General features: G+C 45.2%; 106 protein-coding genes and 5 pseudogenes (2 of these 111 only partly in view). 68 read left to right on the top strand and 43 right to left on the bottom strand.

Annotated elements, in window-relative coordinates:
* From J4N39_RS08875 to J4N39_RS08775, 21 genes are all read left to right on the top strand, one after another.
* Nucleotides 1-49: the 3' end of a hypothetical protein gene (locus J4N39_RS08875; RefSeq protein WP_252018235.1), read on the top strand. It extends 443 nt beyond the left edge of the window; only the last 49 of its 492 coding nucleotides appear in the window; the start codon falls outside the window, past its left edge; the stop codon is at nt 47-49.
* A gap of 40 nt (nt 50-89) precedes the next feature.
* Nucleotides 90-368, top strand: a complete 279-nt coding sequence (locus J4N39_RS08870; protein WP_252018233.1) for a hypothetical protein — start codon at nt 90-92, stop codon at nt 366-368.
* A complete protein-coding gene (locus J4N39_RS08865; protein WP_252018231.1) occupies nt 365-595 on the top strand; it encodes a hypothetical protein in 231 nt (76 codons plus the stop codon). The genes J4N39_RS08870 and J4N39_RS08865 overlap by 4 nt, the downstream gene beginning before the upstream one ends.
* On the top strand, nt 558-740 hold the full coding sequence (locus J4N39_RS08860; protein WP_252018229.1) for a hypothetical protein: 183 nt from the start codon (nt 558-560) through the stop codon (nt 738-740). Before J4N39_RS08865 ends, J4N39_RS08860 begins: the two co-directional genes overlap by 38 nt.
* A 97-nt stretch (nt 741-837) precedes the next feature.
* Nucleotides 838-1,248 carry a hypothetical protein gene (locus J4N39_RS08855; protein WP_252018227.1) on the top strand — a complete coding sequence of 137 codons (411 nt, stop codon included), beginning with the start codon at nt 838-840 and terminating at the stop codon, nt 1,246-1,248.
* Between the two features lie 10 nt (nt 1,249-1,258).
* On the top strand, nt 1,259-1,486 hold the full coding sequence (locus J4N39_RS08850; RefSeq protein WP_252018225.1) for a hypothetical protein: 228 nt from the start codon (nt 1,259-1,261) through the stop codon (nt 1,484-1,486).
* A gap of 60 nt (nt 1,487-1,546) precedes the next feature.
* Nucleotides 1,547-2,020 (top strand): terminase small subunit-like protein, encoded by a 474-nt coding sequence (locus J4N39_RS08845; protein ID WP_252018223.1) that lies wholly within the window; start codon nt 1,547-1,549, stop codon nt 2,018-2,020.
* 63 nt (nt 2,021-2,083) lie between these two features.
* Nucleotides 2,084-3,535 carry a terminase large subunit domain-containing protein gene (locus tag J4N39_RS08840; protein ID WP_252018221.1) on the top strand — a complete coding sequence of 484 codons (1,452 nt, stop codon included), beginning with the start codon at nt 2,084-2,086 and terminating at the stop codon, nt 3,533-3,535.
* Complete coding sequence (locus J4N39_RS08835; RefSeq protein WP_252018219.1) at nt 3,529-5,613, top strand: portal protein; 2,085 nt, start codon at nt 3,529-3,531, stop codon at nt 5,611-5,613. Before J4N39_RS08840 ends, J4N39_RS08835 begins: the two co-directional genes overlap by 7 nt.
* A gap of 69 nt (nt 5,614-5,682) precedes the next feature.
* The gene (locus tag J4N39_RS08830; RefSeq protein WP_252018217.1) at nt 5,683-6,486 is read left to right on the top strand and encodes a hypothetical protein; all 804 of its coding nucleotides are present in this window, start codon (nt 5,683-5,685) and stop codon (nt 6,484-6,486) included.
* Between the two features lie 15 nt (nt 6,487-6,501).
* A complete protein-coding gene (locus J4N39_RS08825; RefSeq protein WP_252018215.1) occupies nt 6,502-7,773 on the top strand; it encodes a P22 phage major capsid protein family protein in 1,272 nt (423 codons plus the stop codon).
* Between the two features lie 55 nt (nt 7,774-7,828).
* The gene (locus J4N39_RS08820; protein ID WP_252018213.1) at nt 7,829-7,969 is read left to right on the top strand and encodes a hypothetical protein; all 141 of its coding nucleotides are present in this window, start codon (nt 7,829-7,831) and stop codon (nt 7,967-7,969) included.
* A gap of 8 nt (nt 7,970-7,977) precedes the next feature.
* The gene (locus J4N39_RS08815; RefSeq protein ID WP_252018211.1) at nt 7,978-8,424 is read left to right on the top strand and encodes a packaged DNA stabilization gp4 family protein; all 447 of its coding nucleotides are present in this window, start codon (nt 7,978-7,980) and stop codon (nt 8,422-8,424) included.
* A 2-nt stretch (nt 8,425-8,426) separates the two neighbouring features.
* Complete coding sequence (locus J4N39_RS08810; RefSeq protein WP_252018209.1) at nt 8,427-8,732, top strand: hypothetical protein; 306 nt, start codon at nt 8,427-8,429, stop codon at nt 8,730-8,732.
* On the top strand, nt 8,725-9,135 hold the full coding sequence (locus J4N39_RS08805; RefSeq protein ID WP_252018206.1) for a hypothetical protein: 411 nt from the start codon (nt 8,725-8,727) through the stop codon (nt 9,133-9,135). Before J4N39_RS08810 ends, J4N39_RS08805 begins: the two co-directional genes overlap by 8 nt.
* Before the next feature lie 39 nt (nt 9,136-9,174).
* Complete coding sequence (locus tag J4N39_RS08800; RefSeq protein WP_252018204.1) at nt 9,175-11,190, top strand: packaged DNA stabilization protein; 2,016 nt, start codon at nt 9,175-9,177, stop codon at nt 11,188-11,190.
* Nucleotides 11,187-11,825, top strand: coding sequence for a hypothetical protein (locus tag J4N39_RS08795; RefSeq protein ID WP_252018202.1), 639 nt, complete (start codon nt 11,187-11,189; stop codon nt 11,823-11,825). The genes J4N39_RS08800 and J4N39_RS08795 overlap by 4 nt, the downstream gene beginning before the upstream one ends.
* Entirely contained in the window at nt 11,822-12,292 is a 471-nt protein-coding gene (locus J4N39_RS08790) for a hypothetical protein (RefSeq protein WP_252018199.1), read from the top strand. The genes J4N39_RS08795 and J4N39_RS08790 overlap by 4 nt, the downstream gene beginning before the upstream one ends.
* A complete protein-coding gene (locus tag J4N39_RS08785; protein ID WP_252018197.1) occupies nt 12,277-12,909 on the top strand; it encodes a P22-gp17 family phage DNA ejection protein in 633 nt (210 codons plus the stop codon). Before J4N39_RS08790 ends, J4N39_RS08785 begins: the two co-directional genes overlap by 16 nt.
* Nucleotides 12,909-14,183, top strand: a complete 1,275-nt coding sequence (locus J4N39_RS08780) for a hypothetical protein (protein WP_252018194.1) — start codon at nt 12,909-12,911, stop codon at nt 14,181-14,183. The genes J4N39_RS08785 and J4N39_RS08780 overlap by 1 nt, the downstream gene beginning before the upstream one ends.
* Nucleotides 14,180-16,459 (top strand): hypothetical protein, encoded by a 2,280-nt coding sequence (locus J4N39_RS08775; protein WP_252018192.1) that lies wholly within the window; start codon nt 14,180-14,182, stop codon nt 16,457-16,459. The genes J4N39_RS08780 and J4N39_RS08775 overlap by 4 nt, the downstream gene beginning before the upstream one ends.
* Nucleotides 16,460-16,502: 43 nt before the next feature.
* Here J4N39_RS08775 and J4N39_RS08770 read toward each other — a convergent pair whose 3' ends face one another.
* The gene (locus J4N39_RS08770) at nt 16,503-16,850 is read right to left on the bottom strand and encodes a hypothetical protein (RefSeq protein ID WP_252018190.1); all 348 of its coding nucleotides are present in this window, start codon (nt 16,848-16,850) and stop codon (nt 16,503-16,505) included.
* Nucleotides 16,850-17,254 carry a hypothetical protein gene (locus J4N39_RS08765; RefSeq protein ID WP_252018188.1) on the bottom strand — a complete coding sequence of 135 codons (405 nt, stop codon included), beginning with the start codon at nt 17,252-17,254 and terminating at the stop codon, nt 16,850-16,852. The genes J4N39_RS08770 and J4N39_RS08765 overlap by 1 nt, the downstream gene beginning before the upstream one ends.
* A gap of 503 nt (nt 17,255-17,757) precedes the next feature.
* On the opposite strand from J4N39_RS08765, the gene J4N39_RS08760 reads away from it, so the two are divergent.
* The 3 genes from J4N39_RS08760 to J4N39_RS08750 all read left to right on the top strand — a co-directional run bounded on the left by J4N39_RS08760 (nt 17,758) and on the right by J4N39_RS08750 (nt 22,033).
* On the top strand, nt 17,758-18,339 hold the full coding sequence (locus J4N39_RS08760) for a Rha family transcriptional regulator (RefSeq protein ID WP_252018186.1): 582 nt from the start codon (nt 17,758-17,760) through the stop codon (nt 18,337-18,339).
* 129 nt (nt 18,340-18,468) lie between these two features.
* The gene (locus tag J4N39_RS08755) at nt 18,469-21,231 is read left to right on the top strand and encodes a phage tailspike protein (RefSeq protein ID WP_252018184.1); all 2,763 of its coding nucleotides are present in this window, start codon (nt 18,469-18,471) and stop codon (nt 21,229-21,231) included.
* 142 nt (nt 21,232-21,373) lie between these two features.
* A complete protein-coding gene (locus tag J4N39_RS08750; protein WP_252018172.1) occupies nt 21,374-22,033 on the top strand; it encodes a tyrosine-type recombinase/integrase in 660 nt (219 codons plus the stop codon).
* Here J4N39_RS08750 and J4N39_RS08745 read toward each other — a convergent pair whose 3' ends face one another.
* Nucleotides 22,034-22,258 carry a hypothetical protein gene (locus J4N39_RS08745; RefSeq protein ID WP_252018170.1) on the bottom strand — a complete coding sequence of 75 codons (225 nt, stop codon included), beginning with the start codon at nt 22,256-22,258 and terminating at the stop codon, nt 22,034-22,036. It lies immediately after the preceding gene.
* Between the two features lie 139 nt (nt 22,259-22,397).
* Between J4N39_RS08745 and J4N39_RS08740 the strand changes: the two genes are divergently transcribed.
* From J4N39_RS08740 to J4N39_RS08695, 10 genes are all read left to right on the top strand, one after another.
* Nucleotides 22,398-23,390: an SPFH domain-containing protein gene (locus tag J4N39_RS08740; protein ID WP_252018168.1), complete on the top strand. Its 993-nt coding sequence runs from the start codon at nt 22,398-22,400 to the stop codon at nt 23,388-23,390.
* A gap of 51 nt (nt 23,391-23,441) precedes the next feature.
* Complete coding sequence (locus J4N39_RS08735) at nt 23,442-23,672, top strand: hypothetical protein (protein ID WP_252018166.1); 231 nt, start codon at nt 23,442-23,444, stop codon at nt 23,670-23,672.
* An 11-nt stretch (nt 23,673-23,683) separates the two neighbouring features.
* The gene (locus J4N39_RS08730) at nt 23,684-23,881 is read left to right on the top strand and encodes a hypothetical protein (protein ID WP_252018164.1); all 198 of its coding nucleotides are present in this window, start codon (nt 23,684-23,686) and stop codon (nt 23,879-23,881) included.
* Between the two features lie 141 nt (nt 23,882-24,022).
* Complete coding sequence (locus J4N39_RS08725) at nt 24,023-24,532, top strand: hypothetical protein (protein WP_252018162.1); 510 nt, start codon at nt 24,023-24,025, stop codon at nt 24,530-24,532.
* Nucleotides 24,533-24,551: 19 nt separating this feature from the next.
* Nucleotides 24,552-24,737, top strand: a complete 186-nt coding sequence (locus J4N39_RS08720; protein WP_252018160.1) for a hypothetical protein — start codon at nt 24,552-24,554, stop codon at nt 24,735-24,737.
* A gap of 16 nt (nt 24,738-24,753) precedes the next feature.
* Entirely contained in the window at nt 24,754-24,975 is a 222-nt protein-coding gene (locus J4N39_RS08715) for a hypothetical protein (RefSeq protein ID WP_252018158.1), read from the top strand.
* Nucleotides 24,976-24,991: 16 nt separating this feature from the next.
* A complete protein-coding gene (locus J4N39_RS08710) occupies nt 24,992-25,303 on the top strand; it encodes a hypothetical protein (protein WP_252018156.1) in 312 nt (103 codons plus the stop codon).
* A gap of 20 nt (nt 25,304-25,323) precedes the next feature.
* Entirely contained in the window at nt 25,324-25,587 is a 264-nt protein-coding gene (locus tag J4N39_RS08705) for a hypothetical protein (RefSeq protein ID WP_252018154.1), read from the top strand.
* 10 nt (nt 25,588-25,597) lie between these two features.
* Nucleotides 25,598-25,810 carry a DUF551 domain-containing protein gene (locus J4N39_RS08700; protein WP_252018152.1) on the top strand — a complete coding sequence of 71 codons (213 nt, stop codon included), beginning with the start codon at nt 25,598-25,600 and terminating at the stop codon, nt 25,808-25,810.
* 34 nt (nt 25,811-25,844) lie between these two features.
* Nucleotides 25,845-26,036: a hypothetical protein gene (locus tag J4N39_RS08695; protein ID WP_252018150.1), complete on the top strand. Its 192-nt coding sequence runs from the start codon at nt 25,845-25,847 to the stop codon at nt 26,034-26,036.
* Here the strand turns inward: J4N39_RS08695 and J4N39_RS08690 are convergent.
* Nucleotides 26,033-26,356, bottom strand: a complete 324-nt coding sequence (locus J4N39_RS08690; RefSeq protein ID WP_252018148.1) for a helix-turn-helix transcriptional regulator — start codon at nt 26,354-26,356, stop codon at nt 26,033-26,035. The genes J4N39_RS08695 and J4N39_RS08690 overlap by 4 nt on opposite strands.
* Nucleotides 26,357-26,931: 575 nt before the next feature.
* Here J4N39_RS08690 and J4N39_RS08685 point away from each other — a divergent pair.
* Nucleotides 26,932-27,105, top strand: a complete 174-nt coding sequence (locus J4N39_RS08685; protein ID WP_252018136.1) for a hypothetical protein — start codon at nt 26,932-26,934, stop codon at nt 27,103-27,105.
* An 882-nt stretch (nt 27,106-27,987) separates the two neighbouring features.
* On the opposite strand, the pseudogene J4N39_RS08680 reads toward J4N39_RS08685, so the two are convergent.
* Nucleotides 27,988-28,691 (bottom strand): annotated as a pseudogene (locus tag J4N39_RS08680) (transposase).
* A 223-nt stretch (nt 28,692-28,914) separates the two neighbouring features.
* Between J4N39_RS08680 and J4N39_RS08675 the strand changes: the two are divergent.
* Both J4N39_RS08675 and J4N39_RS08670 read left to right on the top strand, forming a co-directional pair.
* Nucleotides 28,915-30,092, top strand: a protein-coding gene (locus tag J4N39_RS08675) for an IS3 family transposase (protein WP_252018134.1) whose coding sequence is annotated in 2 segments (ribosomal slippage) — nt 28,915-29,182 and nt 29,182-30,092 — 1,179 coding nt in all. Because the reading frame shifts where the segments join, the coding sequence is not laid out codon by codon here.
* Between the two features lie 687 nt (nt 30,093-30,779).
* Nucleotides 30,780-32,391: pseudogene (locus tag J4N39_RS08670) on the top strand (IS1634 family transposase).
* A 72-nt stretch (nt 32,392-32,463) separates the two neighbouring features.
* Here J4N39_RS08670 and J4N39_RS08665 read toward each other — a convergent pair.
* Both J4N39_RS08665 and J4N39_RS08660 read right to left on the bottom strand, forming a co-directional pair.
* Nucleotides 32,464-33,597, bottom strand: a complete 1,134-nt coding sequence (locus tag J4N39_RS08665) for an ISAs1 family transposase (RefSeq protein WP_252018132.1) — start codon at nt 33,595-33,597, stop codon at nt 32,464-32,466.
* Nucleotides 33,598-34,041: 444 nt separating this feature from the next.
* A complete protein-coding gene (locus J4N39_RS08660) occupies nt 34,042-35,862 on the bottom strand; it encodes an acyltransferase family protein (RefSeq protein WP_286036787.1) in 1,821 nt (606 codons plus the stop codon).
* Between the two features lie 150 nt (nt 35,863-36,012).
* On the opposite strand from J4N39_RS08660, the pseudogene J4N39_RS08655 reads away from it, so the two are divergent.
* Together J4N39_RS08655 and J4N39_RS08650 are read left to right on the top strand one after the other, a co-directional pair.
* Nucleotides 36,013-37,533 (top strand): annotated as a pseudogene (locus tag J4N39_RS08655) (IS3 family transposase).
* Between the two features lie 687 nt (nt 37,534-38,220).
* Nucleotides 38,221-38,727, top strand: a pseudogene (locus tag J4N39_RS08650) (ISAs1 family transposase); the annotation flags it as partial.
* Nucleotides 38,728-38,797: 70 nt separating this feature from the next.
* Here the strand turns inward: J4N39_RS08650 and J4N39_RS08645 are convergent.
* A complete protein-coding gene (locus J4N39_RS08645; protein ID WP_252018117.1) occupies nt 38,798-40,360 on the bottom strand; it encodes an IS1634 family transposase in 1,563 nt (520 codons plus the stop codon).
* A gap of 131 nt (nt 40,361-40,491) precedes the next feature.
* Here J4N39_RS08645 and J4N39_RS08640 point away from each other — a divergent pair.
* Nucleotides 40,492-41,112 (top strand): annotated as a pseudogene (locus J4N39_RS08640) (ISAs1 family transposase); the annotation flags it as partial.
* Nucleotides 41,113-42,094: 982 nt separating this feature from the next.
* Nucleotides 42,095-44,566 (top strand): EAL domain-containing protein, encoded by a 2,472-nt coding sequence (locus J4N39_RS08635; RefSeq protein ID WP_252018114.1) that lies wholly within the window; start codon nt 42,095-42,097, stop codon nt 44,564-44,566.
* 65 nt (nt 44,567-44,631) lie between these two features.
* On the opposite strand, the gene dcuC is transcribed toward J4N39_RS08635, so the two are convergent.
* Nucleotides 44,632-45,999, bottom strand: a complete 1,368-nt coding sequence (dcuC, locus tag J4N39_RS08630; RefSeq protein WP_252018112.1) for an anaerobic C4-dicarboxylate transporter DcuC — start codon at nt 45,997-45,999, stop codon at nt 44,632-44,634.
* Between the two features lie 371 nt (nt 46,000-46,370).
* Between dcuC and J4N39_RS08625 the strand changes: the two genes are divergently transcribed.
* On the top strand, nt 46,371-47,054 hold the full coding sequence (locus tag J4N39_RS08625; RefSeq protein ID WP_252018110.1) for an HI_1241 family integral membrane domain: 684 nt from the start codon (nt 46,371-46,373) through the stop codon (nt 47,052-47,054).
* Between the two features lie 102 nt (nt 47,055-47,156).
* The gene (locus J4N39_RS08620) at nt 47,157-47,354 is read left to right on the top strand and encodes a DUF4250 domain-containing protein (RefSeq protein WP_252018108.1); all 198 of its coding nucleotides are present in this window, start codon (nt 47,157-47,159) and stop codon (nt 47,352-47,354) included.
* A 32-nt stretch (nt 47,355-47,386) separates the two neighbouring features.
* Here the strand turns inward: J4N39_RS08620 and J4N39_RS08615 are convergent, their stop codons facing one another.
* On the bottom strand, nt 47,387-48,298 hold the full coding sequence (locus tag J4N39_RS08615; RefSeq protein ID WP_252018106.1) for a LysR substrate-binding domain-containing protein: 912 nt from the start codon (nt 48,296-48,298) through the stop codon (nt 47,387-47,389).
* 311 nt (nt 48,299-48,609) lie between these two features.
* On the opposite strand from J4N39_RS08615, the gene J4N39_RS08610 reads away from it, so the two are divergent.
* Together J4N39_RS08610 and J4N39_RS08605 are read left to right on the top strand one after the other, a co-directional pair.
* Entirely contained in the window at nt 48,610-48,921 is a 312-nt protein-coding gene (locus tag J4N39_RS08610; protein ID WP_252018104.1) for a hypothetical protein, read from the top strand.
* A gap of 66 nt (nt 48,922-48,987) precedes the next feature.
* The gene (locus J4N39_RS08605) at nt 48,988-49,296 is read left to right on the top strand and encodes a hypothetical protein (RefSeq protein WP_252018102.1); all 309 of its coding nucleotides are present in this window, start codon (nt 48,988-48,990) and stop codon (nt 49,294-49,296) included.
* Between the two features lie 75 nt (nt 49,297-49,371).
* Here the strand turns inward: J4N39_RS08605 and J4N39_RS08600 are convergent, their stop codons facing one another.
* The 3 genes from J4N39_RS08600 to J4N39_RS08590 all read right to left on the bottom strand — a co-directional run bounded on the left by J4N39_RS08600 (nt 49,372) and on the right by J4N39_RS08590 (nt 51,660).
* Entirely contained in the window at nt 49,372-50,100 is a 729-nt protein-coding gene (locus J4N39_RS08600) for an esterase family protein (protein ID WP_252018100.1), read from the bottom strand.
* The gene (locus J4N39_RS08595; protein WP_252018098.1) at nt 50,090-51,064 is read right to left on the bottom strand and encodes an acetylxylan esterase; all 975 of its coding nucleotides are present in this window, start codon (nt 51,062-51,064) and stop codon (nt 50,090-50,092) included. The genes J4N39_RS08600 and J4N39_RS08595 overlap by 11 nt, the downstream gene beginning before the upstream one ends.
* Nucleotides 51,065-51,234: 170 nt before the next feature.
* Nucleotides 51,235-51,660, bottom strand: a complete 426-nt coding sequence (locus tag J4N39_RS08590) for an META domain-containing protein (protein ID WP_252018096.1) — start codon at nt 51,658-51,660, stop codon at nt 51,235-51,237.
* A 135-nt stretch (nt 51,661-51,795) separates the two neighbouring features.
* Here J4N39_RS08590 and J4N39_RS08585 point away from each other — a divergent pair, with 135 nt between their 5' ends.
* A complete protein-coding gene (locus tag J4N39_RS08585; protein WP_252018094.1) occupies nt 51,796-52,053 on the top strand; it encodes a DUF1289 domain-containing protein in 258 nt (85 codons plus the stop codon).
* Between the two features lie 363 nt (nt 52,054-52,416).
* Here J4N39_RS08585 and rplY read toward each other — a convergent pair whose 3' ends face one another.
* From rplY to radD, 5 genes are all read right to left on the bottom strand, one after another.
* Nucleotides 52,417-52,695, bottom strand: coding sequence for a 50S ribosomal protein L25 (gene rplY, locus J4N39_RS08580; protein WP_252018092.1), 279 nt, complete (start codon nt 52,693-52,695; stop codon nt 52,417-52,419).
* A gap of 239 nt (nt 52,696-52,934) precedes the next feature.
* Nucleotides 52,935-54,272 carry an ATP-binding protein gene (locus J4N39_RS08575; RefSeq protein WP_252018090.1) on the bottom strand — a complete coding sequence of 446 codons (1,338 nt, stop codon included), beginning with the start codon at nt 54,270-54,272 and terminating at the stop codon, nt 52,935-52,937.
* Nucleotides 54,262-54,921: a response regulator transcription factor gene (locus J4N39_RS08570; protein ID WP_252018087.1), complete on the bottom strand. Its 660-nt coding sequence runs from the start codon at nt 54,919-54,921 to the stop codon at nt 54,262-54,264. Before J4N39_RS08570 ends, J4N39_RS08575 begins: the two co-directional genes overlap by 11 nt.
* A 9-nt stretch (nt 54,922-54,930) precedes the next feature.
* Nucleotides 54,931-55,311 (bottom strand): PepSY domain-containing protein, encoded by a 381-nt coding sequence (locus J4N39_RS08565; RefSeq protein WP_252018085.1) that lies wholly within the window; start codon nt 55,309-55,311, stop codon nt 54,931-54,933.
* A gap of 103 nt (nt 55,312-55,414) precedes the next feature.
* Nucleotides 55,415-57,151 (bottom strand): DNA repair helicase RadD, encoded by a 1,737-nt coding sequence (radD, locus tag J4N39_RS08560; protein ID WP_252018083.1) that lies wholly within the window; start codon nt 57,149-57,151, stop codon nt 55,415-55,417.
* A 98-nt stretch (nt 57,152-57,249) separates the two neighbouring features.
* On the opposite strand from radD, the gene rsuA reads away from it, so the two are divergent.
* The 3 genes from rsuA to J4N39_RS08545 are packed head-to-tail and all read left to right on the top strand — an operon-like array spanning nt 57,250 to nt 59,845.
* Nucleotides 57,250-57,948 (top strand): 16S rRNA pseudouridine(516) synthase RsuA, encoded by a 699-nt coding sequence (gene rsuA / locus J4N39_RS08555; RefSeq protein WP_252018072.1) that lies wholly within the window; start codon nt 57,250-57,252, stop codon nt 57,946-57,948.
* 35 nt (nt 57,949-57,983) lie between these two features.
* Nucleotides 57,984-59,174, top strand: coding sequence for a Bcr/CflA family multidrug efflux MFS transporter (locus J4N39_RS08550; RefSeq protein WP_252018070.1), 1,191 nt, complete (start codon nt 57,984-57,986; stop codon nt 59,172-59,174).
* Nucleotides 59,174-59,845, top strand: a complete 672-nt coding sequence (locus tag J4N39_RS08545; RefSeq protein WP_252018068.1) for a DUF2913 family protein — start codon at nt 59,174-59,176, stop codon at nt 59,843-59,845. Before J4N39_RS08550 ends, J4N39_RS08545 begins: the two co-directional genes overlap by 1 nt.
* Before the next feature lie 11 nt (nt 59,846-59,856).
* Here J4N39_RS08545 and J4N39_RS08540 read toward each other — a convergent pair whose 3' ends face one another.
* The gene (locus J4N39_RS08540; protein WP_503062196.1) at nt 59,857-61,296 is read right to left on the bottom strand and encodes a DUF2867 domain-containing protein; all 1,440 of its coding nucleotides are present in this window, start codon (nt 61,294-61,296) and stop codon (nt 59,857-59,859) included.
* A 195-nt stretch (nt 61,297-61,491) separates the two neighbouring features.
* On the opposite strand from J4N39_RS08540, the gene J4N39_RS08535 reads away from it, so the two are divergent.
* The 8 genes from J4N39_RS08535 (at nt 61,492) to fabV (ending at nt 73,571) form a co-directional block, all read left to right on the top strand.
* Nucleotides 61,492-62,874, top strand: a complete 1,383-nt coding sequence (locus J4N39_RS08535) for an MATE family efflux transporter (RefSeq protein ID WP_252018066.1) — start codon at nt 61,492-61,494, stop codon at nt 62,872-62,874.
* 124 nt (nt 62,875-62,998) lie between these two features.
* Nucleotides 62,999-63,670: an ABC transporter ATP-binding protein gene (locus J4N39_RS08530; RefSeq protein ID WP_252018063.1), complete on the top strand. Its 672-nt coding sequence runs from the start codon at nt 62,999-63,001 to the stop codon at nt 63,668-63,670.
* Nucleotides 63,651-66,104 (top strand): ABC transporter permease, encoded by a 2,454-nt coding sequence (locus J4N39_RS08525; RefSeq protein WP_252018061.1) that lies wholly within the window; start codon nt 63,651-63,653, stop codon nt 66,102-66,104. Before J4N39_RS08530 ends, J4N39_RS08525 begins: the two co-directional genes overlap by 20 nt.
* Complete coding sequence (locus J4N39_RS08520; RefSeq protein ID WP_252018059.1) at nt 66,105-67,217, top strand: lipocalin-like domain-containing protein; 1,113 nt, start codon at nt 66,105-66,107, stop codon at nt 67,215-67,217.
* 431 nt (nt 67,218-67,648) lie between these two features.
* A complete protein-coding gene (nhaA, locus tag J4N39_RS08515; protein WP_252018057.1) occupies nt 67,649-68,815 on the top strand; it encodes a Na+/H+ antiporter NhaA in 1,167 nt (388 codons plus the stop codon).
* Nucleotides 68,816-69,205: 390 nt separating this feature from the next.
* Nucleotides 69,206-69,832 (top strand): TetR family transcriptional repressor PsrA, encoded by a 627-nt coding sequence (gene psrA / locus J4N39_RS08510; RefSeq protein WP_503062174.1) that lies wholly within the window; start codon nt 69,206-69,208, stop codon nt 69,830-69,832.
* A 42-nt stretch (nt 69,833-69,874) separates the two neighbouring features.
* On the top strand, nt 69,875-72,166 hold the full coding sequence (locus J4N39_RS08505; protein WP_252018053.1) for an acyl-CoA dehydrogenase: 2,292 nt from the start codon (nt 69,875-69,877) through the stop codon (nt 72,164-72,166).
* A 202-nt stretch (nt 72,167-72,368) separates the two neighbouring features.
* The gene (gene fabV / locus J4N39_RS08500) at nt 72,369-73,571 is read left to right on the top strand and encodes an enoyl-ACP reductase FabV (protein ID WP_252018051.1); all 1,203 of its coding nucleotides are present in this window, start codon (nt 72,369-72,371) and stop codon (nt 73,569-73,571) included.
* A gap of 66 nt (nt 73,572-73,637) precedes the next feature.
* Here the strand turns inward: fabV and J4N39_RS08495 are convergent, their stop codons facing one another.
* Both J4N39_RS08495 and J4N39_RS08490 read right to left on the bottom strand, forming a co-directional pair.
* Nucleotides 73,638-75,320, bottom strand: a complete 1,683-nt coding sequence (locus J4N39_RS08495) for an aspartate:alanine antiporter (RefSeq protein WP_252018049.1) — start codon at nt 75,318-75,320, stop codon at nt 73,638-73,640.
* A 234-nt stretch (nt 75,321-75,554) separates the two neighbouring features.
* Complete coding sequence (locus J4N39_RS08490) at nt 75,555-75,821, bottom strand: GrxA family glutaredoxin (protein ID WP_252018047.1); 267 nt, start codon at nt 75,819-75,821, stop codon at nt 75,555-75,557.
* A gap of 293 nt (nt 75,822-76,114) precedes the next feature.
* Between J4N39_RS08490 and J4N39_RS08485 the strand changes: the two genes are divergently transcribed.
* Nucleotides 76,115-77,356 carry an iron-containing alcohol dehydrogenase gene (locus tag J4N39_RS08485; protein WP_252018044.1) on the top strand — a complete coding sequence of 414 codons (1,242 nt, stop codon included), beginning with the start codon at nt 76,115-76,117 and terminating at the stop codon, nt 77,354-77,356.
* Between the two features lie 70 nt (nt 77,357-77,426).
* On the opposite strand, the gene J4N39_RS08480 is transcribed toward J4N39_RS08485, so the two are convergent.
* The 5 genes from J4N39_RS08480 to J4N39_RS08460 form a co-directional block, all read right to left on the bottom strand.
* Nucleotides 77,427-78,281 (bottom strand): MurR/RpiR family transcriptional regulator, encoded by an 855-nt coding sequence (locus J4N39_RS08480; RefSeq protein WP_252018042.1) that lies wholly within the window; start codon nt 78,279-78,281, stop codon nt 77,427-77,429.
* A 294-nt stretch (nt 78,282-78,575) separates the two neighbouring features.
* The gene (gene panP / locus J4N39_RS08475; protein ID WP_252018040.1) at nt 78,576-80,216 is read right to left on the bottom strand and encodes a pyridoxal-dependent aspartate 1-decarboxylase PanP; all 1,641 of its coding nucleotides are present in this window, start codon (nt 80,214-80,216) and stop codon (nt 78,576-78,578) included.
* 109 nt (nt 80,217-80,325) lie between these two features.
* A complete protein-coding gene (locus tag J4N39_RS08470; RefSeq protein ID WP_252018038.1) occupies nt 80,326-80,838 on the bottom strand; it encodes a hypothetical protein in 513 nt (170 codons plus the stop codon).
* 74 nt (nt 80,839-80,912) lie between these two features.
* Entirely contained in the window at nt 80,913-81,815 is a 903-nt protein-coding gene (locus tag J4N39_RS08465; RefSeq protein WP_252018027.1) for a LysO family transporter, read from the bottom strand.
* 246 nt (nt 81,816-82,061) lie between these two features.
* A complete protein-coding gene (locus J4N39_RS08460) occupies nt 82,062-82,985 on the bottom strand; it encodes an HDOD domain-containing protein (RefSeq protein WP_252018025.1) in 924 nt (307 codons plus the stop codon).
* Between the two features lie 449 nt (nt 82,986-83,434).
* On the opposite strand from J4N39_RS08460, the gene J4N39_RS08455 reads away from it, so the two are divergent.
* Nucleotides 83,435-84,013: a TfoX/Sxy family DNA transformation protein gene (locus J4N39_RS08455; RefSeq protein ID WP_252018023.1), complete on the top strand. Its 579-nt coding sequence runs from the start codon at nt 83,435-83,437 to the stop codon at nt 84,011-84,013.
* A 57-nt stretch (nt 84,014-84,070) separates the two neighbouring features.
* Here J4N39_RS08455 and J4N39_RS08450 read toward each other — a convergent pair whose 3' ends face one another.
* The 3 genes from J4N39_RS08450 to J4N39_RS08440 form a co-directional block, all read right to left on the bottom strand.
* On the bottom strand, nt 84,071-84,619 hold the full coding sequence (locus J4N39_RS08450) for a hypothetical protein (RefSeq protein WP_252018021.1): 549 nt from the start codon (nt 84,617-84,619) through the stop codon (nt 84,071-84,073).
* Nucleotides 84,620-84,801: 182 nt separating this feature from the next.
* Nucleotides 84,802-85,299 carry a response regulator gene (locus J4N39_RS08445; RefSeq protein ID WP_252018019.1) on the bottom strand — a complete coding sequence of 166 codons (498 nt, stop codon included), beginning with the start codon at nt 85,297-85,299 and terminating at the stop codon, nt 84,802-84,804.
* A 10-nt stretch (nt 85,300-85,309) separates the two neighbouring features.
* Nucleotides 85,310-87,259, bottom strand: a complete 1,950-nt coding sequence (locus tag J4N39_RS08440; protein WP_252018017.1) for an ATP-binding protein — start codon at nt 87,257-87,259, stop codon at nt 85,310-85,312.
* 180 nt (nt 87,260-87,439) lie between these two features.
* Between J4N39_RS08440 and J4N39_RS08435 the strand changes: the two genes are divergently transcribed.
* Together J4N39_RS08435 and serC are read left to right on the top strand one after the other, a co-directional pair.
* Nucleotides 87,440-88,693 (top strand): DUF945 family protein, encoded by a 1,254-nt coding sequence (locus J4N39_RS08435; protein ID WP_252018015.1) that lies wholly within the window; start codon nt 87,440-87,442, stop codon nt 88,691-88,693.
* A gap of 131 nt (nt 88,694-88,824) precedes the next feature.
* Nucleotides 88,825-89,907 carry a 3-phosphoserine/phosphohydroxythreonine transaminase gene (serC, locus tag J4N39_RS08430; RefSeq protein WP_252018013.1) on the top strand — a complete coding sequence of 361 codons (1,083 nt, stop codon included), beginning with the start codon at nt 88,825-88,827 and terminating at the stop codon, nt 89,905-89,907.
* Between the two features lie 59 nt (nt 89,908-89,966).
* On the opposite strand, the gene cydC is transcribed toward serC, so the two are convergent.
* From cydC to J4N39_RS08410, 4 genes are all read right to left on the bottom strand, one after another.
* On the bottom strand, nt 89,967-91,688 hold the full coding sequence (gene cydC / locus J4N39_RS08425; protein WP_252018010.1) for a heme ABC transporter ATP-binding protein/permease CydC: 1,722 nt from the start codon (nt 91,686-91,688) through the stop codon (nt 89,967-89,969).
* Nucleotides 91,681-93,462, bottom strand: a complete 1,782-nt coding sequence (cydD, locus tag J4N39_RS08420) for a heme ABC transporter permease/ATP-binding protein CydD (RefSeq protein WP_252018008.1) — start codon at nt 93,460-93,462, stop codon at nt 91,681-91,683. Before cydD ends, cydC begins: the two co-directional genes overlap by 8 nt.
* 163 nt (nt 93,463-93,625) lie before the next feature.
* Complete coding sequence (trxB, locus tag J4N39_RS08415; protein ID WP_252018006.1) at nt 93,626-94,576, bottom strand: thioredoxin-disulfide reductase; 951 nt, start codon at nt 94,574-94,576, stop codon at nt 93,626-93,628.
* A gap of 291 nt (nt 94,577-94,867) precedes the next feature.
* Nucleotides 94,868-96,595: a hypothetical protein gene (locus J4N39_RS08410; protein WP_252018003.1), complete on the bottom strand. Its 1,728-nt coding sequence runs from the start codon at nt 96,593-96,595 to the stop codon at nt 94,868-94,870.
* 379 nt (nt 96,596-96,974) lie between these two features.
* Between J4N39_RS08410 and J4N39_RS08405 the strand changes: the two genes are divergently transcribed.
* Both J4N39_RS08405 and J4N39_RS08400 read left to right on the top strand, forming a co-directional pair.
* Entirely contained in the window at nt 96,975-97,622 is a 648-nt protein-coding gene (locus J4N39_RS08405; protein WP_252018001.1) for a 2OG-Fe dioxygenase family protein, read from the top strand.
* The gene (locus J4N39_RS08400) at nt 97,622-98,848 is read left to right on the top strand and encodes a cysteine desulfurase-like protein (protein ID WP_252017998.1); all 1,227 of its coding nucleotides are present in this window, start codon (nt 97,622-97,624) and stop codon (nt 98,846-98,848) included. Before J4N39_RS08405 ends, J4N39_RS08400 begins: the two co-directional genes overlap by 1 nt.
* Before the next feature lie 36 nt (nt 98,849-98,884).
* On the opposite strand, the gene J4N39_RS08395 is transcribed toward J4N39_RS08400, so the two are convergent.
* Nucleotides 98,885-99,709 (bottom strand): DUF2797 domain-containing protein, encoded by an 825-nt coding sequence (locus tag J4N39_RS08395; protein WP_252017996.1) that lies wholly within the window; start codon nt 99,707-99,709, stop codon nt 98,885-98,887.
* Nucleotides 99,710-100,026: 317 nt separating this feature from the next.
* Between J4N39_RS08395 and J4N39_RS08390 the strand changes: the two genes are divergently transcribed.
* Complete coding sequence (locus J4N39_RS08390; protein ID WP_252017994.1) at nt 100,027-101,346, top strand: GGDEF domain-containing protein; 1,320 nt, start codon at nt 100,027-100,029, stop codon at nt 101,344-101,346.
* On the opposite strand, the gene J4N39_RS08385 is transcribed toward J4N39_RS08390, so the two are convergent.
* The 3 genes from J4N39_RS08385 to J4N39_RS08375 form a co-directional block, all read right to left on the bottom strand.
* A complete protein-coding gene (locus J4N39_RS08385; protein WP_503062098.1) occupies nt 101,341-102,030 on the bottom strand; it encodes a SanA/YdcF family protein in 690 nt (229 codons plus the stop codon). The genes J4N39_RS08390 and J4N39_RS08385 overlap by 6 nt on opposite strands.
* A gap of 7 nt (nt 102,031-102,037) precedes the next feature.
* The gene (locus tag J4N39_RS08380; protein ID WP_252017992.1) at nt 102,038-102,361 is read right to left on the bottom strand and encodes a DUF3392 domain-containing protein; all 324 of its coding nucleotides are present in this window, start codon (nt 102,359-102,361) and stop codon (nt 102,038-102,040) included.
* Nucleotides 102,362-102,480: 119 nt separating this feature from the next.
* Nucleotides 102,481-104,175: an NAD-dependent malic enzyme gene (locus J4N39_RS08375; protein ID WP_252017990.1), complete on the bottom strand. Its 1,695-nt coding sequence runs from the start codon at nt 104,173-104,175 to the stop codon at nt 102,481-102,483.
* A gap of 175 nt (nt 104,176-104,350) precedes the next feature.
* Between J4N39_RS08375 and J4N39_RS08370 the strand changes: the two genes are divergently transcribed.
* The 3 genes from J4N39_RS08370 to J4N39_RS08360 all read left to right on the top strand — a co-directional run bounded on the left by J4N39_RS08370 (nt 104,351) and on the right by J4N39_RS08360 (nt 108,410).
* A complete protein-coding gene (locus J4N39_RS08370; protein ID WP_252017988.1) occupies nt 104,351-106,684 on the top strand; it encodes a helicase-related protein in 2,334 nt (777 codons plus the stop codon).
* A gap of 83 nt (nt 106,685-106,767) precedes the next feature.
* A complete protein-coding gene (locus J4N39_RS08365; protein ID WP_252017986.1) occupies nt 106,768-107,553 on the top strand; it encodes a phospholipase A in 786 nt (261 codons plus the stop codon).
* A 476-nt stretch (nt 107,554-108,029) separates the two neighbouring features.
* Nucleotides 108,030-108,410: a transporter gene (locus tag J4N39_RS08360; RefSeq protein WP_252017984.1), complete on the top strand. Its 381-nt coding sequence runs from the start codon at nt 108,030-108,032 to the stop codon at nt 108,408-108,410.
* Between the two features lie 69 nt (nt 108,411-108,479).
* On the opposite strand, the gene J4N39_RS08355 is transcribed toward J4N39_RS08360, so the two are convergent.
* From J4N39_RS08355 to J4N39_RS08330, 6 genes are all read right to left on the bottom strand, one after another.
* Nucleotides 108,480-109,583 carry a phosphoribosylaminoimidazolesuccinocarboxamide synthase gene (locus tag J4N39_RS08355; RefSeq protein WP_252017982.1) on the bottom strand — a complete coding sequence of 368 codons (1,104 nt, stop codon included), beginning with the start codon at nt 109,581-109,583 and terminating at the stop codon, nt 108,480-108,482.
* Nucleotides 109,584-109,789: 206 nt separating this feature from the next.
* On the bottom strand, nt 109,790-110,227 hold the full coding sequence (locus J4N39_RS08350; protein ID WP_252017980.1) for a SulA-like leucine-rich domain-containing protein: 438 nt from the start codon (nt 110,225-110,227) through the stop codon (nt 109,790-109,792).
* Between the two features lie 261 nt (nt 110,228-110,488).
* On the bottom strand, nt 110,489-110,677 hold the full coding sequence (locus tag J4N39_RS08345) for a hypothetical protein (RefSeq protein WP_252017978.1): 189 nt from the start codon (nt 110,675-110,677) through the stop codon (nt 110,489-110,491).
* A gap of 119 nt (nt 110,678-110,796) precedes the next feature.
* Nucleotides 110,797-111,861 (bottom strand): DnaJ domain-containing protein, encoded by a 1,065-nt coding sequence (locus tag J4N39_RS08340; protein ID WP_252017976.1) that lies wholly within the window; start codon nt 111,859-111,861, stop codon nt 110,797-110,799.
* Nucleotides 111,862-111,956: 95 nt separating this feature from the next.
* Entirely contained in the window at nt 111,957-112,640 is a 684-nt protein-coding gene (locus J4N39_RS08335) for a DUF2786 domain-containing protein (protein WP_252017974.1), read from the bottom strand.
* 132 nt (nt 112,641-112,772) lie between these two features.
* Nucleotides 112,773-113,450, bottom strand: a complete 678-nt coding sequence (locus J4N39_RS08330; RefSeq protein WP_252017972.1) for a DUF3334 family protein — start codon at nt 113,448-113,450, stop codon at nt 112,773-112,775.
* 225 nt (nt 113,451-113,675) lie between these two features.
* On the opposite strand from J4N39_RS08330, the gene ydiJ reads away from it, so the two are divergent.
* On the top strand, nt 113,676-115,343 hold the 5' portion of the coding sequence (ydiJ, locus tag J4N39_RS08325) for a D-2-hydroxyglutarate dehydrogenase YdiJ (RefSeq protein ID WP_252017970.1). It continues 1,362 nt past the right edge of the window; the window shows 1,668 of its 3,030 coding nt (coding positions 1-1,668); it begins with the start codon at nt 113,676-113,678; the stop codon falls past the right edge of the window.

The raw sequence follows: 115,343 nt of genomic DNA, 5'->3' as shown, positions 1-115,343 counted from the left end.
AACAGTATCCGAGTTCGTCGAACACTTCCCCAAGGAACTATTTACTTAACAGGCGGCCAATCGGTCGCCTTTTTTATTGGAGGGACACAATGAAATTACTAACGCAGTTCTTTGCAGCTATGACGGCACTATCAGCAGTCTTGTTTGCTTCTGTGGCTATTGCTTCCACTGGTGCAGCCCCGCCGCCTGACACTCCCTCATGGGTGTTAACGGTATTAGGCGCACTTGGTGCAGTAGTAACGGCGGTTGCTCACATCGATGCGCAGTTACCAGAGGGGTTTAAGCGACGGTGGCCTTGGTGGGCTGTAGTGGCTTGGGACTTTCTCGCTGGTAACTACAAGCACTCTAAGAACGTAGGTAGCCCATGAAGTGGCTAAAAGCTGTCCCTGTTATCGGTCAATTGGTGTTGAAGCTAATTAACTATTTGGAACAGCGCAAACTCAAACAGCAGTTAGAACAGCAGGAGCAAGAGCGGGATGAGATTAAGCGTGACCCTTATATTTCCCACAAGCGTCGCTTTGGCCGCAGCTCTGGCAGGGTGTCAATCGGCAGCGACGATGACAGCTACGGCTTTCAAAGCGATTCATCCGATTGAGTGTAAGCCAACTGCTCCAGTTCTTGAGTGGTACGAGGTAGAAGGTGGTGGTGTTTACTACACAGATAAGTCATTCACTAACCTTCAGCTCTACATCGAGGACTTAAACGACTGCATTGACTACCACCAGACAAGACCTGGCTAGGTGGTTAATACAGGATTCGAGATGCAACGCTTTACAGAGAGCCTTCCAACGAGGGCTCTCGATAAAGCTAATCAACTAATCATCAATAGGAGCACCAATGGAAAAGTTCATCGGGATTAAAGAGATTCAGGCCATTCCAATGAATCGCCTGGCATACAGCCAATACCGTGGCTGGAAACTACCAGAAGACGAGAACGGCGAAGACCAGGGTTATTTGGTCGAGTACCTAGACGGCGGCGAATCTAACCACCCAGACCATAAAGGCTATATCTCATGGTCACCTAAGGATGTGTTTGAGCGAGCTTATGCTGATGTTGATGACAACGAAAGCGGCATCATGGCGCTCTTCAAGTATGAGCATCTACCACCACATCTTCAAGAAGTCAGCAAGCCACTTGGCCAACTAGCCAGGATCATGGACGCACTGCCTGATGGTGCGGAGAAAAGCGCTGGTCTTCGCAAGTTGCTTGAAGCCAAAGACTGCTTTGTTCGAGCAAAACTAACTTAGGAGGCAAACCATGGATTTCGCTCTACGATTCACACTATTGCAGCTGCTCAATAACGACATTGAGGCTTATCGAATAGCTCATGCATTCGTTGCTGACACTCAGAACAAATATGACGTTTTCAAACTCGCTTACGAGGAAGCGTTGCCAGAAGTAAACCACGACATCTCCTCTGCAGCTTCAGTAGCTGCTGATAAGGCGCTGGTTCGTTGGAACTTGCTTAATGAGGGCGCAGCCTAGCGGTAACCCAAACACACCAACCCGTCCTAGTGGCGGGTTTCTTATTTAAGGCAGGTTGATATGAAGAAGAGAGGAAGGCCAAGTAGCTACACAGTGTGGAAGGGGCGAGCTATCTGTATTCGTCTAATGATGGGCGAATCACTTCGATCAATCTGCGACCGCAAATATTACCCAAGCAAGATGTCTGTTCTTCGCTGGCTCCAAAGCAACGAGGAATTTCGTGCCCAGTACACACAGGCACGAGAAGTTCAGCAAGAACTTTTACTTGATGAGATGTTCGAGATTGCTGATGACGCTTCAAACGACTACATGGAGCGCACTGGCAAAGATGGCGAGTGTGTTGGCTACCAGATTAACGGCGAGTACGTTCAACGCTCCAGACTTCGCATCGATACACGCAAATGGGTAATGGAGCGCATGGCCCCGAAGAAGTACGGAGCCAAGCAGCAAGTCGAGCACAGCGGTTCGATCTCATCGATGCCGGATGAAGTGCTAGACGACAAAATTGCAAAACTAATCGCAAAAACTGCATAGGTTGGCGTTTGAGTGGAAAATATTGAGGGTTTTTACCCTAACAACTGAATAAACGGTGCATAAATGACGTTGCCGCATGGCCTTTCACCACAAGAAAAGCAAGAGCTGCTAGTTCTGCTTGAGGAGCGTGAGAGGCGAGCAAAGAAGTTTCGATACAAGAAAGTATTCGAAATGCTCTATGGCTGGCAGCGTGAGTTTATTGCAAATACCGCCGAGTTCTCTGAGGTATGTCTCTGTGCGGCTAACCGTATTGGTAAGACCTTCACTGGTACTTACATCGATGCGATTCACGCCTTGGGTGATTACCCAGATGACTGGGATGGTCACAAGTTCGAACATGCCCCGTTAATCTGGTGCTTGGGTTACTCAGGCGAAAAGACCCGTGACCTTCTCCAGATGGAGATATTCGGCATCAAGGGAGAGGATGGTTTTGAAGGTGGTTTAGTTCCACCGGAGAGGATCCTTTCTTGGGAGTCGATGACCGGCACACCTGGTGCAATGCGAACTGTCCGAGTTCAACATGCTTCAGGTGGTGTTAGCACGGTTCAGTTCTGGTCTTACTCGCAAGGCCAACATGCACTGATGGGTGACTCCGTTGATTGGTTCCATATCGATGAGGAGCCAAGAGACCAAGCCATTCACCCTCAGGTGCTTACTCGTACCGCAACAGGTGATAAAGGGTTAGGTGGTCGAGGTATCTTGACCTTTACCCCAGAGAATGGCCGCACCGACTTGGTTATCAAGTTCATGGATAACCCGGGCAAAGGTCAGAAGTTCATGCAGAAGGGCTGGGACGATGCTCCACACCTTTCTGAGTCGGTTAAGGAAAAGCTCCTAGAGTCATTCCCACCGCATCAACGTGATATGCGTACCAAAGGCATCCCAATGCTTGGTCATGGCCGTATCTACGATATGAGCGAAGACTTCATCACGGTAGAGCCTTTCGACATACCAAAGCACTGGCATGTAATCGGGGGGATGGACTTTGGTTGGGATCACCCACAAGCCCAGATTCGCCTCGCTATCGACCTAGACACAGACACCATCTACCTAACTCACGCTTGGAAGTGCGAACGAGTATCTGCAAACGATGCTTGGGGCGCTGTTAAGCCGTGGCAGGAAGGTGTTCCTATCGCATGGCCACATGATGGCTTGATGCATGAAAAGGGTCGAGACAACTCCAAGCAGCAAAAAGACCACTACGAAGATGCAGGGTTCAACATGCTGTTTGACCGTGCAACTTGGGACGGTACCAGTAACTCGGTAGAGCAGGGTATCTATGAGATACGTGAACGACTCCAGCGGGGCAAGTTCAAAGTATTCCGTGGTGTTCGAGCTTTCTTTGATGAGTTCAATCAATACCACCGAGACGACAAAGGCAAGATTGTGAAGGTTCGTGATGATGTGCTCGATGCAGTTCGTTACGGCTACATGATGCGCCGCTTCGCTATTCCTCTTGGTGAGGTTGGCGAACAGTTTGAAGCAGAAGATATAGAGTTTGATTCACTATGGTAAGCAGATTTGAAGATCATAAATCAGTAAAGGAGCGATTGCTTAGGTCGCAAGAAGCCGAAACTGATAAACGACAAGAGGCAAGAGACGCTGATCACTTCTGCTTTGACAAAGATGGTCAGTGGGAACAGAACGTAGTCCAGAAGATGGGAGGTCGCCCTCGATACACATTCGATAAGGTATCACCCATCATCGAGGACATTATGGGTGAGGTGGAAGATATGGAGTTTGCCTCCCGTATCGACCCAGCTGGTGATGGCGCTGACAAAGAAACAGCGAAAACCATTGCTGGTATTGTTCGCTACATTGAGAACCTATCTAAAGCTCCACGCATTTACCAAAACGCTACTCGTCGGATCATTCGCCGTGGTATCGACTTTGTGCGAGTCAAAACCGACTGGGCAGAGGGTGACAGGTTTGAACAAGACATCTTCATCACTCAGGTTAATAACTCAGTTGATAGAGTTTGGCTTGGCCCTCACGAAGAACCGGACGGCTCTGATGCTGATGAGGGCTGGCAGCTCCATGTGATCCCAACGGATGAGTATGAACGCCTATGGCCTGAAGGTTCCAAGCAATCGGTAGAGGATAACGTCCTATCCACAACGTACTGGTATAAACGCAAGTATGTAACGGTAGGAGAATACCTCTACAAAAAGCCTTTCGATAAAGAAATCGCATTGATGAGCAATGGGGCAACCTATGAAGTTGATGAGAACTTTGAAAAGGTTACCGATGAGCTAAGAGCTGAAGGCATCACCGAAGAACGTCGCAAACCTGTTAAGTCTTACAAGGTTTACTCACGATTCTTTGATGGTGGTGATTGGCTAGAGGGTGAGAAAGAGCTCCCATTCGTAGGTATCCCACTGGTGCCTGACTACGGCAACTTTGATGTGGTAGAGAACAAGCTCATCTACTCGGGCATCGTCTTCAAGCTGATGGATGCACAGCGTGTTTATAACTACGCTCGCAGCCGTGAGATTGAAGAGGGAGCACTAGCACCTCGCAAGAAGTTGATGATGACCAAGAAGCAAGCCAAAGGTCATGAGAAACAACTCAAGAACATGAATACCAGTGCTGACCCTGTGCAGTTCTTCAACCCAGACCAAGAGGCTGGAACGGTTCCTTTCGAAACGGCAGGGCCACAAGTTAACCCAAACCTAGCCAATACAGCGGCAGCAAGTAACCAAGACATGCTAGAGCAGTCGGGTACCACACCAGCAATGCAGGGTGCTAACCCCATGTATCAATCTGGTGAGGCTATCAAGCAGCAAATAAGCAAAGGCGACACCAAAACAGTTCGCTGGCTTAACTGCACCTCAGTCATGATTAAGCGAGTTACTGAGCTGGTTATCAGTGCAATCCCTAAGGTCTACGACACTAAGCGCCAACTGCAGATCATTAACAGCGATGGCACCGATGAGGTGATTACCATTAATGAAGAGATATTTGATTACCAATCTGGTCAGATGGTCACGCTTAACGACACCTCTAGAGGTAAGTACAGCGTAGAAATCAACGTAGACCAGGCATTCAAGTCTCGTCGTGCAGAAGCAGCACAACGCCTAACCGCAATGGCCGAAGTAGACCCAGCAATTATCCAAGAGGCTGGGGATATTATTTACAGCTCCCTAGATATTCCTGATTCAGACAAGATCTCCGAGCGTAAACGTGAGCAGATGCTTCAGGCTGGCTTTATTCCTGAATCCCAAATGACGGACGAAGAGAAAGAGAAGACTAAAGCAATGGCAGAGCAGGCTGCACAACAGCAGCAAATGGATCCTGCCATGATGCTTGAGATGAAAAAAGCTGAGGGTGAAATCCTCCGAGAGCGAAACCGAGAAAAGCAGCTGGAGATTGATGTAATTAAACTTCAACAGCGTGATTCTGAGCTAGCACTCAAAGCAGAAAGCCAGCAGATGGATAACATGACCAAAGCCGCTGGTATTGATGAGAAAGTCGCTAAGACCGCCGAAACATGGGCGAAAACCGAAGTGCTTACAGGTGAAGCACAAGGCAAGCAACTCGACAACCTCCAAAAAGTCACACCACAAGTCACCGTGGTTGCAGGCGCTCAATAGCCTGCACCACAAAGCCCACCAGAGCTATATCTGGGCTTTTAATCCGCATTAAGCGCAAAGGAAAAAACTATGAGTACATTAGAGCTGAATGGTTCAGAGCTTGACGGTCAAACTACGCCTGAACAGGGCGAAATTTTAAATCAAGAAACTGAGCAGCCGGAGATCAGCCCCGGTCAGGAAGCCCAACCTGAGCAAAGCGGGAATGGCGTACAGCAGCGCATCAATAAACTTACCGCCGACAAGTACGCTGAGCAACGTCGAGCTGACGATCTTCAAGCGAAGCTAGATGCAATGGAAAGTGGTCAGCCGCAGGCTAAAGCACCAGTTGCAGCCGCAGAGCTTCAAGCCCCAACGTTGCCAGACGATCTCTATGATGAAACTGCAATGCAGAAATACCATCAAGACATGATCGCCTTCAACAAGCAGGCCGCTGAGAGTTCGGTTAAATCGGTGCTTGAGCAGCAAAACCAAACTCAGCTTCAACAGCAACAAGAACAGCAGCAACAACAAGCCATCCAGCAATATGGTCAGCGTGGCCTAGATGCTGGTTTAACGATTGAAGAACTGCAGCATGCTGACAAGGTTGTTGGTCAGTCAGGTATCTCCTCAGAAGTCGCAACGTTCCTCATTCAAGATGAGCACGGCGCACAGATGGTGGATTACCTCGCCAAGAACCCAGCAGAACTGCACGAGCTTGCACAGATGAACCCAATGCAAGCCGCAGCGAAGATCTCAACCACCCTCAAAACCAAAGCCCTTTCGGTTAAACCAAAAGTCACTCAAGCCCCAGACCCAGCAACGCAAGTTAACGGCGGTGGCCAACGAGAGATTGACCCATTTGATGCAGCGTTCCCTGACGCACAAATTAGCTAATGTAGGATAAAAGCAATGCCAAACAATTTAGAAAGCAATGTAATGCCTAAGCTGCTTAAGCAGTTTACGAAGAACTTCATCTCAAGCACGATCCTGTGTAACACCGTATCTCGCCAGATGGTGAATGATATTGATGCCTCAACGGGTGGCATCGTAAAAATGAAACGTTCAGCTCAATATGTTCCACAGCGTACGCCAGATGGTGACATGACGAACAAAGAAAAGAACCCAATCAAAGTTGGCTCTGTTGTTGCAGAAGTTGGCGAGTACATCACTGTATTCTGTGAGTGGCAGCAAGTAGAGCAAGCCCTTAAGTTAGACCAACTAGATGAGCTATTAAATCCTATTGCTACGGATATGGCTGTAGAGTTGGAGTCAGAACTTGCACACCGAATGAACCTTGCGGCGGCAAACCAATCTGGCGTGGCAGACAAAGCCATCTCCAAATGGAAAGATGTTGCGACCATTGGTGCTCTAATGAAAGAGCTTGGTTTCCCTTCTGGCAATAGCTACTGTGCAATTTCTAACTTTGATGAAACCAATCTTGCCGACCTACAAACCCAGCTTGGCGTAAATGATGAAGTTCGCAAGGCATGGGCTAAGGCTACAATCAAAGAGAACTTTGCAGGCATTGATCGAGTTCTTTCGACAAACAACTTGCCGGAGTATCAAGCAGGTACCCAAGTCGGCAGCATGACGGTGAAAACCACTGTTCCAGGTACATACAACACCTATAAAGATACTTACCAAATGACGGTGGTTCTTACAGGTGCTACGGCTACCACTGGCACGCTTAAGGCTGGTCAAACACTGACGTTCGCTGGCTCTAACCTGCTGAACTTCCGTAACCGCAAGGTTGTGCGCAAAGATGGCTTGCCAGTTAAATTCACAGCAACGGTAATGGAGGATGCTGTAGCAACGAGTGGTGGTGACATCACAGTTAAACTTTCTGGTGCTGCAATCCATGAGAGTGGCGTTAATGGTGCATTCAACACAGTAGACAAAGTTCTAACGGCTGGTGACGCTGTAACTGTTAATGCTACTGCTAACCAGTTCTACCGTCCTGCACTGGCTTACCATAAAGACTTCTTCGGTCTTGGTACTATTGTGCTTCCAAAGCTGCACGCTACAGATTCAAGTGTTATCCAGATGCCTGACACGGGCTTCTCAATTCGTGTTCACCGCTTCTCGGATGGTACCGCAAACAAACAGATGGTTCGTTTCGACCTGCTTCCAGCATTTGCTTGCTTCAACCCGCACTTGGGCTTGAAAGGTCAAGGTAACTAATCACCAATCACTACTCTGAGGGCTTCGGCCCTCTTTTTGTTTTAGGAGAAACACAATGGATCGCATGAGCGTATTTATCTATGCCGATAACCAAGAAGGCCATGTGCAGGCAGTTATCAAGGTCGTTGACTTTGAACACTACGAAAAGCTTGGCTTCGTTGATGACGTAACCAAGGTAACTAAACCGAAGAAATAGGATCTCTTATGACCATCGAAAAGGGAATGGTCGTTAGTGGGGCAATCAAGGAACTGGCGCTTGCGGGTACCTTGCTTAGCCAATCCCCAGACGACACCCAAGATGGCTTAGATATGCTGGATGACTTGGTAGCTAAGATCGTTGCTGACGGCTTGGCTCTCCAGTACTACCAACCAGAAGAGTATGGTTGCTCATCTGCAGATGATGATTCTGGTTTGGAAGTCTACGCAGCGGCATGCCTAAAGCCATTGCTTGCACTTGAGTTCTGCTCTAGCCGTGGCCTTGAACCGCCTATGATGGTTGCCACACGAGCAGGTGATGCCATGAAAACGCTAGAGCACAAACTGGTAACAGTCGAACCCTCTGAATACCCGGGCACCTTACCAATAGGATCTGGAAATGAAGGAACCGGCTTCTTGTATCAAAACAAGTTTTACCCAGAGCCTGAGGAGTAGCCATGAACATAGACCTAACTGAAAACATCGATAAGTGGGTTGATATCACCGGAGCGATAAAGGCGGTTGATACTGCAGTCATCAGCGCTATGTATGCCAAAGGTACGGGATACATTCAGTTAGCGCTTCGCTCATCCGCTCCTGATGAGTTCGATCTTGGTGATGCTCGCTTGGTGGCTGAGGAGAAATCTCCGCTCTGCTTCTTGAGAGTTACAGGGGAGACAGGCAAAAAGCTTTATGCTCGATTGCCATTTTGTAACCCTCAACACAAAGCTGTCATCCATTTTAACGCCAGCGCTTATGTTTAGAGTTGTCACTTACCCAGATGTACCAGGTCTATTTAATACTGCTCAAGACGTATCAAATGACACGGTGCATCACTACAAATGGACCATTGGCAATGGTTCTGGGTACCACGGCTTTGCTCAAGGGGCTTTTGGCAAGATAACCCCAGCAACTTGGCTTGGTCATGTGGGAGCAACAATAGGGCAGTTAACCGCTCACTCAACGAATGGAACCATTGAACTACGCTCTTCGGCTTCGACTCGTTGGAGAGCATGTGAAACCGTGATTATCGATATTCAAGGCTATGGAGCTATCAACCTTAACTGGAATGGCACCACGCACTATGCAGCCTTAGACCTTGCAGCTGCAGCCTACATTGTCGGCCAAGATGGCAAAGAGCTCGACATCACCATCACTGGCGTATAACAACCACTTTCGGGTGGTTTTCTTTTATCTGGAGCAACCATGCCACCTATCTCACTGCCACTTATGAAAGGCAGCAAAACCACAGTAAACGCTCGTTACGACGATGCGCTACCTGTGAATATGCTCCCCGTGCCGGCACAAACAGAAAACGCTAACGGTTACCTGCGATCATTCAAAGGTATCGAGCTTGATTATGTTTCTGCAGGTATTAGCTACGGAGCGCAGTACAACAGCCTAACAGGTAAAGAGTACCGAGTTCTTGGCAATAAGCTGGTAGAAGATGGTGCGCAGGTTGCCACAGTCTCTGGCGGTAAACTCACAAGCATTTGCCACTCTGCTAAATCCGTCTGCTTTGTTGATGGTGGAAAAGTGAAATACTGGCGTGATGGAAAGCTCACAGAGCTCACCAACTGGACAGAGGGCGAGAACTACGTCAGTTACCCAGATTTCATCTTTACCGTTAAATCTGGCTCTTACATCACTATCCCAGCATGGAAACCAAGCAACGGGTTTAACGTCAACGCCACGGTTTACTACAAAACGCTCCCAACTGCAGATGAGTTCATTATCTCATCCAAACGTACGGACAATAAGTTTTGCGGTATCTACTACAAGGCATCAGATAAGAAGTTCTACCACCGCATCACCGACAAAGAAACGCAGGACATTGAAATCCAGACAGCTGTTGCGGGCGAAAACTCGATCCGAGTCAGTTCTCTGGAGAAGTACGCTTACCCAATCGAACTTATCCGAGCAACGCAGAAATCGGCAGAGGTCACCGGTATCTCTACCGCTCAAATCACTGACCTGCAACTGTTCGACCACGTAGATGCATCGATATTTCGCATCTACCCAATGACCAAATCAATCAAACAGGAAGAAGGCAATAAACCAGCAACCCCAACCACCAAAGTTATCGACAACAGCCAAGATGAATCTGGCGTAACCGCTGGCCGCTTGGTTGGCAGCTGGGACGACTACCACAAACAATCGGAGCCATTTAAGTCACCGGCAACCGCTTTTGATTTGAGTGACGTCATCGATGTAGACCGACACAAAGGCCGCTATGTTTGGATTAACAAACGCCGCTTTGGTTGTACTGCATTAACCATCGGCTCTATGGGAAGTAAAACCACTTCACCAGAGCAAAGACCAGACTATGGCGCACCGTTCTACAGCCCAGAACACGACTCCGACGACAACAAAGCTATCCGTTCTTGGAATAACTACGTGGTTGTCTTTGGCCGTAACTCGATCGAGTTCTTCCGCTTAACTGGTAACTCAAGCAATCTTTATGTGCCTGAACAGTCGATGGTGACGGAAGTGGGTGTTGTGGCCACACATGCAGTTTGTGAAGTTGAGAAGTCATTCGCAGCGCTTGGAAGCACCAAAGGCGGCACGCTAATGGTGATGATGGTCTCTCCGGGCAACTACCAGAAGATATCCACTTCAACGGTCGATAGGGTGATTGCTCAATACAAAGAGTCAGAGCTACAAGATGTACTGCTAGAAACCGTCATGATGGATAACCACAACCTCCTGTTTGTCCACCTACCCAACGAAACCCTAGTGCTAGACCTTTCCCAGAACGTCTGGATAACCCTGAAATCTAGCGTGGTTGGAGATGGCCCGTATCGAGGACGGCACATTCTCTACAACCAAAAGAAAGGCCTAACCATAGGAGACAAACAAGGCGGCAACGTTGGTCTACTCACTGACGCAGTAGCCAGCCAATACGGCGAGAACGCCGAGCACATCCTCTATACGCCATATATCCAGGTTAACGATGGATACGGCAAGGTACCGCTTCACCGCCTCAAGTTTGATTCTATCTACGGGCACACCAACGTCGCCCAATCCATGATGATTAGTGCCACGCTCGATGGCAGAACCTACGGCAAAGAGCACTACGTCACGTATAACACGCCATTGGACTTCACCAACAAAGTAATCCTTGGCTCCCTAGGTGCGGTAGAGAAAAGCATTGGCTTTAAGCTCCGTGTTGTTTCAAAACAGCCTGTGCACTTGTCAGGCTTTAGTGTGGATACCCCATGAAAATTCAAATTGAAGATACCCAACTACATTTCAGCGTTTACCCAGAAAACTGGCCGATGGAGCTTAAGCTGGACTACCAGAATAAGACCAATGGCCTGCAAGATACCGTTGCTGAGGTAAATGACCATAGTGACCTGATTGAGGCCCTGAAAAAGTCAGATGAAGAGCAGGATAAGCGAATCGAAGCACTAGGCGAGGCAATTAAGAATGCCAACGCTTTGGCAAACAGAGCGTTGGCGCTTTCTGAAAGCAATGAGCAAAAGCTTGCTCAACACACCGAGGCTATCACCACCAATGCTCAAAGCATTGCAGCGAACGGGCAGGCAATCACCAACCATATTGGTACCGAAAGTACCCACGGAGCCACAGGCAATATCGTAGGCACCCAAGACTACTGCCAACCAACATCTGGCGGAGTGGTAAACCTAGCGGCACACATAGCCGACATTAACCAGGTATCAATCACGCTCCAGAACGCCCCTGCAGACTACGACCAAACCCACGCTCAATCAGTAGTGGATGCAGTGAAAACCCTAGGCGCTGCCCACAACGAACTAGTAACCAAAGTAAACGCCATCCTTGCAGGCCAGCAGAACGCCAAGCAAATGGCTGCTTCAACACAGGTGACAGAATGACGGAATTAACAGAAGCAAAAGATGGGCGAGAAGATCGCTCGCAGAAGATAACCGCATTAGCCAGATCAATGGCAAACAACCTAGTTAGCGGTGATTTTGTTGAGCAAGAGTGCCCAGTAACACATAGGTTTGCGGACGGTTGTTATCTGCGTGAAATCCTTATGCCAAAAGGGACATTGATTGTAGGTAAGGTACACGGAACCCAGCACTTTAACGTAATTCTCAAAGGTAAGTGCACGGTATTCACAGTAGATGAAACCAAGGAAATAGAAGCACCTCATACATTTATTAGTGAAGCTGGTGTTCAAAAGGTGGTTCTTTGTCATGAAGATACTATATGGCAAACCTTGCATGTAACTAAAAGTACTGACCTTGAAGAAATTGAGAAAGAAGTGATTGTTGAAACCGAGGAGCAAAACGAAATCCTTGAATTAGTAGAGAGGGCTAGATTATGTCTTGGGGATTAGTTGCAATATCAGCCGCTACAGTCGCATCTGGGGCAATCGGAAGCAATGCGGCAAAGCGAGCCGCAAAGACTGAGGCTGACGCTACATTGCAGGCGCAGCGAGAGGCTACAGCTGCTCAACAAAAAGCGTTGGCAGAACAACGCCAGCAATGGGCACCGTTTGCTATGGCTGGGCAGGAGGGGTTGTCTGAAATGATGAAGCTCATTCGCAATCCGTCTGAGTCATTATCATCATATTATCGAGGTCCAGAATACGCCATGATGCAAGAGCAAGCTGGACGAGATGCATTAGCTTCCAGTGAGGCAACTGGTGGAATGGGGTCAACGGCAACAAGCAACGATGTTGGATCTATTTCACCAGTGCTTGGGCAAAGCTTTTTAGCTAATCGGATGAATAGCTTAAATAACCTAGTCAACGTAGGTCTAAATGCTACAGGTGCGAACGCATCCGCAACTAACCAAGCAGGGAATACGTTAACAGAACTCGCTTTTAAAGGGGGCATAAATAGGGGTAGTGCTCTCGCTGGAGGTCAATTAACTTCTGGTAAATCGTGGGGGGACGCTATCAACACAGGAATGGGTACCTACTTAGGTGGAAAAATGGCGGGGTTATTCTAATGGCACATGATTACTCAGGGGCGTTAAGTAGCGTAAGCCCATTACAAACAGCTTTGCAGTCATCGCAGCTTTTTCAATTAAGTCAGCAGCGAGAGAAAGAGCAGCAGCAATTAGCCAAGCAAGAGCAATTGCAGGACAAGATGGTTGAATTGTTGAGAAGTGGTACCACCCAACAAATTGCTGAATTTTCGGTTAAGAATAAAGAGCTTGGAGAGATACTGAATAAGCAGATTGGCTATCGTTCTGATATGACGAAAGACATTATGGCAGGAACGCTTGCCAGTGCGCTAATCGACCCAACAAATCGGACGCAGATTATTGAGCAGGGAGCAGAGCAGATCAGGAAAGCGGGTGGTGATCCACAAACGCTTCTTAAGTCACTTGAACAAACTGATGATAACTTTGAGAAAGGTGCGTTAATGATGTTGGGCGGCCTCGGTGACAAAGGAGAGGGTTACTTAAAGCAATATGCGGCACAACAGCCGAAAGCAGCAAAATTTTCAGGCCTTCGAACTGATGAAGAAGGCAGAACTACAGCATTAAATGAAACCGAAGGTCAGATCGTTGAAGTGCCGACCGCAGAAGGTGTAACTCGTAGTGCAGATAAACCCCAAGTTCAGGTAAATCTTGCCGAAAAAGGCAGGGTTGTAGAGCAAGAAGCTTTGGCAAAGAATCGAGTTAGCCATTTAGAAAAACTCCAAGAAGCCGCATATGCTGCTGAAGATGAGCTTGAATCAATCAAGCAACTTCGAGCAATTGACATTGAGACAGGGTTTGGCACTGAGATGAAAGCCAAATTTGCTAGAGCTATTAATTTTCTTGGTGGAGATGGTGAAAAGATTACTGGTGTAAATGTTAGTGATACTGAAAAGCTCAATGCTGTTGCTAAAAGGCAGATGCTTAACATTATGGCAACTCAAAAAGGGCCTCAGACTGATACTGATGCTGAACGAATTGAGGAAACGGTCAATAGCTTAGATAAAACAAGCGAAGCTAACGAATTTATTCGTGATTCAGCCGAAGCACTTGCGTATCGAAAAATAGAGCATGCTAATTTTTTCGAGGATTACTTAGAGGATAACGGAACACTGAAAGGAGCTGAAAGAGCATGGAATGAATTCAAAAAAAATACGCCTATGCTATCTGAGGTAGTGAGAGACCCAGATACAAATCGACCTATGTTCTTTTATCAGTTCAGAGAGGTTTACCGTTCTCAAGGCTATAAAGATGGTGAAATAGTCGATGCATGGCGTACTTTGACGGGGGGTGAATGATGGCAGTAAATGACATTCTTGCTGACTGGGAGCAAAAAAAACAAAATGCAGGTAATCCTCCGGCTGTCCCGGTAGAAAGTGAGCCTCAAGTTGCACCAAGTAACCCTATTGTAGCGGACTTTAAGCGAGCTCAAGCAGAGGGAGAAGAAAAAAGGCGATTAGAGAACCGCCCATGGTGGGAGCGTGCTAGAGACACCGTGACAGGCTCAGACCGAATGACGCCAGAAATGGAATCACTTGAACCAATGGAAAACTCTCCAGAGTTCAACAGCTTGTCAGGTGCTTCATTTAGAACATCATTTGGTTCTTTATATACAGGCGATGATGAGCGAAAAATGAGGATCATCAAGGAAAATTACCCCGAGGCAACTTTTAGCCAAGATTCAAAAGGTAACTGGATCGCTAATATGCCCAGCAACGAAGATTACTCTGTTAATGCTCCTGGTATTGGTCCCAATGATTTGGCGACGGCTGGCGCCCAAGTGGGTACTTTTATTTTATTGAGTCGTCTATCTCCACTATTGTTCCCAGCTCTTAACCGTCACATAGCAAAGTTAGGAGCAAAAGCTAAGTTAACTAAAGGTAGCACTGTAACTGAAGGTGCAGTTGCTGGGGCTTCAAGTGGGTTAATTGAGGGTGGCATTGCAGGAACTGGCGGCGGATTTGATCTAGGAAATGTAGCTTTAGATACGGCTTTAGGTAGCGCAGGCGCAAAAGTTTCACAGTGGATTAGCGGGCTGAATTCAGGAAATTCTCAGACAGTTGGTGCAACTGAAAATGAGATCCGGAGGCAATTGGCACAGAACAACCCCAACTTAAATGCGAAAGAAGCTGATGACCTTTCAGACCAGATTATTGACGCAATCAAGAAAGGTGATCAGGAGCGACTTGCTGCATTATCGAAGCCAGATGCAAGCTATGTTGAAGCGGGTAAAACTCTTGGATTAAACGAACCAGGACTAGCGTCACATGCATCTACTTCACCGAAGTTTATTGCCGAGGAGCAAATTCTTAAATCAGTACCTGGCTCTCCTCTCAGAGAGGTTGAAGATAGAGCTATTTCTGAGTTAAGCCATAAGGCGGATGAATTAATAGAGCGCTTTGGCGGTACAACTCAGCAAGCGACATTAAATCAAGAACTAATAACTAATGCAAAAAGCACTATCCAAGATCTAGGTAAGAAAGCTGATGATGCCTACGATAAACTTGGAGAAGCGATACCGCCAACATCACCTGTCGATGTAAGTCCATTAAGAGAGGTTATTTCTGAGGAAATTACGAAACTTGGCGGTGAGCGTGGGCAACTCTCCCCACTGGAGAGAAGAATTAATGCTGTTATAAACCCCTCTAGTGGCAATGATGTTACCTATTACTCTATAGACAAAATTAGAAAAGAGGTTGGTGCTGCGATAGGCAGCAAGCAAGGCAGATATAAGGATGCAACTAGCTACGAGTTGAGCAAGTACTATGATCTGCTAACTCAGGCTCAGGAGAGCGCTGCGCCAGCACTTTCGGGGGAGTGGAAAGCAGCCAAAGAGCTAGTCTCAAAGCGTAAAAAACTAGAGGAAAACGCAGTAATAGCTTTTGGTCAGGAGCTCACCAACGACTTTATTCCGGCGCTTGGAAAGTCTATGCGTGCAATGAGTCAGAATAAAGTGAAAGACTTCGACAAGCTACTAGGTGCCTTAGATCCGAAAGATAGAAAGCAAGCGGTAACATCTGCGTTGAATGATGTGTTCACGATGAGGAGTGGCAAAGAGAAGCAACTGTCAATTGCTGGTTTTGATGATTGGTTTAAGGGTATTAGTAGAGACCCAGCATTGAAAAATAGGATATACAAAAATATCGATCCTGAAATGCGAACCATGCTAAATGCTCTTGGGAAGCGAGCTGATGGTATGCGCAAAGCTATGGCTAATGAGATTAAAACTGGCCGTTTGTCAGAAGCGCAATCAATGCAGAAACAAAGAATGGAGAATGCATTTAAGCTCATAGCAAAAGTTGGATTTGCAACTCTTGGCGATATCGTTGTTATGGGAGTTAATAAAGTCAGAAAGGATCCTAAAGCTAAAGCACTTAAGATTCTAACTGACCCTCAATTTGCAAATGATATCGTCAAGCTTGCTCGCTCTGGCAATGAGAAGCTTGAGAAGAAAATTATGCGTAATCAGAAGTTTAAAGACTTTGTGGAAGCATTCCCTGAAGAGTCTGGCCCAATGATACGTGTTGGCTTGCGAAATTGGCTGGAAGGAAAGTACCAAGAGTACTCTGAATAGAGTCACACTCTTGGTGTTCTTGTAATGTGTGTGAGAGCTGCTCTTAATCTGTGATGTGGGTTACCGAACCAGTATAGTAGGGAGCCTCTTTCCAACGGATTTCACGAGCAGAACTCTCGCATCCAGATGCGGTGGTGCTGTATGTCGAGATTCCAGAAACCACGCCATTGTGGAACCATACGATTTTGTGGTCGTTGTAGCCGAACCCTGCACCAGATACACAGTACTGCCAAGCTTCTAAGTCACCTTGAAACTGCCTATCAAAAGGTACTCCGAGGTGATCAATAACGGTTTGCTTCGCATCCCCTGCATTGATGAGAATGGTTCGGTCATCTAGCGTACCGCAAGCACCAATAAATACAGTTGCCAATAATACAAGCAGTTTATTCATTAGATCGCCTCTTTGATTTCAATCACTTCTTTAAGTGCTTTAGAAAACCCTTCGGTTGTCACTGAGTCACCTAGTACTTTAACGCTTTTTTCGTTGATGAACGTTTTAAGGAGAAATTTTCCACCCTCGGGTGTTGCTGGATATATTTGGCATGAATCAAAACCAGCAATGAACTTTTGTTTTATTTTTATTGCCTGCTTATTTACAACGATTTTAGAGCGGCCAGGGGAGCATTGTTGCAATAAGTGAATAAATGATATGTGCTTATTGGTAAGAGTTACGGCGTAAATGTTATTGTCAGACATAGCAACAGACATGCCGTCCTCTCCAGATGACCATCTTTTTTCTTCAGAGCAAATGGAGAAAGAGGTACATGCAAGCATGATGAGTAACAGTTTTTTCATAATCAGATGGTTAAGGTATTATATCGAATATTTATAGAATACCCGCAATCACCCAGAACGAAAACTGGTTATTTGATCAGCATACAACCAACACACGCCAAAACTCTATTGACAACAAGCAATTCAAGCCAGTATGTTAATGGGGCATTGGCAAAATCCAATGTCGGGATTCGCACCCCGTTTTTGTTCAAAAGGCGCATTCCGCCAGCTTTTTGCTGGTTTTTTTATGCGTATGATTCAGCACATCTAAAGAATTGTGGTGAACTGATTTAGGCAGCTTCGGCTGGCCGTGTTCTGATAGAGCGGTAGTTCCAACCTTATTCAGTTTACCCATGCAAATTGGCAGCCCTCAAAATTGAGGGGTGTTCGCATGATAATGGTGGACTGGATGAGGCGACTTCGGTCGGCCGTTTCCTTTTGAGCGGTAGTGCGAACCTTGTCCAGTTCACCACCATAAGTTTCGCACCTTAGTGGTGAGCTCCACATATTCAAAAGGAACTCACATGACTACACTAGCTAGCACCATTGCATCTGCAAAAACATCTGATCTTGTATTTCTTTCTAAATCTAACGACCTCGTAACTGACTCTAAATGGGTCTCCCACTTTTTCGGGAAACCCCATGATCGAGTTCTAGAGAAGATCAGGACGCTTCATTGCTCTCAAGAGTTCAAACAAACGAACTTCTTGGCTTATCACTACGAGCACGAACAAAACAACCAAATGTATCAGGCTTACCAAATGACCAAAGACGGCTTCATGTTCTTGGTCATGGGCTTCACAGGCAAACGAGCTGCAGAAATCAAAGAACGCTACATCAACGCCTTTAATGAGATGGAAAAGCAGCTAACCAAAAAGGCTACCGAAGTCAGCCCCTCACTTGGCGCAGCACTTAACCGAGCGAAGATCCTAATCACCATAGATGGTGGTGAGGTAGTCGCAAGCCAAGTGATAAAAGAAAACGAGGGCGTAGTCCCATTTGACGATCCTCAAAAGCTAAACAACATGATTAAGCTCTGCATGCCAGAATACGCCCTAGTGCGTAGAGACGCCTTTATGAATGCCTTTGCGTTAGCAATGGCATAGCAGCACCCAGACACAACAACTAGCCCTCCATCGTGAGGGCTTTTTTGTGCCCCTAACACAGACAACCACCAAGCCCTCCACTGCGAGGGCTTTTTTGTACCAATTTTTCACCATACCGAGAGAAGTGATATGGCAAGTAATCTATTAAACCCACTATCCGGCCAGCAAATAGACCCATCAAAAGTAACAGGCCGAGCCCAACCAGTATCAAACGGCTACTTCTGGTTCGGAGAACTAGACGGCGACCCAGTAATAAACCCAATCAAAGTACAAGCCAAAGACGAATCCGGCACCGTCATCGATGTAGCCCAACCAGTACGGACAAATGCGAGCGGGTTCTTTGTAGATCAGAACGGGAGGTTGCTAGAGCTATTCTCGGAGAAGATCGGGTACTCGGTGTTGGTTAGGGATAAGAATCAGAAGGTGATTTATGGGCCGGTGAAGAAGGGGGATGTGGGAAACATAGCATCTGCAATATCTATATATACAGATATTGTGTACAAAGCATCTCAAGGTAAAACGGCTGTAGAAAACATGGTTGCTGGTAACCCGATAGAGGCTAGAGTAGGTGATGTAGTTTCATCTGGCATTACATGGTGGAAGAGAACCAGTAATTCAAGCAATAGCATTCAAGACTTCACTCCTACCTCAGCGATTGCACTAGAAGATTTTGGTGGAAACTTAACAGACCCAGCGCATGATGACACTCTTGCATTTGTTGAAGCAGCAAAGTTGGGAGGCTCAATAGTTATTGGTCCAGGCACAGCGACAGTTAAGCCAAAGACTACGGCAGAGGTTAACTTAGTCTCAGACACAAAAATTTGGGGCCTTGGTGTCGGAATCTCTAATTTGCTTGTTAGTGAAAATCAAAACCCAGCAGATTCTTGTTATGGCTTGAAAATAAAAAACCTTAAGAATATAACATTTGAACACTTATCTGTGGTTTCCGATTCAAAAGAAAAGGACATTTTTAACCTTGGAAGACTAAAGGCAGATGGGACCTATGACCGCACAGATTTTGGCAGAATATTTGCCATGCGCATTACTGGCACCGAGAACATTGTATTTAACCACGTTAGCATTGAAGGTTTTAACTCACAAAGTGGTGCAGTTTTATTTACTAATGAAGATGGTGAGGTCAAGTACAACAAAAACCTAAAACTGATACAGTGCGAGTCTCGATTTAACCGGGCAACTGGGTTTAGTTTGCAAGCGGTAGATGGCTATCGTATTGAGGGAGGGGTACATGAACAGAATGGACTTCAAGTATTTGACTCAATCGATAGCGAAGGAAACCCAACGAGCAAAGTGAGGACACCGACGAACTATATTGATGGTGGCACGGGCTACGGCCTTGTTATCGGCAGATTAACATCCGCTAGCAAGCTAAAAACGAAAAACGGCGTCATTCTGGGTGTTAAAACGAGTAGAAATGTCAGGCATGGTATAGATCTCCATAGTGGTAATGGGGTTGAAATTATCGGTCATGAAAGTACCGATGATTTGTTATCCGCAGAAGCGCTTCAAGATATTGGTCCTACTCTTCATGATATATATGGAGACGTAATTACCAGTTCAGCAAGGATAGCCCACACATCTTATTCAGAAAACAGAGGTTACCTTTTTGACGACCAAACACCAGGAAATCAAAGGAAAGATTCTAATCCTATACTGATTGCAAACATTGATAAGAAAATCATTAATTCAATAGTAAGGGGCCCGACGGTGACTGGGTGGCGGTTTAGGCAATTGGATACCAATTCAGCTACAGACACTATTATGTTTGTATCAGCATCAGCAAATGAAACATGCGAACTATCTGGTGCTAACTTTACGGCAAACAACCCTGATTTTTACCCGTCAAAATGTGTCGATCTTTCAGGGAAGCAGGCCTCAATGCATGATTGCGATGTTAGGTACGGGATACGTAGTAACTTCAATCGAGCTGCGTTTAGATTTAGCAGTCTTGATGGCAATACATCTATGATTGGCAACTGCATTTCAGAAATAAATGTTTTCTCTCATGGAACGACGCAAACTGCCATTCCTATGTTTGAAAAGACCCAAAATGCAGATAAGCCAAACTTAACAGGAAACACCATCAAGAGAACCACACAGGGACTAAGAGGGTCATTGTGGTTTACAACATCTCAGAATTGCCAATGGGGATACAATGGTTTTCTAGGGGGGTGCTCAGGCAACACTATAGATGGAGACGAGTACGCATCAAGGATCGTCGGAAAAAAGACATTTTATGTATCTTCGGTTGGTGCAGGAAACTATGACGGCTCCTCCGCACAAAACGCATTCAATATGAGCAACTTAAACAATTTGCTGGCTGTACTGAACCAATTGCCAATTTGTCAGAGCGGATTAACCGTAAAATTTCTGGATACAAAAGATTTTGGTTCAGACACAAACCTAGTCATCCCAGAGTTTTATCAAGAAATGGTGGTAAATATGGAGGGTATAGCTTCAGAAAATGGACTTAGTCCAAATAAAACGGCTGGCCTACTTACTACCGGGAACTTTTTTATCAAGTGTCCCCTTCGATCGGATATTAGATGGAAGTACCTGAAGCTAAAGTCTGGTGGAATAGTACTAGATAAACCCTCTGATGTAGAGGGTTGTGCTATCGAATGCAATAACAACAATAGTGGTCAAGTTGGTGTAAATTTTGAGTCGGTAATTGGGTACTGCAGAAACACAGATTTTAACAAAGGCCAATCGGCAATACTCACAGGAAGAGGGGCAACAGTGGTATCTCAAAACAATGGCTCTTCGCTTACAAATCCTACCAACGGGCTGCATGCAAATGGGGGCATTATCATGAAAAATGGTAATCAGCCATCTGGTGTCCAACTAGAAGAGAACGGAGGTGTAATTAGGTAGCTCCTATATGCCATCATAAAATTGGTTTTGTGCTGGCTTTCCCCGATTTCCCTAGAAGTCAGTAATAACGGGGTGTTATGATAAACAACACCCTCAAAATGGTTGTGTGTGTTTTTTCGGTCTAATCAAGGAAAAAACGCACATGGCACAAGCCAAATCACTCACACCACGACAACTCAATAAAGTTCTTAATCGCTGTTTGTTGATGCCTCATCACCAATTGAAGCGAGCCGCTTTATCACTCTCGTTCTCTACGCTGCGAGTAACCGAAGTAGCTCAAATTACTATCCGTGATGTGATGCACCGGAGCGGAGAACTGCGCACCGAGATATCGATGCGAGCTGATATCTGCAAAGGGAAGCGAGCAAGAATCATTTGGTTCTCCGATCAAACAAAGCAAATGCTCCAAGAGTGGCTAGATCACCGCAAAACTAAGAGGTGGGGATTGAGTTCGTCTGATGAATACCAAGGCTTTAATCCTGATAGCAAAGTCTTGTACTGCAACCGTGGCAGACCATACGGACTCAAAGCCAAAAATAGAAAGTTGTTAGATGGCACACCGATCATTTACTACAGTTGCGATTCGTTAGAGCTAGTGATTAGAACCATCTTCAATAAGTGTGGCTTAAAAGGAGCGAGTTCTCACACTGGCCGCCGTAGCTGGGCGACAACGATGAGTAGAAGACGAGTACCTTTGAAAGTAATCTCAAAGGCTTTAGGTCATGCGGATGAGCAGGTTACGTTGATGTATATCGATGTGAGCGATAAAGACATTATCGAAGCAAGCGAGTTGGCTTACTAACTATCTATCTTTGCGAAGTGACTCAAGGGCGAGCTGTACGGCTTTATCGATAGCTTGCCCTTCATTCTTGACATCACCAAACATAGATTTTAGCTGCTTGAGACCGTCCTTTGTTGATTGATCAACATAGGCATCGACACGCTTTTTATCGGCGATCATGCTTGCATGGTGGGCTTTACGAGCCTTAGCTATCGCCTTTTTACGTTCTTCTTTGTCCTGCGCCATTGGTACTGATGATAATGATTTTAGGTCATGGTAATACAGTTTACCGTGTAATCAAAATTTTGCTTAAATCTGTTTACACGGTAAACATGAATCTAGTAATATTGTTTACACGGTAAACATTGATAAGGACCGAAATATAATGGATATGACAAACCCTAAGAAGCTCATTGCTACTGGCATTAGTGCGGCGCTTGCCGTCTACCTTGGCTTTAATACTTGGACCACGGTTCCGGCTGGTCACGTTAAAACTCAGTCGCTATTTGGTAAGGTTCAGGATGAGGTTCTTACTGAAGGTTTTCACTTAGTTAACCCGTTAAAGACGCTAGATCTAATGTCTATTCGTACCGATAAATACGAGATCAATGGGCTTAACATTCCAACTCAAGATCGCTTTAATTCAACTGGTAACGTGACGGTTATCTACAACATTGATGAGAACAAGGCATCTTACATCCGTAAGGAGTACGGTACTGCGGAACAGTTCATTGATAAGACGTTGCGACAGTACATGCGATCTATCGTTCGTAGTGAAGGTCGTAAGCTTCCAGATAGCCGCTCTTTGGCTATCGATGCCAATGTAGAGACAATGCAAGACAGTGCTCGCTCTCGATTGATTGAGTCGCTTGATGGTACTGGCGTAGAGATCCAAGAGGTGCTTGTACAAGATATTGAGTTTGACCCTCGTATTGCCAAGCAAATCCTTGCTACACAAGAGCGCATCCAGCAAGAGGAAGCTAAGAAGTCAGAAGAACGACGAGCTGCCACCGAGGCTGAGATTAAGCGTCAACATGCGATTGGTGAGGCAAACAAGAAGAAAGAGGCGGCTGATGCTGAGGCATACCGCATTAAGCAAGATGCTGATGCTCGCAAGCAAGCTGCTATCGATGTGGCGACTGGTAAAGCGGAAGCTATCCGACTTCAAGCGCAAGCAGAAGCGGAGGCGCTTAAACTTCTGGCCGATGCTAACCTTGAGCTAACAGAGTCGCTTACACCTGCGATCTTGGAACGTCAGCGACTAGAGAACGAAGGTGTTCTTTACAAGAACTCCCGTGGTAACGTTCCTCATACCGTAATTGGTGAAACAGACCTACGTGCCTACGGCATTCCAATGGCTGTTCAACCAACTAAGTAATTAACTACTAGGCGGCCAGAGTGCCGCCTAACTTATTGGGGATTTTTCATAGTGATAGAGACTGCTATTTACTGGTCAGGAGTATTCACAATCTTTGCCGTTCTGCTAGCGATTAGCGTGTTTGCTTTGTTCTCGGCAGTGGTGATAGGCAAAGATCTAATCATCAGAGAATTAAGTTCTCTATATAACCATGCACGTTTGTGCCATTTGATGAAAAGAATGAAGAAGCTCGGCATCGATGGCGCATTAAAAGAGCAACAGAAGTTGCACCAACAAGATTAGGGGATTTTTTCATGAGCCAGGGAAAGTGTCTGCGCTGTAAAAAAGAGGTTCAGGTGTACGGTTCTCGATGGTGCCAGGACTGCTATTACCCGGGCATCGATGAAACTTATGATGAGTACAAGGCAATGCTTGCCGAAGGCCATCGACCAATTCAAGCGGCGGTTCAGTCAGGGTGGCAAGACCCAGACGAAGCTGGCGCAGCTTACTAAGAGTGGATTTTTTATCATGGAAACAGGCTTTGCAAATACGATGATCTTAGTAATCGCTGTTATGGGGTGGGCTGCAATAGAGTCAATCCTTTGGTTGTTATCGTTCATAAGCATTAGCTTCAATTTTTAAGGGGATTTTTCATGGCCCTTTCGACCCTGTCAGAAATGGAAACATGCTTCTTATTGAAACTGTCGCCGGTTGACGTAGCAGCTATTCGTTGCGAACCGTATGAACTGGCTTGTAGTGAGGTGCTTTACCCTGGTGATGCATTTACAGAAATAGGGTCATCAGGTTCAGCAGGCAATCAGCCGGTTGCCATCACCCCGCCTTGGGTTCAGCGCTATCAAGGTCTGCTTTGTGCTCGTTCAGAATGCTTTGAATGGCTTCCATCAATATGGCATGGCCGTGACTTGGTGTTGTTTGATGCATTCAACCCAGAAGATTTAGGTGAAGGATTTGTTTCGCAGGGATATAGGGCAGGGTGGGAAGGAACACGCAGCATGGACGATGGGTACTTTATTGCTTACTTGCGTCATAGTGATGATAACACCTTATTTCATACTCGTGGCAGTACATCATCAAGTGTATGTAAATGCACTAGTTTGACTCGCTGGCACGCCGAACAATATCAAGCCACAGCAGCGGCTTAACTTAAAGGGGATTTTTTCAATGAAATTTGCTAACGGTGAACGTTTCAAAAACGCAGCTACAGTTGGAGAGCTAAAGGCTGTACTGGCCGAGCTATCAGATGACACTCCAATTGAGCAAGGATTTTCAGAGAGTGTTGATGTAGTGATTAAGCACAACATTGATGGTGATCATTTCATCGAATTTGAAGATGGCGATTCAGACTAACTAATAGGGGATTTTCATGCTCAAAAAGATTCTTCATGTGCTGCTAGGGTATCGTGTAGTCATCTATGTTGAAGGTGGGCCAGCCAAGCATGATGAGCCTTTGGTGACTCGTTGCTGGCTTTCGAAGCACTGCTCAGTTCGTGCTATGTGGCATGGAACACAAGTTAGACTAAATACAGACAAGACCGTTACTGGGTTGCCGCCAATATGGAATGCAACTTGGAAAGTGGCCGAATAACTTTAAGGGGATTTTTTTGATGACCTACGATGAGATATCAAAGGCCATTAGCGTCAGTGACTTAACCACTGAGCAGCTTAACGATCTAAAGCGCAATATAACTCGTAAGCTCGACAGCATTGAGAAAGAAGAGAAAGTGAAGATCTATCGCCTGGATATCTTTGGAATGGCTACTTACTACCGAACGGAAGAAGAGGTAAAAAGTAAGCTGAAAGAAGAGCTAGAAGAGATGGATGCTGGTGATCTGGCTCATGCCGATATCGATGTTGATGAGCGTTACGTTCCTGAGTGTGACTTGGGCGAATACATCGGAAAACTACACGTTTAAACAATAATGGGATTTTTTTCATGCCAACTTACAAGTTGAAAGACACTGCACCAGAACAGTTTATATTTCTGCACGCAGCAAACGGTGATCATGATTTTGGTGATTGTGAAAATGTTGAAGAAGCAAAAGAAGCGCTTCACAAGCTGTATTCTCATCTAATTAATGAAGATGATACCAATTGGTATTTCGCTACTTATACGCGAGAACAGGCCCAGAAACTATGTGATGAAGAGCACGGGTGGTTTGTGTGTCTTTCTGAGTATGTTGAAGAACTAGAAGATTAGGGGATTTTTCATGGATTGGAAAAGCGTAGAGGACGAGTTACCAGAGTGCGGTCATTATGGTGTTGAGGTGATTGCTTACCTAGAGACGCCTATTAAGTACGGTGAAAGGATAGTGTTTTACACGTTCTTCCGTGGTGAGTGGACTTCGATAAACGGTTCTACTTGGCCTGGTAAGCCTCTTCCTACCCACTGGATGTATAAACCAGAGCCTCCTAAAGCTTGAAAACTGTAACAACTTTCAAAAATCAGATAGGGATATGAGTAAGAAACAACAGCAGTTATCAATACTCGATATAGACTCAGGTAACTTTGGTCAGGGTGGCAGACGCCAAGGCTCTGGCAGAAAGAAGCGGGAGAAGACAGAAGTAATTCGAGTTCCTGCATCGCTGGTGGATGAGTTTAAACAGCGGATTGCTCAGTACAAAAAAGAGCAGCAGGTTTCTAGTTAGTCATCTCTCGCTCTATACTCTTCAATGATAAACTCCACCAATTTTAAGCGGCTAGTAGGTGAAAGCAGTCTGGCCGCTGCTGCAACATCAAGATCTGAAGCCCCGGTTATACCAATTCTATCTAAAGTTATATCAAGATCGCTTACCCCAAGTGCGTTGATAATCCCTCTATATTGACTAAACCTCAAATCAACCTTTCCAGACTCTATTCTTTGATATGTTTTTCGATCCATGCCAGACAGATTCGCAAGCTCTTTCTGAGTTAAATTTGCTCTATTTCGTCGGTCTTTAATCACATTGATTACATCATCTTGCTTCATTTAACCACCTCAATGGGACTGATTTTAGGTATTTGTGGCAAGAAAGAGACCATATTCTGGCATGGTGTTTACAATAGAATCAGTAGTCGCTATTTTCGCCATACATTCAGTTGCTTATAGAAAACTGTAGTACTTAGTATGATGTATACAAAGTGGCTAATATATAGCTTCGTGTCATTTATCATCAATTTGAGAATCAATTTGATAAAATTGTAAGTCTTCAGAAGTGTGACGAGTGTCAAAATAATAATATTAAAAGTTACAACTTACGTTGGGGTGGTGCGTGAATCTTACTTTTCCCTAAAACTCCTATAATCACTGGTTTTTGCGCAACAGTACTATTGCGTTTTAACTAAATGCAAACAGCAATGAAATGATTATTTCACGAAGTGATATACAGGAGTGTAATAAATGGCATCGAGATAAGCAGAAATTAGACTAAATTCCATTTAAATGGGTGGCTTTGCCCGTTATGGAATTCAAATTCGATGTGGTATAAATCTCAGCGGGCTGCGATAGCGTTCCCGTTCAAAACAACGCTATCGCAGGTAGTTTCACTAAGTAAAGGAAACGCTATGAATAGTAGCAATGGTATGGATAAAAACAATACTGTTTGTATGAACAGTATCTCTCAAGTTGGACAGGATCTTCTTGAGTTAATCACTCTAATTGATCCATCTAAAGAGCATAGTGAAGGCTTACTCCAGAGAGTCTCTGGTTACATTATCGATGAGGTCCAAACCGCCTAGAAGTTAAAAAACTAAAGCCGCCTTCGGGCGGTTTTTTAGTGCCTGTCACTTGGGGCAAATTCGGGGCATTTGCGGGGCAAAAAATGCGGATTGGGGCAAAATTGGGACAAAGATAAATACGAATAGAGAAGAATAGAGAATAATTCAAGTTGCTTGTTTATCAGTGCCTTACGACTAACGCCAGTAATGACGGGGGGTTGTTGAAAAATGCCTTAGCACTCTGCCCAGTATTTAGGATATTGGTTGATAGGAGTAATATCGCTGTGCATTTTTTAACCTCGAAAGAACAAGGCGGGAATTATAGCGGCATGTGTAGTGGCTTGCCAGTAAATCGACCATTCCTGAACTCTCCTTCGGGGATTTTTCGTGTCACTAGTGAAATCAGTTGCATTAAATGTTTGATTTGCGCGGCTAATCACTCGTATTTTCAGCAATATCTGCTTGAATAATAGAGTGTGAGAATGTTCTTTACAAAGTGGCTGACAAAGAGCATGGCGGAATAGAGCTTCTTACCCAGCTGCCCACTGAAGGTCAGTTTAACCCTAACTAGAGGGTGAATGTTTCCGGAGCTTTTACAAAGGCTAGATTTAAGCTAACAGGCACCGTATCAAAATGGGTAACTGTTAGAGCATGTTTGAATCGTTACACCATAGCCTATTTTGTTGATTAGGTTGATCTTGTTATTTATCCTCTCCAAGAAACATGTATTTAAGTCATACGGAGATGTAGCCATTATCGCATGAAAGAAAGGTTAGGTTTTCCTGCCAATACTTATGAGTGATTTATAATGCTTCCTCAAACTTGTTGCCACCATATCTTCCCGTGGTCTTTGGTTTACTCTACCGAGTCGAGGTACCAAAGCTCCCTTATAAGATCTACCTGCTAGCAACTATTAGGCGCACTTAGCCCTAGGACTTTGTTCATTATTTTGACATTCGCTAGCACTTCATCAACTTGAACGTTGTATTATTAAAACTCAACTTTTCATTGAACCAAAGTATCACTTATGATGGCATCAACCGCTTGAACTCTTGGATGACTATCCTCCCGATACGCAGTACTTTTTCAATGTATGATCAGTGGTGTGGCTGCGTTGTTACAATGTATCTAATGACACTATTTGGTATCGTAAGCGCCTTGGGTCGACATCGCATGAAATTTTCTGCGTAGTGGATTGAGCAATGTCGGTAAAACCTCGCTATCGCCTAGGTTTACAAGGCTAATCTAGGCAATAGCTATGAAGCGAACTGCCCCTATGGCTTGTTCCGATATTTAACCTGAACCGTCTTTAAACGCTTACTTATGCTGGTGTAATTGAGAGAACTTAAAAGGACACCCATTAACTTAAAAATAGAGTCAATAAATTCCAGAAGAACACGTAGTGATAGTGAGTATATTTCCTTAATCATTAAGGCTGCTTCAATCGCAATATCAGTATACTGAAAACCTCGACCACGGTTGCCATATGTTTTGCAACACCATGCATCAATTGCTGAATCATCTATCCAGAATGTTATGGATCCTCGTTAATAGGTAGCCATATTGTACTCAGGATAGTTAGTTATCTTTATTTTGTCATTGCTCATATCACCACTAATCTACCAACTACAGGAGTTCGCAAAGGTTCAACTGATTTAGTCAACAACGCCCACTTATAGCATGTAATTCATCCAGATAGCTTTGTTGCTGTCTAGTGTCTAAATTCTATTTCATTTTCAGAAGTATCAATTGTGAGAGTGTAGTGGCATAGTGAATTTGGCCACCTGATTAGAGGTGTTAAGATGCACCTCGTACACAAGAGGTGGAACTATGACAAAACGTACGAGAAGAACCTTCAGTCCAGAATTCAAACTTGAAGCAGCTCAACTGGTTGTTGAACAAGGCTACTCCGTTGATGAAGCTGCCAAAGCTATGAATGTGAGCAAGTCAGCTATGGATAAGTGGGTAAGGCAACTCAAACAAGAACGGAAAGGCATTACCCCAAAGGCCTCACCGTTAACGCCAGAACAGATTGAAATTCGAGAGTTAAAGAAACGGATCGCTGAGCTTGAAGAGCACAATGAAATCATAAAAAAGGCTACAGCTCTGTTGATGTCGGACTCACTGAAAAATTCTCGATAATTGACCGACTCAAACAGAGCTACAGCATCACAACGCTTTGCAATGTCTTCGGCATCCATCGAAGTAGTTATAAGTATTGGAAGCGACGACCAAGAGCGATTCCTGCATTAGAAGTTCAAACTCGAGCGCTTGTACAAGAGGCTCATAGTGCTAGCAACGGCTCTGCTGGGGCTCGAACGATTGCTGGCATCGTAACTAATGCTGGCGTTAATTTGAGTCGCTATCGAGCAACTAAAATCATGAAAAAGCTTGGGATAGTGAGTCGACAGCTACCGAAGCACCGATATAAGAAACCGTCTCCCGAGCATGTGGAGATCCCGAATCACCTTGAGCGCCAGTTCGCTGTTACGGCTCCAAATCAGGTGTGGGTTGGTGATGTGACTTATGTCTGGACGGGAAACCGCTGGGCTTATCTAGCCGTTGTACTGGACTTGTTTGCTCGTAAACCAATTGGTTGGGCGATGTCTTTTTCGCCCGATAGCCAGTTGACGGTCAAAGCCTTAAAAATGGCTTATGAAAGCCGTGGCAAGCCGAAAGGAGTTATGTTCCATAGCGATCAGGGAACACATTACACGAGCCGTAAGTTCCGTCAGATTTTATGGCGTTATCAGATTAAACAAAGCTTATCGCGTAGAGGAAACTGTTGGGATAACAGCCCGATGGAACGCTTCTTCAGAAGCCTAAAAACAGAATGGGTGCCAGCTTGTGGCTATCGAAGCTTAACGGAAGCCTGGAACAGCATTGTTGGCTACATCATCAGATATTACAGCCAAGTCAGGCCGCATCAGTACAATGGCGGTCTCACACCAAATGAGTCGGAAAGACTTTACTGGGAAACTTACAAAACTGTGGCCAATTTTAGTTGACCACTAAAGAGCTTGATCCAGCGCCGTATATTTATGTCACCTTCAACGGTTGGTTTGAGCGACTTGAACTCTGTCCATTACCTCTCGACCAAACTTGGCGGCGACATAAAAAAGGTCATAGACAATTCGTGCTTAAAGGGCAACGGCTTCTACCTCTATGTCAAAAGTGGAGTTCATATATAATGTTATAACTTTGAGAATTTGAGCTTGCTCCCCAAGAGCTTCAAATATGGGGATATCTCTTTACAGCCACTATCTAGCCAGGCCTGGAAAAATAGGTACGTTTGAGTACTTGTGAAGATAGTTGTATAGCGATGGCTTTCAAATATCACAAGTTCGTCCATAGCCAATTGAGGTAAACGGGCTAAAGTAAGCACGGCTACGACACTCTAGAGAGGATGCATTGTACCAATGTACTACAGTAAGCTCTGACATGTATTTGATTAACTATTGGCTATAGATTTTCGATGCAACCAATCAGCCGATTAGTGAAGTGTGAATATAGCAACACCCAAGAAATTGATTCAGTTTTGATACTAAGATTTTTGCATTATATCCGTCATTCCGCACCACATTCCAGATTTTAAATAGTGTGATCTGGTGAACATTTGTAGATACTGGTGACGAAGACCCCTTGACCAAGATCCCCAGTTTTGAACTATTACTGTTATTTAACGGTCGATTATTATGTCTGCTCCTCAACCTGTCATTAAACGTTTAGATCACCTAGGGCTAATTGCGGCTTTCTGCCATGAAGTCGGTTTACCAGCCATTATCGACCGCATCATTCCTAAGCACTCCGAACACAACGTCTCACATGGTGATGCCGTCTTAGCAATGATCCTAAATGGACTTGGCTTTCACAGTAGAACGCTGCATATGTTCTCTGACTTTTTCGAAACGAAGCCAATTGCCAAGCTACTTGCTAAAGACATTGAAGCGCACCACTTAACTGAGGATGTACTTGGACGAACGCTAGATGCGTTGTATGACGCAGATGTATCCGCACTTTACCAAGCGATTGCAGAGCATGTTGTTGATAAACTTGAACTTAAAACGGACTCTGTCCACCTTGATATCACTAGCTTCCACGTCGATGGTGAATATGCTCCAGACGAAGATATCAATGCTATTAAACTGGTCAAAGGTTACAGCCGAGATCACCGCCCAGAGCTATACCAAGTAGTTCTAGAGCTGATTTGCGAAAACCAAGCTGGCTTACCTATTTACATGCAGGCACTCAGTGGCAACACTAATGATGCTCAGGCATTTTCTGAAGTCACTAAGAAGCACATTCATTGTTTAAAGGCGGCTCAAAATAGCCGCTACTTTATCGCTGATGCTGCTTTATATACTGAAGACAGTATTCGCTTACTGGATGAACAACAGCAGAAATTTATTACTCGTGTCCCAATGACTATCAAGTCAGCTAAAGAAGCACTACTCGCCCTCCAACCAAAGCAGTTGCAACCTATTGGCAGTGCTATTTAGGTTGCTGGGTTGATGCTAACTATGGCTCTGTAGCTCAAAAATGGTTGTTGGTTCATAGTGAACAAGCAACTAAACGAGAAGAAGCAACTCTCTACAAAAACTTAGATAAAAATATCACTAAAGAGCTGAAAGCACTGGGCCAACTAATGAAAAAACAGTTTGCTTGCGCAGTGGATGCTGAGCAGGCCATGAACGACTTTGCTCATCAGTGTCATTTACTTGGCTTTGCGCAAACCACCATCATCAAAGAGCCAATCTATGCTAACCGTGGTCGCCCCAAGAAAGGTGCAAAGCCAACGGGTATCACTATTTAATTGACGCTACGCCTTATACCGATTTAGAAAAGGTTAAACTGGCTAGGCTTAAAGTGGGCATGTTTATTCTCGCAACCAACGACACCGACAGTGCCGATCTAACAATGGCTGCATTACTCGATCATTACAAATCTCAACAAAAAGTAGAGCGTGGGTTTCGCTTCTTGAAAAGCCCTGAGTTCCTCACGTCATCAATCTTCCTAAAGAAGCCTCAACGAATTGAGGCATTACTGATGATCATGACGTTAAGTCTTCTAGTTTACGCTTGTTTAGAGCATAAGATCCGAGAGCAACTAACCAAGACAGAAGCATTTTTCCCGAGCATGGTGAAGAACAAGACAACAACGAAACCAACAGCACGCTGGGTATTCCTGAAATTTGAAGGTATCGACACACTCGAGTTCGGTGACCAAAGCTTCATAACGGGTATTCAAGATCACCAAACCCGACTACTCAAATTACTGGGTGTTTTATATGAAGCGGTTTATTCTTAAATTGGCTGCGGAATCTCGGTTATATACGTTGAGTCTGAACAAGTAGTTTAGCCAGGGCGAGAGCATGAGTGCCTAATTATTGTTCGATGCATCAAGACCAGCGAGCAATACTTTGTCTAAATAATCATTGCTCATCGCCGCTATCTTTTGTTTACGACGCACACTTGCTTTCTTGGTATTTTCAGAACGTAACATATTTAGTGCGATATGGCGTATGCAAGCCATGACTTCAGCGGCATTGTTTCGGTAAATTTGGCAACTGTCTTCATTCATCGTGGCATCAAGCACCCAATGCAAACTGTTTTCTATACCCCAGTGGCCACGAACCGCTGCTGCAAACTCTGTATTTGTGAGTTCTGCTGAACTGATATAGTAACGATATTCGAAAGAACTTTTTCCTTTATTATCAACACGGCAACTTAGTGCAAAACCAATGGATTTTAGTCCTTTCCATTCGGGAAACTGTTTGGCTAGCTCGCCTGCGGGTAAGACATGGTATTCACGGGCTTCTACTCGACCATGCCCTTTTTCAATCGTGACATTTTGAGGTTCGCTTTTTGCAATTCTTTTCTCTTTAAGCGCATGTTGCACTGCTTTAAACAGTGACTCCTGATTTCCTTTCACTGCAAGGAGATAATCTCCACCTTCATCGGTAATGGTGGCAGCAATGTTTGTTTGACAACCGATGGCATCAATCGAAACGAGGCAACCTTTAATATCTAGTAGCTGAAGTAACTCTGGTATCGCTGTGATTTCATTTGATTTAGCATCGGTTTTTCGTTGTCCTACGACGACACCATTAGCGGTTGCAAAAGCGCTAACCATATGGATTGTAGACTGGCGGCTTTCACGATCGTATGAGCCTCTCAAAACTTTACCATCGATAGCTATCAACTCACCTTTTGAGCGTTGAGATATAGCCTGCATCCAGCTAGCAAAACTTGTTTGAAACTCAGTTGGTTCAAGGCGTGAAACGATACGTGCAATAGTGTCATGTGTAGGCAGACCATCTGGGAAGAAGCCTTTTTCTTGAAGCCAATCAAGGTGAACTTCACCAAAGTCTTCAATATCTTCCCATCCTTCACAACCTGCAATAACGGCACACACTACCAAAAACAAAACATCGAATAATGGGTAGCTAATTTTAGCTGATTGACGTGGATCTGTTAGGTGGCCAAAATGCTCAGAGAAAGCGTCGATGCTCATGAAAATACCCTCAAAAGGGAGTATATGATCACAGCTAGATCAGATCGTCAAATCGATCCTATTTAGCTCAAAAAACGTTCATGATCTCGCCCTGGTAGTTTAGCTGGTACACCGAGCATCAATACTTACTTGAGCATGCGCCACTGTATGTCATGGATAGACTCATAAGTTTGACGTCTAGAATAATATACGGCGGGGGCCGAAATTGAGGTGATAGAGATTAATTAGTCAGTTTTTGGAGAATTTACGGTCTGTAAGTCTTCTAGGAAAAACTAAAAGAAAGTGTTTTTTTCATGAAAATAGTAGCTAGTGTAATGTTTTGCTTGGTGATGAAACCTTACACTAACTACCGTTTACATCAATTTACTATGAACCTAACAAAAGCTATATATTATATATGTTATTCTTGTTTTGTCATTGGTTAGGGTTTTGTATGGCGTTTAATTAAAGGTCAATAGCATCTATTGCCAACTCCCCGTACTTTACTGCTCCCACTTCATTTAAATGAGAATTGTCAAAGTAAATAAGTTCTCCTTCATAATATGGAACCTCTTGAAATAATCGTAGCTCTGATAATTCGACATACTTAACGTTATTATAGCGCCCAGAAATTTCTTTAATGGTATTGTTCGCCTTGATCCAATCTTCATTTCTCTCAATTTTAAGGGGCAAGCCGAGTTGCTCAAAGCGGTTTATACGCATAATATTTGATTTAAATAATGGAACTTGGGGGAGGATAATAACCGTCTGGCCACGTTCTTTCGTGCTGTCCAGAAAAGCATTTAACCTTTTTGTAAAGTTTTCATGGGTGATTTGATATGCCCAGTGACCAGCAATAATAATGGTTTTAGCATTTTTTACTAATTCTTTTGTATATGCAATTTGTTCTGCACATTTACCCTGAGAGTATTTTGGAAGCTTGGTGTAATCAAAGTTAGGTATCGTCACACAGTTGCTAGCAGTTATTACCTTAAATCGCACACTTCTTGATTCACCAACTACGTCAAAGAAGAGATTTAATTGTGCAGCATGGCTATCTCCTAGAACTAATGCTTCACTATTACTACTCCTATCCCCTCGAAAACAATCTCCGATTATAGTTCCGTGGCAAATTTTGTCTGCTGGCGCATATCTAGTGTATTTGGTTTGTAATTCAGTGATAATGTTATTATTGATATACTTTGTAGAGTAAGTGAGCGTTAATACAACTGTTAAAAGGAAAGTATACCTTTGAAATAAAATCTTCTTTGAGCTATTCTTATTGCGGAATTTGTTTTCAATAAGATAGTATGATAGTGCTGAAAATGAAATCGTAAGGAAAGTGAAAATTATGAGTTCACTATAATCTAATGCGTAAGAATTAGAGTAATACCTCAGCGTAGACAAAACTGGCCAGTGCCATAAATATAGAGAGTAGGAAATAGTGCCCAAGAATACAAGGACGGGGTGAGATAATGCTTTATTTACTACAGAGTTAGAGCTTGTTATTATAAGTGCTGTTCCTATGCAAACTGGGAGAGCAGAAAATCCGGGGAAAATATCATCTTTGGTTAAGTATACAATGGATAATACTACGAGTATTAATCCGGTGATGGAAATTACATTTGAGTGGAAGTTATTCTTTGGCTTTAAGTTGCAGCAAGCAATTAATGAACCAACCAAAAATTCTCCTGAGCGCGCAAGTAATGAAAAGTACATTGACTGACTGTTGTTGTTAAATATAATCTGGTAATGGGTATATAAAAGTGATAATAGTATGATTCCGATTGATATGCTTATAAATTTTTTTTTGGATAGAAATAAAATAAAAAATGGCAAGACGAGATAAAATTGCATCTCTATTGATAGTGACCATGTGTGTAATAATGGCAGTTCATTGGAGTTCGGTGCAAAATAATTTCCGAAGTCAGAGAAGTAGTTATTGCTGTAAAAGAATAGTGATTTCAAGAAACTGTCATGGAAAAAATTAAAATCTCTTGGAGTTAGAAGTATAGTCATTGTAAGAAGAGTTACAATCATAAGGAATAGATATGCTGGTAAAATTCTCCTTATGCGGCTCTGGTAAAAATCAATAAAATAAAATGTATTTAATGTTTTTTTATTTAATATAATCGAAGATATTAAGAAACCAGATATTACGAAAAACATATCTACACCAACAAAACCACCCGGTAACCAGTCCTTGTTGATGTGAAAGATGACCACAGATAGCACTGCTATAGCTCTGAGGCCTTGAATGTCGTTACGATATGATTTTGAACACATTATTAAATTAGCTGTATGATTTACTTAGAGGTAGTGTAATGTACCATTTTCAAGTTGACGTTTCACCTCAAAGATTTTTACTATTGCCCCCTCTGGCAGGATAGTTGTCACTGTTAAAATTTAACCAGTTTGGGCGGTAATGAGTGAACTTTGTCTCGTATCTCAGCAGAAAGAAAAGAAGCCATATTGAAGAAACTTCTGCCCCCATATTCCATGTCAGTGGCGGAAGTTGCAAAAGAAGAAGGCATCAGTACAGCAACCCTGTATCATTGGCGGAAACAACTTCGACGCTCAGGAGCCGCAGTGCCAAATAGCAACATTTCATCAGAGCAATGGTCAGCTCAAACCAAATTAGCCATTGTGGCTGAAACCTACTCAATGACAGAGAATGAACTCAGTCAATACTGTCGAGAAAAAGGGTTATATCCAGAAGAAGTGCAAGGCTGGCGAAGTGAATGCATGCAAGGTTTTATGTCGATAAAGAGCGTGAAGCTGAAGCCAAGAAACAGGCCAAAGCCGATAAGCTTGAGATTAAAGAGCTCAAAAAGGAGCTCCGACATAAGGAAAAGGCACTTGCTGAAAGCGGCTCTACTTGTGTTGAGAAAAAAGCTGAGAGCCTTTTACGGGGAAGAACCAGAGGACGATTAACCTCTGCCGATGAAAGGCTGTATTGGTCACTTTGATCCATGAAGCTAGGAATAACGGTTGCCGTCTAGAGCCTGCATGCGGTGAAGTGGAGATAGACTTAAGAACTTATCGCCGCTGGTATCAGCAAGGTGAGGTGCAAGAGGATAAAAGGCCGGCTTGCGAGAGACCAGAGCCTGCCAACAAGCTCACACCACAGAGCAGATGGCCATTATCGAGGTGTGTAACCGACCTGAGTATGCAAGCTTACCACCGACTCAGATCGTCCCAACACTGCTAGATAAAGGCGAATATATTGCTTCGGAGTCAAGCTTCTATCGAGTACTAAAAGCGGAAGGTCAGCTTCATGGTCGTGGACGTCAGAAGAGCCGACAGAAACAGTCACGACCACAAGTTATACGGCAACAGGCCCTAATCAGGTGTTTACATGGACATTACCTACTTGCCGTCAAAGGTCGTGGGCAACACTATTACCTGTATGTCATCGAGGACATCTACAGCCGCAAAGTCGTTGGTTATGATGTCTATGAGTGTGAATGTGGTGAGTTAGCTTCACACTATTACAGCGCACGTTAATGCGTGAACGGTGCTTTAACCAACCACTGGTACTGCACTCTGACAATGGCGCACCAATGAAGTCTGACGTTCAAAGCTAAGATGGATGAGCTGGGTATTACCTCATCTTACAGCCCCAAGAGTTAGTGATGACAACCCTTATGTGGAATCACTGTTCCGCACGGTAAAGTACATGCCAAGTTGGCCAACAAAAGGCTTCGAAAACCTAGAATAAGCCGTGACTGGGTAGAATCCTTCGTGCGCTGGTACAACACAGAGCATAAGCACAGTAAGCTGAATTATGTAACGCCAGCACAGCGACACAATGGTCAAGATGAAGAGATCTTAATGCATCGAGCGAAGGTGTTACTTGCTGCCAAGCAAAAGCACCCTGAGCGTTGGTCGAGCGGAATTAGGAACTGTGAGCCAGTTGGAGAGGTTCATCTGAACCCAGAGAGAATAGCCGCTTAATTAATGAGCGAATGATGACAACTACCTTGAAAAACGCCGATTGTATCAATACCCATTTCGTGTGTGGCCGACTATAACTACGCCTACACCAAGCACCGCAATGTTTCAATTATCAAAATAAAATGTGAACAAAAGGCATTGTTGACCGAACCAAATTGAAGAACAACATCTCCATTGGTTACTAGCGGTTAACTTCTGACAAGCATACCTAGTCCAACGACGTTGTTCGTATCTCTAATATTTGTTTCGATTTCAAAACCTTGAGTGTTGTAATATCTCAAACTCAACCTACCACTAGTTAGCCCTTTATATCGCAACATAGCTGTCTCAGATATTGAGCGCTCGTGATTACTTAAGTCAACTTTCCATTGAGCCAAAATGCACTTTCGATGGCATCAACCGCGTCATTTCTGGATGACTATACTCCCAATACGCAGTGTTTATACGAGGAGGGGCCAGTTTGTTGGCCCTTGTTACTATGTACCTTATGACACTTTTTAGTATCTTAAGCACAGTCGTTCTATATGTTATGAAACTTTCTTCGTAATGGTTTGAGCAATGTTGGTAAAGCGTCGTTATTGCCTCAGGGCAAGATCGCGAACGTTTTCTGAGCACTTAGAACGATCGATTTGACGATCATATTTAGCTGTGATCATATACTCTTTTTAAAAAAGAGAACTAGCCACAATGCATATCGATGAGTTTAAAGAGCACTTTGATGCCATCACTGACAGCCGTCAATCAGCAAAGGTAACTTATTGTTTATTTGACGTTTTATTTGGCTCATTGTGTGCTGTTATTGCAGGTGCCAAAGGTTGGTTTGATATTTGCGAGTACATTCTCGGTCATCATGAGTGGTTCAAACGTAATGATCTGTTTCTTAAAGACATACCTGCGGATGATACGATAGCACGCATCATATCTAGGATTGAACCTGAGCTATTTCACGCCTGTTTTATCAACTGGATGTCCGCGGTGCATTGTCTTACTGGAGGACAAGTCGTTGCCATTGATGGCAAGACTCTACGGGGTTCATACAACCGAGATGACCGAGCCAGCACAATTCATATGATTAGTGCTTATGCTTCATCAAATAAGCTCGTTCTAGGCCAGCTCAAAACTGACAAAAAGAGCAACGAAATTACGGCTATACCCGAGCTGATTAAGCTGCTTGATATCAAAGGAGCTTTAGTCCCGAGATTCCGCAGCCAATTTAAGAATAAACCGCTTCATATAAAACACCCAGTAATTTGAGTAGTCGGGTTTAGTGATCTTGAATACCCGTTATGAAGCTTTGGTCACCGAACTCGAGTGTGTCGATACCTTCAAATTTCAGGAATACCCAGCGTGCTGTTGGTTTCGTTGTTGTCTTGTTCTTCACCATGCTCGGGAAAAATGCTTCTGTCTTGGTTAGTTGCTCTCGGATCTTATGCTCTAAACAAGCGTAAACTAGAAGACTTAACGTCATGATCATCAGTAATGCCTCAATTCGTTGAGGCTTCTTTAGGAAGATTGATGACGTGAGGAACTCAGGGCTTTTCAAGAAGCGAAACCCACGCTCTACTTTTTGTTGAGATTTGTAATGATCGAGTAATGCAGCCATTGTTAGATCGGCACTGTCGGTGTCGTTGGTTGCGAGAATAAACATGCCCACTTTAAGCCTAGCCAGTTTAACCTTTTCTAAATCGGTATAAGGCGTAGCGTCAATTAAATAGTGATACCCCGTTGGCTTTGCACCTTTCTTGGGGCGACCACGGTTAGCATAGATTGGCTCTTTGATGATGGTGGTTTGCGCAAAGCCAAGTAAATGACACTGATGAGCAAAGTCGTTCATGGCCTGCTCAGCATCCACTGCGCAAGCAAACTGTTTTTTCATTAGTTGGCCCAGTGCTTTCAGCTCTTTAGTGATATTTTTATCTAAGTTTTTGTAGAGAGTTGCTTCTTCTCGTTTAGTTGCTTGTTCACTATGAACCAACAACCATTTTTGAGCTACAGAGCCATAGTTAGCATCAACCCAGCAACCTAAATAGCTACTGCCAATAGGTTGCAACTGCTTTGGTTGGAGGGCGAGTAGTGCTTCTTTAGCTGACTTGATAGTCATTGGGACACGAGTAATAAATTTCTGCTGTTGTTCATCCAGTGAGCGAATACTGTCTTCAGTATATAAAGCAGCATCAGCGATAAAGTAGCGGCTATTTTGAGCCGCCTTTAAACAATGAATGTGCTTCTTAGTGACTTCAGAAAATGCCTGAGCATCATTAGTGTTGCCACTGAGTGCCTGCATGTAAATAGGTAAGCCAGCTTGGTTTTCGCAAATCAGCTCTAGAACTACTTGGTATAGCTCTGGGCGGTGATCTCGGCTGTAACCTTTGACCAGTTTAATAGCATTGATATCTTCGTCTGGAGCATATTCACCATCGACGTGGAAGCTAGTGATATCAAGGTGGACAGAGTCCGTTTTAAGTTCAAGTTTATCAACAACATGCTCTGCAATCGCTTGGTAAAGTGCGGATACATCTGCGTCATACAACGCATCTAGCGTTCGTCCAAGTACATCATCAGTTAAGTGGTGCGCTTCAATGTCTTTAGCAAGTAGCTTGGCAATTGGCTTCGTTTCGAAAAAGTCAGAGAACATATGCAGCGTTCTACTGTGAAAGCCAAGTCCATTTAGGATCATTGCTAAGACGGCATCACCATGTGAGACGTTGTGTTCGGAGTGCTTAGGAACGATGCGGTCGATAATGGCTGGTAAACCGACTTCATGGCAGAAAGCCGCAATTAGCCCTAGGTGATCTAAACGTTTAATGACAGGTTGAGGAGCAGACATAATAATCGACCGTTAAATAACAGTAATAGTTCAAAACTGGGGATCTTGGTCAAGGGGTCTTCGTCACCAGTATCTACAAATGTTCACCAGATCACACTATTTAAAATCTGGAATGTGGTGCGGACTGACGGTTAGTCACCATTGATGCTATGGCGTGCCAAACAGAGGTAGCAAAATCTATCATCGACCAAGATGCGGATTACTTGCTTGCAGTCAAAAGCAATCAAGGTAACTTACGCAAAGCAGTTGAAAAGGCTTTTGCAAAGCAACGGGCAACGAAGCTCGATGATATTGATATCGAGAAGAACCACGGTCGGGTTGAGGTTCGTCAGAGCCATGTATTAAGCGCTGAAGAGCTTGAAGGCGACTTCTCTCGATGGAAGGAATTGAAGTCTATCGTGATGATAGAAAACTTCCGCGACCAAAAAGGTAAGGCTCCAGAACTTGAGTACCGCTACTACATCAGCTCAAAACAACTGAGTGCGGAAAAGGCCGCATACGCAGTCAGAGAGCATTGGGGTATAGAGTCGATGCACTGGATATTGGATGTAACTATGGCTGAGGATGCCTGCCAAATATACAAAGATCACGGGGCAGAAAACTTATCCTGTCTACGTCATATAGGGCTTAATATGCTACGTTCAGAACCAACCAAACTCAGTATTGTTGGCAAGCAAAAGCGTTGCATGATGAATACGACAATGCTGGAAGCTGTTCTGAGTGCTGGTTTAAGCCCGATGAGCAATAATTAAACACTCATGCGGTTGCCCTGGTTATTGCCTAAGTTCACAATGCATAATCTGCGGCAATAACTTCATGGCAATTGGCGACAATAGTTAGGTGTCACTAATGGCCTGTTCTTCGTTTTTTTGTTTCATACTTTTCACTTTCCCCAAATACCTTGAGACCAGTTTAGTCAATAACTATTTGGCGAATTGTCCCTCTGGCTTGTTTTGATGCTTTCCCTAACCGTAATTGAATGCGTAGTTGAGATAACTTAAAAAGACACACATTAACTCAAAAATAGAGTCGATAAATCCCAGAAGACCACGTGGCGGTAGTGAGAATATTCCTTAATTTATTAATAAGGCTATTTCTATCGCAGTATCATTGTACTCAGGCTAGTTAGTTATCTACATTTATTTTTACCCATATTACCAACAACCAACCTACTACAGGAGTTGAGGTATTAGGAATTCGTATAGGTTCAACTGATTAAGTCAAAAATTCCGGATAGAAGTAGAAATGTTCATATTGCTATACATGTTAGTAGTCCTTCGAATGTAAAAAAATATGGTTCTGGCGAATAGGGAGAATGATATAAACAATCGAGGGTGGGGGCAATTACCTAACAAGTAATCAATTTGTATTGCTTTTTGTTGACTCATCGAGTTGTAGCTCAGATAGCACTCTGCCCAGTATTTAGGATATTGGTTGATAGGAGTAATATCGCTGTGCATTTTTTAACCTCGAAAGAACAAGGCGGGAATTATAGCGGCATGTGTAGTGGCTTGCCAGTAAATCGACCATTCCTGAACTCTCCTTCGGGGATTTTTCGTGTCACTAGTGAAATCAGTTGCATTAAATGTTAGATTTGCGCGGCTAATCACTCGTATTTTCGCCAATATCTGCTTGAATAATAGGGTGTGTGGACGTTTTGATTTAAACGCACACTTTTTAAGTGGACATAGATTCACAGCGAAAACTTAAACGATTGAAGGTTGGGCAGTACGAGTGAGTGAGTCGATTCAAACTATTTTAAATAGCTTATCAAAACTTCCTGAGCAAGAAGGGAGGTTTGGCTACTCGTCCGTTAACTGGCATTGGCTAGTTGAGAGCAATCACTTTCGCTTTGATGATCCCGCACTAAACGGACTGCTAGAACAGCAGGGCATCCACGCCATCGAAGACATCTTAGCTCTGTTTACCAAAAAAGATCGGGCTCGAATCGTACAAACCTTCCGTGCTGTTTCAGAGTCAGGCATAGCTCAGGACGTATTTTGTTGTTTGGTAACCCCAGCGACCAAGACGCTTATTTACGCATACTGGAAAATAGAAACAGGTTCAGATAAGGAGGTCGCAGGCTCGGTCCGCCCCGTATTTACTATCGAAAACATGGGCAAAGTTGCAGATTTTTTCCAGCAAATTTTTGATAACAATCACCATGGTGTGGTGGTTACAGATACTAATACCCGCATCCTAGCTTGTAATCATTACTTCGCTACTTTGACGGGGTACTCCATAGATGAGCTGATCGGTCTCAAGACCTCACATTTCAATGCAGGTAAACACAGTAAGGTGTTTTTTGATGAAATGTGGAGCCAGATCCATCGGCATGGGTACTGGAGTGGAACCGTGCTCACCAAGCGCAAAAACGGCAAGATAGAGCCACAAGATCTCACCATTCAAAAAATAGAGCAGCAAGACGGCAAAGTGTTTTACGTTGGTTTTAGTGTGGACCTATCTAACCATCTTTACCGAGTGGCAGATAAAGAGCTTGGCGGAATAGAGCTTCTTACCCAGCTGCCCAGTGAAAGCCAATTTAACCTCAACTTGCTCGAACTTATCGAAGAGTACCACCCATTACACAATATTATGGTGATGAGCTTTGTGCCCGACTCAGAAGGCATTGATAAGCTCGACTTGAGAATGGATGTTTCAGGGGCTATTGCCAAGACTGATTCACGCTACCTGTGCGGGTATTTAAGTGACAATTTGTTTGTGGTGGCTTTGCACTGTGCTAAAGGGCCACAAAACGTTCGCTTGATTCACAATGAGATCAAAACCTTCTTTCAAGCGTTGCGTAAAAACCTCAAAGAGCACATCTATAAACGAGTGACGATGGGCACCATTGGGGTCTCAATTCTTGGGTATGATACTTCGAGCCCTAAATCCATGGTCAAGCATGCTACGCAAGCCATGCTAGAGCGACATTCGAGTAGTGGGCAGAACATCAGTTTCTATGATCGGGGTGTGCATCAAGAAGCCGCAAGGCGTAAAGCACTAGAAGAAGCCTTGCTCATCGCTATTCGTAATCAATCCATCATGGTCTACTATCAGCCAATCGTTTCAACTAATGATTGGCGAATTGTTAAGTTTGAAGCCTTGTGTCGTTTTCCTGAGCTTAATGGACAGGTATATCCGGTTCAGGAAGTGATTAACTTGGCCGAAGACCTCGACCTCATCACTAAAATTGACCAATGTGTTGGGCAGAAAGCCCTCAGCCAGTTAGCGCAAATTCATGAACATTTTGGTCCAGATGTTGGTGTCACCATTAACCGCTCGTTGAACACTTCCATCAGCACACAAAAAGTGCTCGCATCAGCGATGGAGCTCGTGCAACAAAGTAAAGTTGATCCAGAGCTTATCACCATCGAGTTGACGGAAAGTGCTTACTTTTCTAGTGAAGAGCAGCATATAGAAGCGCTGCAAAAAATGCGTGACTTGGGAATGAAAGTTGCGATTGATGATTTTGGTTCGGGATATTCTTCACTGGCCTATTTGAGTGATGGCCATTTTGATTACCTAAAAATAGATCGCTCTTTTGTCAAAGACATAGAGGTAGGCACCAACCGCTACTTTATCATCAAATATCTTGTTAATTTGTCCCATACTTTGGGCGTCTCGGTTGTCGCCGAGGGTGCTGAAAATATCAGTGAGGTGCGAACTTTAGCCCGTTTAGGTGTCGATTACATTCAAGGGTTCTTTTTCTCACGCCCAGTAGCGATTAACCATATTGAGAAAGCGCGTGCATACACCAAGAACTTGCATGAGTTGCGACCGATTTCGGTGCCAAAACAAGGGGAAGGGATACTTAAATTATGTGACTTCACGATTCCATCGCTTCACCGCACGGACTCTTTACAAGATGTGCAGAGCATTTTTAACCAAAGCCATTTTGATGCACTGCCGGTAGTCGAAGAAGGAAAATGTTTTGGTTACGTTGACCGAGAAACGCTAGCGCTTAACTTGACCCCGAGTTTGGGCACTAAGTTAGAAACCCTAAGCGACGGCAAGATTTTAAAGCGCAAAGTTGCGCAAGTTTTGAGAAGAGATCACACAGAGCTGAAGACGACCACACCGGTCAGTGAAGTTGCGCAGTTAGTCAGGCGAAAAGCTAAATTGCCTTGGATAGTGTTAAATGAAAAAGGTGAGTTTCAGGGTATTGTATCTAATAGACAGCTTCTCGATTTCTTTGCTAAATAATGACCTGAAAATATAAACACAAAAGGGAGCCTCGGCTCCCTTTCTCGTATGCTGATGACCAAGCTTTAAGCGTACATAGGCACTAAGAAAATGGTGCCTAAAATAACGGTCGCAAGGCCACAAAGTACAGGAACAACCGTACGTTTGACCACATCAAATGGGTTGATGTTCGCCATGCCTGATGTTGCAACGATAACGCCACTCACTGGGCTAATGGTACGTCCAAGGTTGGACGCTTGCAGCATTGGAATGATAAGAAACGCAGGGTTAAGTCCCATCTTAGCAGCCAGTGCAGGCGCAAGCTCAACAAAGGCGTAAAATGGTGCGTTGCCTGAGCCGGTAGCAATTGCTGCTGCAACGGTAAGTCCTGCGAGCAAAAGCATCAATGCAATACCACCTGCACCTGCGGCCTCGGCAAGACCAATCAGGTTATCAATCGCACCAATCGACATCAGACCTTGAGCAAACACACCCGCTGCAACCAACAGCATCACTACGCCCTTAAATGCGTCAGCCATACCTTGGTAGCAAGCATCGAGGTCTTCAAGTGTCTTCTGGCCATTTAAGCGATTAACAAAGAAGTTAATGACTGTCGACAGGAAGATAGAGCCCACCATGATGGTGTAAATATCTAGGTACAACCCGTCGATAGTACGACCATTGAACACAAACACACCGATGATTGGCAAAAATGGTAGTACAGCGTAAAAGGCTGGTGCTTTGGTCTCGATTTCCGACACATCGATTTTTTCCATCGGTGTGTTGTCTTTTTTATCTAGGTATTTGTTCCAAAAATATGCCGCTGCCGCCATTACGATGATGGCAGAAATAGAGACTGGCAGTACGGTTTGTACCGCAAATACATCAATAGGTAGTCCAGATTTCTCAGCGGCAATCACGACATCACCTGAGGTAGGTGACAAGATAATCGCTGCAGGCGACGCACACACAGCTGTCGCAGCAGGACGCGAAATACCCATTGCTGTCATCATTGGAAACAGGGTCGCCATTAGGAGTACGCCTAGCCCTGCTGCTGAGCTCACAGCCAAAGACATTAAACAAGCAACGATGTATGCCGCAACCAGCAGGACGTATGGAGATTTAATCACAGAAAGTGGACGAGAGAACTGCTTCACCACAACATTGTTAGCACCAATGTGAGTCATGTAAGTGGCAAAGCCACACAGCAGCATGATCTGCATACCAAGACCGCCACCACGGTATTGAAGCATGTATTTTACGAACTCAAGTGCGTCAGACACCATGTTGCCCGTAGAAGCGATTTTTTCAGGCAGTACAGTATGACCAAGTAGGCCAGTAAGGATCAGAAGACCAATACCAGATGTCAGTAGTACCCCTGTTGCACGATACCCTTTAACGATAAAGTAGCCGACTGCGATGGTTACAATCAGGCCAATAAGTAGCTCTAACATTCAAATCCTTGTTTAACTTATTGCAAAATGTGACACGAAATGTATAGAAAAATAGTTTCTAGCACGACCTATACTTGACTTAGGTTTGATCTAAAACATGAAATTATAGTGACTATTTTTTCGGTGAATGCATTAAAAGCAAACGTTTGCCCTGCGATGGGTGCTTATTTTATCTTGAATGCCTATTTAATTGTTTGGGCCATTACCTGCATAAATATAGCGTACAGAGGCATAACGTTCTAAAGTGCGACTTTTTAGCAAAATGCCTCTTGGGTGTGTTCGGAAAAGGTTGAAGTGGAAATTGAATTTGGCTTTATGCTCGGCTTTGTTATCATTTGCGCCTATTTGATCATGACTTGATATGGACGTTTATGTACCCAGCTCTACTTTTGTTACCGGCAATGTTAGTCGGTGCCTTGGCAATTATTACCTTGGTCCTAGTAAAAGGGGATATCTGCCCCGGCCAGCGAGGTAGGCTTCATAAACTTCTTCCAGCAATTGCTGCACTATGGTTGGCCTGTGCTCTGTTTGCTATTGAATCACTTGCGATTGCTGGAGGTATCGTCTATTTCTATTCGCAAGTTGAGACTAAGAAAACGCGACAGATTGGTCCACTATGGTTGCTTTATGGGGTTAACGGCTTGGGGCTGTTTAGCGTAATGGTTAATAGCTTCCAGTTAGGCGGTGTCGCATTGGTGATGCAACAGATCCTTTGGGGAGCCGTGAGTGGTGCTTTGTTTGCCCACCTGTTATTGATTCAAGCTCGCAGCCGACTGCAAGCATTTCATCGTATCCTACCTGCATTTGGTATTGTAAGTTTAATGGTGCTGGTTATTGCACTAGCAATGCAAGCTTGGGGGTTGGGTGAAACAGTGGTCAATGAGAAAATCGTGCAGTTGGGCTTAGGTTTTGTGCTTTCAATTGGGGCTGCATTGATTTGGTGCTGGCATATTGTTCGCCAAGTAACAGTGAACAAGTTAATGGTTGCTGCGGCTATGGTACTGATGTTCGGCGCAAACACCGCTTTATTGCCCTTGTTTGCTTTTACGGTCTAACATCAGCTTTTGCTTCAAAATTAGCGGGCGATCACTTAAGAGACGACTCCGTACGCTACACTTATGGGAACTTGGTTGTTTGCCGTTGCAAAGGAGTCGCGTATGGATCTGAGTAATGTGACATCGTTAGATGCCGGGATCTTGTTAGGTATTGTGAATGAAAAGCTTCGTTTGGAGTGCAATAGCCTAGAAGATCTAGTGAGCACCTACGAAATGGATGTTGATAGTATGGTTGGTAAGTTAGATTCGCTTGGCTATCAATACGACCCACTCACCAACCAGTTTAAATCACTTCAATAAAGACTAACTAGGGCGTGTTGACCTAATGTTTATTAAGCCATCTTGATCCCATCAAGGTGGCTTTTGCATTGTGTTCTTGCCGTGGTAAAAAATGCTTGGAGGTAGTGTCTATCGCTATCACTGCTTCGAGTAGCGGCAAACAGTCTTCTCCATAACCCTTCACCCAATGGTTTACTGGTTATCAATCCTTGATTAGCAAACTCACTAATGGCCCAGTTTGGTAAGGCTGCCACACCGAGCCCTGCTGAAACCATTTGTACCAGCATTAAGGTGTTATCCGACTGTTTCCATTTCTGCGGCTCTACGCCTGCTGGAGCAAGGAAATGTTTGACCACATCAAGGCGCTGCTTTTGTACGGGATAACTGATCATTGTTTCTTCGACAAGGTGGTGCGGCTCAATAGCATCTACCTGAGCAAGCGGGTGCTGCGGGGAAGTAATCAAGCGCATCTCGAAATCAAATAGTGGCTCATAGTGGACTTCTGAACGAGGCAGTATGTCGGAGGTGATCACTAAATCCAGTTCACCCGCAAGAAGGGCTGGGATAGGCTCAAAGCCAAAACCGGCGGAAAAGTCTAATGAGACATCAGGCCAACTCATTTGGTAAGACTTGATGGCAGGCATTAGCCACTGAAAGCACGAATGGCATTCGATGGCCATATGCAAGCGTCCATTCATATCTTGTTTTAGGCCTGCTAGCTCACTTTCGGTTTTGGCAATTTTGGGCAGGACTTCGTCGGCCAACTTGAGTAATAGACTGCCTTCCTCGGTAAACTTTACCGGACGAGTCTTACGTAAAAACAACTGGCTACCAATACGAGACTCTAGCTCTTTAAGTTGGTGTGATAGCGCTGACTGAGTCAGGTGTAATGCCGTGGCTGTTGCCGTTAAAGACCCAGTTTCCCTCAGCGAAGTTAGAGTACGCAGATGTTTAAGCTCTATCATTAATTCCCTTCATCTCAACTAATCCGTATTCGATTTAACTCATAAACTAACCAAGATCTAGGTCAATGTAAACGGCTAGACGTCTAAAATGTGCATTTCTATTCAATCATTGCCGACGGAAAGAACTCATTTGGTCATTGCGCTATCACATTGACATATATAGCTATTTATCAGGTGTCAATGGTTAAACACAGAGTTGTTTTCGGGGGTAAACAACTTCGTCTTTTTGCGGTGTAACTAGGAGAAATCGCCGCTAAGATGCGCACTTTGATTACGAGCAATGCGGTTGTGACCGTAAACAAGGGGGAATTATGAAAAAGTTAGTATTTGCAGCAGTGGCAGCCACCGCACTTATCTCTAATGTACATGCCGCCGATAAGAAACTATCGATTCCTGTAGCCAAGATCGCAGTGACAGAAGCGTTGGATGATTCAAAAGATGTTCGTTTTAAAGATGTGGAGCATGGCAACAAAGAGACCCAGGTGTGTGGAAAAGTCGCCAGTAAAGGGGAGTTTATCGGTTTTAAAAAATTTGCTGCTATTGGCAGTGGCAAAAAGGTTACAACGGTCATCATCGCAACCGATAAGTCGAACCGAGACAAGATTGCACGAGTGTGTGATTAAACTTGAATAAACCAAATAGCAGCTTGTTTGTTGTGCTTTGGATGGTTCTATTTTTAGGAGTGTGGAATGCAAGATTATAAATGTTGGGTATTTTATTCCAAAATTGAAAAGCTGTTTTTTATCAGCACGCATGTATCGTTCGAGGAATTGAACCCACATGAAATTAAGCAAAATGTTGCCACGGGTTGGAATCGAAAAGGAAGTCAGCGCGAACAAATTATCAAACTTGGGCATGCGTCTGACTTCAATATTGAATATACCAGCGTTAAGTCGACGGAAGATATGCGTAAGATTAAGCAAGACTTTCAATCCCAAGGGTTGCAGTGTGTGAACCTAAAAATCCAGCTGATTAAACGTGGTAGGGCAGTGGCGTAGTTTGAACGTTAAGGCATGGCACTAAAAACTTAAACGGCTCCTATTTTTATTAGGAGCCGTTTAAGTTTGGCTGTATCACAAATAAAGCGGTGTCATCTGACGCCAAAACTTACCGCGATGGGCACGGCCATCCCACTCGTACATACGGTGATGCACTTGTTTTTGATTCAGTATCTCACTGATCATATGGTTGTTTTGTAAAAATGGGTCTTCTCTACCTATGGTAAAGACGATGTCGCTATTGCGAATATGATCAAGTTGTTCAGGGCTTGAGAGGCTTTGCAGGAAGTGTGTTGGCGTATTGTAGTAGATATCTTCATGATAATAGCCGTCAAATAGATCACTAAAAGACTCTACCCCCCAAGTTAAGTCGTATCGACCCGAAAATGCGGCAAGCTTTTGGAATAGATGAGGGTGTCTGAAGAAGATATTTGCCGCATGAAAAGCACCTAACGAGCAACCGTGAGAAATGGTGCAAGGGTGATCATTTTTATTTGCCATTAATGGCAAGACTTCCTGCAAGATATACTCTTCATACTGTTTATGGCGTTGTATACGCCCATGAGGGTGAGCCCAATAACAGTACATACTTTCCGTGTCGATACTGTCCACACAGTAGAGTTGCAACTGGCCTGCGTTAATCTTATCGGCGATGGAATTGACTAAGCCAAGGTTTTCATATTCATAAAATCGTCCTCCTCGGGTTGGGAAGACCAAAACCTTTGCGCCACTATGGCCGAAAATCAGCAGTTCCATCTCCCGATTTAAATTAGGACTCCACCATCTATGGTATTCACGATGCATTATCTTCTCCCAAGACTGCAAAAAACGCTTCGACTTGTTTGCGAAGCTCACGACGTTGTTTCCCTTCACCCCGATAAATGAAATGGCCAGCATCGAGAATAAAGCAGTGTTTCTCAGCGGTGCAGCCGTTGTAAATACTGAACTGGCCGGGTGGGGCGACATAAGGGTCAAATTTAGCGAGTGCCCAGTGGCTTGGCTGGCGGATGAAGCGAGCCGCACATGAGGCATCAAAGTACGGGAGAGTTTTATTTAGTATATTCTTATCAGGGAATTCGATTAATGCTTGGGTGCTTCCGACGGTTGGCATTGTTAGTCTTAACTCACTGTTGCCAAACGTTGGTACGTGCAGGTGAGAGCGTTTGATGCGTTTATCGAATGCAGATGCAAAGGTGCCAAGCCCACCACCTAAACTACTGCCAATCATGCCAATATTTTGCTCAACATGCGGAAACAGAGACAGTAGCGCAGAAATACCGCACCAGAGGTCCTGTACACATCCACCGATGATATAGCGGTATTTGTCTTGAACATCGTGCAATACATGCCAATAGGGATCTGTGGAAATAGGCTCGTGAGCACTGCGACTGATGCCACGCACACAAGGGATTAGCATTGCGGTGTTTTTAAGCTTCCAACTGGTATCTGGCTCATCTATGCCACCATACCCATGAGCCCACACGACAGCGCCATTGACCCTGCCTTCTTCTGGCAACAATAACCAGCCACCAATGCGAGTATTATCGGTAGAATCATAGTAGCAGTCGAAGATCCGCCAGTGGTTAATAATACGTCCGGTATCTTGCAAGTTAAGATGCGTTTTAACTTGCAAGGCACGTTGATACTTGAGGCTCCAAAACTGCTCAAAATCTTCTGGAACGGCGCTAGCGGCAGATTGCTGAAGCTGCTCTAACGTATAACCATAGCTTGGGTCAAAGGCGTATTCGTGCTTGAAGTTGGCTGGCATAAGGCTTTATTTGATGAGTTTGCACAAAAATAATATGCCTTTGATATTACATGGTTATTAATAAGAGTACAGCAAACTGTTTACATCAGTGATGTTGGCAACGTGAGGGAAGAGAATTTTGGGAAAGAAAATGGGGGCAATTTTTGAGTAAATTGCCCTAGGCCTGGAAATCAGTAAACCCAATCTCTTAGAGTGAACTCAAGAGTATGCTGCTGCCCTTTGAGGATCATTCCTTCTTTGGTTAAGGTGATGTCGCTCCACTGGCCGAGTACAGAACCCATAATCTGTTCAGTTTTCATCTTGTCAGGTGCACACATCTTTCGAGTCATCCCCATATCCTTGACTCTCAATTTGCCATCTTGCAGCTCTGCTTGACCAAAATATCCATTACAACCAGCAAAACCGTTGGCAGACATTTTCTCACCAATTTCAATACTCGCCACTTTGTGATGAGGTGTCTCTTGTACAGTTTTGCCATCAATTTTGGTCAGCAGCCAGTGATGGTGCTGAAGGTCAGTTTCTGTCACGGTTGGCATTTGAGAAGAGCAAGCTGCGGTCAGTGCAGCTAAACTGATAATTACGAGAGACTTTTTCACGCTAATTCTCCATTTTATGAAAGCTGTTGTTTAGCAGTATAACCAAGTTCAACGCTGTCTGATCAGCAAAAATCCGTCAAAATCATAGCCAAGCGTCGCAACTATGGCATATTGGTATAAGTAGGGAGGGGATAAATGGAACAGCTAGAATTCTTTGCTGTACCCAGCCCGTGTGTTGGGGTATGCAATGTTGATGAAAAAGGTTATTGCCAAGGTTGCATGCGCAAACGAGAAGAGCGCTTCACCTGGCTACAAATGACACCCGCCCAACAAAGGCATGTGATCAAGTTATGCCGACAAAGATATCGAAGAAAGATGGCGAAGAAAAAAACGTCAGATATTGAAGTGGTGCAGGTTGAGGATACGTCGCCGCAACAGGATTTGTTTGGCTAAACCGGACGCTGACGCTAAGGGGAAAAGGGACGCTTTCGCTAACGGACGCTGGCGCTAAGGGGTAAAGGGGTGCTTTCGCTAACGGACGCTGGCGCTAAGGGGTAAAGGGATGCTTTCGCTAACGGACGCTGACGCTAAGGGTAAAGGGATGCTTTCGCCAACGGACGCTGGCGCTAAAGGAAAAGAGTGTCTCCGTTTCCCGACTTTACCGTTTGCCAATTTTACCGGTTTTTAAAACGGTAAAACCCCAGAGTTGGTAAGGCTCTGGGGTTTTGAATTTTTTAGAGTCCCGGTTGGTAAGGCCGTTCTTCTTAATTATGCAAAAGGTTGGATTTAATCCGAATAACTCTCTGGTAAGGAGAATTAGATGCGGATGAAGTCCATGTGCTCAACTTTTGGCTTGAAAGCGTGACGTTGAACGTCTTGAGGCTTAACCTTCACTTCTTCACCGTTGATCACTAGAACGATACCTTCGTAGAACTCAGGCTTGTCCATTTGGTTGATCACGTCGTCGTGGTTTAGTGCTAGTGATACTGGCGCTGCTTCACCACCGTAAACGATTGCTGGGAATTGGCCAGCGTGACGTAGGCGGCGGCTCGCACCCTTACCTAGTTCAGTACGTACTACTGCTTCAAATTTCATAGTATTTACTCTCAAATAGTAAAATTAGATTATCATTATCAACATAGCGACCTAGTTGATAATTCGTTCGCTAAGACAGGATGTTAGAGATAACACCTTCAGAGCGAGCGCGGATACTAACACTGAATAGTAAGCCTAGCAAGGGGTTGAGAGGAGTTTCTCTCTCTTTTCATCTGCTTTTACGTTGAGTGCTGTAAATCCTAGCCCAAAGTGCGGATAAATCGTCCAAATCCATCCGCTTAACTGGTTGCTAAGTGCAGAGTTAACAATACTTTTAACCCACCACTGTTGGCGGCTTCCAAGCTCAACTTGCCTCGATAACTATGTGCCATTTCTGACACGATATTTAAGCCCAAGCCTGTGCCTGGAGTGGTTTCATCGAGCCTAACACCACGTTTAATGGCCTGATTGCGCAAGCTTTCTTCGATTCCTGGGCCGTCGTCTTCAATGACTAAGGTAATAGAGTCTTTGGTCTTACTGATTTGGTAGAGACGAATTTGGCTTGTAGCCCACTTGTAAGCGTTTTCGACTAAGTTGCCAAGCATCTCATCAAGGTCAGCTTTTTCGACCGATACGTGAAGACCCGGGTCGAGCTCGTTGATTAACAAAATTTCTCGATGAGCGTAGACTTTGTCAAAAGCGAGCGATAACGCATCGACACAATCGCTTGGAGTGCTTGAAACCGACAAGATATGCATAGAGCCAGCCATCCGCGCCCGACCAAGGTGATAATCAATATGACGCTGTAAATCTTGTATTGGCGGATTAAGCTTGTTCTGTGTGCTCTCTGGTAACTCACGGACTTCATTTTTTAGCACTGAAATTGGCGTTTTTAATGCGTGTGACAGGTTACCCGCATGATTTCGCGCGCGCGATAGCAGTTCTTGGTAATGAAATAGTAACGAGTTGAGATCGGTGATCAGTGGCTGAATTTCTTTAGGGTAATTGTGACTAAACTGTTCACGCCGGCCTTCTCTGAGACGCTGCAATTCTTTTTGCATCTTATTCAGTGGACGTAACGACCAACTCACTTGCACACCGATCAGTACCAAAATGCCAATAAACAGTACCAGCAAAATAAGCCAAAGTTGCCCAGTTAATTTATGCAGGGTTTCCTCTAAAGGATCTTCGTCAACCCCCACCACTAATGTGACAGGTTGATTAAAATCAGGCAGATAGATTTGACGAGTTAAAGTGAGCAACTTTTCTTTATTCGGCCCTTCGGCACGACGAAAGCGTTTGAATTTGATCACTTGATCCCATAGCGAACGTGACCTTAGCATTTGCTCATCGGTTGATGCCATCCAATATAAGCCACTGTAGGGACGATTAAAGCGGGGATCGGATAATCGATAAGGCAAAATTAGCTGGCCTTTCGCATTCACATCAATGTTGGCGGTGATTTCATCCATCGATAAGCTGAGCTGATTAAGCATCTCTTGCTCTAGGTAGTTCTTAGTCAGATTAGGGATGAGCAGACCTGCGGCCAAAATCAAAGCACCGACCCAGATCGATGCGGCGATCAGAAGTCGGTTTTTTAAACTAAGGTGGCGTACGAATTCCGGTTTATTGAGCATTCAACTGATACCCTAACCCTCGGACGGTTTTGATGATTTTTGGTGAGATTTTTTTACGGATACGGCCAATAAACACCTCAATGGTATTTGAATCTCGGTCAAAGTCTTGCTTGTAGATGTGCTCTACTAGCTCAGTGCGTGAGATTACCTTGTCAGCGTTATGTACAAAGTAGGCGACCACTTTATACTCAAGCGCCGTTAGGCTAACCGCTTGTCCTTGCCACAGCACCTTTGATGTGCGGGTATCTAAACTGAGGTCACCGATTTGCATCACGGGTGAAGCATTACCAGAAGCACGGCGCAATTGGGCGCGAATTCTTGCGGTGAGTTCGACCATTTCAAAAGGTTTGGTTAGATAGTCGTCTGCCCCGGCATTCAAGCCTTCGACTCGCTGAGAAAGACCATCTCTAGCACTTAAGATGATCACCGGGGTGTTGATGTTTTCATCTCGGATGCCTTTGAGTACCGTGAGGCCGTCGAGCTTTGGCAAGCCAAGGTCGAGAACGATGACATCCCAGTCTTCAGAAGTGGCTCGGTAGAGTGCATCAATGCCATCTTGCGATAGTTCTGGAACCCAGTCGGCTTGTTCTAGTGAGGCAATGATCTGTTCACCTAGGCGAGGGTCATCTTCGACGATGAGAACTTTCATCCAAATTCCTTATTTTTTAATTACTTCGTTAAGCTGGCGACCGCGCAGTTCGATGAGTTCGAGTGTCGACGCATCGTACTCTGCTTTAATGATGTTGTTGTCATGCATTAATTTAAGTTCATAAATCCATTCATCGTCATCTTCTTCTAGCTCAACTTTGATCACACGACCATTCAGTTGGCTTTCGACCGCAGCATAAAGTGCTGAGAAAGGCTGAACCTTGCCTTGTTTTACTGCTTCGAAAACCTCGTCTTGATCCTCATCGATATCAATGCGCATTTCAGGTTGCTGCACATCGACCAATATTGGTACATCAGAAGGGTTGGTATCAGCGAAAGAAAACCAAGGGACCAGTGTTAACATCGTGGCGCTGAATAGTTTGTGAAACATACGCTTACCTAAAAACTTATAGCATTGCGACAAAGTATAGGTTCGGCAATATGAATATAAAGTGAATTAGCGAAAAGTGTGATTACAACGTGTGTAATCTCGGTCAGTTGCTCAACTCGTCAGCAAAGACCTTGTCACGCATTTTCCAAAAGCGTCCAACCTTGCGAGCGATAATGAATTGAGGCAATCGAAAGCGGTGTTGATTGTTGACCACTTTGGTGGGGCTTGCGTCCGTAAACGGGCGATGTTTGTCGGCCAAGTGCGGACGAACAAATTGCTGCAAGAAATTTTGCTTCTGCTTTTTGGTATTGAGTGACCAAAATTGATGCACCTGAGCACCTTCATCACCCACATAGGTAACTCGCAAACGAGATTTTCCTTTGTCGTCTTTGTCGGCAGACAACAGCATATCTTTGCACTCGAACACCAAAGCATCTTTTAGGTTTAATGCTTCTTTGAGCTTCTTATCAGGGTCAACAAGGGTGGCGTCACACTCATGGCAGATACGAGCGGCAATATCATTATCAGCCCCACACTCATTGCAATATTTAGCCCGGAAACGGTAGTTGCAATGCTCCCGCTCACCTTCCTCATCTTCGAAATAGCCTTGGCATTTACGACCGTAGTGCTCAAGTAGGAAACCGTTACTATCCAATTTGCCCCAGAAGCTATTATTAAAGCCGCAAGCAGGGCAGGGTATGGTTATGATCTCACTGTCTGAATCTGGTTTAGGGTTACCGACTTCGGGTTGATAAAGATCGTATGTGTTACCTGCGTAGTCGAGTACCAGACATTCCGTTTTACCAGGAGATAAGCGCAGTCCACGTCCGACAATCTGTTGGTAAAGACTCACGGATTCTGTAGGACGCAAGATAGCAATTAGGTCGACATGAGGGGCGTCAAAGCCAGTAGTTAACACCGATACGTTGACCAAAAACTTCACTTGTCGGTTTTTGAACGCTTGAATGATGGCATCGCGCTGTTTGACGTCTGTATCACCAATGACTAATTTCGCTTCACCCTCAGGTAGCAGTGATAATATTTCTTGTGCGTGGCGAACTGTGGCGGCGAATATCATCACCCCTTGGCGATCTTTGGCTTGATGAATGATTTGCTCAACGATTTGCGGGGTAGCTCGTTTGGACTGTTCTATCACCATATCCATCTCGGACTCTTTAAAGCGTCCGGTGTTCATCGGTTTCAGTTGGGAGAAGTCATAACTTAATATTGGAGCATCGATTAATCTCGCTGGAGTAAGGAACTCTTCATCCAGAAGATAGCGTATAGGGAGTTCAAAGATACAATCACGGAAGAAACGTGGCTCCTCACTGCGAACTAAGCCACGAGTATGGTATTGATAGATCCAGCCCATGCCCAGTCGATAAGGTGTTGCGGTTAAACCCAGAACTTTGATTTGTGGGTTTATAGATTGCAGATGACTGATCACCTTGCGATAACTGCTATTTTTATCATCAGGGACACGGTGGCACTCATCGATAACCAGTAGAGAGAATTGATTGGCAAAGCTCTCAAGATTACGCACAACGGATTGAACCGATGCAAAAACCACTTGCTGGTCGGTCTCTTTTCTACCCAAACCCGCAGAGAAGATCGCCCCTTTAAAGCCGTAACTTTCGTATTTGGCGTGGTTTTGCTCGACCAACTCTTTTACGTGGGCTAGGACTAATACATTGCCTTTAGCAAGGCGAGCCAGTTCTGCGATGACCAAACTCTTGCCCGCACCCGTTGGCAAAACAATCACTGCAGGGGTGCTGTTTTGACGAAAATAGTGAATAACGGCTTTCACGGAGTCGGCTTGGTAAGGTCGAAGCTTGAACATTGATAGAAAAGATTCATTTATTGCAAAGAAGCAGCATATAATACCCGACTTGATTTAAACCGGAACCCGTAAGTTCCAATATCAGCATTGAGGTATAGATGCGATTAGACAAATTCCTTTGCGATGCTTTAGGCGCAACCCGTAAAGAAGCTACCAAAATTATAAAAAGCGGCGAAGTGACCGTTGATGGCGTAATGCAAAAAAGTGGTGCTTTTAAAGTCTCGAAAGAGATGAGTGTGGAGTGGCAAGATCGTGAAGTAATGCGTCAAGGCCCTAAGTACATCATGCTGTTTAAGCCAGATGGCTTTGTCTGCTCGCATGAAGATGGCTTTAATCACACCGCTTTTGTATTGCTCGACGAAGTAAAAATGGAGAACCTTCATTTTGCCGGTCGCCTAGATGTAGATACCACGGGTTTGGTGCTTATCACCGATGATGGTAAATGGTCTCACCGCATTACCTCACCTAAACATAAATGTGAGAAAACTTACCGTGTATGGCTAGCAGACCCTGTGCAGCCAGATTACGTTGAAAAGTTTGAGCAAGGCATTGAACTGCGTAATGAAAAAGAGCCAACGCTGCCAGCTAAGCTAGAAGTGATTGAAGAAGACCAAGTGCTGCTGACTATCACCGAAGGCAAGTACCATCAGGTGAAACGTATGTTTGCAGCACTAGGTAATAAAGTTGAAGCGCTTCATCGAGAACGTATTGGCGCCATTGAATTAGATGAAGACCTAGAGCCTGGTGAATACCGCTATCTGACTCAGGAAGAGATTGACTCTGTTTGGGGAAAATAATCTAGTCCTCCCCCTTTTCGTATACTAGGAGCCTTATGCCTTCACAACAAAGCAACCAACTTGGCTGGTTGCTCTTTTTCGTCCTTGGTGCAATCGGTGCGTTAACCCCGCTTGCCATCGATATGTATTTGCCTGCAATGCCTGCGATCGCAAAAGATCTTGGGGTTGAAGCGGGTGATGTGCAGATCACCTTGACCATGTACACCGCAGGTTTTGCTGTGGGTCAGTTACTGCATGGGCCACTGTCTGACAGCTATGGTCGAAAACCGATATTGATCATTGGAACGGCGCTATTTGCGTTGGCGGCGATGGTTAGCGCAACCACCAGTGGTATTGATGCACTGACCTATGTGCGTTTTGCCCAAGGTTTTGCTGGAGCAGCCGCCGCTGTGGTGATCCAAGCCGTAGTGCGAGACATGTTCGATAAAGAAGATTTCGCCCGAACCATGTCGTTCATCACCTTGGTTATGACTGTTGCTCCATTGGTTGCTCCAATGATAGGTGGACATCTGGCGATTTGGTTTGGCTGGCGTTCCATTTTCTGGGTGTTGGCAATCTTTGCGGCCATCGTCATTGCCGCAGTGATTTGGAAGATCCCTGAAACGCTCAAAGTCGAAAACCGTCAACCTCTGCACGTGCGTTCTACATTTAGGAATTACGCAAGGTTGATCTGCAACCCTGTAGCAATGGGGCTAATATTGTCAGGCGCATTCTCTTTTTCAGGTATGTTCGCCTTTCTCACGGCTGGCTCTTTTGTCTACATAGAACTGTTTGGCGTGAGTCCTGATCAATTTGGCTATCTGTTTGGCTTGAATGTCATCTGCTTGATCATCATGACCACCATCAATGGTCGTATTGTGAAGAAGATGGGCTCACATTGGATGCTAAAGTTTGGCTTGTCGATTCAGGGGCTAGCAGGGGTTGGCTTACTTGTTGGCTGGTGGTTTGACTTAGGTTTATGGGGAATTGTGCCATTTGTGATGATGTTTGTCGGCACGATTTCAACCATAGGCAGTAACAGTATGGGGCTACTATTAAGTGGTTATCCGCAAATGGCGGGTACGGCGTCTTCACTTGCGGGCACCCTAAGATTTGGTACTGGCTCTGTAGTTGGAGTGATTGTCGCTTCCTTCCCAAGCACCAGTGAGGCTCCGATGGTTCTGACGATGACCGCATGTGCGGTGTTGTCTGCATTGTTTTATTTATTATTAGGTAAGAAAGCGTAATGGCGATGTACCACCAAGAAATTCAAAAATTAGCAAACTGTGCACTCGAGGAAATGCGCGCAGAACACGCTACAGGGAAGTTGGTCAACGCACCCGTAAGTAACAACCACTTCTTAGTGCGTTGGGTGACAAAAGCACTAAAAACACAACGTTTTGACCGCTGTGTTGGCGACGATTTAACTCGTTGGCAAAAACAAGGCCGCAGTAAGGGAAATCAGGCGGGTATTGAGCGAGTATTTAGCGATATCTCAGCCATGTATGGAAAACTGCTCCCTGCAGACACGCAGCACAAAGAGATCTGGGATAAAGACATTAATGACTTTATCGATGCGATGGAAGCCAAGGGGTGGGGCGTTTGCACTGAATATGATCTCAGCGAGAAAATTCAGCTATTTACCGATGGTGAAAACTCTTTTGCGCTGTGCAACACTCAATGTGATGACTGCTTTGAAACTACCGAAGGCGATGAGCTAGAACCACTAGTAAAACCAATGAGTTGGTTCGTTCGCGGCCATCACGCTGAGTTTGTTCGTTTAGCCACCGAAGCGGGTTTTCTGCTACATAAGGTGACGGACTATAAGTCTAAGGTTAAATATCACGGGGAATACTTGATCTACCCGAAGAATCACGGTCCAAGTCTGGCTGAGATCCCAATCGGCTATCAAGCCTAATCAGAGCGGGGCTATAATTGCTCCGCTTTCGTTACGATTGCCCGCACCATGCCTTTAAAAATAAACAGATGCGCGGGCATCATGGCAAACCAGTAAAGTAAGCCTCGAAATCCTTGAGGGTGCCACCAAGCGTTCACTTCAATTTGCCGAGTGTTGTCTCCAAGCTCTTTTATGGTGAACTCTAAGCGACCTAACCCCGGCCCTTTCATACCAAACAGTAGTGAGAAAAATCGCTCTTCTTCACTGACGATCACTTTCCACGAATCGATATAATCACCGACTTCTAATTGTCGGCCTCTTGGCCTGCGACGAATGGGCTTTCCTCCACCAAACAACAGATCTAGCCACTCTCGAGTACGCCATAAACCGTTTGCAAAAAAGTAGCCTTCATCTTTACTGCCTAACTTAGTGATCACTTGCCACAAGGCTTGAGCAGACGCATTGGTGGTAGCACTAGCGCCAGTTTGTTTGGGATAGTAACCAAATCCCGGTTGCCAGCGGTTAAGTGCCAGCGGCTCAAACCCCCATACTTGACTGCGAACAAACTCACCTTCTTGGTCAAGCGTGGCTTTCACCATATCTGAGTAGCTGATTAAAGTTTGCGGGTAAGCTGAACGGATCGCTTGAGCATCAGCAATGTAGTCATGCTCGATACCAGCAAGTAGCGCACCACCGATGGATGCATCTACGGATGTGACCACACCAAGCCACCTTGATGCGAGTGATGGGGTTAACAATGAGGTTTTCCAAATAGGACGCTTCTTGCCAGCAAAATGCATGATGGTCGCAAATTGCTCTTGATAGGTAAGAACGTCGGGGCCACCAACTTGGAAGCGCCGATTTTGTTTGGGAGTTTCTTTAACCAGCGAGAGTAAATAATGGTTGAGATTATCTAAAGCGATAGGATTAGCTTTAGATTGAATGGAACTTGGTGCGGCGATGATAGGAAGGTTGTAAACAAAGTCCCGCATGATTTCAAAAGCGGCTGATCCCGGCCCTATAACGACACCCGCTCTCAATTCGGTAATGGGTATTCCAGTTGACCATAAAATCTCACCAGTCCGCTTACGTGCTTCTAAGTGTTCAGAGCGGCCAGAGGTTGGTTGAAGCGCACTCATGTATATAACATGCTTTACGCAGGATTTGGTGACGCTGTCACTGAAATTTTGTGCTAACGCCAGTTCATACTCAATAAAGTCATGCCCATGCGCCATGCCATGGACGAGGAAAAATACACTGTCTATTTTCTCTAGTGCGATATCAATCGAATCTTTATCAATTAAATCTAGGTAATCGATGGTGAGATTAGGGTGCTGTGGTACTCGCATTTTCAAATGGTCAATATGACGTGACACCGCACGAACACAGTAACCTTGCTCAAGCAACAGAGGGATCAACTGAGAGCCGATGTAACCAGAAGCTCCAAGAACGAGTACATTTTGTATTGGCATAAGAGGTTTTTTTAATCAGACAGTTATAGAAGATTAAAACAGTGACTGATATGATTCTAGATTCATTTCTATGATTTTTCGTGAATTTCTATATCAATTGTCGATAGCTGACCTCTTGGCCACTCAGTTAAGTGGCATTCATCGGTTGATCTCGCTGAGTTGATAGAATTTTCCTTGCCTGTGAATGAGGATTCTATGTATCAAACACTCTCATTAATCCGCCAACATACGGACACCAGTTACGTTCGTAAGCTATTTGCCATAGCTCTGCCTATTGCTTTGCAAAGTATGCTGTTTTCCAGCCGAGGTTTGGTCGATGTTTTAATGCTAGGCCAGCTCGGTGAATCCGAGATTGCGGCCATTGGTATCGCAAGTCGTGCCATGTTTGTCACTACGATTATGTTGGTGGGTGTGACCACAGGCGGTGCTTTGCTTACGGCACAATACTGGGGGGCAGGCAATCGCAAAGGAGTAACAGAAAGCACCGCATTGACTTGGGTGATGTCGATGTTGGTTGCGCTGTTTACCGTGTTGGTGTTTTGGCTGTTTCCAACTCAGATTATGCAAGTGGCAACCGATTCTGAGCAGATTGTTGCCTTGGGTAAAGACTACATAGTAATTACAGCGCTAGGCATGCTTAACGTGGCGTGTGTTGCCAGTATGGCGGTGGGACTTCGTGCTGTTCATCAGCCTGGGTTAAGTACCTTCTTTAGTGCTATCGGAATCGGGTCTAACGTTATTTTGAACTGGATGCTGATATTTGGTCATTGGGGCGCACCTAAAATGGGTATTCAAGGGGCGGCTTGGGCGACACTAATTAGCGGTTGGATAGAAGTGGCTTGCTTGTTTATCTATCTCTACGCCAAACAGCACTTATTAGCGTTCCGTCTCGGTGATCTCGTGGCGACTTTCCGTCTCGACCGAATCTCTCGATTCGTGAAGCTCTCGCTACCAACAACTTTGAACTTTCTTGCGTGGGCTGGTGGACTATTTGCTTATCACGCCATCATGGGGCAAACCGGTGTTCAAGGCTTAGCCGCACTGTCGGTCATGACACCAGTAGAGTCTATTTCTCTGGCCTTTTTAATCGGCTTATCAAATGCCGCTGCAGTATTGGTAGGAAATCAGCTCGGGGCAAAAGAGTATGACTCTGTGTACTACCGAGCGTACGGCATTATCGTCATTAACGTGGTGATTGGCTTGGTCATGGCCGCAGTGCTATATGCAAGTCAGTTTTACATTCTTCAAGCCTTTCCTGCACTTACCGATGAAACTCGAGAACTGTCCAATAAATTCATGTTGATATTGAGCTTGGGAATTGTGCTGCGCTCAGTGCCAATGACGGCGATTGTCGGCGTGTTAAGGGCTGGCGGCGACGTGAAGTTTTGCCTTTACCAAGACCTATTTGCCCAGTGGGTGGTGGGTATTCCTGTGGCAGCACTGGCGGCGATTGGTTTTGGTGCTGCTCCGGAGTTTGTTTATCTGTTATTTCTCACCGAAGAAGTGATTAAATGGGTCGGTTCACTTTATCGAATGAAAAGCAAAAAGTGGATGAACAATCTTATAGAAGGCTCATGAAATTTTTACATTTCCGGTGAAACCTTGTGCATATAGTGTGATCTGTATTTCAAATTGCTTCCTAGACACAAGGTTTTAGTGTAGATTTCAGTACCAGTTTTTATAAGTGGATATTAGTTGACGCATGTTACGCCTTAAAGATCTCTGTAAAGGTTATATGGATGGTGGAGAGTTCCATCCAGTATTGCAGGGCGCCGAACTAGAGCTTCAGCAAGGCCAGCAACTGGCTTTGATGGGCGAGAGTGGTTCAGGCAAAAGTACCTTGCTTAATCTGATCGCAGGGATTGATAGCGTCGATACCGGTGAGATCATCTACCCGCAATTTAATATGCACTTGGCTACTGAATCCGCTCGTACGGCCTATCGCCGCAATAATATTGGCCACATCTTCCAGCAGTTCAATCTTTTGCCAACCTTGAATATTGCCGACAACATTCGCTTCTGTCGCCAGCTTAAAGGCATGGCAGAAGACCGTGGATTATGGCGTCAGATCTTGTCGGCACTCGACCTTATGCCGTTGCTTGGGCGCTACCCTGAAGAGGTGTCTGGTGGTCAGCAGCAACGCGCAGCCATCGCTCGTGCACTCTACATGGAACCTAAGCTGCTTTTGGCCGATGAGCCGACAGGTAGCTTAGATGAGCGCAACGCAGAAGCGGTAATGCGTCTGTTAACCACTTTGACTAAACAGCTTGATTGCACCTTATTACTAGTGACACACAGTGAAAAGGTTGCCCAACACATGCAGGGCAGTATCCGTCTTCAGGGAGGGCAGCTGCATGTTATGGCCCGTAGTTAAGGCACTACTCGGGCACTATCGGCGTCATCCTCTACAAATCCTTCTCGTCTGGTTGGGTTTAACGTTAGGGGTTTCCTTACTTGTTGGTGTGTTGGCGATCAATCACCACGCTAAAGTCAGTTACGCATCGGGTGAGAAGCTATTTTCTAACCCGCTTCCCTATCGTATTCGTCCAATCGAAACGACCAATAAAATTCCGCAGGGTTTCTATATTCAGCTGAGGCGAGAAGGCTTTTCTCAGTGCCAGCCGTTTGATAGCTATCGTGTTCGCACCAAAGATGACCAAGAGCTAACGATTACTGGTATCGATCCAGTGGCGATGCTTGCGGTCTATCATGGCTCATCAATCAAAGATATCCAGATCTTAAAACTTAAAGAGCCACCGTTTCCTCTCATGATCAGCCAAGATTTGGCCGATTACGTTGGGCTTAAAGACGGTGACTTTATTACTCTGCACAATCGTCAGCGTTTAGGTCCGCTCATCATTGATGAAAACAATATGCTGACTGGCACCCGAGTCATCGCAGATATTGCGCTACTTCGTCAACTCAATAGACCATCAGGCTTCGATGTATTGGCGTGTGGAGAAATGCCAGAGCAGAAATTGGAAAAGCTAAAGGCGATGTTGCCTAATGGTATGAAGCTGTCTCAAAACACCCATGCGGAGCTTGATTCACTTACCTTAGCTTTTCATACCAATCTTGCTGCTATGGGCATGCTGGCATTTTTTGTTGGTCTGTTTATTTTCTATCAAGCCATGTCTTTGTCATTTATTCAGCGTCAACCATTGGTGGGAACCTTGCGTCAGATAGGGGTTTCGATGCCACAATTAGTGATTGCACTCTTAGCGGAATTGGTGGCATGGATTCTAATTTCTTGGTTGTGTGGTAACGGCATTGGCTTCCTGCTCGCTAATGAGCTGCTTCCTTCGGTCTCTGCAAGTCTGGCTGACATTTATGACGCTAGAGTCGGGCTAAGCCTTGATTGGGACTGGGAGTGGAGCCGACAAAGTCTATTGATTGCTATCTTGGGAACTCTGCTCGCTTGTAGTTTCCCTTTGATCCGCCTGATTCGTACCCAACCGATTCGTTTATCTTCTCGTCTCTCTTTGGTGCGCTTTGCAGGTACTGAGTTCTCTTGGCAAGCGGGATTGGCGTGCGTCTTTGTGGTTGCTGCCGTTGCGGTATCTCAAGCAGAGCAAGACCAACAAACAGGTTATGCCTTGCTTGGCCTGACGCTGATAAGCATTGGCTTGATGATGCCATTCTTTGTTTGGAAACTATTTAACGCGCTATCGTTCACTTTGCCTTGGGTCAAAGCCCGTTGGTTCTTTGCCGATTGCGCTGCAAGCCTAAGCTATCGTGGTGTGGCATCGATGGCATTTATGTTAGCACTTGCGACCAACATCGGTGTAGAAACCATGGTCGGCAGTTTTAGAGAAACTACGGACAAGTGGCTAGCGCAGCGATTGGCGGCGGATATCTATGTAACACCCCCCAATCATATCGCTGCTCGCATTGGCAGCTGGCTTAGCGATCAACCTGAGGTTGAAGATGTTTGGTGGCGCTGGGAGAAAGAAGTTCCGAGTAAACGTGGCACACTTCAAGTGGTCAGTATTGGGGAATCAGAAGGGGAGCTAGCCGCATTAACCGTCAAGCTCGCAATACCTGATTATTGGTTCCATTTGCATCATTCTAAAGGGGTGATGGTCAGTGAGTCGATGGCACTGAAAATGGGGATCCGCACAGGGGATTATGTAGAACTCCCTCGTCCAATGTCAGGCAACTGGCAAGTGGTTGGCGTCTACTATGATTATGGAAATCCTTACAACCAGGTACTGATGTCGCACCGAAATTGGTTGCATAGCTTTGCGGGCCAAGGAGAGGTTGGTTTAGGTGTGAGCCTCCATAGCGAGGCAACTTCGACTGCATTGCTGCGTCGATTCAATCAGATGTTCCGGATGCCACAAGAGCGGATCCAAGATAACCATATTATTCATAAGCAGGCGATGAAGGTGTTTGATAGAACCTTCAGCATTGCGGCAACCCTTGGCAACATCACTTTGGTTATTGCAGTGATTGGACTGTTCTTCTCAACTCTAGCAGGTGAAGTATCGCGCCAGCGTCAGCTCGCACTGATGCGTTGTTTGGGCATGTCAGCCAAAGAGCTAGTGGTTCTAGGCGGTGTTCAGCTATTTGTATTGGGCTTGTGCTCAGCACTGGTTGCTATTCCTTTGGGGATCTTCATTGCTGATCTGATGATTGATGTGGTGCTTAAACAGTCATTTGGCTGGACGATGCAATTGCAAGTGATCCCTTGGTATTACGCAGAGACTTTCTTCTGGTCTTTTGGCGCACTATTGATAGCTGGGGCACTGCCCGTGTTAGGAATGATGAAGCGAACCCCAATCAAATCGTTGAGGGATGCCTTGTAAATGACTCGTTTATTAAGCTCTAAGTTCATTCAAATCGTCCTTGTCATCGCTATCTTGATGGGGATAGCGACAGTGTTTTACGACTCCTTTTTTGGGGAGGTAGAGTCTGAAGACAACAATCAAGTCAATCGAGTGTTGTTGGGCAGTGTAAGTGCCAAATTTAAAAAGGTCTCCCCAGATGATGCCGTGATCTTGCCACAAGACTTTCGCTTTCATCCAGAGTACCAACATGAGTGGTGGCACTATTTTGCCAACGTGAAAGATAAGCAAGGCCAGCGTTATGGTGTGCAGTGGAGCTTTTTCCGTGTGGCGACAGACGATAGAAAGGCCGTAGCTTGGGAAAACCCGCAGCTATATATTTCTCACATGGTTGTCACCAGTGAGCAGCAAGTCTGGAAGCAACAGCGCTTAGCGCGTGGTGGAATTGGTCAGGCAGGCATGACGCTGGCCCCATTTAAAATCTGGATTGATGATTGGCATTGGAAGTCGCTTGGCCGTACCCCTTTCCCAGGGCGCTTGGACTTAGATACCGACCAGTTCTCAGTTCAACTGGCTAACTACGCTGCTGGTCCATTTGTATTAAATGGCGATGCAGGTTACCTACAAAAACACCCTGAAGTCGCTTCCTATTCGGTGAGCGCTCCTTTCATCCGAGCTAAAGGCGCTTTGCTGTTAGACGGTGAAATGAAAGAAGTAGAAGGCCTTGCTTGGCTGACTAAAGAGTGGGGTACAGGTTTGTTGGCGGAAGACCACCAAGGGTGGGACTATTTCGCCATTCGTCTTGATAAGCAGCAAACCTTGATGGTGAATCACTACCGTCATGCTGATGGCACAACAAGTGTTTTTGGCACATTAGCTAACAAGAAAGGCGATGTCATAATTCTCGATGAGAATGACGTTAGCGCCACCAGCGCAATGAAGCAGTCATTGCAGAGTGGTCGTAAGCTGCCTTTAAAATGGCGAATCAGGGTTCCTGAGCACGCAATTGATATTGAAATCACACCTGCAAGACGTGAACAATGGTTACCATTTGCGATCCCGTATTGGGAAGGCCCAGTGAATACTGTGGGCACTCATAAAGCGACCGGACTAATGCAACTGACAGGATATTAAGCAACAAATTGCCGGTAATAAATGGTTGCAAAAAACAAGGTGATCTTCGCTCAGCGAGATCACCTTTTTTTATTTCTCTTCACCTTGAACGTTGATTTATTAACAATTTCGCGCCTAATATTTATACATCGATGCAATGAATTGTGGGCCTTGCCCCTTTATTTTGTAAGTGATGCGAGCAATTAGAAATCCTGTGATGGCACCAAATACAAGGATAAACTTGGCTAAAGTTTAATTTGTTTCGGGATTTTCGAATGTGTATGAAAGCATTTCTGAAACATTTAGGCTATTCCTGTTGTTTTGGCCTTATTTGTAGGTTTTTCCGATGTATTGGATCCATACAAGCGATTTTTCCTTGTAACACCAAACGGCTAGAATTTTCGTCATGGTCTGTTAAATCTATTAACAATTAACAACAGTAAGGCGATATCATGAGTGATGTCATTAAAGACTTTTTTAAAATGGAATCTGCAGGGGGCATCATCCTAGTAATTGCAGCGGCGATTGCAATGATGGTAGCAAACTCACCTTTATACGGTACGTATGATTCTATTCTTCATTCCTATGTAGCAGGTATGTCCGTTGCTCACTGGATCAACGACGGCCTGATGGCGGTATTCTTTCTTCTTATCGGCTTAGAGGTTAAACGCGAGCTTCTAGAAGGTGCCTTGAAATCAAAAGAAACGGCTATCTTCCCTGCGATTGCGGCGGTAGGTGGTATGCTTGCGCCTGCACTAGTTTACGTACTATTCAACAGTGGTAACCCAGATGCGTTGCAAGGTTGGGCAATTCCAGCAGCAACAGACATTGCATTTGCTTTGGGTATCATGGCGCTACTTGGTAAGCGTGTACCGGTAAGCTTGAAGGTATTTTTGCTAGCACTAGCTATTATCGATGACCTAGGCGTTGTTGTAATTATCGCTCTGTTCTACAGCGGTGAACTATCGACTACAGCATTACTTGCCGGCTTTATAGCAACTGCTGTGCTGTTCATTATGAACATGAAGCACGTGACTAAGCTGCGATGGTATATGATTGTTGGTGCTATCTTGTGGTTCAGTGTATTGAAATCTGGTGTCCATGCTACCTTGGCTGGCGTAGTTATCGGCTTTGCTATTCCACTGAAAGGCAACAAAGGTGAACACTCTCCACTGAAACACATGGAGCATGCACTTCACCCATACGTTGCTTTCTTGATTCTGCCTATCTTTGCTTTTGCAAATGCAGGTATCTCACTAGAAGGTATTTCACTGAGCAGCCTAACTAGCATGTTGCCACTAGGTATCGCATTGGGTCTACTGGTTGGTAAGCCGCTAGGTATCTTTAGCTTCAGCTGGGTTGCTGTGAAGATGGGGGTTGCAAAACTGCCAGAGGGCATTAACTTCAAGCATATTTTTGCAGTATCCGTATTGTGTGGTATCGGCTTTACCATGTCGATCTTCATCTCTTCGCTAGCCTTCACTGGTGCAAGCGCTGAGTTTGATACGCTAGCAAGACTCGGCATCCTAATGGGCTCGACAACCGCAGCAGTGCTTGGTTACGCACTACTAAGTATGTCGCTTCCTAAGAAAGCTGTAGAAGCTGCTAAAGTTTCCTAAACAATACAGAATTGAAAAACCGCCTTCGGGCGGTTTTTTAGTGCCTGTTAGGTAGGGTGGGTTGACCTAGACACAATGGTTTAACACATAAAAAAAGCCCAAACCAATCTTGGTTTGGGCGGATACATAACAGGAGTTAAATAAGAAAAAAGCAGCGTCTGTAGCAAGAGTCTCAACACTGTCAGACGGCCGTATGACACAAAAGTCTCTCTTGGCTACATTGTTTATGACTCACCATTTTCCAAACAGTTCCGATCTTTTTTAAATTTTTTTCTTTTCAACTATTTCAATCACCTGTTTAACAAGATACAAAGATGTGATGTTGCGCTCTTGTTAATTGAGTGTTGCGCGTGTATATTTTCAAACAGTTGTTTAATACGGATGATTAAAATGACAGGTCGAGTGAAGACAAAAGACAAAATTCTAGATGTAGCTGAAGCGTTGTTCGCCGAGCATGGATTTAACGACACTTCGCTTCGAGCCATTACAAGCAAAGCTAACGTTAACCTAGCTTCAGTTAACTACCACTTTGGTGACAAGAAGACTCTAGTGCGAGCGGTAATCGACCGTTATTTAGAGGTGTTTATGCCTGCCTTACAAGATCAGCTAGAAAACTTGAACTTAAGTGACGAATACACCATGGAGGATGTGTTTATTACCATTAAGCAGCCTCTGTTGGATTTAAATGATGTTCGCCCGGAAGGCACAAGTCGTTTCATGTCTCTTTTGGGTCGAGGATACACAGATGTGCAAGGTCACTTGCGCTGGTTTATCACCGAGCGCTACGGCCATGTGCTGAAACTGTTTACTAATTCAGTAAGTAAAGCCAACCCTGATTTGTCCCCTGAAACGCTATTTTGGCGTCTTCACTTCACATTAGGGACTTGTGTTTTTACTACTGCATCGAGTCAGGCACTGGCTGAAATCGCTTATAACGATTTTGGTCAAAAGGTCTATTCAGAAGTGATCATTGATGAATTGCTTCCGTATCTTGCTGCTGGTGTCGCGGCCAAATAATTTAATAAAAAATGCCATACACGAAACAAAAGGACTGTAACTATGAGCTCTCTAACAAATATCCGCAGAAAAATGATAAGTGATCCTGCGTTTAAAATGTTTAAAAAAGTGCTTCCACCCCTTTCTAATACTGAGAAAGAGGCCATGGAAGCGGGTAGCGTATGGTGGGACGGTGAGCTATTCGGCGGATCTCCAGATTGGCAGAAAATGCACAACTACCCAAAACCACAGCTTAGTGAAGAAGAGCAGTCCTTCATGGATAATGAGCTAGAAACGTTGATGGAAATGATTAATGACGACCAAATCGTTCGTCATGATCGTGACCTTCCTAAAGAAGTTTGGGAGTACCTAGCGAAAGAGCGTTTCTTCTCCTTAATTATCTCGAAAAAGTATGGCGGTCGTGAGTTTTCTGCGCATGCGAACTCTACGATTGTAACTCGCATCGCAACTAAGAGTATTAGTGCTGCGGTCAGTGTCATGGTGCCTAACTCGCTTGGTCCGGGTGAGCTGCTTTCTCACTACGGAACACAAGATCAAAAAGATTACTGGCTACCACGCTTGGCAGACGGTACAGATATTCCGTGTTTCGCTTTGACTGGCCCAGAAGCAGGTTCTGATGCTGGCGGTATCCCTGATGAAGGCGTGGTATGTTGGGGTGAACATGAAGGCGAGAAAGTGCTTGGTATGCGTGTCAGCTGGAACAAGCGTTACATTACCCTTGCACCTGTTGCGACAGTGCTTGGTCTGGCTTTCAAACTGAAAGATCCAGAAGGTCTACTTGGTGATGAAAAAGATTTGGGCATCACTTGTGCGCTTGTCCCATCTACGCACCCAGGTGTTGTACTAGGCGAACGTCACGATCCACTGGGTTTGGCGTTTATGAATGGTCCAACCCGTGGTGAAGATGTATTTATCCCAATTGATTGGATCATTGGTGGTAAGGATTACGCAGGTAAAGGCTGGCGTATGCTGGTTGAGTGTCTATCCGCAGGCCGTGGTATCTCTCTTCCAGCACTCGGCGCTTCTATCGGTCACATGACTTCTCGTACGACGGGTGCTTACGCTTATGTTCGTAAGCAATTTGGTATGTCGATTGGTAAATTCGAAGGTGTCGCAGAGGCGATGGGTCGCATCGGTGGCATGACGTATTTGCTCGAAGCTGCTCGTACCTTTACTACCACATCGCTCGATATGAAAGAAAAGCCAGGCATTGTGACTGCAATTGCCAAATACCATATGACAGAGCTAGCTCGTACACTGCTCAACGATAGTATGGATATTCACGCAGGTCGTGCAATTCAGACCGGCCCAATGAGCTATCTGTCGCACCATTACTCGGGTATTCCAGTCGCTATCACAGTGGAAGGTGCTAACATCCTGACTCGTAACTTGATGATCTTTGGTCAAGGTGCGACACGTTGTCACCCTTATGTACTTAAAGAGATGGAAGCGGCGGCAAACCCAGATCACGAGCAAGGCTTGAAAGATTTCGACCAGCTTTTTTTTAAACACATTGGCCATGCAACCAAAAATGCATTTGGCGCATTTGGTGCAGCACTAACCGGTTCAGCATTCGTAAGTGCGCCAATGAGTGGGCCAACCAAGCGTTACTACAAAGAGCTTGGCCGTCTAAGCAAAGCGTTAGCAACCAGTGCTGACCTAGCAATGGCAACACTAGGTGGTGATCTGAAACGTAAAGAGATGATCTCTGCTCGCTTGGGTGATGCGCTAAGCTTCCTATATCTTGGTTCTGCCGTGCTTAAGAAGTATGAAGACGATGGTCGTCAGCAAGGTGATCTGGTTTACGTTGAGTATGCTATCAAGCACTGTTTGTACAATGCAGCGAATGCGCTTCAATCGACTTACAACAACTTCCCTGTGAAGGCGGCGGGTATCATGCTCAAAGCACTCGTATTCCCGCTAGGTAACCGCTACCGTAAGCCAGAAGATGACTTAGCGATTGAGATCTCTAAACGTCTGATGGTACCGGGTGCGGAGCGTGATCGATTGACTAAGCTGTGCTACGTGGGTAAAGACAACAGCGACCCAATCGGCTTGATGGAAAATGCGTTTATTGCACTTTACAACATCCGCGACTTGGAGAAGAAAATGATTCAAGGTATTCGTGACCGCAAAGTGGACAAAAAGGCACCTCTGCAAACACGCCTAGAGCAGTGTTTAGAAGCGGGCTTGCTGACTGAAGATGAAGTCAAACAAGTCCAAGAAGCTGAAGCGTTGCGCTATAAAGCGATTCAGGTGGATCACTTTAGTCACGATTTCTCTGAAACACTGACAGATAAGGTATCTAAGCCTGCGCTAACCAGCGTTGCTTAATCGCTGGATAATAAAAAGCTCAATAAACTGGGCAAATAATGTCGGATAGTTCAAAGCGTCACTTAGGTGGCGCTTTTTTTGTTGATTTCGACAGCATTAACAGTGACAAACAGCTCCAACCACTACTAATTTTCGCAAAATTTTTAATGCGGTTTTGCTTGTAACCTTTTATCCTACGGAAGTTTTTGAAAGGGAAATGAATATGATCATCAAACCAAGAATTCGTGGTTTCATCTGTACCACAACTCATCCCGTTGGCTGTGAAGCGAACGTGAAAGAGCAAATCGAATACACTAAGTCAAAAGGCGAGATCAAAAACGCTCCTAAGCGTGTACTTGTCGTTGGTGCTTCAAGTGGCTATGGCCTGTCTTCACGTATTGCCGCAGCATTTGGCGGTGGCGCATCGACTATTGGTGTGTTCTTTGAAAAACCAGGTACAGAAAAGAAACCAGGTACCGCTGGTTGGTATAACTCTGCAGCATTTGACAAATTTGCTAAAGAAGAAGGGCTGTACTCTAAAAGCCTGAATGGCGATGCTTTCTCTAACGAAGCAAAACAGAAAACTATTGACCTGATCAAAGAAGACCTTGGTCAAGTTGATATGGTGGTTTACTCGCTGGCTTCTCCAGTACGTAAAATGCCAGAGACAGGTGAGGTGATCCGCTCGTCACTAAAACCAATCGGTGAAACTTACACATCAACTGCGGTCGATACCAACAAAGACGTGATCATCGAAGCAAGTGTTGAGCCTGCAACCGAAGAAGAGATCAAAGACACTGTTACTGTAATGGGTGGCGAAGACTGGGAGCTATGGATGCAAGCGCTGTCTGAAGCAGGTGTTCTTGCTGACGGCTGCAAAACCGTTGCTTACAGCTACATCGGTACTGAGCTAACTTGGCCAATCTACTGGGATGGTGCACTAGGCCAAGCCAAGATGGACCTAGACCGCGCAGCGACAGCACTAAATGACAAGCTGTCAGCAACTGGCGGCAGTGCAAACGTAGCGGTTCTAAAATCTGTTGTGACCCAAGCAAGCTCTGCGATTCCTGTGATGCCACTTTACATCGCAATGGTATTTAAGAAAATGCGTGAAGAAGGTGTTCACGAAGGTTGTATGGAGCAGATCCACCGCATGTTCTCTGAGCGTCTATATAAAGAAGACGGCTCTGCGGCTGAAGTGGATGAGAAGAATCGCCTACGTTTAGACGACTGGGAATTGCGTGATGATATTCAGCAGCACTGTCGTGAGCTATGGCCTCAGATCACTTCTGAGAACCTAAAAGAGCTAACCGATTACGTTGAATACAAAGAAGAGTTCTTGAAACTGTTTGGCTTTGGTTGTGAAGGCGTTGACTACGAAGCTGACGTTAACCCAGCGATTGAGTTCGACGTACAAGATATCTAAATCTAGATATTAGAAATAACAAAGGCGCTAGTGATAGCGCCTTTTTCATATCCCGAACAACACGTTCTACGTCAGAATGACTAGTATCGTGCCTGTTAAGGTCATCAAAATATTGGCAATGGCATAAGTGCCCGCATAGCCAAGCGCAGGGATGGTCGATTTGGCTTGCTCATTGACGACGTCCGCTGCAGGCCCACAAGTCCTCGCACCAACGATGGCACCAATCAGTAGTGCTCGGTTCATCTTCAGCGCATAAGCACCCACCAAATAGGCAATAATGACGGGAACAATACTGACCACAAACGACATAGCGATGATCTGCGGGCCGACATCTGCAAGATAGCTGAACAGGTTTTCACCCGCACTTAATCCAATGCCCGCCATAAAGAACATCAGCCCTAAGTCTTTGACCATATTCAATGCCCCTTGTGGCACGTAGCCAAAGGTTGGGTGGTTAGCTCTCAAGAAACCAAGGGTGATACCAGCAAGCAAAAGTCCCACTGCGTTACCTAAACCAAACGTCACCTGACCAAAGGTCATGGTGATAAGGCCAAACAAAATACCCAGAATGAAGAAGCTACAAAACGCAAGCAGGTCAGCCATTTGGCTGTGAATCGAGATGAAACCGATGCGTTCTGCAAGGCCAAGAACACGGCTCTTCTCACCGGAGACTTGCAAGATATCTCCCTTAGCAAGCACGATATTAGCATCCATAGGCATTTCGATTTGAGCACGAACCACGCGGTTAAGAAAACAGCCATATTCCGCAAGGTTTAGGTCAGAAAGCTTTTTACCTGCGATGCTGTCACTCTTAACCACGATCTCTTCTTCAACTACACGCAAGTCGAGAAGGTTTCGGTCAAATACTTCTTTGCCGTTGCGAAAGCTTGGGTCAAGGCGAGCATGACTGTCAGGAAAGCCCACTAGCGCAATTTCATCGCCCTCTTGCAATATCGCATCACCATCAGGGTGGGCAAGGATACCATTACGACGCACACGTTCGATGTAACAACCGGTTTGGCGGTAGATACCCAGTTCACGTAGGTTTTTACCATCAGTCCAAGCGACCAGTTCAGGGCCGACGCGGTATGCTCGTATGATAGGCAGGTAAACTTTACGCTGAGCACTGGTGTCCAGGCCACGCTCTTGGGCTATCTGGGTGGCGGAATCTTGTAGATTCTGCTTTTGCAGTTTTGGCAGTATCTTCACCAACATGATCATGCTGGTAAGGCCGACTAAATAAGCCATCGCATAGCCGACTGAGATGTTTTCACGAACCTTCTCAAGCGACATGCCATCGGGTAGGGTCGCTAAGCCAGTTTTTAGTGCATCTTGAGCGCCTACTAGGATAGGGGTTGAAGTGAGTGAACCCGCCATCATTCCGGCAGAAAAACCGTATTCTAGACCAAGATACTCATTAGCGCCCATCGTGAGCGCAAGTGCACTGACCAACAAGGTAAGACTCAGAATGAAGTAGTGTTTGCCATCTCTAAAGAAGATGCCGAAAAAGTTTGGCCCAGCTTCAATACCTACACAGTAGATGAACAGCATAAAGCCGATGGTTAAGGCATCTTGCTGGAAGCTAAAGCCAAGATTACCAAGGATAATGGCACTGATGAGAACACCAATGGCACTGCCGAGTTGCAATTGGCCAAATTGAATTTTGCCGATGGCAAGACCAAGGGCTAACACGACGAAAATGAGTAGAATAGGGTTTTGCTGGAGTAAAGCAATAATGTCTATATTCACTTCAGAAACTCAACGAATCAAGATAAGACAGGAACAGGAAAAAACAGCTAGAGTGTAACTGAAAGCTACCTCAAGAATAAACGAATTTATTCATATAATTTTATTAAGTATAGACAAGTTTCAATAGCTTAGTTTATCGAATAGCAGGCGCTATGGATTGCCGGAGATTGTGGTCAATAGATGGGTACAAAAAAGCCGAGCAATCAGTGCTCGGCTTTTGCATTTTGGGCAAAATTACTCTTGGTAAAGACCTAGGTTTTCTTTTGCGTATGCTTCAAACTCTGTGCAACCGCCAACGTGGTCTTGGTCTACAAAGATTTGAGGAACTGTCTCAACTGGTTTGCCGACAGTTTTCTCTAGGTCAGCTTTGCTGATGCCTTCTGCTTGGATATCAACGTAACGGAAGTTGAAGTCATCACGAGTCTCTTTAAGTGTTTCTGCGATCTCTTTAGCGCGAACACAGTAAGGACAAGCAGGGCGGCCGAAAATTACTACAAACATGGGTTTTCTCCTAAAATTCTTATACGCAGAACGTTTCTGCGCTGAGCTTTTTCTTTATTGTGCAACTATGCCTGATTGAGCGAGGGAAATAAAGAAGGAACCACCTTTTGCACTAATAGGAATTGTCTATTAGAAAGAATCATTTGGAATTTGGTGGTTAAGTATACGAATGTGATTCACCCCGAGCTTTAGCAAGTGTTTAGTTTTAAGCCTAAGAAGTTTGAACAGTATCAATACAAAAATTATGGTTATTGGGCAAGCTGAGATAAGTCTTATTAGAAAAGGATGTCGCGATGTTTCAATTTATGACTTCCACTCGAATTATATTTGGTGCAGGTGCCCTCGATCGTTCCTTGTCGGTTATCACCCAGTACGGTTATCGGATCTTGTTGGTCACTGGGCAAGATCACAAACGCAGCCAATCAGTCTCTCAATATCTCGATGCTCAGGGCATCACCTATCAGCAAGTTGCCGTAGGCAGTGAACCTTTCATCACTATGATTGAAGAAATTGCCAATACAGCTCGCAAGTTCAAACCAGACCTTGTTATTGCCATGGGTGGTGGCAGTGTGATCGACACAGGTAAAGCACTTGCGGCGGTTATCCCCAATCAAGGAGATCTCTACGACTATGTTGAAGTGGTCGGGCGTGATGTGCCACTTAAATCTAAGCCACTGCATTTCATTGCTATTCCGACCACGGCAGCTTCTGGCTCTGAAGTGACAAAAAATGCGGTACTTCGCTCTGGGCAAGATCAGGTAAAAGTGAGTTTAAGAAGTCCTGACATGTTGGCGGATGTCGCCATTGTCGATCCTACGTTGACCTATGGGACCGATGCCTATACGTCGGGTCGAGGTGCGATGGATGCTTTTGTTCATCTTATGGAAACTTATGTATGCACAGAGCCAAATCCAATCACGGATATGATCTGTGAAGAAGGTTTACGGCGATTGCAAAAATCGATTGTGCCAGCGTGTCTCTATGACGACCATGACGCTCGTGAAGACCTTTCTTTTGCTGCCATGCTTGGTGGTATGGCGATTACCAATGCAAAACTCGGTGCTGCTCATGGTTTAGCCTCGGCGCTTGGTGGCAAGCTGAAAGCACCCCATAGTGTTATCACTGCGCAGTTGGCTCCATTTGTGATGCGTGAAAATGTTGCTGCTGCGAGGGCGCATCACCGCAGCGATATATTGTGCCGCTACCGAAAAATCAGCCAGATATTGACGCTTAATGCCGACGCTGAGATAGATGATGCCATTGATTGGGTTGAAAATATGCTCGATACCCTTCAGTTGCCAAACTTAGCGACCTTTGGTGTGTGCTCGACGTCGTTTGATGATGTGGTTAAAGATGCGCTGTTGTCTGTAGCGATTAAGGGAAACCCAATTCCGCTAACAGCAGAGAGGTTAGGGTATATCTTGGAGAAAGTATGCCCATGTAGGGGAGAGGGCAGTTGTGGCCAGGCCAACCTGCATTCAGAGGACGATATTTGGTCGGATAAAGTGCTGGAGTCTCAGCCGGATCAGCACTAAGACAGCGGTTCGTAAGCAAACTAAAAGGGACGCACGAAGCGTCCCTTTTTAAACTGAATAAGCCACTTAGTTAAAACTGGCTGATCTTGTCATAGCGAGAATCTTTCAACGCTTCTTTAACGCGCTTAAGGTTTTCACGGAAACCTAGGCCACGACGTAGTGTGAAGCCAGTCGCCAGCACATCAATTACCGTCATTTGCACAACACGACTTGCCATCGGCATGTACACATCAGTGTCTTCAGGTACGTCGAGAGAAATCGACAACGATGATGCGCGATCAAGTGGAGAGTCTTTCGCTGTCACTGCAATCACAGTTGCACCGTTTTCACGGGCAAGGTTAGCGATCTCGACCAGGCTCTTAGTGCGACCGGTATGAGAGATAAGTACGATAACGTCATTATCAGTGCAGTTAATGCAGCTCATACGTTGCATAACAATGTCATCAAAACAAGCGATCGGTATATTGAATCGAATAAACTTGTTTTGTGCATCTTTTGCAACCGCAGAAGAGGCACCAAGACCAAAGAATGAGATACGCTTTGCTTGAGTGAGCAAATCGACAGCGCGATTAACCTGCATTGGGTCGAGGCTATTTTTAGCCACGTCCAAACACGCCATAGTCGATTCGAAAATCTTATGGCTATAAGCTTCGGCAGAGTCATCTTCCTCGACGTTACGGTTAACGTAAGGTGTGCCATTTGCCAGACTTTGTGCAAGATGCAGTTTAAAGTCTGGGAAGCCTTTCGTATCTAAGCGACGACAAAAACGGTTTACTGTTGGTTCACTCACATCGGCCATTTTAGCCAAAGTAGCAATGCTTGAGTGAATAGCAGTTTGCGGAGATGCCATAATGACCTCTGCAACCTTACGCTCAGATTTGCTAAAGTTATCTAAGTTATTCTGTATTTTTTCTAATGTATTCATAGAGTTCACGAGGGCATTGAGAACATCTGTAAACCAGCCTTTGTTAAGCGGCTCAAAGTGAGCTTTCAAAGACTGAACGCTTTTAATCGAGTATAAACCAAGCGGTTAAATAGATTTAGTAAAAGCCCTGTTTTCGTGAAACAAAATGTCGAGAATATGACTAACCTCAAACAAACTTACAGCTTATACGGAGATTTGTACAAAATTTCAACGACATCTGGGACTTACAGGGTGAAATCTGACTCACAAATTACAGCAGTGGAATAAATTTACACCCTGAATAAACCGAAAGGGTTAGCCTATTTGCTCAATGAGTTGAGCAATTTGTTCCAGTTCAGCGTGACATTGTGAGGCAATTTCACGTTGCTCGACTAATACCGACTGCAAAATTTCAGGAGTTGTTAGCGGGTTAGCAAGCACAACTCGGAACACGACAGTCGCATTGTGTTGGTACTGAGGTGGCGTTAAGCGAGTTCGCGAGACAAAGGTTTTACCGCTTTCACGCTGGCGTTTTTGGATTTGCTTAGTTAAGCGGTTAAGAAGATCGTAAAGCTTAGCCGTTTGCCCATCATTCGCTTTACTTAGCGCCGCTTTTACACCATCTGGCATGTAACGATAGGTCAGTAGGCAAAGCTCTGGTTCAGATATTAACTCAAAATCAGATTGCTGCTTGATCAGTTTGGCAAAATAGCTTGCCTTATCAATGCTTTGGTTGATCAAAAGCTCATACCCAGGGCGGCTGATAATATGCATTGCTGCATAGACAAGCATTGCCATGCCTGAACGAGAGCCTTCTAAAGTATGGCTGCCTAGATCTTTCGAGCCCTTACGAAGAATGTACTCGGCGTGGTGTTCGATTGATTCCATCGCTTCAGGATCTTTAAACAACACCATGCCAGCACCCATAGGGATGTAGAGCTGTTTGTGCGCATCAATCGTAACAGAGTCGGCTTGTTCAATACCTTTAAGTAGTGGACGGAAGCGCTCAGACATTAGCGTTGCACCGCCCCAAGCCGCGTCCACATGGAAGTGACACTGCTCTTTTTGAGCAATCTCTGCCATGGCTTCTAATGGATCGACATTACCAGTTTCGGTGGTGCCTGCCACTCCAACGATAGCAAATGGCTTGATGTTCTGTGCTTTAAGCTCAGTGATGGTTTGCTGCAATGCTTGTGGGCAAATTCGGTTGTCATCGTCGGTCTTAATTGAGATTAAACTGTCTCGACCAATGCCTAAGATGTCAGCGGCTTTTTTCAGTGAGTAGTGACCACGCTCAGACACCAAAATCGCAAGACCTTGGTATCCATAATGTTGCATTGCTTTAAACAAGCCTTCTTTGCCGATGCCTTTGAAGTCACCATCTGCTTTCAATGCATTGTTTCGTGCTACCCACAGCGCAGTGATGTTGGCAATCGTACCACCGGAACAAAATGCGCCTAACGAGTGTTTGGCACTGTGCATCCACTGGTTGTAGAAGTCTTCTTCTCTTTGGTAAATCAAACCGTGCAACATGCCTAGCACTTGACGTTCTAATGGTGTGAAGGCTTTCGATGTTTCGATTTTCACCAAGTTTTGGTTGAGCGCAATCATGATCTTTGATAAAGGCATCAAAAAGTAAGGTAGCGCCGAAGTCATATGACCAATGAAGCTTGGTGCAGAAGTGTGAACAGAGTGAGCGACAAGCTGATCAAGAAGGTGTTGAGTATGGTCGGAGACGAACTCAGGTTGCTCAGGAATATATGGGTTTGAGAAATTCTTCTCGATCTCCCATAGCGGTTTTTCTTCAGCAACAATATGTTCGCGCAAGAACTCATTTAGGTTTTGAGAGAGTTCTTGTTCAATTTGACCTAAGGTCGAGTGAGGTGCTTCCGGAACGGTGAAGATCTTAAGAAGACTCTCAAAGCTCACATCGGCGATTTTATGATCAGTTACCATACTCACTATTTCTTGGTTGTATCACGAGCGCGACAATCTAAACGAAAACGGGCGCAAAGTCCCGTTTTAATTGTGCAAACGCAAATTGCATCGTTTGACTGTTGACGGTTTAATCACATTGGATTTCAGCAACCTGACTAACAGCTTCGTTATAGCGAGTAAGAGCATCATTAATGTGCTGAGGATGGCTCAGCAAGTCAGCAAAAGCGGTGCGTAGGTCGTAGTTTTTCTCATGTGGCTTTGACTGTCGATCACTGAAAGAAACTTGAGCCAATTTACCAAGCTCGTCGGTGCGGCCAGTCAATGCTTTGACATCGTGTTGCTCAAGTTGAAGCCAGCTTTCCACCGAAACATTGGTGTTTACTTTCGAAGGATCTTCTACCAAAAAGGTGTGAACCGCTTGACGGTTTAGCTCGAAGTGGTTTTTACGCCCATTAAGGAACCATTCGCCAACCTCTTTCAGCTCTGGTTGTTTTTCGACTGCTATCTCAACCAACTCACCATACCAATTAAGAGACGCATCGATATAACCGTCATACTTCTGGGCTAGGCACTGAGAGCTGTTTGCAAACGTAAATGAGCTAAAACCGGCTAAAACAAGAGCTAATGCTACACGCTTCATGTTAATTCCTTTTGTAATTATTAGTGGGTTATTTTAATAACTTGTTATCCATTATCAACGAGTTTTGCGCTTCGTTATGTGAGAGAGACAAAAAATAGAATAAAAACTGGGACTAAAATACTGAGTAGGAAGCCACTGACAATAGCAATTGGCACACAGCGGATGCCGCCAGTGGATTGGATCACCGGTAGGGTAAAGTCCATTGCCGTCGCACCTGCATAACCGATAGCAGTACACGGAAGTCGATTGATCAGCAGTGGAATACACGCCAGTGCGATAAGCTCTCGTGCTAGCTCTAACATGAACTGAGCACCGCCGAAAACTGGACCATAAGCATCACCTATCAAAATACCTGCCAGTGAATACCAACCAAACCCAGAGGCCATCGCAAGCCCCTGATCATATGGCAGTCCCAAAGCCCAAGCTGCGGCTAAACCGCCAACCCAAGAGGAAATTATGATAACCAAAGCGATGGTCATGCCATGTTTGTTTAGCAAAATCTGGCGAAGAGTCAGACCACTGTTGCGCAGTTGTATACCAATCAAGAACAGTAGAATTAGCAAAATGTACTCACTCCACACATCGACATTGGATAAATCTAGCGGCAGTACGAGACCGATTAGTACGCCAGCACCAACCACAAACACCAGTTTAACCGACTCTTGCACCATAGAAATAAAAGGCACTTTCTGGTGTTTGTTTTCTGTCTGAACAGGCATGAATTTGTCAATCACTGGGAGCACAGCTAGGTTTGCAACGCTGATAAATGCGAGAAACGTAGCCGTCGTCATCAAAAGCGAACGCAGGTTACTTCCTAGGTTATCTAGGGCTGCTAGGCTCAATCCCATGAGCAGCAAAATAGCGAAAATGAAATAGTGTGTCGCCTTTTGTACCCACTCAAGATAGCGAGGCTGGGAGAAAGGGAGGAGGTAGCCGATCACAAGCGGCGCAAATATAAGAAGCATCCCTGAGTACATGGTAAACCCTTTTTAGTTCGAGCATTAACCCTGCTCAAACGTGGTAAAAATAGAAAGCTGCGGATTCAAAGTAGGATATGACCACTGTCAGAGGAGTCCGCTAGAAGAATAATCAACAGCAACAAGTCTATATCTTGCTGACTTAGCACAAGAAAAGTTCGAGTATTGTGTGGACTATTTAGCGAATTTGCAACCCGAAAAAATGCCTATGAGCATAAGAATGTCATAGGCATATATAACGCAGAACTAAAGGCCAGTAGAGCTGAGGGTTTTATCTACCTTTTGATTGAATTCAAAGTCTGAAAGGTTGCTGAGTTCAAATAATACTTCAGCCCCCGTCACATCAAACTCGACTTCATGCTCATCAATGGCTTCATCATTGCTACGAAACATCAGTAGGTGGTTGGCCATCTTGGCGATATCTAAATAAGAAACCAAAGACTTCGAACCGTCGATGGATCTATTGGTCGCCACTTCGATGAAGTCTTGATCAAATCCCCATTGTTGTAGCACTAACTGACTGGTGACCGGGCAACGAGACTGGAAAATTTGCAGCGCCAAGTCGTAGTCTAGGTAGTTACCCGCATCGAGATATAAGTGGTACTCATTGACGAGACAAAACAACCCGATATCCGCCAGCAATCCAGTAAGTAGTGCCTTATCAGGCTCGAGATAATCAAACTCACCTTTACTGCCCAGCTTTCGGTATAAGTTGGTCACCATCACCATGGTTGCCCCTAAGTGGCGAGAGGTCTTGGCGCTGTTCATGAGAATTTGGTTACACTCTCGTTTGAGATTAACTGAGTGTTTGAGTTGTTCAACCGTTTGCGCCGTCACTATGTCTCTCACTCGCATAATACCCAGCCTAGATACCGCGGTATTAATGTCAGTGAAGGTGATGTTGCGGCGGTTAAATACTACTGAATTTGCCACGCGAATGACGACAGCGGCTAAACCTGGGTCTTCTAGAAGGCATTCAGCAACATCCATGACTGTGGTTGTCTCTTGAGTGCATAGGCGTTGGATTTTTAAAACCACCTCTGGTATTGGTGGCAGACTGATTTTCCCAGTTTGGATAGACTGCTCTACCAGTTGGGCAAACTCAGACTCTAGCCCTTTGAGTAACATTTGGTTGTTATCAGGCAACCAATAAAAAGAGAGATGATTCATTATTATCGTTCCACATTTGCTCATTCAAAAGTTTAACTGCTGTCTCCTTGGTTTAGCAACAAAATGCGAAGTAAAAAAAGTGCTATGTTTGACCTAAATCAGCTGGATAATTCGATAAATTTTGTTTGTGAGTATAGGGTTTTCATCAAATTGCATAGAAACTGTGAGAGCAGTTAGAGATTATTGTTCAAGTAAATAATCGAGTTGTGATGAAGATCGATACTTATTTTTCATTGTGAAGTATGATTGTAATCATCGTGATAAAGGGATTTATGCAAATTAATGCAGACACGATCTAGCTATTGCTGCATACAAGCTTTCCCGATAGAGGAGAGTAGATATGCCAAAACAAGCTAAATTTCAAAGGGCTAGCTTTGCTAGCACACTCTAAGCCTTTATGGCGCTTGTGTATTGATCGGGGGGTTAAAACATAAGTAAGGAGTTGGGACATGATGGAACAAGTGTTCTTTGAATACGCTGAACAATTTGGTCAGTATCAAAAGCGTTCAATGTTTGGTGGTGTAGGTTTATTTTTAGATGGTGCGATGTTTGCACTAATAACCAACGATGTGATTTTTATCCGTGGTGGTGGCAGTCTTGATAAAAGGCTTAATGATCTAGGCTGCGAAAAGTATCGTCACGTGAAAAAACAGACGACAGCAACGGTAAATTATTACGATATTACCGAGCTATTTGAGTCAGGTAACCAAGAATTGGTTGAGATGATTCATCAATCGATCAAACTATCGATTGAGCATAGAGCAAAGCAAAATGCTAAAGAGAATCGTCGACTTCGAGACCTGCCAAATATGCAGTTGACGCTAGAACGCATGGTGAAGAAGTCTGGGGTAGAGGATGTTAATGCCTTCCTTAGTCTGGGCGCTGTTGATGTGTTTAAGCGAGTGCGTAATACCTATGGCAAAGAAGTGGATATCAAATTGCTATGGAAATTTGCAGGTGCGGTTCGTGGGTGTCACTGGAAACTTATCCAAGAACATCAGCAACAAGAGTTGCTTAAGTCTCTATAAATGAAAACAAAAAAGGTTCACCCTAGGGTGAACCTTTTTTTACCTATTAAGCTCTCGTTAGAACTTGAAACGAGCACTCATGACGAAGTGATCGCCATATACGTCGTTTAGGTGGCCTTCAATACCCAGAGAGAAAAGCTCTGTCGAGTGGAAACGTGCGTAAACAGAACCTGTGAACTCTTCTTTGAAATCATTCATAGAAATATAGCCACCAGTGCCACCCACTTCTAGTTGTGGACCAAGCCATTGACGAACGCCCAGGCGAATGTGCATACCTGTTTTGGTGCCGTTGGTGTTGAAGTTGTCTGCGTCAACTGCACGGAATAACATCTCACCCGTTACGTCAGCCCAGTTATTGATTGGAGCGTGAAAACCTACACCACCAGCGAAATCGAAATCGCCTTTAAATTCAGAGTCAAGCGATGCAATAACATGAGCATTTGGGTGGATAGATTTTGACATACCGCCACCGAACGTCAGTGGGCTACCACCGATACGAGCTTCTGCGTAGTCATAGTTGAAGTTACTCATAACCGCTTGGTCATCGTTTGCCATTGCAGTCGTAGATGCTGCAATTAGGCTAACCGCTAAAAGAGTTTTGCGCATAGTTAGACAAACCTATAGAAATATTAATAAAGCTAGGCCAAAGGCACTAAGCATCGAGTCCATGATTTAATGCACACCATCATAATGCATTGATCCTTGGTTTCATTAAAAATTCTCAGTTTTTTACGATTTTTATTGATGCTCTGCGCGAAATTGTTGAACAAATCACCATAGATGCACGATTATTCACCGAACTCACTGCGCTTCGCGGCGACGGCCTCGAAGATGCGGGTGGTATCTAAAATGCGTCCCCACGGCATAAGATCAGGCTCGTTTTCAATCATGTAAGTGGTCAATTGGTCAACGAGCATTGACTCCAACTCTTGTTTTTGCCACGGTTTGGCGAGATAGAAATCTAGGCTGGCGTGGTTGACTGCTTCAACGGTTTCTTCAAGTCCTGCCTGCCCTGTGAGTAGGACTTTTCGAGCGTTGCGAGTTTTCGCCTCTTGAGATAACTCAATCAAGAAGCTGATGCCTGTCTGCTCTGGCATGATGTGATCGCACAAAATAAGGGCAAGAGTGACATCCTCGTCAGCGAAATCAGCGATGACTTCCTTGGCTTCGTGAACCGACTCTGCCGACTCTACGATAAAGTGCTCTTCAAATCGTTTTAAGTCGTGAGCAACACTGTCTAGAACTTCTCTCTCATCGTCTACACATAAGATCAGATATTTATTCATGTATTACTCCTTATTTGGTCAGCTTGGCGTGTTTTGGCATCTTTAGCGGTAAATAGACGTTCATTTGGGTGTAGCTCTGGCCATCCGAATCGACATCTATCCAGCCCGCATGTTGATGGGTAATTTGCTGACAGACAGATAAGCCGATGCCGAGCCCAAAGTTACCTTCTCGCTTAGTGGTGTAATTGAGTTCAAATATGTGTTCCCGGATTTGTGCTGGCACGCCATGTCCATTGTCTCGTACGGAAATACATACTAAAGATTGGTTGTTGATTGTTTTTATCTCGGAGCGAACCGTAAGCTCTCCATGCTCGGGGAAAGCGTCAATCGCATTGGATATTAGGTTGGTCCAAACTTGTTGTAAGGCGATGGGTTTGCAACAAAGTAGCGGTAAGTCACTGTATTCTTTGTGTACGGTGTGGCGCTTGAGTTTGTTCTCAAAAATGACCAACGTATCTTCGATGCCTTCGTGGATATCGACTTCATGCCAGGTTTCATCATCTTGGCGAGCATAACCTTTAAGCCCTTTAACCATGTCGGCAATGCGTTTGGCACATACGTTGATTGAACGCAATGTGGTACCGGCAAGATAATACTCTTCAAGGCGATCAATCTGTTGCGCCGTTTGCTTGTTGTTACGCAGTAGGGCGGTGAGAGCTTCTACATCTTGGTGTAGGTTAAACTGAACCAGTTTTTTCGCTAGATTACGATCGCCGATAGTGCCCGCTAAACGGCGAGACTCAGTGCGAATGTCAGCTGTCGACATCGGATTGGATTCGAGGCTATTGAGTAGCACTCGTTTGCCAATTTGGGGAACGACCGCTTCAGGCGAGTGTTCCGTCAGGCTTGAAATCTTGTTGGTTAGAGTTTCAGCGCCTCGCAAGATAGCTGCAATAGGGTTGTTCAACTCATGCGCGACACCTGCAACAAGCTGGCCTAACATGGCCATTTTCTCACGCTCTATCAGTTGCTGGTGGGCGACCTCTAGCGATTCTAACGTCTTTTGTAACTCTAGCTTGGTATTGATGCTGCGTTGCAGGCGACGGTTAAAGTGTCTTAGTAGTAAGTTGGTAAACAGTGGCAAAAGGTTAGAGTCTGAGTGCATAACTTTAGAGAAGACTTCTCGGTCAAGCTTGATTACCTCAGTCTTTGTCAGCGTGAGTGCGGTGGAAAAGGAGTGCTCGCCAGTAACAAAGGACATGCCACCTACGATGTTTCCTTTGGTGTGTCGCACAACTTCACGCTGAATACCTAAATCATCCTTTTTATACAGGGCAACTTCGCCTTCGGTAATAAACCAAAGAAACTGATTCGGCTCGCCTTCACGGGTGAGTAGATGGTCTGGGGAATAGCTTCGAAGAGCTCGGCTCTCATCGCTCTCGGCAAAGAACTTTCTTAGTGAGCCAATCACTTGTTCCGCGAGCTGTTTGTCAGAGAGATCATGGAAGTCATTGATAAAACCGGCGCGGTAAGATCGCATTCGGTTATCGATGTGGGCACGCAAAATTCGATTTTGCTCCAAGACATGGCTATAACTCAACAGATCATCGGTTTCTACGTCGAGCACAAACGTTGTCAGTTCTTTAACGGCACTGCGATTGACAGTGGTTGGTTTGAAGGGCTTGGTAATACAGTGATCCAGGCGGCCTTCGTTGACTGCCGCAAGAATGGAATCAATATCTTGTCCGTTGCTGAGCAGTATTTTGCGAGCATTGCGAGTTGATTCGCGGCGGTCGAGCTGAACCAAAAATTCAGCACCCTTGATCGCAGGGCTGTCACTGGCAAACACCAGTGCGACGACTTGCTGCTGATTCTCTATAAAAGATAAACTGTGCTCAGCTTCTTCTACGGAGTCAGCATCATGGATGTCAAAACGGCTCGCCAGTGGCGCCAGTTCATGGCGCAACTGTTCGATGATATGTGGGTCATTGTCGATGACAAGAATGGCGTATTGGTTCACGGACGTCTCTAACCAGTTTTTTTCCAATGTAGCAATTTAGCTAGTCGTGGGATGAGAGCTAGATAATATTCTGGTGTTTTGGCTAGAGAAGGGTGAGAAAACACTGATTTAACTCAAAGTTTGCTACTGGTGTTGGATGCGGTAGACTGTCGGACTACAGCTATTTACCGAATTTAGAACATGCATCAATTAAAGAAATGGGCCGCTGGTGGTGGCTTAGTGGCACTAACCGCTTGCTGGCCTTTAGCCGTCGGACAGATTGCACAAAATATCCTTAGCGATGGCACTCAACTGCTCAACAATGACCAAGTGAAAACTGAGCTAGCCAGTTACGAACGTGGTTACTTTTCTTCTCAGGCGGTGACACGTGTTGAGGTAATTGACCCTGAATTGAAAGCACAACTTGAAGCCGATGGTGTTGCCACTCAGTTCGTTATCAATCATGAGATATCCCATGGGCTGTTGTCCATTGATGCGACAAGTCGCTTGGCCGACAAAGACATCAATATTGTTCTAGAGACCAAAACTAAGCTCAATGGCGACACAGATTTTGTGATGCAGGGGGAGCCTGTATCGCTGGAAGATGCTAGCGGAGGCTCGATTAGCTTTAGTGAATATCAAGTGCAAGGCAGCGCTTCACTTGCTGGGGAAGTCAGTATCGATTTCTCGTTGCCAGCGATGGATATTGCTTTTGCTAACGGTGAAGATTTTGTGCTGAAAAACTTGGCACTAAGTGGAGAAGGGCAAAAAATTAAAGGGTTTTGGTTAGGTGAGCAAGCGTTATCTATAGAGAAGGTTTCGCTCAAAGGACCGCAGGGTGAGAGCTTTGGATTAAACAAACTGAGCTACCGAGTCGCCGCAGACCAAAACCAAGAGTTGGGTACACTGAGCACATCGCAAACCATTGCCCTTGATGGGTTAGTATTGCCGAGCAGTGAGTTCGAGCGTATCGAGGCGTCGATGAGCTTAAATGAGTTGGATTTTGAGGCGTTTACCTCGCTGATGGCTCTGTATCAGCAAAATCCAAACATGGGTCAAGAGCAGGTATCGCAAGCCGTTCCTATGATTGATCAATTGGTTGTCAAAGGAGTGAAAGTCAACCTAGATAAACTGCATATCTCGACCAAGCAAGGGACGTTAGATGGGGCGATTCAATTGCAACTACCACAAGGGCTTGAAAACTTTAGTTTGAACCCTACTGCGGCAATGAACCAGATCCAAGGCCAGTTAGATGCAACGACGAGTGATGCCTTGCTAAATAGCAGTCCTGATCTAAAGCAGATGGTGGATGAGCTGATCATTCATGAATTGGTGACCATCGATGGAGACAACTATCGTCTTCACGGCGATATCAATGCAGGTACGATTGAATTTGAAGGGGGTAAACAACTTCCTCTTTGGATGCTAGCCATGCCATTTATGATGCCGCAATAAAGCACATATCATTAGAAATACTTAGTTAGAATGAAAAAGAGGTCTTAAGACCTCTTTTTTCGCTTTTTACTGGCTAAAAAACGTGATATTAAAGGTGTTACATTTGTTAAATTGCAGGAGCTAGTAGCATCATGGAGCAAGTTTTTAATTTTAGTGCCGGACCGGCAGCACTGCCAAAAGCAGTGATGGAGCAAGCACAAGCCGAATTTATCGACTGGAGCGGTCTGGGTACGTCCGTGATGGAAATTAGTCACCGCAGCAAACAGTTTATTGAAGTTGCGGATCAGTCTGAGCAGGACCTGCGAGATTTACTTGCTATTCCAGACAACTACAAGGTGCTATTTTGCCAAGGTGGCGCCCGCGCTCAGTTTGCCGCAGTACCACTCAACCTTCTAGGCGATAAAACCAGTGCAGACTATGTTGATGCTGGTTACTGGGCAGAAAGCGCAATTAAAGAAGCAAGTAAGTATTGTCAGCCAAACGTGATTGACGCTAAATCAGAAAAAGATGGAAAAATAGCGGTTAAACCTGCTTCTGAGTGGGAACTTAGTGAAAATGCCGCTTATGTTCACTTCTGTCCAAACGAAACTATCGATGGTATTGAGATAAATGATCTGCCAGTTACTGACAAACCTATCGTAGCAGACCTTTCTTCAACCATCTTGTCGCGTCAAATTGATGTATCTAAATATGGCGTTATCTACGCGGGCGCTCAAAAGAACATTGGCCCTGCAGGCATCTGCATCGTAATTGTACGTGATGACTTGCTTGAGCTCGCCTCAAGTGTGTTGCCAAGCGTGCTTAATTACAAAGTGTTGGCTGAGAAAGACTCTATGTTCAATACGCCACCAACTTACGCTTGGTACCTATCTGGCTTGGTGTTCAAGTGGCTAAAAGCACAAGGTGGCGTTGAAGCGATTGAAGTGGTTAACAAAGCAAAAGCTGAGCTTCTTTATAACTACATCGATGAGTCAGGCTTTTACGCTAACCAAGTGCATCCACAAAACCGTTCACGTATGAATGTTCCTTTTCAGCTAGCTAAGCCTGAGCTTGATGCAGAATTCTTGGCTCTTGCTGATAAAGCGGGCTTGAAAGCTCTTAAGGGTCACCGAGCAGTGGGCGGCATGCGAGCTTCTATTTACAATGCAATGCCGTTGGAAGGGGTTCAGGCTTTAGTCGACTTTATGAAAGAGTTCGAAGCAAACAACGCTTAAGCGATTAAGTTACATTAAAAAGCCCTCGAAAGAGGGCTTTTTTGGTTGTGTAGATTCCACTACAAAGTTTGGAATAACTGGTAATAGCGACCTTTACGGGCAAGTAACTCTGCGTGAGAGCCTTGCTCTCCGAGTCTGCCATCATCAAGCAGGCAGATGTGATCCATTTGCTCAAGACCGACCAAGCGGTGAGTAATATAAACCACGGTCTTGCCTTGGTTGTGCGCTTCCAGCAGGGCCATGATCTGTTGCTCGGTGTTCTTATCGAGACCTTCGGTCGGTTCGTCCATGAGCACGATTGCACCATTATGCAATAGTGCACGCACGATACCGATTCGGCGTCGTTCACCGCCGGAGAGTTGGCGTCCACCTTCTCCTAGCCAAGTATCAAGGCCATTGTCTTCCAGCAGTTTGCCAAGGCCTACTTGTTCTAGTTTGGTTTCAAGCTCGCTATCGGCTGCCTCTGGATTGGCAAGCAACAAGTTATCTCTTAGCGAGCCGTTGAGAATATCGACACGTTGGCTGATAACTGAGATCTGTTGGCGCAAATCCGATTCTGACCAAGATTTAATGTTTAGCCCACCAATCGTCACTTCCCCTTGGCTGCAATCCCAACTGCGAGTCAATAGCTGCAGCAAGGTGGACTTACCAGACCCAGTTTGGCCTAAAATCGCCAGTTTTTTACCTGCAGGTAGGTTGATGTTGATGTCACGTAGTGCGGGTTTATTCGCATCGGGGTAGCTAAAGCCAACATCTTGGAGCGACAAGCCACTCTGAGTTGTATCTCCCTGGCTTTGCTCAGGGAACAAAACATCAGGTGTTGCCTGTACGATCTGGTTTAAGCGTTTGGCTGAAGTCAATGTTTGCCCTAGGTATTGAAATGCGCCAGCAATTGGCATCAGCATTTCAAAACTCGCCATCGTGGCAAATGCAATCAAAGCGATAAACGGGTCAGGGGCATTGCCACCCACTCCGTCAGCGGCAAGCCACAGCATAAGTACCAGCGTCCAACCACTCGCAAGCATCAACAAACTATTGGCAAGCCCTGTGATGTGCGCATGGATAAACTGCTTTTTGTTCAGCGCAGTTTGCTGTGCTTCAATGTGTTGGCGATAGCGAGGCTCGACACCAAAAAGCACTAACTCGGCGTGACCTTGGAGCCAGTCCATGGTGTTGATACGCAAGTCAGCTTTATGTTGGGTCAGCGCTTGCCCATTATTTTTGCCAAGGTAGTAGAAAAGAACTGGCCAGCATAGAACTAGGGTTAATAAAATCCCCCCAAGTGTTAGCCCCAATGTGGTATCAAACCAACAGAGAAAAGCCGTAAGGCTGGCGATGCCTAAGAAAGAAATGACCACCGGACTGACGAGTCGCAGATAGACATGGTCCATCGCATCGACATCAGCCACCAAACGGTTGAGGATATCGGCATCACGCAGGTTAGCTACACGACCTGGGATGAGTGGTGTGAGTTTCTTAAAGAAGAATACACGCAGCTCCGTCAATAAGCGGAAGGTTGCGTTATGGCTAACAACGCGCTCACCCCAGCGGCCAGCAGTGCGACCCATAGCAAAGCCACGTACAAAGGCTCCAGGTAGCATGTAGTTGAATGTTTCACGCGCAATGGTTAAGCCAGCCACGGATGAGGCCGCTAAAAACCAGCCAGAAAGCGTCAATAGACCGATGGAGGCAAAGAGTGTCGCAAAGGCCAATAACATGCCTAGACTCAAACCGAACCAGTGCTTTTTATATAGCTTTAGAAAGGGCAGTAAATCACGCATCGAGATCCCCTTTTGGTAATTGGGCTTGGCGAGCTTCTAACAAGGTTGCGAAACACCCCTCTATAGCGGCTAAGCTTGCAAAATCTCCTTGTTGCACAAGCTTTCCATCTTCCATGACGAGGATTTGATTCACCTCTTTGAGTGCATCGAGTTGGTGAGTGATCAGTAGAGAAGTCGCTTGCTGCGTTGCCGCTTTCAATCCTTCCAGTACCAGTTTCTCACTGCGAGCATCAAGACTTGCGGTCGGCTCATCTAGGACCCAGAACTGACCGTCATGGATGATGGCTCGGGCTAGGGCGATACGTTGGGCTTGACCGACAGATAGGCCACCAGAGCGATCACTGATTGGGTAATCTAGGCCGTGTTGGTCGATAAATTCTTTGGCGAACGACGTCTCCATTGCTTGCTCTAACACAGACTCTGACACCTCAGTTTTACCTAGGGTTAAATTCTCTTTGATAGTGCCATGCATCAGAAGTGGGTTTTGGCCCACCCAACTGATTTGCTTACGCCAGTCTGCAAGACTTAACTCAGAAAGTTCAACACCATTGATGGTGAGAGAGCCTTTGTACGGCAAGAAGCCAAGTAGGGCATTAACCAGTGACGTTTTGCCAGCACCACTTGGGCCAACCAGTGCAGTGGTGGTGTTTCCGTCAAGCTTGAAGCTAACAGGGCCGACAAGTTGAGTACCTTGTGGACTGTAGACCTCAAGGTTAGTTGCTTTAATCACCACAGATTCAGACGATGGCACACTTTCTTGGCCCGAATACGCTTGCTCGACGGGGGTTTCCAAGAACTCGACGATACTTTCGGCTGCACCCACTGCTTGTGCTTTAGCGTGGTAATAGGTGCCAAGATCACGCAGCGGTTGGTAAAACTCTGGCGCTAGGATCAAGATGAACAGCCCGGCAAACAGCGTAACGCCCAGCCCGTAGTGACCAAAGTTCAGCTCGCCAATGTAGCTAAAACCAAAGTAAACCGCGGTAATCGCAATCGAAATGGAAGTGAAAAACTCAAGCACGGCTGATGAAAGGAAGGCAACTCTCAGCACTTCCATGGTTCTTGAGCGAAATACTTCAGAAGCACCACGTAGGGTTTCAAGTTCTGCATTTGAGCGATTGAACAGCCGAATGGTGGTCATCGCTTGCAGTCGGTCATAAAAGTGTCCTGATAGACGTTGCAGAGCTTTGAAGTTTCGACGGTTTGCATCGGATGCTTTCATGCCCACCAAAGCCATGAACATCGGCACTAGCGGAGCTGTGATAAGGAAAATCACGCCTGCTGCCCAGTTGGTAGGGAACACTACGACTAAAATAATGAATGGGATCAAGACCGACAATGATACTTGCGGGAGATAGCGTGAGAAGAAGTCTTGCATATCTTCCACTTGCTCTAGCAACAAGGTCGCCCAGCTACCCGCAGGTTTGCCTTTGATGTAAGCCGGCCCAAGTTCGGCCAACTTATCAAGAATTAGCTGACGGACTAATACTCGGATCTGTTCACCGCAACGATAACCGGCAACTTCTTTGCCCCAGTTACACGCGGCTCGACCAACAACACTCAGCGCTAGCCCGGCAAAATGCGGTAGCAGCTCAGATTTGTCGACGTGTTCCATAATGAGTTGGTGTAGCACAGATGCGATGAGCGCCGCTTGTGCCAGCAAAAATACACTCGATAAGACACCTAGGCCAACGGCGATATAAAGCCAGCGAGAAGCTAGCTTACTTTGTTGCCGCAGCCACTTATTCAAAGTGCGCTGTTTTTTCTTATCCATTAGAAGAAGGCTTACTTATTTGTAGTTATGATGGGGCAATGAAAAATATTCTCTTTCCCAAAGAGGGGTTGATTCTACATAAAAAAATCCAGCGGGAATACCGCTGGATTCTAAGGTTTTGTTGTTGAGCACTAAAGAGATAGCTCTTGTGCTCTAGTAACGCTTACTGACTGTCGAGAAAACGCTCAGCATCCAGCGCAGCCATACAACCAGTGCCTGCTGAAGTGATTGCTTGGCGGTAGTTGTGATCCATAACGTCACCTGCGGCAAAGATACCCTCAATACTGGTTTGAGTGGCATTACCTTCTAGGCCAGAGTTTACGATGATGTAGCCATCTTTCATCTCAAGTTGGCCTTCAAACAATCCAGTGTTTGGCTGGTGGCCGATGGCGATAAATGCACCCATCACATCGATGGTTTCGGTGTTGTCAGATTGAGTGTCTTTGATGCGAACGCCAGTGACACCCATATCATCACCAACCACTTCTTCTAGGGTGCGATCAGTGTGAAGAATGATGTTGCCGTTTTCTACTTTATCCATCAAGCGCTTCACTAGGATTTTCTCTGCGCGGAAAGTGTCACGACGGTGAATTAGGTGAACCTCAGAAGCGATGTTAGAAAGGTAGAGCGCTTCTTCAACGGCAGTGTTACCACCACCCACCACAGCAACTTTTTGGTTACGGTAGAAAAAACCATCACAAGTAGCACACGCAGATACACCACGACCTTTGAACGCTTCTTCAGACTCTAAACCAAGGTATTTGGCTGAGGCACCCGTTGAAATGATCAATGCATCACAAGTGAACTCTTGGTTATCGCCTTTCAAACGGAAAGGACGCTGGCTGAAATCTACTTCGTTGATGTGGTCGAAAATGATTTCTGTTTCAAAACGCTCGGCATGCTCTTTCATGCGCTCCATTAGGGCTGGGCCCGTTAGACCATGCGCATCACCTGGCCAGTTTTCCACTTCTGTCGTCGTGGTTAGCTGTCCACCTTGCTGCATACCCGTTACTAGCACAGGATTTAGGTTTGCGCGCGCTGCGTATACTGCTGCGGTATATCCAGCCGGGCCAGAACCCAAGATCAGAAGGTTGCAATGTTTTACGTTACTCATGAAGGCTCCAAATACGTTGTTTACTACCCGATGTGCAGTCGACTGCTCAATTCATTGGAATCGGGCTGAAATGATTTGTACCGAAGGCAATAGATGGTTGGCTCATCTACGTTTCGATGTTGTTGTAGGTTTAATGTGAGCGATTGTACGACTTTTCAAGTCAAAAAAAAGAATTGGTTGGGATCTATTGGTTATTAATTATGAATCTTTAGGTTAATACACCCAGAACTGCGACAAAAATGCCCAGTTGAGGATCAACTGGGCATAGGCTGGTTCTTAGCAGACTTGGCGTTACTTAGCCGCTTCCGTTGAGGTGAAGGTATAGTTCATATCGAGGCTAATGCCTTCAGGAAGAATGTCGTAGCTAAAGTCCATCTTGTAAGGTGTTTCTGCGAAGGTTTTTAGCTCGTAAGGAACTTCTTCACCGCTTTGTTCCATTAAAGTGATCATTGGCTTCATCAGTTTCTGATAATCCAACATCATAGAGAACATGCCGTTACTTTCTAATGGAGCATCTAGCTGCGCAGTAAGTGACTGCTCGGCCTTATCACCTGTGTAGATAACCAAGTGATTGGTTTTCTGGGCAACATAAATTGGCGCAGTGGCCAGTAGTTCGCCTGTTAGTGCAGGAGGAAGCGCAACCGGTGTGCCGTCGGTAGGGATCTGTAGCTGCGCAAGCGGTGGCATCATCATCGCAGCACTTTGGATCAGCATTTGCGGATTGTCGGCACTGATGCTGAATGAAGCGTCCAGCTTGCTTAAACCATCGCCGTACTCAGCATCAATCTCGTAGTCAAAGATTTGTAAGCCGATACCTTTCAAACCGTTGACAAAGCCTGCAGCCATACCCGCCATTGCTGCGGGATTGGATTGCATCATTTCAGCTTGAGAGCTTGCCAATGAAGGGCATTGGTATTGGGTTTGCTGCAAATCGCTGATGATGTTGGTCAGTGCAGGTGCAAGGTTATTGACGTTAAGACCCAGACCCATTGAAAGCAAGCTATCCGAGTTGTTCGCTGCAACAAAACCACGTAGAGATTGTAGCGCCGACAGCACCACTTGGTTATTTGATTCCAAAACAATTTTGCTCACAAAACTGTCGTCTTTACCTGAGTCCATGCCCCAAATGAGACGAGGCCAGTTAGCGGCAATGCCTTGGATCTCTTGCTTACATACATCGCTATGTAGCTCTGATGTCGTCAGATCCTCACCACCGTGTTCAGCAAGCTTGGTAATTTGCTTGGCTAGCAGGTTTGTATCGGTAGTGGTAACGGCCTTAGCAATTTTTTCAAAGTCAAAGTAACCCGCCATTGTTCCTGTTGCCGATGGGTACTTAGTCTGCAAGTCAGCCAATGTCGTGGTTGCCGCCAAAGGAGAGGCAGGTTGATTCACTTCTAATGCAATATCGAGTTGGTTAAGTTCGGCTAACGGCTCAATATTAAATGCAACGATGATTTTGTCACCAACTTGCGCAAAAATGACTTCCGCTTCGACTTCACCTGAAGAGTCAACCATAGGGTAAGCTCGATAAGCTTGCTCACCTACCTTACCACTGCGGTGTGCAAACTGATGTTTTGCTTCAAGCTCGTCTAAAGTCTTCAAGAAGTTTTGTGGAGCTTCCAGTTCAAACTTGATCACTGGCAACATGCCTAAGGTGAAAAACTGGGTTTTAAAGCTCTCGCCAAAACCAAACGCCTGGTTAAGTGCGGTTTTATCGGTTGATGTCTCTATCCAACGCTCGTATAGGCCATAGAAAAAGGCTTCACGATTGGTGAGGTTGTAAGGGTCACTTTCAGCCATCGCCATTAGATCTTCAACCGAAGGGTTAGACCCAGCAGATGCAATGTAATGTTGCAAATCTAGCGGTTTAAACTGAACCCCTACAGCCACTGAATCGGCGGGAATATAGTCAAGGGTAGTGTCTGGAACCTCGACTACCGTTTGCGGTTGATTTTGGGTGTAGAAGTACCCACCAGCGCCCACGGCGACAATTCCCATAGCGATTAGTAATTTGTTCACTGCCAACTCCTTTTTAGATCTGAAACTGCGATGACTCTAGCTCTGGAGCTATACACAATTGTAAGAATTGTTTTAAAAAACATTATTTTGAAAGTGATTATACAGATTTATCAAATGAAGTATTTCGATTAATTTACCCAATATTGAGAACAAGAGGCATCTCACACCTGGTGATTTAGTGAACTATTCTAAGTTTCGAAAAGGGCAATCAGCAAAACTGGTGTTATCAGCCAACTTTTCTTCCCAAGTTGGTTTTTGATCTGGTTTTTGTCTATTTGCTGGTTTATAACACTGCAAAAAGTTGATCTTGCAGACCATTCGATAAATAATTAAATGTAAATAATATGTTATTTAATTGTGTTTATTTATGAGGTTCACCATGTTGTCAGGTCACGAAAGTACACTACAGTTAAGCCATCTCACCGCTCACACCATTGAAGCGCTTGCTCCTTCATTTAGTCATTTACCTCACACTAAGCACGCAGATGGTAAGTATCGTTTGCGCCGCTACTCGGTGGTTAACTTTTATCCGCACCGTTTGGAGGTAACGGAAAAGCATGACTTCGTTCAATCAGAAGATATTAACCATTTCCAAGGCGATGTATTGCGCCAGTTTGACCCGATTGAGCCCCACATCTTGCAAGGTGATGCGATGTTAGAAATGTGCCAGCTTTTTGCAGACACTAATGGTCTTCAAGCTGGGCATGAGATTGAAATCCACCAAATTCGGATCACGGCGATCTATGATGAAACGCCAGTTGCTCCCGAAGGTGTTCACCAAGACGGCTTTGATCACATCGCCATTATCGGTATCGACCGCCACAACGTCGTCGGTGGTGAGGTTATGATCTATAACGACAATCACGAAGCCCCATTTTTCCGTAAAGTTCTTGAAAACGGTGAAGTTGCGATGCTCGATGATCATAAGTTATGGCACAACGCCCAACCAATTCGATCCATTTCACACGGTGAGGAAGGGCACATGGATGTGTTTGTACTGACGGCGAAGCATAAGGTAACGGCATAATGCGTTTTAGTGTTGAACACGTTAGAAGTCAATTTAGTGCCTTAGAACAAAAGCACCGTGGTCAAGGTGTTATTTTTATGGATGGTCCGGGTGGATCGCAAGTACCTAACCAAGTGCTGCTGGCAATGCGAGACTATCTTGGCCGTTATAACTCAAATCTAGGCGGCCACTTTTTTGCTAGCCATGAAACAGTCCGAGTGGTTGATAGAGCGAGACAAAGTGCGGCGTGCCTGCTTAATGCGCCATCGTCGGACAATATCGTGTTCGGTGCTAATATGACGTCGCTGACTTTTACTTTGTCTCGGTCGATCAGTCGTCGTTGGCAAGCGGGAGATGAAGTCATCGTCACCGACCTTGACCATTTCGGAAATGTGTCAGCTTGGGTTGAGGCCGCCAAAGATAAAGGGGCGGTAGTTCATCGTGCCAAAGTCTGCTTAAGTGATGGCTCGGTAGATTTAGATCACCTGCTGTCGCAGGTAACAGATAAGACCAAGCTAATTGCGATTACATTAGCGTCAAACACCACCGGCTCTGTGGTGGATGTAAAACGCTTGATAGAAGCGATTGATGGTAGAGGCATTGAAGTCTATGTCGATGCCGTGCATTACGCACCTCATCATCTCATTGATGTGCAATCGTTAGACTGCGACTACTTAGTCTGTTCGGCTTACAAGTTTTTTGGGCCTCATTTGGGGGTGGCGTATGTTGCCCAGTCACACTTGGATGCACTGGAGCCTTATAAAGTTCTGCCTGCACCAGATAAAGGACCTGCTCGCTTTGAAACAGGAACGCTGAATTTTGAAGCGCTCGCAGGTTTTAGTGCTTGTGTCGAGTTTTTAGCCCAGTATGGATCGCCAAATGAGGGGCTTCGTCAACGCTTGGTTCAAAGCTTTGAGCAGTATGAAACTTATGAGCAAAAGCTGTCGGCTTATATGCTAGAAAGGCTTGAGGCTATTCAAGCGATTCAAGTCGTTGGTCGAGAAGGAGTAAACCTGCGAACGCCAACCTTTGCGTTAGTTATTGATGGTGTAGAACCACTGCAAATCGCAAAAGCACTGGGTGAGCAAAACATTTGCGTTTGGAGTGGGCATTTTTATGCGATTGGGCTGATTGAAGCGCTTGGGCTTAGTGATAAAGGTGGAGTGTTGAGGGTAGGGCTGATGCACTACAACACCACCGAAGAGATAGACGCCTTTGTTGATGCGATAACCCTGCTACTCAAGTAATAAGAGGTGTCGCTAGCGGCCACACCCCTTATTCCGTTAGTATTCGCAGGTCACTTCGTAAGAGGTGAACTTGCGGATATTGATAACACCAGTATCAAGTAGTAAATACTGGCCTTTAATGCCTTGCAGAGTACCTTCGACGACTGGGTTCTTATCAAAATTGTGTGAGACAATTTTTACCGGGTGCTGCTCGACCGGATACTCGATATCCAGAGCTTCTTCACCCAGCCACTCAATAGCGTCCACGCCAAACTCTTGCTGAAGTTTAACCACCACAGGCTCTAGCACAGGTTTGAGCTGTTCGAATTTCTCTACCAAATCCATAGGTTCGCCATCACCTTTTAGCAATGCTCGCCAGTTAGTTTTGTCTGCGATGTGTTTTGCCAGCTCTACTTCAACTAAACCAGATAGCTGACGAGTTTCTACTCGCAAAATTGGCAGTGCCTGCGTTGCCCCTTGGTCTATCCAACGCGTTGGTACTTGGCTGTGTCGGGTAATACCCACTTTCAAGCTAGAGGTATTTGAGAGATAAACGTAGTGATCGATCATGCAGTTCTCTTCGCCCCATTCCGGCTCACGGCAGGTGCCTTGGTCGTAGTGGCAAGTTTCTGGTTTCATGATGCACATATCGCAGCTGGCGAGTTTCTTCATGCAAACGAAACAGTGGCCCTGTGAGTAGCTTTTCTTGGTCTTCTTACCGCAGGAAGAACAGAAGATATTACCAGTGTGAGTTAAGGCAATTCTTTTACCGATCAGATCGTTGAGAGGCACTTGTTGCTCTCCGACAGGTAGGGCGTAATTGACTGTTGAGCCCAAGGTGGAAGTAAGCTTTTTAAGCGTACCTGAAACAGAATTTGACATGGCTGTACTCTTACTCAGTGTATGAACAGTGACGTTCAATTTATTGTTATTTCGCATCATGGCGATGGTGAGTAGTTTAACAAAAATCAGTTTGTGGGTCACACGGGATAAGTTATCGATTTTATTAAGGTTTTGATTGCTTTTTGTGCGGATGAATTTGCAGTAAGTGTTCTGTATCGGAAAGTTCTATTGATTAACTACAATTAACCAATGATTGAAATATACTTCAGAGGTAAGGTTAGGTTTTATAAGCCCTTTCGTTGGTGTTGAGCCACCCGTTAATGGACGTTGTTGAAGCAAGGAAAATATCAATTAGTATGAAATTTGGTAACAACTTGAGCTATACACAAAAATTTGTTTTGGGTTTGATAGCAATCACAACCGCAGTCTTGATTAGCTTCTATCGTTATGGGGCGAACAAGAGCATTGATATCACACCTGAGCATTACGGTTACTCCGTGGCAGATGATCGTCCACAGAAGGGGGCCACGACCTCCACCCTAAATGCCTCCAACCAACTGACTCAACTCAATTGTGACTTGAAAGCAAGTGAGTACCCATGGCCTTACTGTTCGTTGTCTATTCTAGTCGGGGACTTGGAAGGCAATGGACTTGATTTAAATGATTTCCATACTTTGTATCTCAACATAGATTATCAAGCGCCTAACCCTGATGCGCGATTGCGAGTCTATTTGAAAAACTTTAATTCGGCCTATTCAGAGATAGGGAATGACTACACCTTAAAGTACAACGGACTCGAGTATTCGCCCGGTAGTGACGCAGGGGTGATCGCCATTCCACTTGATAACTTCCAAGTGCTGACTTGGTGGTTGGCTGACCACAATATCCCAATCGAGTTTTCTGGGCCAGAGCGTGGCAATGTGATTGCGCTTGAAGTGGCAACAGGTAACAGTGCAGCGCTTGGCGTGCATGACATTAAGATCCATAGCATTCGACTTGAAGGTAATTTAGTCACAGGTGAAGAGCTGTTATTTACCTTGCTTGCGATATGGCTGACCTTGGCATTTTGCTTCGTCATTATTGATAATCGCAAGGTGAGAGAGCAGGCTAATCAAGCGCTTGAGCGCCAAAATCACCTACAAAAAGTAAATAGAAAATTGCGCATCGAGAACACTGAAGTGCTAGAAATGGCCCATCGTGATGCCTTAACTGGGGCGAGAAACCGTCATGCCGTTCGCGAGTGGTTGGCACGGCAAACCGAGCTATCGAATCAAGAAAAAAGACCGTTTTCAGTCATCTACTTGGACATCGATCTGTTTAAATCGATTAACGATAAGTTTGGCCATAAGGTAGGCGATGACATCCTCAAGGAGTTTGTCTTGATCGTAAGCTCAGCCATTGATAGCCAAGATCATCTTGTACGCTGGGGTGGTGAGGAATTTATAGTGTTTTGTCCCGATACCAACTTAGAAGGCGCATCCGATCGAGCTCATACCATTGTATCTAGAGTGGAGCAGCACATCTGGATGCATGGAGAAGTGCTGACATGCAGCGCAGGTGTTGCGATGATGAATCAAGAACGAGCAACAGAGACCATTGCTCGTGCTGATGAGGCGCTTTATCTTGCCAAACAAAATGGCCGAAACCGAGTCGAAGTCAGTGTGACAGAGTTATAAATTGGTCGCGATTGGCTCTTTTGGGCCCAAGAATTTTGGTTTCATGTTGAGTACATGAATATCAAGTAGCGCTTTAGCTCGGGCTAATACTTCTCTTGCTCGTACGTATAGCCCCCCAGTACCTTGAGGCCCGTCGACCGCTAAACAGACAGCGTTGATTTGATTGAAGTTGGCGATGTAGAGTGCGCGCTCACAGTGAAACTCTTGGGTGATGATGACAATATCATCCGCTTCAAATACTTTTTGCGCTCGAACGATAGAATCTAAGGTACGAAATCCTGCGTAATCTAAATGGATGGACTCCTCGGGCACGCCTTGCTTGAGTAGGTCACGTTTCATTGTCCAAGGCTCATTGTAAGAGCGATGGGCGTTATCCCCACTGAGCAAAAAGTGTTTAATATGTCCGTTTTTGAACAGCTCAATCGCTGCATTGATGCGGTGCACGTAATAGGTGTTGAGTTGCTTACCAATGTACTTACTGGTACCCAGTACCATAGCAACTTGATAGTCAGGCAGTGCAGACTGTTGGTGGTAGATTTGATCTTGTGTTTGCCAGCTTATCCAGCGGTCACTTAAGATCAAAGCACAAATCAGACAGATACCAACCACCACGGACCAACCGACAAAAAGCTTCAGCTTGCCGAGGTAGAGTTTGAGTTGAGAAGGTTGAAGTGCAATAACCAAAATGTCCTTATACCTGTCGATGTTTCTGAGCCCAGACACCCACCACAATAAACCAGCCAATCACCACTGTCGAGAGCCATTCACTGGGTAACTGCCTCATCTCACTGGCTAAATACGGACTGACCTTAACGATGAGCAAACCATAACCAAATGCATTGAGTAGGATAAAGACTGCGGTGCGAACGATAAAATGGTGGTGGGTCAATTTGCGACGAAGGAAACGGTTGATATCAGCGCCGAACACCACCAAGCCACAGGCTATGATCGCTGTAGCGATGTCATTTAGGTAGGGGTACAAGCTTTGCCCCATAGATTGAAGTATCGACAACATAAACGTACTTTATAGATAACGAGAAAGATGGACTAGCTAGACGGTTTAGATAGTGGCTGGATAGAGTATAAAGACCCAAGCCAGGTATGGCTTGGGTCTAATGTTGGCTTCTTACGGAATTAGAATGCCGTGCGCTTGTAGCGACGGTAAACTGGCTGCCAGAAGTGTTGTTCGATGGCAGTTTGCAATGCTTCGTCGGTAATTTCTAACGCAACACCTTGCTCGATTGCCTTTTTTGCAACCGCAAAAGCGATATGCTTAGACACCATGTGGATCTCTTCTAATGGCGGTAACAGTGCCCCCGTCCCTTGTTTAGCTAATGGTGAACATTGCGCTAGCGCTCGGCTAGATTCCATCAACATTTCATCGGTGATACGTGTAGCACCAACGGCAAGCACGCCAAGACCGATACCCGGGAAAATATAGCTGTTATTACATTGTGCAATCGGGTAGCGAACATTGTTATGTACCACAGGTTCAAAAGGAGAGCCTGTCGCCACTAGCGCTTTTCCGTCGGTCCAACGCAGGATGTCATTTGGCGTCGCTTCTACACGGCTGGTTGGGTTAGACAGTGGGAATACGATTGGACGCTCACAACCTTGGTGCATCGCCTGGATAACTTCTTGGCTAAATAGGCCCGGAGCACCAGAAACACCAATAAGAATGGTCGGTTTTGCATTGTTTACAACATCAAGTAGTGAAAAACCCGCTTCTTCTGGGGTGGTTTCCCAGTCAGCAAGATTGCTGTTTTTCTGCATCAAACGCTTTTGGAAATCAAGAAGGTTTTGCATACCTTCTTGCAACAAGCCCCAGCGATCCACCATGTAAACTTGTGAGCGAGCTTGCGTTTCAGAAATGCCTTCTGAAACCATTTGAGCGATGATCGCTTCAGCGATACCACAACCTGCTGAACCTGCGCCAACAAATGTCACACGCTGTTCTGATAGTTTGCTACCTGCTGCGTGACAAGCGGCAATCAATGAGCCAACTGTCACAGCAGCAGTGCCTTGAATGTCATCGTTAAAGCAACAGATGCGATCCTTGTATCGCTCAAGTAGCGGCATGGCATTTTTCTGAGCAAAATCCTCAAATTGAACCAAGGCATCTGGCCAGCGTCGCTGAACCGCTTGGATGAATTCTTCTACAAATGCATCGTATTCTGCACCTGTGATACGAGGATGACGCCACCCCATATACATTGGGTCAGCCAGACGTTGTGGGTTGTTAGTACCCACATCTAGAACGATAGGTAGGGTGTACGCTGGGCTGATGCCACCACAAGCGGTATATAGTGATAGTTTACCGATTGGAATGCCCATACCGCCGATGCCTTGGTCGCCAAGCCCCAAGATACGCTCGCCATCGGTCACAACAATCACTTTTACATTGTGGTTAGCCGCATTGTTAAGCAGATCATCGATACGGTCACGGTTAGGGTAAGAGATAAACAGACCACGACCACGACGATAGATGTTCGAAAAGTTCTCACACGCTGCACCAACCGTAGGCGTGTAGATGATTGGCATCATCTCACTGATGTGGTTTTGCACTAAACGGTAAAACAGTGTCTCGTTAGTGTCTTGGATGTTACGAAGGTAGATGTGCTTATCCATATCGCTTTCGAAGCTTTTGTACTGCTGATAAGCGCGCTCGACTTGTTCTTGAATCGTTTCGGTCGCCTCAGGGAGTAGACCCTCAAGGTTAAAAGAAATACGTTCTTGAGCGGTAAAACCACTGCCTTTATTAAGAAGCGGCGTACTAAGGAGTGCAGGTCCTGCGAAAGGGATGTACAAAGGGCGTTTTTCGTTATTCATCGTTGACTCTATTGGCTGCGAGAGTGGTTGGCGTAAAGGAGCGCTATGATCTCAAATTCAAACGGCATGGGTCAAGAATAACGTGCTGATAATCCAACAGGAATACAACTTCCTATTCAAGGATCGCAATGGCTTCCGTTATACTGACCGCTAGATTAAAGAATAGAACCTTTTTATGCGCTCGTTACCCATAGATTCCATCCATGACACCTTCCTTCAAACCCTAAAGCAACGCCACCTCGTGGTTGAAGCGGAGACAGGCTCAGGCAAGTCGACCCGACTGCCACTTTGGGCAGCGTCTCAAGGTAGAGTCTTGGTGGTTGAGCCGCGAAGAATCGCTTGTACCTCTTTGGCTGAGTTCTTAGCTCAGGAGTCTGGAAAGCCACTCGGTGAACAGGTCGGTTACGCCATCAAATTGTCGGCGCAATTTGATGACAACACTCAAGTTGTGTTCGTAACCCCAGGGGTTGCCCTTCGCTGGTATGCAGAAAACCAATTAAGTCAGTTTGATATTGTGATGGTGGATGAGTTCCATGAACGCCGCTGGGATACCGACTTGTTAGTTGCAATGCTCAATGAGCGTCAATCTCATCGGATGATTGTCACATCAGCGACGATGCAAAGTGCCAAACTGAGCCGCTATCTTGATGCGACCTTGCTTAAAGCGTCGGGTCGAGTGTTCGATGTCGAGTACGCATATCAAGCAAGAGATAGCCATCATCTTCCGAATCAACGCGATCTTGAAGCACAGGTTGTCTCGGCGGTGGAGTCACTTTTACCATCAGCGGATGGCGATATTTTGGTATTTCTGCCAGGAAGAAAGGAGATCCAGCAGTGTGGTTCGGCGCTTAAATATCTCAGTGACGTACTGGTGGTGCCGCTGCATGCCTCTGTGAGCGATAGCGAGCGAAACCTTGCCCTTAATCAGCAGCCCCAGCAAAAAATTGTGCTCGCGACCAATGTGGCTGAAACGTCTTTGACCATTCCAAATATTGCCGCCGTCGTCGACTCAGGTTTGGAGCGTCGAACCCAGCAGCGAGGTGGACGCACAGTCTTAGCGCTACGTTCGATTTCTCAAGCCAGCGCAAAGCAGCGAGCAGGTCGAGCAGGTCGTGTTCAAGATGGCGTATGTGTTCGCTTATTTGGCGAGTTTGCCCCTCTAGAGCAAGTCACACCTCCTGAGTTGCAACGCGAAGAGCTTAGCGAAGCGATGCTTGCGGCAGCCTGCTGTCGATTTGGATTAGAACAACTCGACTTTCTAGATCCGCTACCTGAAAAGTCCTTGGCCAATGCACGTCAGTTATTGCTCAATATGAAGGCTATCGATGACCAAGGTAATATCACCACCCATGGGGAAAAGCTTTATCCACTGCCGATTGACGCACTGTATGCTGATTTACTGACCAGAATGCCAACTCGTGCGCTTCAAGAGGCCATGGTTGATCTTGCAGCAGCGTTATGTGTCCCAGCAAAGTTATTCAAGTTGCCGAGCAGTGAAGAGAGTATTGAAGCGATCGATCAGTGGGAGCCAAAACGTTGTGATGGCTCGACGCTAATTCAACTGGTGCGAGGAAATATCCCAGAACAAATTCGTGTTGAAGCAAGTGCCTTGGAAGAGGCGGTTGGACTCGCCAAACAGATGCGAGAGATCCTCGAGCTTCCCGAGCTCGATGTTGCTTCTCGATTTGATCAAACAGCTCTCGCCGAAGCGATTGCAAAATTGCACCCAGAGTTAGTATTTGTGCGTAGGGAAAAGCGCCCTGATGCTTTGGGTAATGGTTATAGTGAAGTGAGCATTGGCCGTGAAAGCCGCTTTTCGGCTAAGGCAGAAGCAACGGTTGTGCTGGATCAACACAGCCTACCGGGAAGAGGGGTAAAGCAAACACTGACACTGGCCAGCGTCAATCTTCCATTGTCGCTTCGCTCGTTAGCTCAGCTTGGCTTTGGAGAGTGGCAATTGGCAAAAACGCACGCCGAGGCAGGTGAGTTGATTAGCCAAGAAAGATTAGTCTATGCCGGACGCACAATTGCCACGAGAGAGAAACCACTAGAGGGCAGCAATGCGATACTTGCTGCGATAACAGCAGGTGATTTATGGCCTGATTTCTATTCTAGCCGCTGTAAAGACATCGATGCTTGGAATTTATACTGTGAGTTAGGGTTGTCATCAGATCCAGGCCAACCAATGACTTTTGAGCAGTGGTTTACTGAGCAATTGGATTCAATAGGTGTAGAAACCCTAGAAGATCTAGAGATGTTTGGTCAAAGCGATTTTGAATTTAACGGTATTCCAGAGTGGGAGCGAGCAGACTTTGATGAGAAATTTCCAACTCAGCTCTACCTTGGTGATATGGTCTTGAGTGTGGACTATTTTCCCAAACGAAAACTGGTGCAGGTGGTGTATCAATCAGGGCTACGCAAAGGTAATCCAAAGCGAATTGAACTGCCAAGGTTTAGTGGCTGGCGTATCCAATACCGTAAAGCCAGTCGGGTGGTGGATATCCGTTAGTCGCCCGGTCAATAAAGTGGCGGATAGAGTGGTTTAATAATTGCATAGTGAGTTAGTAAAAACCTCAAGGATGATATCTACTTATGCAAATTCTGCCGAAAGCCATTCTAGGTACAACAATTCTTGCCGTTAGCCTTTCCGCAGCGGCAAAAAGTTTGTCGACCATCTCATCTTATGAGGATACTTATGTCATTGGCTCATACACCTCAGACGTCAATAAGGATGTCTATGTAAATGGGGGATTTGAAGGAGGAGACAAACTTCAGCCTCTAGAAGCTAAGATGAAGTTCTCCTTCTCAGTGCCCCTGTTTCAGATCACCCAAAATAGCTCTGTGATTGCCGCATACACGCAAACATCGCTTTGGCAGGTGTCCAATACACAAATATCTTCCCCATTTCGTGAGACCAATTACAACCCACAACTTTTTGTGATGTACCGACCAGACCTGTTTATCTTCAACAGTTTTGAGTTTGGTTATAAACATGAGTCTAATGGCCAAACCGCTTCACTCTCTCGCAGTTGGGATAGAGCATACATAGCGGCTGAGTTACTCGATGGTCCATTGGAATACGGCTTGCACATGTGGACAGTTTTCGGGCGAAAAGGAGAGAATCCTGACATTGAAACCTACTACGCCCCTTGGGAAGCTTGGACAAAACTTCATACATCACTCGGCGTTTTTGACGCCACTGGCTACTACAATTTTGATTCTCAAAAGTGGGGTTTGGAAGCGGGCTATACCTTTTATTTTAATGAACTTATTGGTTTGTACTTTCAAGTCTACAGTGGTTACGGTGAGACCTTGATAGAGCATGATTTCAAACACACCCGAGTAGGGGCGGGTCTTAAATTAGTAAACTGGCAATAGGATTTTTTTATTAGCGAAAATATATATACAGATTTCAATGCTGTATGCATGCTGTTAACTATTTGCGCTGTTTATGCCCTTTCGTACGATAAAAGCGTCATAAAAGACCGATGTCTTATATCATATTGATATATGGGCCGAGCTGTTCAATAGTAGATATTGCAAACCAAAGTGCCCATTTAAAACGTTACGAGAATATTTTCTAACCACTCATAAAGTAATGTTTCGGGCGTATGTATATTCTTATGTGATGCATGGAACTCAAGATAAAAATAAATACCAATACGGCTAATTATCTGATCTTGCATAGCGACGGACAGATTTTGTCTAGCAAGGAAGAAATCTTATGCCTAGCTGGGACTAGGGATACGATTTCTGACGCGGCTAGAGGAAATATGGACTAGCTAGGCTGATCAGATAATTAGTTGGATTGGTATGACATAGAGTCCCATATTTCCTATATGTCGGGAGGCAGAATGGTACACCAGCATTCAAATGGAATAACCTTTGACTACACCAGCTTTCTTGGTGCTAGCTGCAAAAAGAAATGGACTTTTATGGAGGCGCTACAATCAATTGCTCCTGTGTTTGGAACAGTGTGGCGTGACCAAGTCGATGAGCTCAAAACACCGGAAGATAAGCTATGGGAGCAAGCCCTCAACTCCCTATCTGCTCAATGTAGTGATGAGTCCAATATCGCACGTCTTGTAGAACTGGCTCGAGCGCAGGGGATTTCGCAACTTACTGTGAAAATGCCTTATGAATTAGACCCTCAGCAGTTTGAGCGTATTGGCGATAAAACCCAGTGCAAATTTGAAGGCGTCGGGGAGGATGATTTTCAAGTCACCTTGTTGTGATGGAGTCTGATTGCTACAAAAAAGGAGGCTTTCGCCTCCTTTTTTAATGTCAACACGCCCTAACTCACGTTAGTCAATCAATCCGTAATCACGCTTCAAGATCTCGATGATCTCTGCTTTCGGGTTGGCGCTCAGTTCAATTTTCGCACCCGTCACTTTTTCAGCGATGTTTAGGTAAGTTTTAGAAACCTGCATCAGTGCCGATTCTGGCAACTCATTGTTGCGAGCAAGTGCCTCACGCTCATCCATACGCTCTTTATTAAGCAGAATGTCTGGATCAGGGAAGTGGTTTAGTAGGAACTGACGGAAACCTTCTTTCGAGTTTTCAACGATATTACCGTTTTGGTATTCGTCTTTATCCCACATACGTGATGAATCAGGAGTGCCCACTTCATCCATGTAGATAAGTTTCTCGTTGCCTTTTGCGTCGTTGACATAACCAAACTCAAACTTGGTGTCGACAAACATTTGGCCAACTTTGTCCAGCGCTTCGCTGATCACGCCAAAGCCTTCTTTGAGTAGTTTCTCATACAGATCGATGTCTGACGCTTTAGTGAAGTTGAATGCTGCAAAATTGTCTTCGATGTTGCGACGAGTGATGTTCACGTCGTCAGCCTCTGGTACACCAGGGATGCCTTTAAGGATACCTTTGGTAGAAGGGGTAATAAGCATCTCAGGCAACATCTTGTCTTTTTCAAGACCTTCAGGCATTTCGATACCACAGAATTCACGCTCGCCTTTCTCATACGAACGCCACATAGATCCAGTGATGTACTGACGACAAATCGCTTCGATCATCACAGGTTTAGCTTTTTGAACGATCCATACAAATGGGTGTGGAATATCTAGGATGTGGCTGTCAGCAAGACCGCTGTCTTTAAACAACTTGAACCAGTGGTTAGAAATGGCATTTAGCGCAGCGCCTTTACCCGGAACACCTTTAAGACCACCTTCACCGTGCCAGATGCAATCAAATGCTGAGATTCGGTCACTGATGACCATAATTGCAAGCGGTGCATCTTCAGCTACATCATAGCCTTTCTCTTGGATCAGGCGACGGCTATCTTCTTCAGTTAGCCAGTAGACGGAGCGTACTTTGCCGCTATGAACAGGTTTATTGGTACGGATTGGCAGGTCATCGTTGACTGCTAGAACTTGATCAGCAAGGCTCATCGCAACATTCCTATGATATATAAACGTCAGATCAGACAAGCGCTCCCTTCAAACCAAGACCTAATGCTAAAGCTCGAAGAGGGCGCAGGGAATGCAGCGCATGATACCAGAACTAAATTAGTCTTCCAGAGAAAAAGCAAACGTTTGCTATGAGTGGTTTCTATTTCACCAATTATCGCCTGAGGTATTGGCTAAACTGAACTCACTTAGTGGTATTGCGAGTAGCTAGGGACGAGTTTGAGTTCATCTGCAAAGTACAGCTCACACCCTAGTTGATTGGCACGCTGCTTCAGGTGGCGTTTGTCGATCAGTGAGAACCGTTCGCTCGCAACCACGGCACTTGCATTGCCAGATTGCAGTGCCTTAATGATCACTTCTTTCTCAGTGAGATGACGAGAGGGCATTAAGTGAATAAGGCGAGAGGTCGTAAATCGAGCGTACTTAGCCCAACCTTGTTTAGGGCGCTGACACTGAGCAGTGAAATAGATCCACTTAGATTTGTGCGAAAGTCGAGCAAGGTGATTGACTAGAGTCTCGCTATTGTGACTAGGCTGTTGAGCCGCAGGCATGCGTTGTTCAAGCGAAGCTAGGTTCGCTGATTGATAGGTTGACTGAGTTGCTGTGCTTTCGACTTTCGAGTACATAGTTACTGTTCCTTTATACATACTGTATAAGTAAACAGTATATCCAGATTGGACATTTTGCAAGCAGAAGTATTAATAAATATTGGTTTTTTATACAGTGTTGTTGGTTAATTCATTGTTTTTAAATGATATTCTTGTTTTGAGTGTATTCTAGGAAACATGACCTGTTTCACATCAAAAAGAGTGTATATGGCGCTTAAATGACAAAACCCCTGTATAGAGCGCTATCTATACAGGGGTTTTATACAGTAATTCTGGTGACTATTTCATACTGGCTGATTGTTCTTGTTGTCTTTGCTCGAGTTCGGCTTGGTTGAACATTCTGACATCGAGTTTGGCTAGGTCATTACAGTGATGGCAAGAACAGTGTGATTTGCCATCAACATACTGATGGCGGGTTAACATGCCTGGTTGTTTACACCAGTCACAAATCCCTTCAATGGTATACATAGAGATGAGTCTCCTCGGACTTTTATTATTTTACTGCTACGCAGCTTATTATCACCAATGACATAAGAAAGAATGCATTGGATTCAGTCCAACTATATTACACTGCCAAAAGTGCAATGTTAATTATTTGTTACGGATTTTTTGCGTTGTGCGACCACGATCTTTAATGCGGCATTGAGTTTCTTCATATCTTCTTGGCTGCCATTGGTATCTGGGTGGTAAACACGGCTCAGTTTTTTGTAACGCTGCTTGATCACATCATCGGTAGGCAGCTTATTCGGATTGAAACCAAGAAAGGCACAAGCCAAAGCGATACTCTGGTTTTGCTGGTCATTTTTGAACTTTTGGATCTGCACATTTTGGCTTAAAAGCTGTTTGTGGGCTTTTTCTAGCTCTTTGCGCAGTTTGGTTGCATCGCCTTGTGCTTTAGCCATGGCTTGCTGCTGTTTCTCACCCTGTTTGTTCTTGGATCTTTTTAAAGCGGCGATGAGAGTTATTAATACCAGCAGTGCAGCAATCGCTCCGAGAGCATATGGTAGATAGGGGTGGTTAAGATACGTTTGCCAATTGAGGACCTGTGGTTGAGCAGGCACTGGAGGAGCTTGCGGGTCTTCCAAGCGGCTTTGCTCAGATTCAAAGTTGGTGTCTAGCTGTTTAAACTGACCTAACTGTTCGGCGCGGCGGGCGTTAAACAGAAGCTCTTGAACACGATAGAGTGCATCTTGTGCTTGCTCACTGTTGTTTTCCTGCGCAACTTTAAACCAGGTTTGCGCCAATTTGAGATCGTTTAGCTGGCTGGTTTCTTCAAACTCATTTTCATACAGTACGCCAAGCTTGTATTGCGCTCTTGCCAACCCTTGAGTCGCTGCTTTGGTATACCAGTAAATAGCGCGATCAACATTACCTTCGATTGCGATACCACTGTCATAGGCCGAACCGAGTTTTAGCTGAGCGAGAGAGTACCCATTTTGCGCAGACAGTTTGAGCCACTCAACAGCACGCTGAGAATCCTTTGCAACACCATTGCCTGAGAAAAACGCCTGAGATAGCGAGTACTGAGCGATAGGGTCTTGTTTGTCTGCTAATGCAGTCAGCTCATCAATGGAGGCACTGATTGCGTTGAAAGAAAAACCAACACAGACGCTGAATATGAGAGGAGCGAAGATAGCTCGAAAGTTGATCACAGGATGCCTTGCTCAAAAATTACGGTTTTTCAATATTATGGGTAAAGCTTGGGCAAGGATCAAACAGATCGGGCAAATCACTTTGAAGAGGCAGTTTAACGCAGCATTTTAGGCGCTTGTGTGCCACCTACAGGTCGATTGACCGAGACACGACGGCCTTTTTTTAAGCCTACTTCGTAATCTGCAGTGATGTTCTTCATTGCTTCTTTAAGCTGTTGCTTGAAGGTTTCGCGGTCGATGTTCTTAAACTCTTTATCAATGTAGTTATTGATTTTGTTGTTTGACTCATCGTCTGGGGCTATCTCTGGCAGCTTTTCCAGCGCACCTTCTATCCAACCGGACAGGAAGGAGGCGACTCGGCGTGTCACTTCAGTGCTACTGGTGCCACTGCCTGCAAAGCTGTTACGGAACTGGCCAGTTTGCTCATTCATCTCACGATAAATGATATCAAACGCAAAAGCGGCAAAGATGGCGCGATCGGCTTCACCAATGAATTCAAGACGTTTGAGCCCTTTATGATTAAGCAGCACTGCCTCAACACCAAATTTGGTATTGATACCTCGGATGATGCGCAAGAGGTTGGAGCTGATGTTTGCTGGCAATAGATGTGTCGATTGAGTTTTCCCCATCTTGATGAACTCAATATCGTCTTTGTCGAGACCATATTTGAGCATCAAGCGATGCGCCATACGAATTGCGTTAGCGGCTTCGTTGACGTTTGCTGAGTTGCCTAGCTCGAGGCATTTTGCAATTTTCTTGAGGGCTTTCTGTTTGGACATCTGCACAGCTGATTGGTGGAAAAGTCGCATATTTTAACTTTTCTCAGCCAGAAGTAAAAGTGCTGGAGGGCAGTAAGGCTGGCGAATGCCAGCCTTATCTAGAGTTAACAGGTGCTTATATGAGCAACTATTTTATAAGCCAAGCTCATCTAACAGATCGTTAGCGATATCATCTGACGGTGGTGCGGTGTCAGTTTTGGTTTTCTTTGCTTGAGTTTCGTTGATCAAATCATCGATACAAGCATCTTCTTCTACTTCAAACTCTTCTAGTTGGATGAACTCAGTTTTATCCATGGCCAGCTCTAGGTAAAAGATGTTGTTATTGGCAGTTGAGAAGGTCACACGACGAGCCTGAGGGCGATCTAAGTTGGTATCCACCGACAGCATCACCTGCTTAGTCAACGACAGCATCTTAGGTTGGTTTTGAGTAATGTTGGTTTGCAACTCTTTACGGATCTTGTTGGTAAAGTCACCCACCAATTGGTTCATCAGTTCACCAAGTACATCGCCTACTTCATCTGATGCGTGGTGAACTGCAAGCTCATCTTCTGGCATGCCCATGTTGCGCATGTAGTTGTAGTAGATTTCTAGTGCAGCCTGCGAGGTGAAGTTAATAACAACCAGCCCAGAAAAACCGCCATCGAAAAGGACGAAACAGCCAAAATCTGGTTTGAGGCAGGTCTTATTGATTTTCTGCACCATGGCAGAGTAGGTGATTTGAGAGCCGGTGGCTGAAGTGAGTACGCCAGAAACTGACTGGCAAAGTTTGAGAAGTATATCTTCCGTAGTGACAACTTTATTTTTTTTCATAATGTCCAACGCTTTAGTAGAAACACAATCAAGCATACCTTTGATTGTGGACTATAAATGCAAAAAAGTAATTAATGGTTGCAGTGTGATTGCACGTAAGCGTTTTTATCAAGCGGTAAAATGTTGTAAAGTGACGAAAATCAAAAAATATAACCACTTATTTTCTCCCAAGGTATGGATACACCATTAAGTAAAATTAATGGCTTAGGGAGCGCAGGAAGCATAATGTTACCAAGAATTTCTCATCAACCAGAAGTCGATGCACTGGTACGTTCTTTTCTTGAAGAACTCGACGCACAAGGTTTTAAAGGCGATATCGAACTGAGCTACGCCAGCCGTTTGGCCGTGGCTACTGATAACAGTGTATATCAACAGCTGCCTCAAGCGGTGGTATTGCCTAAAGACACCGCCGATGTGCAATTGATCGGCAAACTCTCTTACCAAGAAAAATATGAACGCGTTGCTTTCTCTCCAAGAGGTGGGGGCACGGGAACCAATGGTCAATCACTGACTCAAGGTATCGTGGTCGACCTTTCCCGTCATATGAACAAGGTGCTAGAAATCAACCCAGAAGAGGGTTGGGTGCGCGTTCAAACCGGTATTGTGAAAGATCAGCTCAATGATGCCGTGCGCAGTCATGGCTTTTTCTTTTCTCCAGATCTGTCGACCAGTAACCGTGCCACCCTTGGCGGTATGATTAACACCGATGCATCGGGCCAAGGCTCGCTTCAATACGGAAAAACCTCGGATCACGTATTATCGCTACAAGCGGTATTCGCCGATGGCTCAGTGTTGGAGTCGGATATGTCTCATGGTGAGCCAGAAGAGGGAGAGCAAGCGCATACCGCATGGCAGGTGACCGAGCAAGTTGTTCGCGATAACCGCCAGAAAATTTTAGACAAGTTCCCACCGCTCAACCGCTTCTTAACTGGCTACGATCTAAAAAATGCGCTGGATGAACAGCAGCAGTTTAATCTGACCCGCGTGCTTTGTGGTGCTGAAGGCTCGCTTGCATTTATTACCGAAGCAAAGCTTAACCTGACCCCAATCCCTAAGAAGCGTATTTTGGTGACGGTTAAGTATGACTCGTTTGACGCAGCGCTTCGCAACGCACCGTTCATGGTTGAGGCGAATGCACTGTCGGTTGAAACTGTAGACTCAAAGGTACTTAACCTTGCCAAGCAGGATATTGTTTGGCATACCGTCTCTGATCTGATTACCGATGTGCCAGACAAAGAGCTAGAAGGCATTAACATCGTGGAGTTTGCAGGGCCCGATCCTGAGTTGGTGCGTGAACGGGCACAGCAGCTGATCACTAAACTTGAAACCATGGTGGCAAAAAACCAAGCGGGGATTATCGGCTATCAAAGCTGTGATGACTTAGCGAGCATCGGCAAAATTTACAATATGCGTAAAAAAGCCGTAGGTTTGTTGGGCGCTGCTAAAGGTCGAGCTAAGCCAATTGCTTTTGCTGAAGATACCTGTGTGCCACCAGAAAATTTGGCGGATTTTATTGTTGAATTCCGTCAGTTATTGGATAGCTACGAGCTGCAATACGGCATGTTTGGTCACGTGGACTCGGGGGTCTTGCACGTTCGCCCAGCACTGGATTTGTGCGACCCACACCAAGAGAGCTTGATGCACCAAATCTCTGACCAAGTGGTAGCTCTGGTCGCTAAGTATGGTGGTTTGATGTGGGGCGAACATGGTAAAGGTTTCCGCTCTGAGTATGGCCCAGAATTCTTTGGTGAAGAGCTGTTTACTGAGCTTCGCCGCGTGAAAGGGGCATTTGATCCGCACAACAAGATGAACCCAGGTAAGATTTGTACTCCACTGGAGAGCAACGCAGAGCTGGTGAAGGTTTCTGATACCAAACGTGGCTACTACGACCGC

Source organism: Vibrio sp. SCSIO 43136, assembly GCF_023716565.1.
Taxonomy (GTDB): domain Bacteria; phylum Pseudomonadota; class Gammaproteobacteria; order Enterobacterales; family Vibrionaceae; genus Vibrio.
The sequence above is the reverse complement of the archived record's forward strand: the minus strand, read 5'-3'. Positions and strand labels throughout refer to the sequence as shown.

Excerpts from the sequence above, each read along its gene's own strand:
- J4N39_RS08870 (WP_252018233.1), top strand. The coding sequence starts at position 90 with ATGAAATTACTAACGCAGTTCTTTGCAGCTATGACGGCACTATCAGCA.
- J4N39_RS08865 (WP_252018231.1), top strand. The coding sequence starts at position 365 with ATGAAGTGGCTAAAAGCTGTCCCTGTTATCGGTCAATTGGTGTTGAAG.
- J4N39_RS08860 (WP_252018229.1), top strand. The coding sequence starts at position 558 with ATGACAGCTACGGCTTTCAAAGCGATTCATCCGATTGAGTGTAAGCCA.
- J4N39_RS08855 (WP_252018227.1), top strand. The coding sequence starts at position 838 with ATGGAAAAGTTCATCGGGATTAAAGAGATTCAGGCCATTCCAATGAAT.
- J4N39_RS08850 (WP_252018225.1), top strand. The coding sequence starts at position 1,259 with ATGGATTTCGCTCTACGATTCACACTATTGCAGCTGCTCAATAACGAC.
- J4N39_RS08845 (WP_252018223.1), top strand. The coding sequence starts at position 1,547 with ATGAAGAAGAGAGGAAGGCCAAGTAGCTACACAGTGTGGAAGGGGCGA.
- J4N39_RS08840 (WP_252018221.1), top strand. The coding sequence starts at position 2,084 with ATGACGTTGCCGCATGGCCTTTCACCACAAGAAAAGCAAGAGCTGCTA.
- J4N39_RS08835 (WP_252018219.1), top strand. The coding sequence starts at position 3,529 with ATGGTAAGCAGATTTGAAGATCATAAATCAGTAAAGGAGCGATTGCTT.
- J4N39_RS08830 (WP_252018217.1), top strand. The coding sequence starts at position 5,683 with ATGAGTACATTAGAGCTGAATGGTTCAGAGCTTGACGGTCAAACTACG.
- J4N39_RS08825 (WP_252018215.1), top strand. The coding sequence starts at position 6,502 with ATGCCAAACAATTTAGAAAGCAATGTAATGCCTAAGCTGCTTAAGCAG.
- J4N39_RS08820 (WP_252018213.1), top strand. The coding sequence starts at position 7,829 with ATGGATCGCATGAGCGTATTTATCTATGCCGATAACCAAGAAGGCCAT.
- J4N39_RS08815 (WP_252018211.1), top strand. The coding sequence starts at position 7,978 with ATGACCATCGAAAAGGGAATGGTCGTTAGTGGGGCAATCAAGGAACTG.
- J4N39_RS08810 (WP_252018209.1), top strand. The coding sequence starts at position 8,427 with ATGAACATAGACCTAACTGAAAACATCGATAAGTGGGTTGATATCACC.
- J4N39_RS08805 (WP_252018206.1), top strand. The coding sequence starts at position 8,725 with ATGTTTAGAGTTGTCACTTACCCAGATGTACCAGGTCTATTTAATACT.
- J4N39_RS08800 (WP_252018204.1), top strand. The coding sequence starts at position 9,175 with ATGCCACCTATCTCACTGCCACTTATGAAAGGCAGCAAAACCACAGTA.
- J4N39_RS08795 (WP_252018202.1), top strand. The coding sequence starts at position 11,187 with ATGAAAATTCAAATTGAAGATACCCAACTACATTTCAGCGTTTACCCA.
- J4N39_RS08790 (WP_252018199.1), top strand. The coding sequence starts at position 11,822 with ATGACGGAATTAACAGAAGCAAAAGATGGGCGAGAAGATCGCTCGCAG.
- J4N39_RS08785 (WP_252018197.1), top strand. The coding sequence starts at position 12,277 with ATGTCTTGGGGATTAGTTGCAATATCAGCCGCTACAGTCGCATCTGGG.
- J4N39_RS08780 (WP_252018194.1), top strand. The coding sequence starts at position 12,909 with ATGGCACATGATTACTCAGGGGCGTTAAGTAGCGTAAGCCCATTACAA.
- J4N39_RS08775 (WP_252018192.1), top strand. The coding sequence starts at position 14,180 with ATGATGGCAGTAAATGACATTCTTGCTGACTGGGAGCAAAAAAAACAA.
- J4N39_RS08770 (WP_252018190.1), bottom strand. The coding sequence starts at position 16,850 with ATGAATAAACTGCTTGTATTATTGGCAACTGTATTTATTGGTGCTTGC.
- J4N39_RS08765 (WP_252018188.1), bottom strand. The coding sequence starts at position 17,254 with ATGAAAAAACTGTTACTCATCATGCTTGCATGTACCTCTTTCTCCATT.
- J4N39_RS08760 (WP_252018186.1), top strand. The coding sequence starts at position 17,758 with ATGACTACACTAGCTAGCACCATTGCATCTGCAAAAACATCTGATCTT.
- J4N39_RS08755 (WP_252018184.1), top strand. The coding sequence starts at position 18,469 with ATGGCAAGTAATCTATTAAACCCACTATCCGGCCAGCAAATAGACCCA.
- J4N39_RS08750 (WP_252018172.1), top strand. The coding sequence starts at position 21,374 with ATGGCACAAGCCAAATCACTCACACCACGACAACTCAATAAAGTTCTT.
- J4N39_RS08745 (WP_252018170.1), bottom strand. The coding sequence starts at position 22,258 with ATGGCGCAGGACAAAGAAGAACGTAAAAAGGCGATAGCTAAGGCTCGT.
- J4N39_RS08740 (WP_252018168.1), top strand. The coding sequence starts at position 22,398 with ATGGATATGACAAACCCTAAGAAGCTCATTGCTACTGGCATTAGTGCG.
- J4N39_RS08730 (WP_252018164.1), top strand. The coding sequence starts at position 23,684 with ATGAGCCAGGGAAAGTGTCTGCGCTGTAAAAAAGAGGTTCAGGTGTAC.
- J4N39_RS08725 (WP_252018162.1), top strand. The coding sequence starts at position 24,023 with ATGGCCCTTTCGACCCTGTCAGAAATGGAAACATGCTTCTTATTGAAA.
- J4N39_RS08720 (WP_252018160.1), top strand. The coding sequence starts at position 24,552 with ATGAAATTTGCTAACGGTGAACGTTTCAAAAACGCAGCTACAGTTGGA.
- J4N39_RS08715 (WP_252018158.1), top strand. The coding sequence starts at position 24,754 with ATGCTCAAAAAGATTCTTCATGTGCTGCTAGGGTATCGTGTAGTCATC.
- J4N39_RS08705 (WP_252018154.1), top strand. The coding sequence starts at position 25,324 with ATGCCAACTTACAAGTTGAAAGACACTGCACCAGAACAGTTTATATTT.
- J4N39_RS08700 (WP_252018152.1), top strand. The coding sequence starts at position 25,598 with ATGGATTGGAAAAGCGTAGAGGACGAGTTACCAGAGTGCGGTCATTAT.
- J4N39_RS08695 (WP_252018150.1), top strand. The coding sequence starts at position 25,845 with ATGAGTAAGAAACAACAGCAGTTATCAATACTCGATATAGACTCAGGT.
- J4N39_RS08690 (WP_252018148.1), bottom strand. The coding sequence starts at position 26,356 with ATGAAGCAAGATGATGTAATCAATGTGATTAAAGACCGACGAAATAGA.
- J4N39_RS08685 (WP_252018136.1), top strand. The coding sequence starts at position 26,932 with ATGAATAGTAGCAATGGTATGGATAAAAACAATACTGTTTGTATGAAC.
- J4N39_RS08665 (WP_252018132.1), bottom strand. The coding sequence starts at position 33,597 with ATGAGCATCGACGCTTTCTCTGAGCATTTTGGCCACCTAACAGATCCA.
- J4N39_RS08660 (WP_286036787.1), bottom strand. The coding sequence starts at position 35,862 with ATGTGTTCAAAATCATATCGTAACGACATTCAAGGCCTCAGAGCTATA.
- J4N39_RS08645 (WP_252018117.1), bottom strand. The coding sequence starts at position 40,360 with ATGTCTGCTCCTCAACCTGTCATTAAACGTTTAGATCACCTAGGGCTA.
- dcuC (WP_252018112.1), bottom strand. The coding sequence starts at position 45,999 with ATGTTAGAGCTACTTATTGGCCTGATTGTAACCATCGCAGTCGGCTAC.
- J4N39_RS08625 (WP_252018110.1), top strand. The coding sequence starts at position 46,371 with ATGTACCCAGCTCTACTTTTGTTACCGGCAATGTTAGTCGGTGCCTTG.
- J4N39_RS08620 (WP_252018108.1), top strand. The coding sequence starts at position 47,157 with ATGGATCTGAGTAATGTGACATCGTTAGATGCCGGGATCTTGTTAGGT.
- J4N39_RS08615 (WP_252018106.1), bottom strand. The coding sequence starts at position 48,298 with ATGATAGAGCTTAAACATCTGCGTACTCTAACTTCGCTGAGGGAAACT.
- J4N39_RS08610 (WP_252018104.1), top strand. The coding sequence starts at position 48,610 with ATGAAAAAGTTAGTATTTGCAGCAGTGGCAGCCACCGCACTTATCTCT.
- J4N39_RS08605 (WP_252018102.1), top strand. The coding sequence starts at position 48,988 with ATGCAAGATTATAAATGTTGGGTATTTTATTCCAAAATTGAAAAGCTG.
- J4N39_RS08600 (WP_252018100.1), bottom strand. The coding sequence starts at position 50,100 with ATGCATCGTGAATACCATAGATGGTGGAGTCCTAATTTAAATCGGGAG.
- J4N39_RS08595 (WP_252018098.1), bottom strand. The coding sequence starts at position 51,064 with ATGCCAGCCAACTTCAAGCACGAATACGCCTTTGACCCAAGCTATGGT.
- J4N39_RS08585 (WP_252018094.1), top strand. The coding sequence starts at position 51,796 with ATGGAACAGCTAGAATTCTTTGCTGTACCCAGCCCGTGTGTTGGGGTA.
- rplY (WP_252018092.1), bottom strand. The coding sequence starts at position 52,695 with ATGAAATTTGAAGCAGTAGTACGTACTGAACTAGGTAAGGGTGCGAGC.
- J4N39_RS08575 (WP_252018090.1), bottom strand. The coding sequence starts at position 54,272 with ATGCTCAATAAACCGGAATTCGTACGCCACCTTAGTTTAAAAAACCGA.
- J4N39_RS08570 (WP_252018087.1), bottom strand. The coding sequence starts at position 54,921 with ATGAAAGTTCTCATCGTCGAAGATGACCCTCGCCTAGGTGAACAGATC.
- J4N39_RS08565 (WP_252018085.1), bottom strand. The coding sequence starts at position 55,311 with ATGTTTCACAAACTATTCAGCGCCACGATGTTAACACTGGTCCCTTGG.
- radD (WP_252018083.1), bottom strand. The coding sequence starts at position 57,151 with ATGTTCAAGCTTCGACCTTACCAAGCCGACTCCGTGAAAGCCGTTATT.
- rsuA (WP_252018072.1), top strand. The coding sequence starts at position 57,250 with ATGCGATTAGACAAATTCCTTTGCGATGCTTTAGGCGCAACCCGTAAA.
- J4N39_RS08550 (WP_252018070.1), top strand. The coding sequence starts at position 57,984 with ATGCCTTCACAACAAAGCAACCAACTTGGCTGGTTGCTCTTTTTCGTC.
- J4N39_RS08545 (WP_252018068.1), top strand. The coding sequence starts at position 59,174 with ATGGCGATGTACCACCAAGAAATTCAAAAATTAGCAAACTGTGCACTC.
- J4N39_RS08540 (WP_503062196.1), bottom strand. The coding sequence starts at position 61,296 with ATGCCAATACAAAATGTACTCGTTCTTGGAGCTTCTGGTTACATCGGC.
- J4N39_RS08535 (WP_252018066.1), top strand. The coding sequence starts at position 61,492 with ATGTATCAAACACTCTCATTAATCCGCCAACATACGGACACCAGTTAC.
- J4N39_RS08530 (WP_252018063.1), top strand. The coding sequence starts at position 62,999 with ATGTTACGCCTTAAAGATCTCTGTAAAGGTTATATGGATGGTGGAGAG.
- J4N39_RS08525 (WP_252018061.1), top strand. The coding sequence starts at position 63,651 with ATGTTATGGCCCGTAGTTAAGGCACTACTCGGGCACTATCGGCGTCAT.
- J4N39_RS08520 (WP_252018059.1), top strand. The coding sequence starts at position 66,105 with ATGACTCGTTTATTAAGCTCTAAGTTCATTCAAATCGTCCTTGTCATC.
- nhaA (WP_252018057.1), top strand. The coding sequence starts at position 67,649 with ATGAGTGATGTCATTAAAGACTTTTTTAAAATGGAATCTGCAGGGGGC.
- psrA (WP_503062174.1), top strand. The coding sequence starts at position 69,206 with ATGACAGGTCGAGTGAAGACAAAAGACAAAATTCTAGATGTAGCTGAA.
- J4N39_RS08505 (WP_252018053.1), top strand. The coding sequence starts at position 69,875 with ATGAGCTCTCTAACAAATATCCGCAGAAAAATGATAAGTGATCCTGCG.
- fabV (WP_252018051.1), top strand. The coding sequence starts at position 72,369 with ATGATCATCAAACCAAGAATTCGTGGTTTCATCTGTACCACAACTCAT.
- J4N39_RS08490 (WP_252018047.1), bottom strand. The coding sequence starts at position 75,821 with ATGTTTGTAGTAATTTTCGGCCGCCCTGCTTGTCCTTACTGTGTTCGC.
- J4N39_RS08485 (WP_252018044.1), top strand. The coding sequence starts at position 76,115 with ATGTTTCAATTTATGACTTCCACTCGAATTATATTTGGTGCAGGTGCC.
- J4N39_RS08480 (WP_252018042.1), bottom strand. The coding sequence starts at position 78,281 with ATGAATACATTAGAAAAAATACAGAATAACTTAGATAACTTTAGCAAA.
- panP (WP_252018040.1), bottom strand. The coding sequence starts at position 80,216 with ATGGTAACTGATCATAAAATCGCCGATGTGAGCTTTGAGAGTCTTCTT.
- J4N39_RS08470 (WP_252018038.1), bottom strand. The coding sequence starts at position 80,838 with ATGAAGCGTGTAGCATTAGCTCTTGTTTTAGCCGGTTTTAGCTCATTT.
- J4N39_RS08465 (WP_252018027.1), bottom strand. The coding sequence starts at position 81,815 with ATGTACTCAGGGATGCTTCTTATATTTGCGCCGCTTGTGATCGGCTAC.
- J4N39_RS08460 (WP_252018025.1), bottom strand. The coding sequence starts at position 82,985 with ATGAATCATCTCTCTTTTTATTGGTTGCCTGATAACAACCAAATGTTA.
- J4N39_RS08455 (WP_252018023.1), top strand. The coding sequence starts at position 83,435 with ATGATGGAACAAGTGTTCTTTGAATACGCTGAACAATTTGGTCAGTAT.
- J4N39_RS08450 (WP_252018021.1), bottom strand. The coding sequence starts at position 84,619 with ATGCGCAAAACTCTTTTAGCGGTTAGCCTAATTGCAGCATCTACGACT.
- J4N39_RS08445 (WP_252018019.1), bottom strand. The coding sequence starts at position 85,299 with ATGAATAAATATCTGATCTTATGTGTAGACGATGAGAGAGAAGTTCTA.
- J4N39_RS08435 (WP_252018015.1), top strand. The coding sequence starts at position 87,440 with ATGCATCAATTAAAGAAATGGGCCGCTGGTGGTGGCTTAGTGGCACTA.
- serC (WP_252018013.1), top strand. The coding sequence starts at position 88,825 with ATGGAGCAAGTTTTTAATTTTAGTGCCGGACCGGCAGCACTGCCAAAA.
- cydC (WP_252018010.1), bottom strand. The coding sequence starts at position 91,688 with ATGCGTGATTTACTGCCCTTTCTAAAGCTATATAAAAAGCACTGGTTC.
- cydD (WP_252018008.1), bottom strand. The coding sequence starts at position 93,462 with ATGGATAAGAAAAAACAGCGCACTTTGAATAAGTGGCTGCGGCAACAA.
- trxB (WP_252018006.1), bottom strand. The coding sequence starts at position 94,576 with ATGAGTAACGTAAAACATTGCAACCTTCTGATCTTGGGTTCTGGCCCG.
- J4N39_RS08405 (WP_252018001.1), top strand. The coding sequence starts at position 96,975 with ATGTTGTCAGGTCACGAAAGTACACTACAGTTAAGCCATCTCACCGCT.
- J4N39_RS08400 (WP_252017998.1), top strand. The coding sequence starts at position 97,622 with ATGCGTTTTAGTGTTGAACACGTTAGAAGTCAATTTAGTGCCTTAGAA.
- J4N39_RS08395 (WP_252017996.1), bottom strand. The coding sequence starts at position 99,709 with ATGTCAAATTCTGTTTCAGGTACGCTTAAAAAGCTTACTTCCACCTTG.
- J4N39_RS08390 (WP_252017994.1), top strand. The coding sequence starts at position 100,027 with ATGAAATTTGGTAACAACTTGAGCTATACACAAAAATTTGTTTTGGGT.
- J4N39_RS08380 (WP_252017992.1), bottom strand. The coding sequence starts at position 102,361 with ATGTTGTCGATACTTCAATCTATGGGGCAAAGCTTGTACCCCTACCTA.
- J4N39_RS08375 (WP_252017990.1), bottom strand. The coding sequence starts at position 104,175 with ATGAATAACGAAAAACGCCCTTTGTACATCCCTTTCGCAGGACCTGCA.
- J4N39_RS08370 (WP_252017988.1), top strand. The coding sequence starts at position 104,351 with ATGCGCTCGTTACCCATAGATTCCATCCATGACACCTTCCTTCAAACC.
- J4N39_RS08365 (WP_252017986.1), top strand. The coding sequence starts at position 106,768 with ATGCAAATTCTGCCGAAAGCCATTCTAGGTACAACAATTCTTGCCGTT.
- J4N39_RS08360 (WP_252017984.1), top strand. The coding sequence starts at position 108,030 with ATGGTACACCAGCATTCAAATGGAATAACCTTTGACTACACCAGCTTT.
- J4N39_RS08355 (WP_252017982.1), bottom strand. The coding sequence starts at position 109,583 with ATGAGCCTTGCTGATCAAGTTCTAGCAGTCAACGATGACCTGCCAATC.
- J4N39_RS08350 (WP_252017980.1), bottom strand. The coding sequence starts at position 110,227 with ATGTACTCGAAAGTCGAAAGCACAGCAACTCAGTCAACCTATCAATCA.
- J4N39_RS08345 (WP_252017978.1), bottom strand. The coding sequence starts at position 110,677 with ATGTATACCATTGAAGGGATTTGTGACTGGTGTAAACAACCAGGCATG.
- J4N39_RS08335 (WP_252017974.1), bottom strand. The coding sequence starts at position 112,640 with ATGTCCAAACAGAAAGCCCTCAAGAAAATTGCAAAATGCCTCGAGCTA.
- J4N39_RS08330 (WP_252017972.1), bottom strand. The coding sequence starts at position 113,450 with ATGAAAAAAAATAAAGTTGTCACTACGGAAGATATACTTCTCAAACTT.